The 106872-nt window shown below is 66.7% G+C and carries 111 protein-coding genes; 66 read left to right on the forward strand and 45 right to left on the reverse strand.

What is annotated here, in order from left to right:
• Positions 1-667, forward strand: a 667-nt coding sequence (locus A5733_RS25840; protein WP_142254217.1) for a UDP binding domain-containing protein, incomplete at its 5' end; no start/stop codon positions are given.
• A gap of 13 nt (positions 668-680) precedes the next feature.
• On the opposite strand, the gene A5733_RS25845 is transcribed toward A5733_RS25840, so the two are convergent.
• Positions 681-1700 carry a DNA topoisomerase IB gene (locus A5733_RS25845; RefSeq protein ID WP_076242159.1) on the reverse strand — a complete coding sequence of 340 codons (1020 nt, stop codon included), beginning with the start codon at positions 1698-1700 and terminating at the stop codon, positions 681-683.
• Positions 1701-1908: 208 nt separating this feature from the next.
• On the opposite strand from A5733_RS25845, the gene A5733_RS25850 reads away from it, so the two are divergent.
• Positions 1909-2277: a hypothetical protein gene (locus A5733_RS25850; RefSeq protein ID WP_083666460.1), complete on the forward strand. Its 369-nt coding sequence runs from the start codon at positions 1909-1911 to the stop codon at positions 2275-2277.
• A 12-nt stretch (positions 2278-2289) separates the two neighbouring features.
• On the opposite strand, the gene A5733_RS25855 is transcribed toward A5733_RS25850, so the two are convergent.
• Positions 2290-2718: an STAS domain-containing protein gene (locus A5733_RS25855; RefSeq protein ID WP_076242160.1), complete on the reverse strand. Its 429-nt coding sequence runs from the start codon at positions 2716-2718 to the stop codon at positions 2290-2292.
• A 246-nt stretch (positions 2719-2964) separates the two neighbouring features.
• On the opposite strand from A5733_RS25855, the gene A5733_RS25860 reads away from it, so the two are divergent.
• From A5733_RS25860 to usfY, 4 genes are all read left to right on the forward strand, one after another.
• On the forward strand, positions 2965-3198 hold the full coding sequence (locus A5733_RS25860; protein ID WP_076196506.1) for a hypothetical protein: 234 nt from the start codon (positions 2965-2967) through the stop codon (positions 3196-3198).
• A 7-nt stretch (positions 3199-3205) separates the two neighbouring features.
• Positions 3206-3361, forward strand: coding sequence for a DUF6131 family protein (locus tag A5733_RS27365; protein WP_139335220.1), 156 nt, complete (start codon positions 3206-3208; stop codon positions 3359-3361).
• A 48-nt stretch (positions 3362-3409) separates the two neighbouring features.
• On the forward strand, positions 3410-3667 hold the full coding sequence (locus A5733_RS25865) for a Rho termination factor (RefSeq protein WP_067768561.1): 258 nt from the start codon (positions 3410-3412) through the stop codon (positions 3665-3667).
• 164 nt (positions 3668-3831) lie between these two features.
• On the forward strand, positions 3832-4140 hold the full coding sequence (usfY, locus tag A5733_RS25870; RefSeq protein WP_067768477.1) for a protein UsfY: 309 nt from the start codon (positions 3832-3834) through the stop codon (positions 4138-4140).
• Between the two features lie 75 nt (positions 4141-4215).
• Here the strand turns inward: usfY and A5733_RS25875 are convergent, their stop codons facing one another.
• Positions 4216-4560, reverse strand: a complete 345-nt coding sequence (locus tag A5733_RS25875) for a hypothetical protein (RefSeq protein WP_076242161.1) — start codon at positions 4558-4560, stop codon at positions 4216-4218.
• A gap of 51 nt (positions 4561-4611) precedes the next feature.
• On the opposite strand from A5733_RS25875, the gene A5733_RS25880 reads away from it, so the two are divergent.
• A complete protein-coding gene (locus A5733_RS25880; protein WP_076242162.1) occupies positions 4612-5598 on the forward strand; it encodes an LLM class F420-dependent oxidoreductase in 987 nt (328 codons plus the stop codon).
• Here A5733_RS25880 and A5733_RS25885 read toward each other — a convergent pair.
• Positions 5566-6129 (reverse strand): DUF6328 family protein, encoded by a 564-nt coding sequence (locus A5733_RS25885; RefSeq protein ID WP_076242163.1) that lies wholly within the window; start codon positions 6127-6129, stop codon positions 5566-5568. The two genes, A5733_RS25880 and A5733_RS25885, sit on opposite strands and share 33 nt — an antisense overlap.
• A gap of 202 nt (positions 6130-6331) precedes the next feature.
• Between A5733_RS25885 and A5733_RS25890 the strand changes: the two genes are divergently transcribed.
• Together A5733_RS25890 and A5733_RS25895 are read left to right on the forward strand one after the other, a co-directional pair.
• Positions 6332-6766 carry an ATP-binding protein gene (locus A5733_RS25890; RefSeq protein ID WP_067768480.1) on the forward strand — a complete coding sequence of 145 codons (435 nt, stop codon included), beginning with the start codon at positions 6332-6334 and terminating at the stop codon, positions 6764-6766.
• A gap of 26 nt (positions 6767-6792) precedes the next feature.
• On the forward strand, positions 6793-7515 hold the full coding sequence (locus tag A5733_RS25895) for an RNA polymerase sigma factor SigF (protein ID WP_231965661.1): 723 nt from the start codon (positions 6793-6795) through the stop codon (positions 7513-7515).
• Here A5733_RS25895 and A5733_RS25900 read toward each other — a convergent pair.
• Positions 7486-7908: an STAS domain-containing protein gene (locus A5733_RS25900; protein WP_067768482.1), complete on the reverse strand. Its 423-nt coding sequence runs from the start codon at positions 7906-7908 to the stop codon at positions 7486-7488. The two genes, A5733_RS25895 and A5733_RS25900, sit on opposite strands and share 30 nt — an antisense overlap.
• Positions 7909-8120: 212 nt before the next feature.
• On the opposite strand from A5733_RS25900, the gene A5733_RS25905 reads away from it, so the two are divergent.
• Complete coding sequence (locus A5733_RS25905; RefSeq protein ID WP_076242164.1) at positions 8121-8678, forward strand: NTP transferase domain-containing protein; 558 nt, start codon at positions 8121-8123, stop codon at positions 8676-8678.
• Between the two features lie 29 nt (positions 8679-8707).
• Here A5733_RS25905 and A5733_RS25910 read toward each other — a convergent pair whose 3' ends face one another.
• Positions 8708-9040: a hypothetical protein gene (locus A5733_RS25910; protein ID WP_067768486.1), complete on the reverse strand. Its 333-nt coding sequence runs from the start codon at positions 9038-9040 to the stop codon at positions 8708-8710.
• 84 nt (positions 9041-9124) lie between these two features.
• The gene (locus A5733_RS25915) at positions 9125-10921 is read right to left on the reverse strand and encodes an acetyl/propionyl/methylcrotonyl-CoA carboxylase subunit alpha (protein ID WP_076242165.1); all 1797 of its coding nucleotides are present in this window, start codon (positions 10919-10921) and stop codon (positions 9125-9127) included.
• Positions 10922-11160: 239 nt separating this feature from the next.
• On the opposite strand from A5733_RS25915, the gene A5733_RS25920 reads away from it, so the two are divergent.
• Entirely contained in the window at positions 11161-11847 is a 687-nt protein-coding gene (locus A5733_RS25920) for a DUF6199 family natural product biosynthesis protein (protein ID WP_076242166.1), read from the forward strand.
• A 12-nt stretch (positions 11848-11859) separates the two neighbouring features.
• Here A5733_RS25920 and A5733_RS25925 read toward each other — a convergent pair whose 3' ends face one another.
• From A5733_RS25925 to A5733_RS25935, 3 genes are read right to left on the reverse strand one after another with little or no spacing between them, the layout of a single operon-like run.
• A complete protein-coding gene (locus A5733_RS25925; protein WP_076242167.1) occupies positions 11860-12279 on the reverse strand; it encodes a SufE family protein in 420 nt (139 codons plus the stop codon).
• Positions 12276-13172 (reverse strand): sulfurtransferase, encoded by an 897-nt coding sequence (locus tag A5733_RS25930; protein ID WP_076242168.1) that lies wholly within the window; start codon positions 13170-13172, stop codon positions 12276-12278. The genes A5733_RS25925 and A5733_RS25930 overlap by 4 nt, the downstream gene beginning before the upstream one ends.
• 39 nt (positions 13173-13211) lie before the next feature.
• Entirely contained in the window at positions 13212-13439 is a 228-nt protein-coding gene (locus A5733_RS25935; protein ID WP_231965657.1) for a hypothetical protein, read from the reverse strand.
• Between the two features lie 351 nt (positions 13440-13790).
• On the opposite strand from A5733_RS25935, the gene A5733_RS25940 reads away from it, so the two are divergent.
• The gene (locus A5733_RS25940) at positions 13791-13979 is read left to right on the forward strand and encodes a hypothetical protein (protein WP_076242169.1); all 189 of its coding nucleotides are present in this window, start codon (positions 13791-13793) and stop codon (positions 13977-13979) included.
• The gene (locus A5733_RS25945; RefSeq protein WP_233152794.1) at positions 13976-15106 is read left to right on the forward strand and encodes a helicase-related protein; all 1131 of its coding nucleotides are present in this window, start codon (positions 13976-13978) and stop codon (positions 15104-15106) included. Before A5733_RS25940 ends, A5733_RS25945 begins: the two co-directional genes overlap by 4 nt.
• Before the next feature lie 10 nt (positions 15107-15116).
• Here the strand turns inward: A5733_RS25945 and A5733_RS25950 are convergent, their stop codons facing one another.
• Positions 15117-15956 carry an SDR family oxidoreductase gene (locus A5733_RS25950; RefSeq protein WP_076242171.1) on the reverse strand — a complete coding sequence of 280 codons (840 nt, stop codon included), beginning with the start codon at positions 15954-15956 and terminating at the stop codon, positions 15117-15119.
• A 136-nt stretch (positions 15957-16092) separates the two neighbouring features.
• Between A5733_RS25950 and A5733_RS25955 the strand changes: the two genes are divergently transcribed.
• A complete protein-coding gene (locus A5733_RS25955; RefSeq protein ID WP_076242172.1) occupies positions 16093-17199 on the forward strand; it encodes an alpha/beta fold hydrolase in 1107 nt (368 codons plus the stop codon).
• Positions 17200-17219: 20 nt separating this feature from the next.
• Here the strand turns inward: A5733_RS25955 and A5733_RS25960 are convergent, their stop codons facing one another.
• From A5733_RS25960 to A5733_RS25975, 4 genes are all read right to left on the reverse strand, one after another.
• On the reverse strand, positions 17220-17447 hold the full coding sequence (locus A5733_RS25960) for an acyl carrier protein (RefSeq protein ID WP_067768504.1): 228 nt from the start codon (positions 17445-17447) through the stop codon (positions 17220-17222).
• A 78-nt stretch (positions 17448-17525) separates the two neighbouring features.
• Positions 17526-18164 carry a nucleoside triphosphate pyrophosphatase gene (locus A5733_RS25965; protein WP_076242173.1) on the reverse strand — a complete coding sequence of 213 codons (639 nt, stop codon included), beginning with the start codon at positions 18162-18164 and terminating at the stop codon, positions 17526-17528.
• A gap of 11 nt (positions 18165-18175) precedes the next feature.
• On the reverse strand, positions 18176-18448 hold the full coding sequence (locus A5733_RS25970; protein WP_083666462.1) for an acyl-CoA carboxylase subunit epsilon: 273 nt from the start codon (positions 18446-18448) through the stop codon (positions 18176-18178).
• Positions 18445-20073, reverse strand: coding sequence for an acyl-CoA carboxylase subunit beta (locus A5733_RS25975; protein WP_067768509.1), 1629 nt, complete (start codon positions 20071-20073; stop codon positions 18445-18447). The genes A5733_RS25970 and A5733_RS25975 overlap by 4 nt, the downstream gene beginning before the upstream one ends.
• 224 nt (positions 20074-20297) lie before the next feature.
• On the opposite strand from A5733_RS25975, the gene A5733_RS25980 reads away from it, so the two are divergent.
• Genes A5733_RS25980 through A5733_RS25990 form a run of 3 tightly spaced genes read left to right on the forward strand, consistent with a single transcriptional unit; the run spans position 20298 to position 24618 of the window.
• Positions 20298-21947 carry an AMP-binding protein gene (locus A5733_RS25980; protein WP_076242174.1) on the forward strand — a complete coding sequence of 550 codons (1650 nt, stop codon included), beginning with the start codon at positions 20298-20300 and terminating at the stop codon, positions 21945-21947.
• Positions 21944-23488, forward strand: coding sequence for an FAD-binding protein (locus A5733_RS25985; RefSeq protein ID WP_076242175.1), 1545 nt, complete (start codon positions 21944-21946; stop codon positions 23486-23488). Before A5733_RS25980 ends, A5733_RS25985 begins: the two co-directional genes overlap by 4 nt.
• The gene (locus tag A5733_RS25990; RefSeq protein ID WP_076242176.1) at positions 23485-24618 is read left to right on the forward strand and encodes a Rieske 2Fe-2S domain-containing protein; all 1134 of its coding nucleotides are present in this window, start codon (positions 23485-23487) and stop codon (positions 24616-24618) included. The genes A5733_RS25985 and A5733_RS25990 overlap by 4 nt, the downstream gene beginning before the upstream one ends.
• Here A5733_RS25990 and A5733_RS25995 read toward each other — a convergent pair.
• Positions 24597-25319, reverse strand: coding sequence for a hypothetical protein (locus tag A5733_RS25995; RefSeq protein WP_076242177.1), 723 nt, complete (start codon positions 25317-25319; stop codon positions 24597-24599). The genes A5733_RS25990 and A5733_RS25995 overlap by 22 nt on opposite strands.
• A gap of 736 nt (positions 25320-26055) precedes the next feature.
• On the opposite strand from A5733_RS25995, the gene A5733_RS28265 reads away from it, so the two are divergent.
• Genes A5733_RS28265 through A5733_RS26025 form a run of 6 tightly spaced genes read left to right on the forward strand, consistent with a single transcriptional unit; the run spans position 26056 to position 32046 of the window.
• Positions 26056-26406 (forward strand): putative colanic acid biosynthesis acetyltransferase, encoded by a 351-nt coding sequence (locus A5733_RS28265; RefSeq protein ID WP_369830978.1) that lies wholly within the window; start codon positions 26056-26058, stop codon positions 26404-26406.
• A complete protein-coding gene (locus tag A5733_RS26005; RefSeq protein WP_076242178.1) occupies positions 26397-27641 on the forward strand; it encodes a WcaI family glycosyltransferase in 1245 nt (414 codons plus the stop codon). Before A5733_RS28265 ends, A5733_RS26005 begins: the two co-directional genes overlap by 10 nt.
• The gene (locus A5733_RS26010; protein ID WP_076242179.1) at positions 27638-28879 is read left to right on the forward strand and encodes a hypothetical protein; all 1242 of its coding nucleotides are present in this window, start codon (positions 27638-27640) and stop codon (positions 28877-28879) included. The genes A5733_RS26005 and A5733_RS26010 overlap by 4 nt, the downstream gene beginning before the upstream one ends.
• Before the next feature lies 1 nt (position 28880).
• The gene (locus A5733_RS26015) at positions 28881-30254 is read left to right on the forward strand and encodes a hypothetical protein (protein WP_142254219.1); all 1374 of its coding nucleotides are present in this window, start codon (positions 28881-28883) and stop codon (positions 30252-30254) included.
• A complete protein-coding gene (locus A5733_RS26020; RefSeq protein WP_076242181.1) occupies positions 30251-31417 on the forward strand; it encodes a glycosyltransferase in 1167 nt (388 codons plus the stop codon). The genes A5733_RS26015 and A5733_RS26020 overlap by 4 nt, the downstream gene beginning before the upstream one ends.
• A complete protein-coding gene (locus A5733_RS26025) occupies positions 31414-32046 on the forward strand; it encodes a YdcF family protein (protein WP_231965659.1) in 633 nt (210 codons plus the stop codon). Before A5733_RS26020 ends, A5733_RS26025 begins: the two co-directional genes overlap by 4 nt.
• Before the next feature lie 17 nt (positions 32047-32063).
• Here the strand turns inward: A5733_RS26025 and A5733_RS26030 are convergent, their stop codons facing one another.
• Entirely contained in the window at positions 32064-32453 is a 390-nt protein-coding gene (locus A5733_RS26030; RefSeq protein WP_067768524.1) for a hypothetical protein, read from the reverse strand.
• Positions 32450-32842, reverse strand: coding sequence for a hypothetical protein (locus tag A5733_RS26035; protein WP_076242182.1), 393 nt, complete (start codon positions 32840-32842; stop codon positions 32450-32452). The genes A5733_RS26030 and A5733_RS26035 overlap by 4 nt, the downstream gene beginning before the upstream one ends.
• A gap of 261 nt (positions 32843-33103) precedes the next feature.
• Here A5733_RS26035 and A5733_RS26040 point away from each other — a divergent pair, with 261 nt between their 5' ends.
• The 6 genes from A5733_RS26040 (at position 33104) to A5733_RS26065 (ending at position 38283) form a co-directional block, all read left to right on the forward strand.
• A complete protein-coding gene (locus tag A5733_RS26040; protein ID WP_076242183.1) occupies positions 33104-34564 on the forward strand; it encodes a sugar transferase in 1461 nt (486 codons plus the stop codon).
• A 56-nt stretch (positions 34565-34620) separates the two neighbouring features.
• Entirely contained in the window at positions 34621-35655 is a 1035-nt protein-coding gene (gmd, locus tag A5733_RS26045) for a GDP-mannose 4,6-dehydratase (RefSeq protein ID WP_076242184.1), read from the forward strand.
• A 1-nt stretch (position 35656) separates the two neighbouring features.
• The gene (locus A5733_RS26050; RefSeq protein ID WP_076242185.1) at positions 35657-36646 is read left to right on the forward strand and encodes a GDP-L-fucose synthase; all 990 of its coding nucleotides are present in this window, start codon (positions 35657-35659) and stop codon (positions 36644-36646) included.
• Between the two features lie 52 nt (positions 36647-36698).
• Positions 36699-37496, forward strand: a complete 798-nt coding sequence (locus A5733_RS26055; RefSeq protein ID WP_076242186.1) for a biotin--[acetyl-CoA-carboxylase] ligase — start codon at positions 36699-36701, stop codon at positions 37494-37496.
• A gap of 9 nt (positions 37497-37505) precedes the next feature.
• Positions 37506-38024, forward strand: coding sequence for a PH domain-containing protein (locus A5733_RS26060; protein WP_067768536.1), 519 nt, complete (start codon positions 37506-37508; stop codon positions 38022-38024).
• Positions 38025-38109: 85 nt separating this feature from the next.
• Positions 38110-38283 (forward strand): CsbD family protein, encoded by a 174-nt coding sequence (locus A5733_RS26065; RefSeq protein WP_067768538.1) that lies wholly within the window; start codon positions 38110-38112, stop codon positions 38281-38283.
• Between the two features lie 34 nt (positions 38284-38317).
• Here the strand turns inward: A5733_RS26065 and A5733_RS26070 are convergent, their stop codons facing one another.
• Entirely contained in the window at positions 38318-38983 is a 666-nt protein-coding gene (locus A5733_RS26070; protein ID WP_076242187.1) for a GtrA family protein, read from the reverse strand.
• Positions 38984-39096: 113 nt separating this feature from the next.
• Here A5733_RS26070 and A5733_RS26075 point away from each other — a divergent pair, with 113 nt between their 5' ends.
• Both A5733_RS26075 and purE read left to right on the forward strand, forming a co-directional pair.
• Positions 39097-40347, forward strand: coding sequence for a 5-(carboxyamino)imidazole ribonucleotide synthase (locus tag A5733_RS26075; RefSeq protein WP_369830979.1), 1251 nt, complete (start codon positions 39097-39099; stop codon positions 40345-40347).
• Positions 40337-40849 (forward strand): 5-(carboxyamino)imidazole ribonucleotide mutase, encoded by a 513-nt coding sequence (gene purE / locus A5733_RS26080; protein WP_197508245.1) that lies wholly within the window; start codon positions 40337-40339, stop codon positions 40847-40849. Before A5733_RS26075 ends, purE begins: the two co-directional genes overlap by 11 nt.
• 13 nt (positions 40850-40862) lie before the next feature.
• Here purE and A5733_RS26085 read toward each other — a convergent pair whose 3' ends face one another.
• Positions 40863-41519 (reverse strand): TetR/AcrR family transcriptional regulator, encoded by a 657-nt coding sequence (locus A5733_RS26085; protein ID WP_076242221.1) that lies wholly within the window; start codon positions 41517-41519, stop codon positions 40863-40865.
• 136 nt (positions 41520-41655) lie between these two features.
• Between A5733_RS26085 and A5733_RS26090 the strand changes: the two genes are divergently transcribed.
• On the forward strand, positions 41656-42825 hold the full coding sequence (locus tag A5733_RS26090; RefSeq protein WP_076242222.1) for an acyl-CoA dehydrogenase: 1170 nt from the start codon (positions 41656-41658) through the stop codon (positions 42823-42825).
• A gap of 74 nt (positions 42826-42899) precedes the next feature.
• Here A5733_RS26090 and A5733_RS26095 read toward each other — a convergent pair whose 3' ends face one another.
• From A5733_RS26095 to A5733_RS26115, 5 genes are all read right to left on the reverse strand, one after another.
• Complete coding sequence (locus A5733_RS26095) at positions 42900-45758, reverse strand: FAD-binding and (Fe-S)-binding domain-containing protein (protein WP_076242189.1); 2859 nt, start codon at positions 45756-45758, stop codon at positions 42900-42902.
• A 19-nt stretch (positions 45759-45777) separates the two neighbouring features.
• Positions 45778-46887 carry an enolase C-terminal domain-like protein gene (locus A5733_RS26100; protein ID WP_076242190.1) on the reverse strand — a complete coding sequence of 370 codons (1110 nt, stop codon included), beginning with the start codon at positions 46885-46887 and terminating at the stop codon, positions 45778-45780.
• Positions 46888-46899: 12 nt separating this feature from the next.
• Positions 46900-48693, reverse strand: a complete 1794-nt coding sequence (locus A5733_RS26105) for a thiamine pyrophosphate-requiring protein (protein WP_076242191.1) — start codon at positions 48691-48693, stop codon at positions 46900-46902.
• Positions 48694-48787: 94 nt separating this feature from the next.
• Entirely contained in the window at positions 48788-50605 is a 1818-nt protein-coding gene (locus A5733_RS26110) for a glycoside hydrolase family 15 protein (protein ID WP_076242192.1), read from the reverse strand.
• A gap of 2 nt (positions 50606-50607) precedes the next feature.
• Positions 50608-51666, reverse strand: a complete 1059-nt coding sequence (locus A5733_RS26115; RefSeq protein ID WP_076242223.1) for a glucose 1-dehydrogenase — start codon at positions 51664-51666, stop codon at positions 50608-50610.
• Positions 51667-51796: 130 nt separating this feature from the next.
• Here A5733_RS26115 and A5733_RS26120 point away from each other — a divergent pair, with 130 nt between their 5' ends.
• The gene (locus A5733_RS26120) at positions 51797-52282 is read left to right on the forward strand and encodes a MarR family winged helix-turn-helix transcriptional regulator (RefSeq protein WP_067770987.1); all 486 of its coding nucleotides are present in this window, start codon (positions 51797-51799) and stop codon (positions 52280-52282) included.
• Here the strand turns inward: A5733_RS26120 and A5733_RS26125 are convergent.
• Both A5733_RS26125 and A5733_RS26130 read right to left on the reverse strand, forming a co-directional pair.
• Positions 52279-52995, reverse strand: a complete 717-nt coding sequence (locus tag A5733_RS26125; RefSeq protein WP_076242193.1) for a TIGR03089 family protein — start codon at positions 52993-52995, stop codon at positions 52279-52281. The genes A5733_RS26120 and A5733_RS26125 overlap by 4 nt on opposite strands.
• Positions 52996-53020: 25 nt before the next feature.
• Positions 53021-54490: an LCP family protein gene (locus A5733_RS26130; RefSeq protein WP_076242194.1), complete on the reverse strand. Its 1470-nt coding sequence runs from the start codon at positions 54488-54490 to the stop codon at positions 53021-53023.
• Between the two features lie 67 nt (positions 54491-54557).
• Between A5733_RS26130 and rfbD the strand changes: the two genes are divergently transcribed.
• The 4 genes from rfbD (at position 54558) to A5733_RS26150 (ending at position 57927) form a co-directional block, all read left to right on the forward strand.
• Positions 54558-55457 (forward strand): dTDP-4-dehydrorhamnose reductase, encoded by a 900-nt coding sequence (gene rfbD / locus A5733_RS26135; RefSeq protein WP_076242195.1) that lies wholly within the window; start codon positions 54558-54560, stop codon positions 55455-55457.
• Positions 55454-56344 carry a glycosyltransferase family 2 protein gene (locus A5733_RS26140; RefSeq protein WP_076242196.1) on the forward strand — a complete coding sequence of 297 codons (891 nt, stop codon included), beginning with the start codon at positions 55454-55456 and terminating at the stop codon, positions 56342-56344. The genes rfbD and A5733_RS26140 overlap by 4 nt, the downstream gene beginning before the upstream one ends.
• Before the next feature lies 1 nt (position 56345).
• On the forward strand, positions 56346-57425 hold the full coding sequence (locus A5733_RS26145; protein WP_067770977.1) for a sugar phosphate nucleotidyltransferase: 1080 nt from the start codon (positions 56346-56348) through the stop codon (positions 57423-57425).
• 151 nt (positions 57426-57576) lie between these two features.
• Positions 57577-57927 carry a DUF732 domain-containing protein gene (locus A5733_RS26150; protein WP_076242197.1) on the forward strand — a complete coding sequence of 117 codons (351 nt, stop codon included), beginning with the start codon at positions 57577-57579 and terminating at the stop codon, positions 57925-57927.
• Between the two features lie 16 nt (positions 57928-57943).
• Here the strand turns inward: A5733_RS26150 and A5733_RS26155 are convergent, their stop codons facing one another.
• From A5733_RS26155 to cofD, 3 genes are read right to left on the reverse strand one after another with little or no spacing between them, the layout of a single operon-like run.
• The gene (locus A5733_RS26155) at positions 57944-58519 is read right to left on the reverse strand and encodes an NUDIX hydrolase (RefSeq protein WP_067770973.1); all 576 of its coding nucleotides are present in this window, start codon (positions 58517-58519) and stop codon (positions 57944-57946) included.
• Entirely contained in the window at positions 58516-59871 is a 1356-nt protein-coding gene (locus A5733_RS26160) for a coenzyme F420-0:L-glutamate ligase (RefSeq protein ID WP_076242198.1), read from the reverse strand. Before A5733_RS26160 ends, A5733_RS26155 begins: the two co-directional genes overlap by 4 nt.
• A complete protein-coding gene (gene cofD, locus A5733_RS26165) occupies positions 59868-60851 on the reverse strand; it encodes a 2-phospho-L-lactate transferase (RefSeq protein ID WP_076242199.1) in 984 nt (327 codons plus the stop codon). The genes A5733_RS26160 and cofD overlap by 4 nt, the downstream gene beginning before the upstream one ends.
• A gap of 294 nt (positions 60852-61145) precedes the next feature.
• On the opposite strand from cofD, the gene A5733_RS26170 reads away from it, so the two are divergent.
• Entirely contained in the window at positions 61146-61535 is a 390-nt protein-coding gene (locus A5733_RS26170; protein WP_067770968.1) for a WhiB family transcriptional regulator, read from the forward strand.
• 36 nt (positions 61536-61571) lie between these two features.
• Here A5733_RS26170 and A5733_RS26175 read toward each other — a convergent pair whose 3' ends face one another.
• A complete protein-coding gene (locus A5733_RS26175) occupies positions 61572-61994 on the reverse strand; it encodes a metallopeptidase family protein (protein WP_067771013.1) in 423 nt (140 codons plus the stop codon).
• A 131-nt stretch (positions 61995-62125) separates the two neighbouring features.
• Between A5733_RS26175 and A5733_RS26180 the strand changes: the two genes are divergently transcribed.
• The 4 genes from A5733_RS26180 (at position 62126) to manA (ending at position 66362) form a co-directional block, all read left to right on the forward strand.
• Entirely contained in the window at positions 62126-62545 is a 420-nt protein-coding gene (locus A5733_RS26180) for a DUF3499 domain-containing protein (RefSeq protein ID WP_067770966.1), read from the forward strand.
• Positions 62546-62672: 127 nt separating this feature from the next.
• Positions 62673-64061, forward strand: a complete 1389-nt coding sequence (locus tag A5733_RS26185) for a phosphomannomutase/phosphoglucomutase (RefSeq protein ID WP_076242200.1) — start codon at positions 62673-62675, stop codon at positions 64059-64061.
• Positions 64058-65131: a TobH protein gene (locus A5733_RS26190; protein ID WP_076242201.1), complete on the forward strand. Its 1074-nt coding sequence runs from the start codon at positions 64058-64060 to the stop codon at positions 65129-65131. Before A5733_RS26185 ends, A5733_RS26190 begins: the two co-directional genes overlap by 4 nt.
• 4 nt (positions 65132-65135) lie before the next feature.
• Positions 65136-66362 (forward strand): mannose-6-phosphate isomerase, class I, encoded by a 1227-nt coding sequence (gene manA / locus A5733_RS26195; protein ID WP_076242202.1) that lies wholly within the window; start codon positions 65136-65138, stop codon positions 66360-66362.
• A gap of 4 nt (positions 66363-66366) precedes the next feature.
• On the opposite strand, the gene A5733_RS26200 is transcribed toward manA, so the two are convergent.
• Entirely contained in the window at positions 66367-67752 is a 1386-nt protein-coding gene (locus tag A5733_RS26200) for an NAD(P)/FAD-dependent oxidoreductase (RefSeq protein WP_076242203.1), read from the reverse strand.
• Positions 67753-67813: 61 nt separating this feature from the next.
• Between A5733_RS26200 and A5733_RS26205 the strand changes: the two genes are divergently transcribed.
• The 6 genes from A5733_RS26205 (at position 67814) to ahcY (ending at position 73383) form a co-directional block, all read left to right on the forward strand.
• Positions 67814-69283, forward strand: a complete 1470-nt coding sequence (locus tag A5733_RS26205; protein ID WP_076242204.1) for an amino acid permease — start codon at positions 67814-67816, stop codon at positions 69281-69283.
• Positions 69284-69574: 291 nt separating this feature from the next.
• The gene (locus A5733_RS26210; RefSeq protein ID WP_231965736.1) at positions 69575-70735 is read left to right on the forward strand and encodes an alkane 1-monooxygenase; all 1161 of its coding nucleotides are present in this window, start codon (positions 69575-69577) and stop codon (positions 70733-70735) included.
• Positions 70732-70905 carry a rubredoxin gene (locus A5733_RS26215; RefSeq protein WP_076242205.1) on the forward strand — a complete coding sequence of 58 codons (174 nt, stop codon included), beginning with the start codon at positions 70732-70734 and terminating at the stop codon, positions 70903-70905. Before A5733_RS26210 ends, A5733_RS26215 begins: the two co-directional genes overlap by 4 nt.
• Complete coding sequence (locus A5733_RS26220; protein ID WP_067770949.1) at positions 70902-71087, forward strand: rubredoxin; 186 nt, start codon at positions 70902-70904, stop codon at positions 71085-71087. Before A5733_RS26215 ends, A5733_RS26220 begins: the two co-directional genes overlap by 4 nt.
• A 77-nt stretch (positions 71088-71164) precedes the next feature.
• The gene (locus tag A5733_RS26225) at positions 71165-71788 is read left to right on the forward strand and encodes a TetR family transcriptional regulator (RefSeq protein ID WP_067771011.1); all 624 of its coding nucleotides are present in this window, start codon (positions 71165-71167) and stop codon (positions 71786-71788) included.
• Between the two features lie 137 nt (positions 71789-71925).
• Positions 71926-73383: an adenosylhomocysteinase gene (gene ahcY / locus A5733_RS26230; protein ID WP_067770948.1), complete on the forward strand. Its 1458-nt coding sequence runs from the start codon at positions 71926-71928 to the stop codon at positions 73381-73383.
• A 104-nt stretch (positions 73384-73487) separates the two neighbouring features.
• On the opposite strand, the gene ureG is transcribed toward ahcY, so the two are convergent.
• The 7 genes from ureG to A5733_RS26260 all read right to left on the reverse strand — a co-directional run bounded on the left by ureG (position 73488) and on the right by A5733_RS26260 (position 78387).
• The gene (gene ureG, locus A5733_RS26235; RefSeq protein WP_076242206.1) at positions 73488-74162 is read right to left on the reverse strand and encodes an urease accessory protein UreG; all 675 of its coding nucleotides are present in this window, start codon (positions 74160-74162) and stop codon (positions 73488-73490) included.
• The gene (locus A5733_RS26240) at positions 74087-75025 is read right to left on the reverse strand and encodes an urease accessory protein UreD (RefSeq protein ID WP_158070636.1); all 939 of its coding nucleotides are present in this window, start codon (positions 75023-75025) and stop codon (positions 74087-74089) included. The genes ureG and A5733_RS26240 overlap by 76 nt, the downstream gene beginning before the upstream one ends.
• On the reverse strand, positions 75015-75689 hold the full coding sequence (locus A5733_RS26245) for an urease accessory protein UreF (RefSeq protein WP_197508305.1): 675 nt from the start codon (positions 75687-75689) through the stop codon (positions 75015-75017). Before A5733_RS26245 ends, A5733_RS26240 begins: the two co-directional genes overlap by 11 nt.
• A gap of 2 nt (positions 75690-75691) precedes the next feature.
• Positions 75692-77086, reverse strand: a complete 1395-nt coding sequence (locus tag A5733_RS26250) for an urease subunit alpha (RefSeq protein WP_369830980.1) — start codon at positions 77084-77086, stop codon at positions 75692-75694.
• On the reverse strand, positions 77059-77400 hold the full coding sequence (locus tag A5733_RS28270) for a hypothetical protein (RefSeq protein ID WP_369830981.1): 342 nt from the start codon (positions 77398-77400) through the stop codon (positions 77059-77061). Before A5733_RS28270 ends, A5733_RS26250 begins: the two co-directional genes overlap by 28 nt.
• Positions 77393-77980: an urease subunit beta gene (ureB, locus tag A5733_RS26255; protein WP_231965733.1), complete on the reverse strand. Its 588-nt coding sequence runs from the start codon at positions 77978-77980 to the stop codon at positions 77393-77395. Before ureB ends, A5733_RS28270 begins: the two co-directional genes overlap by 8 nt.
• 104 nt (positions 77981-78084) lie before the next feature.
• Positions 78085-78387 carry an urease subunit gamma gene (locus A5733_RS26260; RefSeq protein ID WP_067770942.1) on the reverse strand — a complete coding sequence of 101 codons (303 nt, stop codon included), beginning with the start codon at positions 78385-78387 and terminating at the stop codon, positions 78085-78087.
• A gap of 153 nt (positions 78388-78540) precedes the next feature.
• On the opposite strand from A5733_RS26260, the gene A5733_RS26265 reads away from it, so the two are divergent.
• Positions 78541-79881: a DUF2254 domain-containing protein gene (locus tag A5733_RS26265; RefSeq protein ID WP_198938935.1), complete on the forward strand. Its 1341-nt coding sequence runs from the start codon at positions 78541-78543 to the stop codon at positions 79879-79881.
• 24 nt (positions 79882-79905) lie between these two features.
• On the opposite strand, the gene A5733_RS26270 is transcribed toward A5733_RS26265, so the two are convergent.
• On the reverse strand, positions 79906-80532 hold the full coding sequence (locus A5733_RS26270; RefSeq protein WP_076242208.1) for a trimeric intracellular cation channel family protein: 627 nt from the start codon (positions 80530-80532) through the stop codon (positions 79906-79908).
• Positions 80533-80554: 22 nt separating this feature from the next.
• On the opposite strand from A5733_RS26270, the gene A5733_RS26275 reads away from it, so the two are divergent.
• From A5733_RS26275 to secA, 9 genes are all read left to right on the forward strand, one after another.
• On the forward strand, positions 80555-81823 hold the full coding sequence (locus tag A5733_RS26275) for an amidohydrolase (RefSeq protein ID WP_076242209.1): 1269 nt from the start codon (positions 80555-80557) through the stop codon (positions 81821-81823).
• A gap of 60 nt (positions 81824-81883) precedes the next feature.
• Complete coding sequence (locus A5733_RS26280) at positions 81884-83197, forward strand: lipase family protein (protein ID WP_076242210.1); 1314 nt, start codon at positions 81884-81886, stop codon at positions 83195-83197.
• A gap of 101 nt (positions 83198-83298) precedes the next feature.
• Positions 83299-83931, forward strand: coding sequence for a dTMP kinase (locus tag A5733_RS26285; RefSeq protein ID WP_076242211.1), 633 nt, complete (start codon positions 83299-83301; stop codon positions 83929-83931).
• Between the two features lie 52 nt (positions 83932-83983).
• On the forward strand, positions 83984-84670 hold the full coding sequence (gene mtrA / locus A5733_RS26290; protein ID WP_019343547.1) for a two-component system response regulator MtrA: 687 nt from the start codon (positions 83984-83986) through the stop codon (positions 84668-84670).
• Positions 84667-86340 (forward strand): MtrAB system histidine kinase MtrB, encoded by a 1674-nt coding sequence (mtrB, locus tag A5733_RS26295; protein ID WP_067770932.1) that lies wholly within the window; start codon positions 84667-84669, stop codon positions 86338-86340. The genes mtrA and mtrB overlap by 4 nt, the downstream gene beginning before the upstream one ends.
• Positions 86337-88097, forward strand: coding sequence for an MtrAB system accessory lipoprotein LpqB (lpqB, locus tag A5733_RS26300; RefSeq protein ID WP_076242212.1), 1761 nt, complete (start codon positions 86337-86339; stop codon positions 88095-88097). The genes mtrB and lpqB overlap by 4 nt, the downstream gene beginning before the upstream one ends.
• Positions 88098-88340: 243 nt before the next feature.
• Positions 88341-88982 (forward strand): ComF family protein, encoded by a 642-nt coding sequence (locus tag A5733_RS26305; RefSeq protein WP_076242213.1) that lies wholly within the window; start codon positions 88341-88343, stop codon positions 88980-88982.
• A 325-nt stretch (positions 88983-89307) separates the two neighbouring features.
• The gene (hpf, locus tag A5733_RS26310) at positions 89308-89955 is read left to right on the forward strand and encodes a ribosome hibernation-promoting factor, HPF/YfiA family (protein ID WP_197508307.1); all 648 of its coding nucleotides are present in this window, start codon (positions 89308-89310) and stop codon (positions 89953-89955) included.
• Between the two features lie 174 nt (positions 89956-90129).
• The gene (gene secA, locus A5733_RS26315) at positions 90130-92985 is read left to right on the forward strand and encodes a preprotein translocase subunit SecA (protein WP_067770923.1); all 2856 of its coding nucleotides are present in this window, start codon (positions 90130-90132) and stop codon (positions 92983-92985) included.
• On the opposite strand, the gene A5733_RS26320 is transcribed toward secA, so the two are convergent.
• Complete coding sequence (locus A5733_RS26320; protein ID WP_067771006.1) at positions 92982-93509, reverse strand: Rv3235 family protein; 528 nt, start codon at positions 93507-93509, stop codon at positions 92982-92984. The two genes, secA and A5733_RS26320, sit on opposite strands and share 4 nt — an antisense overlap.
• A 224-nt stretch (positions 93510-93733) precedes the next feature.
• Between A5733_RS26320 and A5733_RS26325 the strand changes: the two genes are divergently transcribed.
• The 6 genes from A5733_RS26325 to A5733_RS26350 all read left to right on the forward strand — a co-directional run bounded on the left by A5733_RS26325 (position 93734) and on the right by A5733_RS26350 (position 100566).
• The gene (locus tag A5733_RS26325; protein WP_067770920.1) at positions 93734-95143 is read left to right on the forward strand and encodes a wax ester/triacylglycerol synthase family O-acyltransferase; all 1410 of its coding nucleotides are present in this window, start codon (positions 93734-93736) and stop codon (positions 95141-95143) included.
• 76 nt (positions 95144-95219) lie between these two features.
• Complete coding sequence (locus A5733_RS26330; protein ID WP_067770919.1) at positions 95220-97007, forward strand: BCCT family transporter; 1788 nt, start codon at positions 95220-95222, stop codon at positions 97005-97007.
• Between the two features lie 9 nt (positions 97008-97016).
• Complete coding sequence (locus A5733_RS26335) at positions 97017-97526, forward strand: hypothetical protein (RefSeq protein WP_067770917.1); 510 nt, start codon at positions 97017-97019, stop codon at positions 97524-97526.
• A gap of 66 nt (positions 97527-97592) precedes the next feature.
• Positions 97593-98741 (forward strand): ferredoxin reductase, encoded by a 1149-nt coding sequence (locus tag A5733_RS26340; protein ID WP_067770916.1) that lies wholly within the window; start codon positions 97593-97595, stop codon positions 98739-98741.
• Positions 98742-98809: 68 nt separating this feature from the next.
• Positions 98810-100048 (forward strand): fatty acid desaturase, encoded by a 1239-nt coding sequence (locus A5733_RS26345; RefSeq protein ID WP_067770915.1) that lies wholly within the window; start codon positions 98810-98812, stop codon positions 100046-100048.
• A 104-nt stretch (positions 100049-100152) separates the two neighbouring features.
• Positions 100153-100566: a hypothetical protein gene (locus A5733_RS26350; protein ID WP_076242214.1), complete on the forward strand. Its 414-nt coding sequence runs from the start codon at positions 100153-100155 to the stop codon at positions 100564-100566.
• A gap of 79 nt (positions 100567-100645) precedes the next feature.
• On the opposite strand, the gene A5733_RS26355 is transcribed toward A5733_RS26350, so the two are convergent.
• From A5733_RS26355 to aroA, 3 genes are read right to left on the reverse strand one after another with little or no spacing between them, the layout of a single operon-like run.
• Positions 100646-101452 (reverse strand): SDR family oxidoreductase, encoded by an 807-nt coding sequence (locus tag A5733_RS26355; RefSeq protein WP_067770910.1) that lies wholly within the window; start codon positions 101450-101452, stop codon positions 100646-100648.
• 42 nt (positions 101453-101494) lie between these two features.
• On the reverse strand, positions 101495-102475 hold the full coding sequence (rsgA, locus tag A5733_RS26360) for a ribosome small subunit-dependent GTPase A (RefSeq protein WP_076242215.1): 981 nt from the start codon (positions 102473-102475) through the stop codon (positions 101495-101497).
• 6 nt (positions 102476-102481) lie between these two features.
• On the reverse strand, positions 102482-103795 hold the full coding sequence (aroA, locus tag A5733_RS26365) for a 3-phosphoshikimate 1-carboxyvinyltransferase (RefSeq protein ID WP_067771005.1): 1314 nt from the start codon (positions 103793-103795) through the stop codon (positions 102482-102484).
• 66 nt (positions 103796-103861) lie between these two features.
• On the opposite strand from aroA, the gene A5733_RS26370 reads away from it, so the two are divergent.
• Together A5733_RS26370 and A5733_RS26375 are read left to right on the forward strand one after the other, a co-directional pair.
• Positions 103862-104626, forward strand: a complete 765-nt coding sequence (locus A5733_RS26370) for an SOS response-associated peptidase (protein WP_198938936.1) — start codon at positions 103862-103864, stop codon at positions 104624-104626.
• Positions 104623-106149 carry a methyltransferase gene (locus tag A5733_RS26375; protein WP_369830982.1) on the forward strand — a complete coding sequence of 509 codons (1527 nt, stop codon included), beginning with the start codon at positions 104623-104625 and terminating at the stop codon, positions 106147-106149. The genes A5733_RS26370 and A5733_RS26375 overlap by 4 nt, the downstream gene beginning before the upstream one ends.
• Here A5733_RS26375 and A5733_RS26380 read toward each other — a convergent pair.
• Positions 106137-106872 (reverse strand): class I SAM-dependent methyltransferase (locus A5733_RS26380; protein ID WP_142254221.1); only part of this gene is annotated, 736 nt, incomplete at its 5' end. The two genes, A5733_RS26375 and A5733_RS26380, sit on opposite strands and share 13 nt — an antisense overlap.

Genomic DNA, 106872 nt, shown 5'->3' on the forward strand with positions numbered 1-106872 from the left:
CTCGTATGCCAACTCACTGGCCAAGTTGTGCGCGCAGGTTGGGGCCGACATCGACGATGTCACCCGCTGCATGGGAGCCGACGTCCGCATCGGGCCGCACTTTCTGGCTCCGGGCCCCGGCTGGGGTGGCTCGTGCCTGCCCAAAGACACCGCCGAACTGCTGCACACGGCCCGCAGTCATGGCATCGAGCTGGGCGAGGTGTCCTCGGCATGTGCGACCAATGCCGCGCAGGCCGGCCGGATCCTGCACACCTTGCAACGGACGATCCCGGTTCCGCTCGCAGAGGCCAGGATCGCCGCCCTTGGGCTCACGTTCAAAGCCGGGACCTGCGACCTGCGCGATTCCCCGGCATTGGCGGTCGGCGCCGAACTCGGCCGGTCGGGTGCCCAGCTCACCGGATACGACCCACGACTGGCCGCCGTGGACTTATGCGCCGTGCGCCGGGCCGGGATCGCCACGGCCGATGATCCATACCTGGCCACCAAGGATTCCGATGCGATCGTGGTGTTCACCGAATGGCCGGAGTTCGTCGGCCTGAACTGGCCCCGCATCGCCGAACAGGCCCCGTCGGCGGTGGTGGTCGACACCCGCAACGTGCTCGATCCGCGGCAGGTGACCGAAGCCGGCCTGCGCTACCTCGGCAACGGGCGACCGAACGGATTCTGACCGGTCGGCTCGGTCATTTCCGTCGGCCCACCTTTCGGATCATCCGGGCAGTGCTGCCCTCCAGGATCGCCTGCCGTTTATCACTGTCGCGCACACGCGCCGCCCGCCGTACCCCGGCGGCGATGGTCATGCCGTCACGGTAGGCCTCTACCACCCGCGGATCGACGTAGGCGCTGCGGGCCACCGCCGGGGTGTTGCCCAGCGACTCGGAGACCTCGCGCATCACCGCCGATTCCACGCGCTTGATCACCTTGTCGTCGACCGGCGGATCGGCGTCGACGAACGCCTCGGCGGCCAGCACCGTGCCGTGCCAGGTTCGCAGATCCTTCACCGTGTAGTCGTCGCCGATCATCTCTTTGAACCGGATGTTCAGATCCTCGGCGTGCACGTCGATCCACTCGGATGAGCGCCGGTAGGCCAACAGGCGTTCGCCGTCGGCCCGGCTCCGTTGCAGTGAGCGGACGGCGCGAGCCACGGCCGGGTCCTCGACGCGCAGGGTCCGCCGTACCCCGCTCTTGGCCGGGTAATCGAACTCGACCGCATCCGGGCGCAGGGTGATGTGCTCACGAAGCAGCGTGGCGATGCCGAACGAGTTGTTCTCCTCGGCGTATTGGTCACCGCCGGCCCGGAAGTAGCCGAGGTCCAGCAGCCGCAGCCCCAGGGCCAGCACGCGGTCGCGGGTCAGCCCACGACGGCGCAGGTCGGTAGCAATACCGGTACGCCAATCAACAAGGGAGCCAGACATTTCCAGCACGCGATCGAACTTCTCCTCGCCGCGCTCCTCTTGCCATTGGGTGTGGTACAGGTACTGGCGGCGGCCGGCGACATCGGTGCCGACCGCCTGGATGTGCCCGTTCGGGTACGCGCAGATCCAGACGCTCTTCCAGGCCGGCGGGATCACCAGCTCCTCGATGCGTTGCAGGGTGGCGGCGTCGGTGACCGTGGTCCCGGTGTCGTCGCGGTAGCTGAAGCCGCGCCCGCGGCGTATCCGTCGTATCCCCGGGCCGCGGACGACGCTGCGGCGCAATCTCATTGCCGACACCTCGGTTTAGGTAGCCGTGTGCGGTGGGTACGTGGCAAATATGTCATTGTCGGGCGGTTTCCGGTCGGGCAAAGAGGAAGCCCGTCGGCATCGTCGCGCGCGGCCGGTCTTGACTCTGGTTCACGGCGAGCGGATACCCCACCCCGGATACGATCACACGCCCAGGTCTCGAGCTGTTGAGCTGAAGGTGCCGGCTCACGTGGACGCGCTGGCGGTGGTGAGAACGATGACGGACACGCTGGCCAACTACGAGGGGCTGGACACCGATACCGCTGCCGAGTTGGCTCTGGCGGTCGACGAGGCCTGCACCGTGTTGATCGACATGGCCGCTGCCGGTGCGGGTCTCACGCTCACCGAAGAACCGCGCGATCGCGAAGTGACGGTGCGGCTGTCGACGATCTGTGACGCGGCGGTCGACGATCCGGTGCCACCTACTCTGGGGGGCTTCAGCCGACGCGTGCTGCACGCACTGGTTGATGGTGTCGAGACCTTCACCGAAGATATTGACGGCAATGACAATCGTTGCGCCGGGACGCTGTTCGGCATCGCCCTGACCGTCCGGCGCTGAACCGGCGGGCGGTCAGCGTTCGAGATCGACCAACTCGAGCTGTCGCGGTTGGCTGCGTAGCTTGGTCAGAGCGGCGGGTAGGCCGGTGGAAACGGGCAAAGTTCCCTCCGGGTCGCAGATGCGCAGCACCCGCGAGACCGCGCTACCCGGAATCAAAACCCAGTCGATGTTCTCAGCGGCACACCGGACATTGACCGTGTGCAGGCAGGCGAAGCAGCAGGCGCCGAAGAACCTCACCGCCGTCATGTCCAGTACCAGTTGACCACTCGGCCGGGCGTGCTGAATTCCGTACTCCGTCAACTCGGCGGCATTCGACGCGTCCAGCTCACCGTGGACGTTGACCACTGCGGTGGCCGGCCAGAGCCATTGCGCATCGAACTGCGCACGGGTGTGGTCGCTGGGTGCCGTGGTAGTGCGCCTCGCGACACTGATTGTCGGCATTTGTGACTCCCTCAGTAGAAATACTGTGGTCACGCCACGTGGCTCTGTGGGCTCAAAACCCCTGAGTGTAGGTAGTTGGCGGCCCTGACACTCGATGACGATTCCGGGCGGCTGTGCGCTCAACCTGAAGTGGACTTTACGCCCGATCACGAGTTGCAACAATCGAAGTTCGGCGTTTCTCAGGATCCTCTTCTTTTGCGCGGCACCGCTGTTTGACCAGGGCGTCAATCGGGTAACCGAGGCGTCATGAGGATCGGTGGATTATTGGGAACGCTCGTGCTCATCTGGTTGTTGATCGGCGTCGTCGCGGCCTGGCAGCGCGACTATTTCCATGGTGGATCAACGAACTGTGCAACTGCCGGCGCCATTGCACTCACGGTCCTGGCCGGGCCGTTGAACTATGCGGGCGTCAATCCGAAGGTGGACGAATGCCGTTTGCCGCAACCCAGTGCGATGGATTCCATCGCCGTCGTGAAGTGAGGTTGTCATGATTGTGCTCGGGGCAATTCTGCTCATTCTCGGCCTGATCCTCGACGTCTACCTGCTCTGGGTGGTGGGCGTGATCCTGCTGGTGATCGGCGCCGTGTTCTGGCTGCTCGGCATGATCGGGCGCCCGGTCGCGGGCCGGCGAAGCTGGTATTGACATCGAAGCTGACAACGAAGCTGGCATTGACAACAAGGGAGGTGCATGATGCCGAATTCGTCGATCAAGGACGAGAAGCTCTACGAGGAGCTGCGAGAAGAAGGTAATTCCAAGGAGAAGGCGGCTCGAATCTCCAACGCCGCTGCCGCCAGGGGGCGTTCGAGTGTCGGACGCTCGGGTGGAAAATCCGGCTCCTATGACGACTGGACCGTCGACCATCTCAAGCGTCGCGCGAAAGAGCTTGGTATCAAAGGATATTCCGACAAGAACAAGGGTCAGCTGATCGGCATGCTGCGCAATCACTGATCGAGCTGTCCGCGACCCCGCTGCCACCGGCAGCGGGGTCTTCTTATCTGCCGGACTCCAGGTCGGGGTGATCGCCGTATTTCCTGGCCAGAGCAGCCGTCGCGATCTACCGTGGAGACAGCCCGATACGGCAGGTAGGGCGACAATGGCGGGAAGGAGCAGCCATGAAGGGTCCGAAAGATCCAGTTGACCACGCCCGGACGACCCGACCGCATGCCGGTGAGTCCATGAAGGACAACGTCATCATGCCGGCGGTGGTGTTGATCTTGATGGCGTTGGTGTTGTTCGTCGGCACCCTGGCCGCGTTCGCCACCGGCAACTCCGACGTCGGATTCACCGTCGGCGCTCTGTCCGCGGCCGGTTTCCTCATCGGGTCGGTGTGGCTGGCGATCGAGCACATGAGGGTCCGTCGAATCGAGGATCGCTGGTACACAGACCATCCCGGCGTCATGAGGCAGCACCCCAGCAGCTGAACCCGGACGCGCGCCAACCCGGCCGCCTGCACGGCCGGGTCGGTGCCTCGCTGTCGGCTGGGCCTCGGCGCGGTCTCAGAATGTAGCCGCAAGGACAGCGAAATCGATTGCCAGAAGGGCCAACCCGATGATCGGGACCAGCACGCTGTAGCGCCAACGCGAAATGAACATCGTCAACAGGATCACCACCACCGGCACCACGGGCGCTCCGTAGAACAACACCCCGAACCAGAATTCTCCCGGTCCCTTGTCGGCGCACACCTCACCGGTGCAGCCGGCCATGCTCATCACCGCACCCATGCCGTAGAGGAACACCGCGATGGCGGCGGGGATGGTCAGTATGGCCAGTACCCAGGTCATCGAAGTACGTGCCGGCCGCTCGTCGTCGGGCGGTGCCTGCACCGTCTGTGATTCGGTCATGGCCATCGCATACCCAGTTTTGTCCCGTTCTGCACGGGTTATCCAGGCGGCATGGCCAGATTCGGATACACCCTGATGACCGAGCAGAGCGGACCCCGTCAGCTCGTCGACTACGCGATGGCAGCCGAGCGGGCAGGTTTCGACTTCGAGGTCTGCAGCGACCACTACAGTCCGTGGCTGGCCAGCCAAGGTCACGCCCCCAACGCGTGGCCGGTGCTGGGCGCGGTGGCGCACGCCACCAGTAGCGTGCAGCTGTATTCCTACGTGACCTGCCCGACGATCAGGTATCACCCGGCGATCGTCGCTCAGCAGGCGGCCACCGTGCAGATCCTGTCCGACGGCCGCTTCACCCTGGGACTGGGCAGCGGCGAGAACCTCAACGAACACGTGGTGGGCCGGGGGTGGCCCACCGTCGACCGTCGTCACGACATGCTCGCCGAGGCGATCAAGCTGATCCGTGAACTGCTCACCGGCGATCTCATCGACTTCCGTGGCGAATTCTTCGAGGTGAGCTCCGCGCGGATCTGGGACCTCCCCGAAGTGCCGCTCACCATCGCGGTGGCGATGGCCGGTGAGAGAGCCGTCGAGAAGCTGTCGTTGGCTGCCGATCACTTGATCAACGTCGCCCCTGATGCCGACATCGTCGACGGCTGGCAACAACGCCGTCAGGCGACCGGCCTGCTGCCCGAGGGAAAGGTGATCGGCCAGATTCCGGTGTGCTGGGATCCCGACCGCGACGCCGCGGTGGAACGGGCATATGACCAGTTCCGCTGGTTCGCCGGCGGCTGGTCGGTCAATGCGGATCTGCCGACGCCCGCCGGCTTTGCCGCGGCGACCCGGTTCGTGCGTCGCGAGGACGTGGCCGAGGCCATCCCGTGTGGTCCCGACCTGGACGCGATCGTCGCAGCCGTGGCGCCCTACCGCGAGGCGGGGTTCACCGACATCGCCCTGGTGCAGATCGGCGACGAGGGGCAACAGCGATTCCTCGACGAGGCCGCCAAGCCGCTACTCGCCGCGTTGCGTGCCGAGTTGGACTGAGGGCCCCGTCGACATCGGCGTGCTGAGCCGCATCGGCTCACCACGCCGCATTGTCAAGGGCACCACCAGCCACATGCTGACGAACAACAGCAGCGCGAGCGTGCCGGCGATGATGCCGGCCTCGCGGCCGGCGACGGTGTCGAAGATCAACTCGGCGACCCCGGCCATGGCCAGACCGAGCAACAACAATCCGGCGAACGCGCATCGGTGGGCGGCGGCGACCAACAGGTTCACCCGGTGCCGGCGAAACAGCAGGCGGTGCATGCCGACCGGAGCGATCAGGAGCCCGGTGGCAGCCACGGAACAGGCGACCGTCACGAGGTAGACCACCCGCATCGGCCGATCGAGCATCGGGAAGTGCTCCTGGAAGGGCAGGGTCAACAGGAAGCCGGTGAGCAACTGCACACCGGTCTGCACGACCCGCAGCTCCTGGAGCAAACTGGTCCAGTTGCGGTCGAGCCGTTCGGCTTCCGTCTCGTGGCGGGCCGTGCGGTCCCAGCGCTGACCCACGTCGGGACGGTCCGAATCCATACCTTCGATAATCCCACGTCGTGAACAGGTTTCCGGTAGCGAACGGATGGGCATCCCTGGCGGGAATCTGTGTGGGATGAGGCTAGGGTGCAGGAGAAAGTGCCGCAGTGCAGAAGTCGAGATCGAAGTCGTGTCATCGGATGCCGTCGTGAGCCGAACGTCCCGCCTACGATACTGTCGCTCCGAGACGCCGGGAGGTGAGATGGCCGACGAACCAGGCCAACTGAAGCAGACGAACCGCACGGAGCGGTCGGTCGAGATTCGGGTTGCCGCCAGGCTGGAGAACCTGGCCGTGGTGCGCACGTTGGTGGCCGCGGTGGCAACCTTCGAAGACCTCGACTTCGACGTCGTCGCGGATCTGCGATTGGCCGTGGACGAGGCCTGCACGGCGTTGATCCGTGCCGCGTTACCGCAGGCGAATCTGCAACTGACGATCGAGCCGGGCGAGGACGCGGTGGTGATCACCGCCTCGGCCACCTGTGCGGGTGCTGCCGTGGTGGAGCCCGGGAGCTTCAGCTGGCACGTGCTCAGCTCGCTGACCGACGAGGTCAAGACGTTCGCCGACGGTAACGGGCCCGACACCGGCAGGGTGTTCGGCATCAGTCTGACGACGAGACGAGCGAGCCTGCTGCGGTGAGTTCGGAATATGCAGACGTTCGCGACATGTTTCGCGAACTCAGCGAACTGTCCGAGGACGCGCCGGGATTCGAACGGCAGCGCGAGCGGATCGTGCAGCGCTGCCTCCCACTGGCCGATCACATCGCTCGGCGTTTCGACGGACGCGGGGAGCCCCGCGAGGACCTGGTGCAGGTGGCGCGTGTCGGTCTCGTCAACGCGGTGAACCGGTTCGACGTCGAAGCCGGGTCGGACTTCGTGTCGTTCGCCGTGCCCACGATCATGGGCGAGGTTCGGCGTCATTTCCGCGACAACAGCTGGTCGGTCAAAGTTCCGCGCCGGCTCAAAGAACTCCATCTGCGGCTGGGCGCCGCGACGGCCGAGCTGTCCCAGCGGTTGGGGCGGGCACCGACGGCCTCTGAACTGGCCGCCGAACTGGACATGGACCGTGAAGAGGTGGTGGAAGGCCTCGTCGCGGGCAGCTCGTACAACACCCTGTCGATCGACAGCGGTGGCGGCGGCGACGAGGATGCGCCGGCGATCGTCGACACCCTCGGCGACATGGATACCGGTCTGGACCAGATCGACAACCGAGAAACTCTGCGACCGTTGCTGGCCCAACTGCCCGAGCGGGAGCGGACCGTGTTGGTGCTGAGGTTCTTCGAATCCATGACGCAGACGCAGATCGCCGAACGGGTCGGCGTCTCACAGATGCACGTATCGCGACTGCTGGCGAAATCGCTAGCGCGACTTCGTGACCAGCTGCAGTAACGGCGTCTTGCCGTTCAGTGCGGACAGTGCCGCAGCCACGTTGTAGCACGCGCGTATCCCGGAGTCGGGGTCGCAGATCCGCAGCAGCCGGTTCACGGATTTACTGGGCACCAACACCCAGTCGACGGCGTCGGCCGAGCAGTGGTCCGCGATGGTTCTGAGGGCGGAGAATCCTGCCGTACCGAAAAAATCGACATTCGCCAGGTCGACCACGAGCCGTTCGGAATCGGCGCTGTTCCGCAGTGCGTACTCGGCGAACGCCGTGGCGTTTGCCGCGTCGATTTCGCCTCGGGCGCTGATCACCGCCGTCGCGGGCGGCAACCGACGGGTGGCGAATGCGGCGGGTGAGTCCTCGGAGTGGTTGATCAGGGCGTTTCCTGAAATGACAGACATGTGTGGCTCCATCAGTCGTAATACATGTATTCGTACTGTTGGTGCGGCGTCAGTCGACGATGGTGCAAGTTCCCGGGCTGTCGACAACGTGCCGCGGCTGTGAACTCAACCTGTCTCGAACCCTACCGCTGTCCATGTCACCCGCCAATTGGTTCGGCCGGATTCTTAAGCCCTGCTCAGGTCGCCGGACGCCCACGGGCAGACTTACCGGTATGTCGAATGGAAAGCCGGACACTGCCACGGTCACCGGTATCGTCCTGGCCGCGGGCGCGGGGAGCCGGTTCGGGATGCCGAAAGTCCTTGCCGGGGGTGGCGTTTGGCTCAAGCGAGCGGTAGCCGCGTTGGGTGACGGTGGCTGCGACGATGTGATCGTGGTGTTGGGTGCGGCGGTGGTGGGAGTGCCTGAACCGGCACGCGCGGTGATTGCCGAACAATGGAACGAGGGCATGAGTGCCTCCGTGCGTGAGGGCGTGGCGGCCGCAGGCGCAGCGGAATGGGTTGTCCTGCATACCGTCGACACCCCCGACATCGGCGCCGACGTGGTGGCCCGGGTGCTGAGCGCGGCGCGCGCGGGCGGTTCCGGTCTGGCCCGCGCCAGCTACGGGGGCCGGCCCGGGCATCCGGTTGTCGTGGCCCGCCGGCATCTTGCGGCGCTCACCGCGACCCTGCACGGTGACCAGGGCGCAAGGGTGTTTCTGCGCGGACGCGACGACGTCGCCGTCATCGAGTGCGGTGATCTGGCCACCGGCCTCGACATCGACGAGCGTTGAGGTGATGAGTCAGCGGAACGCGTATCCGCTCAGGTGTGCACCTCAAGCCCGAGTACGGCCGCGGCGTACCGGCGCACGGTGTCTTCCGATATCGCGGCGGCGTCCTCGAAGCCCGGGCGCCCGCGGCTGCTCAGGTATCCGGTGACGGGGTCGAGGATGACCTCGGCGAGTAGTTCACCGGTGGTCGGTTCGCAGACCGCCCACGTGTAGCGGGTGTCATCGGCCCAGCCGTCGGCGGCGTCGTGCACGTAGTCCAGGTCGTCCTCACCCAGATCGGCCAGCGCAGGCCGGTCGTCGACCCGGTCGTCGGCGCGCAGCCCACGCAGGTACCACTGGCCGTTGTTGATCTCTACGGGTTCCATGGGACCTCCAAGAAAGCCGAATGGCCACTTATGGCACAGGATTGACGAGAATCCGTGCCGTAAGTGGCCACTCGACGGATGTGTTTACTTGATCTCGGCGATCACGGTGCCCTGGGTGATGGCGGCACCGGCCTCGACGGCCAGGCCGGTGATGACGCCGTCCTTGTGGGCGGTCACCGGGTTCTCCATCTTCATGGCTTCCAGCACCACGACGAGGTCGCCGGCGGCCACTTCCTGGCCTTCTTCGACGGCCACCTTGACCACGGTGCCCTGCATCGGCGCGGTCACCGAGTCACCGGAGGCCGCCGCACCGCCACCGCCGCCGCGCTTGCGGGCCTTGGGCTTCTTCCGGACGACGCCGGGAGCCGCGGCACCGCCGCCACCGCCGATCGCCAGGTCGCCGGGCAGCGAGACCTCGAGACGACGGCCACCGACCTCGACGACCACGGTCTGGCGCGGGACGGTGTCCTCTTCCTCGATCGGGTCGCCACCGGTGAACGGCTCGACGGTGTTGTTCCACTCGGTCTCGATCCACCGGGTGTGCACGTCGAACTTCTCGCCGTCACCGATGAAGGCGGGGTCGGAGACCACGGCGCGGTGGAACGGGATGACGGTGGCCAGACCCTCCACGTGGAACTCGGCCAGGGCCCGGCGTGAGCGCTCCAGGGCCTCTTCGCGGGTGGCGCCGGTGACGATGAGCTTGGACAGCATCGAGTCGAACTGGCCACCGATGACCGAACCGGCCTCGACACCGGAGTCCAGCCGCACACCGGGGCCGGTGGGGATGTCGTAGCGGGTGACGGGCCCGGGGGCGGGCAGGAAGCCGCGGCCGGCGTCCTCACCGTTGATCCGGAACTCGAAGGAGTGTCCACGCGGGGTCGGGTCCTCGGTGATGTCCAGCGCCTCGCCGTTGGCGATCTTGAACTGCTGGCGCACCAGGTCGATGCCGGAGGTCTCCTCGGTGACCGGGTGTTCCACCTGCAGGCGGGTGTTGACCTCCAGGAAGGAGATCAGGCCGTCCTGGCCGACCAGGTATTCGACGGTGCCCGCACCGTAGTAACCGGCCTCCTTGCAGATGCGCTTGGCCGACTCGTGGATCTCCTTGCGCTGCGCCTCGGTCAGGAACGGGGCCGGGGCCTCTTCGACCAGCTTCTGGAAGCGGCGCTGCAGTGAGCAGTCGCGGGTGCCGGCGACGACGACGTTGCCGTGGGTGTCGGCGATGACCTGGGCCTCGACGTGGCGCGGCTTGTCCAGGTAGCGCTCGACGAAGCACTCACCACGGCCGAACGCCGCGATCGCCTCACGGGTCGCCGACTCGAACAGCTCGGGGATCTCCTCAAGCGTGCGGGCCACCTTCATGCCGCGACCGCCACCGCCGAAGGCGGCCTTGATCGCGACCGGCACGCCGTACTCCTTGGCGAACGCGACGACCTCGTCGGCGTCCTTGACCGGGTCCGGGGTACCCGGCACCAGCGGCGCCTTGGCGCGGGCGGCGATGTGGCGGGCGGTGACCTTGTCACCCAGGTCGCGGATGGACTGCGGGCTCGGCCCGATCCAGATCAGCCCGGCGTCGAGCACAGCCTGGGCGAAGTCGGCGTTCTCCGACAGGAAGCCGTAACCCGGATGGATGGCGTTGGCGCCGGACTTGGCGGCGGCGTCCAAAAGCTTTTCGAAGACCAGGTACGACTCGGCTGAAGTCTGGCCGCCCAGGGCGAAGGCTTCGTCGGCGAGTCGTACGTGCGGTGCATCGGCGTCCGGCTCGGCGTACACGGCCACGCTGGCCAGTCCGGCGTCTTTGGCGGCGCGGATCACCCGGACCGCGATCTCCCCGCGATTGGCGACCAGCACCTTGGAGATCTTTGAGCTGGCGTGGTTGGCCACGGTGCCTCCTCGGCAGTTCTCTAAGAAACGTCTTTAAGAATCTATCGCGGGCAGTTTATGCGCCGCACCTTGAGGCTTCTGAAACCGGTGTCGGTTACCGGTGAGTAGCTTTCTGCACGGATCTGTCAGCTGTCCCATCTCTCCTGTTGACGAGCAGATTTGCCGCGTTCACCGGCCGTCGCACCCCACTACTCTTCTTCCATGGGCGCGGGGATCTTCGTCATCGTTGTCGGCGTGTTGTGGGCGGGGTCCTCGCGGCCTCACCGCGACGCGTGTGGTGGGCCATGCAGTCCTGGAAGTTCAAGAACCCAGAAGCGAACGAACCCAGCGACATCGCTTACGGAATGACCCGGGCCAGTGGGGTTTTCGTGATCATCGTTTCGCTGGTTCTCGGTGGCGTCTTCATCGGTGACGAGATATCGAAGTCAGCGGCCGACAAACGCCAGCGCGAGGCTGAAGCGCAGAAGCGGGCAGCCGAGGCGGCCTTCGTGGTGCCGGAGCCGGAGCAGCGCGGGCCCTTGCCGGTGATCGGATACTTCGCCGAACCGACAGCCCGAGGCGCCACGATCACGGTGTACTACCAAGCGCCCGCTATCGCTGTGGACCAATACTTCCGCTCTATGTCGAATGGCGACAGCTATCCCTGTTACACCTCGCCCATCGTGAATCCGGCTGGCGAGGAGCGGATTACGGTTTCGCCCGAACTCATTTGGGCGCCAGAGAAATTGGGTGACATGTCAAAGGTGGGCGCCTGTCGACCTGGCGAGGGTCTTGCTGTCCGTGCAGTCCAGGTGGACGATGCTGCGGTAGGCACCACCGTCGTCACCGACTCAGCCATCATCGATCCAAACGGAACCGAGATCCGGCGCGCGGCGCCCGGCAACTCCGTTCCGAAACTCTCCGCGAAACTTCGGACGAACCGGTAAAGGCTCGGGTCCTCAGCCCGCGCGCACCCGCCGCTTGATCCGGGCCAGCATTGCCGACATGCCGCGCAGTCGCAGCGGGCTGATCAACGCGCCGAGCCCCAGTGCGGTGTAGAAGTCATCGGGCACCGCCAAGATGTCGTCGGCCGACTGTCCGTCCAGTCCGGTGGCCAGGATCGCGGCGAACCCTCGCGTGGTCGGGGCTTCCGGGGGAGCACTGAAGAACAACCGCACATTGCCCCGGTCGGAGGCGTCGACGTCCAGAAACAGCGGTGACTGGCACTCCGGGACGGGCTCCATCGCCGCCTCTTCGAGGTGGGTCGGCAATGGCGGCAGGTCGTTGGCGAACTCCAGCAGCAACTGCAGTTTGTCCTGGCCGGCCACCTCCTGGAAGTCGGAGACGACCTCCGCCAGGGCCGCCGGCATCGAACTCATGAGGCGCCCGGGGCGTCACCTGGGTCGGGGCCGACCGCGACCGGCACCCGGACGGCATTGCCCCACTCGGTCCAGGAGCCGTCGTAGTTACGCACTCCGGGGAGCCCGAGCAGGTGGGTCAACACGAACCAGGTGTGGCTGGACCGCTCGCCGATCCGGCAGTACACCACCGTCTCGTCCTCGGGCGTGAGGAAGCTGTACAGCTCCTCGAGTTCGGCGCGGCTGCGGAACTGACCGCTGTCTTTGGCGGCCTTGGCCCACGGAATCGACTTTGCGGTGGGGATGTGCCCGCCGCGAAGCGCACCCTCTTCGGGGTAGTCGGGCATGTGCGTACGTTCGCCGGTGTATTCCTGCGGCGAGCGGACGTCGATCAACGGCTGCTTGCCGAGGATGGCGAGGACGTCGTCCTTGTAGGCCCGGATCGGGGCGTCGTCCCGCTCGACGACCGGATAGCCGCTGGACTGGCGGGTGGGCACCTCGAGGGTGGTGTCGCGGCCATGGGAAACCCACAGGTCGCGGCCGCCGTCGAGCAGGCGCACGTCCGGGTGGCCGAACAGGGTGAACACCCACAGCGCGTAGGCGGCCCACCAGTTGCTCTTGTCGCCGTAGATCACGACGGTGTCGTCGCGGCTGATGCCCTTGCGGTCCATCAACTCGGCGAACTGCTCACCGTTGATGTAGTCGCGGACATTGGGATCGTTGAGGTCTAGATGCCAGTCGATCTTGACGGCACCCGGGATGTGGCCGGTGTCGTAGAGCAGGACATCCTCGTCGGATTCGACGATGGCCAAGCCGGGCCGGCCCAGGTTGCTGGCCAGCCAATCGGCGGTGACCAGGCGCTCTGGGTGGGCGTACTCGGCAAGAGTGGGGCTGGGGTCGGCAGGCAACGGCACACCATGAGCCTACCGTCGGACCTTTGGCCGATGCGGCGCCTATGCGGTGAACGCCACCTCGTAGGCCACCGCGTAGCGGCGGGCACCGTTGTTCGCGCGGAACAGCGAGCCCCCGTTCTGGGACCACGTCACCACCCGCAGCAGACGCTTACCCGGCGACAGGCGCTTGGTGATGATGTCGGCAAATGCGGCGCGCAACCGCTCCAGATCGCATGTTTCGAAGTCGCGTGCCACGCGAACATCCCACATTGTTTCTTCGACTGGCATGCAGCGAGTGTCCGCCGACCGCGGGCCGGTTCCGGGCAACCGGCTCGGCGCGGTCGGGTTGCGGTTGTGTTGCGATCCGGACACGCGGCGTACCGCACCCGCTCTCGGGCGGGCGTTTGTGCGGTCCGTTGCCGGGTATGTCCCTCGGGATGAGCGAAGCTTTCGCCGCGGCGAGGTTGGCGCGGCTGCACGGCGCCACGCAACTGTCTGCTCCCGCAGACTCCGTCGCTGCCCGCCAGGCGTGTCGGCTCAGCCGCAGGTATCTCCTTGACGCGGCAGCGGAGGCGGGCTGGGTGCTGGCCTGGACAAGCACGTGGGCGAAAACCCGGCAACGGCGGCGGTGGCAGGCCCATGCGCAAGAAACCCTTGGTGGATAACACGGTTCGGGGCCGGCTCGAGGATGTCGCCGGGCGCGTGTTCGGCTGGTCCGAACTGCGTCCCGAACAGCTGGCCGCGATGGAAGCCATCATGTCTGAGCGTGACGTTCTCGCGGTGCTGCCGACGATTTCCGGCCCGACTACCTGCGCCTGGGTGATGTGATCGAGCGGCTGGGCCGTCCGGTGGTCGCGGCCTTGACGGCAACGGCCTCACCGATGGTGCGCCGAGAGATCGTCGAACGGTTGCGGCTGCGCGACGCACTGGTCATCGCAAGCGGTTTCGACCGGGAGAACCTACGGCTGGAGGTCGAGCGGCACACGAGCGATGAGGACAAGAGGGACGCCGTCCTGTCCTGCGTTGTGGCACTGGACAAACCGGTGTTGCTCTACACCTCGACGCGAGCCGATACGCAACGGTACGCCGACGAGTTGGAACGCCGCGGGCTCGCGGTCGCGGCCTACCATGCGGGGTTGCGGGCCGGTGAACGTGATCGGGTACATCGGCAGTTCATCGACGACGAGATCGATGTCGTCGCCGCCACATCGGCGTTCGGCATGGGTATCGACAAACCCAACGTGCGCACGGTGATACATGCATCGGTGCCGGATTCGGTAGACAGTTACTACCAGCAGATCGGCCGGGCGGGCCGCGACGGCGAGGTGGCCTGTGCCCGCTTGTTCTACCGGCCGGAGGATCTGTCCCTCGGCCGATTCTTCAGCACGCATCATCCGGATGAGGCTTTGCTGTCCGCGGTGTACCGCGCCCTGGGGAACAAACCGAAACGGTTGAAAGATCTGCGGGCCGAACTCGGCATCCGCGGTAGAAGGCTGACCACCGCCGTCAACCTGTTGGAGCAGGCCCGCGCAGTGACGGCGGGGCGCAAGGGTTTTCGCGTGGGTAGTGAGGATGTCGCGACGGCGGTCGGTCGCGCTGTGGAGATCGCCGAGAGTAGTGAGCGGGTCGACCGGAGCCGGGTCGAGATGATGCGCGGCTATGCCGAAACCAGGAACTGCCGGCGTCAAAACCTGCTCGGCTACTTCGGCGAAGAACTGGCGCAGCCCTGCGGTAACTGCGACCGGTGCACCGAGCAGCCCGAAGCTGAAGTGGACGCCGGGAGTTCGCCGGTGCCGATCGACACCCCGGTGGAACACGCTCAGTGGGGCGCCGGCGTCGTGATGGGCGGTGACCGTGACACGCTCACCGTACTGTTCGACCGATACGGCTATCGGACCTTGTCGCTGTCGGTGATCCGGGAGAGCCAGGTGCTCAGGCGCCGACACGACCCCTGAGCGCCGAGCGCTACAGGATCGGCCGACCGCCGGTGACCGCCACCCGGGCGCCGGAGATGTAACTGCCGTCGTCGGAAGCCAACAGCACGTAGGTAGGGGCCAATTCGGCCGGCTGCCCGGCGCGGCCGAGCGGGGTGTCGTCGCCGAACGACTGGACCTTCTTCGACGGCATGGTCGACGGAATGAGCGGGGTCCAGATCGGTCCCGGCGCAACGCTGTTCACCCGGATACCTTTGTCGCCCAGAAGCTGCGCGAGGCTCGCGGAGAAGTTCGCGATCGCCGCCTTGGTGGCGGCGTACGGGGCCAGCGTCGGTGAGGGCATGTCCGAATTGACCGACGAGCTACCGATGATCGACGAGCCGGGGGCCAGGTGCGGTAGTGCCGCCTTGACCAAGTGGAAGTAGGCACCCACGTTCACCTTGAACGTGTAATCCCATTCCTGATCGTCGATTTCCTCCAACGTCTCGTGCGTCATCTGATACGCCGCATTGTTGACGAGAATGTCGATGCCGCCCAGTTCCTCCACCGCGCGGGCGATCACCGTACGACAGTGCTCGGGATCAGACAGATCACCGGGGATCAGTACGCACGTTCGTCCTTCTTCCTTCACCAGTTGCGCCACCGACTCGGCGTCCTCGTCCTCGTTGAGGTAGGAGATCGCCACGTCGGCCCCTTCCCGGGCGTAAGCAATGGCCACGGCCCGGCCGATCCCGCTGTCGCCCCCGGTGATGACGGCTCTCTTGCCGGCGAGCTTGCCGGAACCGCGGTAGCTGCTTTCACCACAATCGGGTACCGGGTTCATCCGGCTCTGTAGGCCGGGCACCGACTGTTGTTGATCGGGAAAGCCCATGCGCTGCTCCCTCCATTGGTTTCGCGTGGTTTCGCGCGCGGAGTACCCCGGCACGGGCAGCCGAAACGTGCCGTCGACCTGCGCTGTTTACCACCGCGCCAGCCGGGTATACCGCTTGCGAAATGAAGGAGCCGGGATGAACGCGGTGGCAACCGATCTGGCGGGCCGGAGAGTGCGGTTCGCGCACCACGTGCTCGACCTCGACGACGGGCATCGAGTAGGGGTTTCGATCGGTGGGCACGGTGTGCCGATGGTGTTCCTGCACGGCCTCGGACTGAACCGGCGTCACTATCTGCGCGTGCTCGACCGGATCGCCGCACTCGGGTTTCTCGTGGTGGCCGTCGACGTCGCCGGTCATGGTGACACCGGCGACCTTCCTTGCGACGCAGCCGAATTGGATGACCGGGCTGATCTGGTGATGCGTACGCTCGATGCGCTCGGCATCCGGCGAGCGGTCTTCGCCGGCCATTCGATGGGCGGCCGGATGGCAATTCAACTGGCCGCGACCGCGCCCGATCGTGTGCTGGCGGCGCTGTTGTTCGATGCGGCAGCAGGGGCATCGTTCGACGCTGCCCTTGAGACCGTGATGCGCTCTCCGCTGCAGATGGCCCGCACGATCTTCGGCGCGGTCTGCGACATGTATCGCGACCCGCTCCGCATGAAGATGGCCGCGGCCAACCGGTATCTGCGGATGCTGACGGCGGCGTCGATGGGCAGGTTCCTGCCGCCCAGCGGGTTCGTCGGTGCGGCGCAGGCCCTCATGCGCTCGGGCGAGTGCGCCGCGCTGCTTCGGGCGCTGCGGGAACGGGAGATCCCGACCATGGTATTGCACGGCGGAAGTGACGGCATCGTGCCGTTCGACTGTGCCCTCGAACTGGCCGACGAGGCCGACGCGACGTTGTACCGGATACCCGACGCGTACCACTCCTGGCTCATCAACGATCCATGGCGCGGAGCCGACGCGGTACGTCAACTTCTCGAGCGCGAACTCGGTGACGTCTTGCGCGATACGGCAGTGTCGATCGGCATCGAGGACTGGCGCGACGCGCAGGCGTGGGAAGAGACGTTGATCGAACCGGGTGCCTGGCTGCGTCGGCTCAGTGCCGGCGCCAAGACGGTCGGCGCCGACAAACCGCGGCGCGTCGAGATGGAACTCTTCCGACGGGCCAGGCAGTCAAAGACGGTGACGCACATCGCCTCGGCTCGCCCGGCGGCACGAACGCGGGTTCCGCGTACCGCGTGAGGTTCGTATGCCGATACCGGTCAGGCGGCCGGCGAACCCTGCAGCTTGCTGAGTAACTCGTGGCAGTACTTCGCGCGCTGAGAATCTTCGGACATCACCTGTTCGAAGAAGGATGCGACGTCGTCGAGGCCGGCATTGCGAGCATCGCGGACGTACTGGCCGTAGTCGTGACCGGCCTTCAGTGAGTGGTATTGCACCGAGATCAAATCGAACATCACGTCGCTGAACCCGGTTTCTCCGGTGGCCATGGCAACTCCAATCGTGAACGCTCTGTCGGATGTCGCGGTACTACCCAGTGGGGGCGTCGTCAAACAGACTGCGCAGCCTCAGGGCCGCGCCGAGCCTTCCCACAGCTGTGCGACCGACAGCCCGGCCTCGGACAACATCCGGCGCAGTAGCGGCAGGCTCAGCCCGATCACATTGGACGGGTCACCGTCGATGCCGTCGATGAACCAGCCACCGAGTCCGTCGAGCGTGAAACCGCCGGCGACCCCGAGGGGTTCGCCACTTTGGAGGTAGGCCTCCAGATCCGCCTCGGACGGCGAGCCGAAATGCACCGCGGTGATCCCGGTATCGGCAAGGCGATGGGTGACGGCTCCGTCATGGACGACGAGCACCGCATGGCCCGAGTAGAGATGAGCAGTCCGTCCCGACATCGCCTGCCATTGCCGCCGCGCGGTATCGACGTCGCCGGGTTTTCCGCACAGCCGCCCGTCGAGAAACAGCATCGAGTCACAGCCGATGACGACGCAGTCTGCAGCGACCGCTGCGGGCAGGTGAGCGAGCACCTCGTCCGCCTTGGCCGCGGCAAGTCCGCTGACCACGTGCTCGGGCGGGGCGTCGGCCAACGACGCGATGACGGCGTCCTCGTCGACACCCGAAACCACCACCAACGGATCGAGGCCGGCCTGGCGCAGAACGCCAAGCCGGCCTGTCGATGCCGAACCCAGGACGACCCGGGTCATTCAGATCCTCACTAGCGCCGCATGTGGGTGCGCTCCAGGAGCGTGACCCGCTGCCAGCTGAAGATCGAGTACCGCAGCTTGTCGACCGGGTGGCCCCACATGTTGCGATCGCGCAGCGCCGGCTCGGCAGCGCCGCCGCCGGCCGTGCTCAGGACGGCCATCAGCGCGGCCATCTCCTCGTCGGTGGGCTGACCGCTCAGCACCTTGATGTGTGCCTCGTGGTCGGCCTTCTGCTCGGTCTGTGCCTCGTCGGTGACGACGTCGGCCTGCACCTCGGCGCTCACAGTGGAATGTTCCCGTGCTTCTTCGGCGGCATCTGGATGATCTTGCGCTCCAGCAGCCGCAGCGCGTTGGCCACATAACCGCGGGTGTGCGAGGGCGGGATGACCGCGTCGACGTAGCCGCGCTCGGCCGCGATGTACGGGTTGACCAGGGTGTCCTCGTAGGTCTGCTGCAGCTCCAGGCGCAGCGCGTCGACATCCTGGCCCTCGGCGGCGGCCTTCTTGAGCTCGGAGCGGTACACGAAGCCCACCGCGCCCGAGGCGCCCATCACGGCGATCTGCGCCGTCGGCCAGGCGACCACCACATCGGCGCCCATGTCCTTGGAACCCATCACGCAGTACGCGCCGCCGTAGGACTTACGGGTGATGACGGTGACCTTGGCGACCGTGGCCTCACCGTAGGCGTAGAGCAGCTTGGCGCCGCGGCGGATGATGCCGTTGTACTCCTGGTCGGTGCCGGGCAGGAAGCCGGGGACGTCGACCAGCAGCACGATCGGGATGTTGAAGCAGTCGCAGGTCCGGATGAACCGGGCGGCCTTCTCCGAGGCGTTGATGTCCAGGCAGCCGGCGAACTGGGTCGGCTGGTTGGCCACGATGCCCACCGGGCGGCCGTCGACCCGGCCGAAGCCGACCACGATGTTGCCCGCGTAACCGGCCTGCACCTCGAGGAACTCATCGTCGTCGAGGATGCGGGTGATGACCTCATGCATGTCGTACGGCTGATTCGGCGAGTCCGGGATCAGCGTGTCGAGCTCGATGTCCTCGTCGGTGAGGGTGTCTTCGATCGCCCCTTCGACCGGAGCCACCGGGTAATGCGGCGGCTCGGCGTAGTTGTTCGGGGGCAGGTAGCTCAACAGGTCGCGGACGTATTCGAAGGCGTCCTGCTCGCCGGAGGCGACGTAGTGCGCGGTGCCGGACTTGGCCATGTGGGTGTGGGCGCCGCCCAACTCCTCCATGGTGACGTCCTCGCCGGTGACGGTCTTGATGACGTCCGGGCCGGTGATGAACATCTGGCTGGTCTGGTCGACCATGATGACGAAGTCGGTCAGGGCGGGGGAGTACACGTGGCCACCGGCCGCCGCACCCATGATCAGCGAGATCTGCGGGATGACACCCGAGGCCTTGATGTTGTTGTGGAAGATCCGGCTGTACAGGCCGAGGGAGACCACACCCTCCTGGATGCGGGCGCCGGCGCCGTCGTTGATGCCGATGAGCGGGCGGCCGGTCTTGATGGCCAGCTCCTGGACCTTGACGATCTTCTCGCCGTAGACCTCACCGAGGCTGCCGCCGAAAACGGTGGCGTCCTGGCTGAAGATGCAGACGTCGCGGCCGTCGATGGTGCCGTAGCCGGTGATCACGCCGTCGCCCAGCGGCCGGTTGTTCTCCAGGCCGAAGTTGGTGCTGCGGTGTTTGGCCAGCGCGTCGAGCTCGACGAAAGACCCCTCGTCGAGCAGCGCGAGGATGCGCTCGCGGGCGGTCAGCTTGCCTTTGGCGTGCACCTTTTCTACGGCGGCTTCGCCGACGGGGTGCAGCGTCTCCTCGGCCCGTCTCTTGAGGTCAGCCAGCTTGCCTGCAGTGGTGTGGATGTCCACCTGGTGCTCGGCGGACGGCTCGGTAACGCTCGTCATGGGTCACGATGTTATCGGTAACCCTAAGACTGGTCTAAGAGTGGTGGACGTGGCGCGCGTCACTATGTTGGGACGAGTGTGCTGTGGACTGACTCGCGCCGCTCCCCGGCCTGCCGCTGGCGTCGAAATTGCACTCAGGGACGAAATCGCGCCGACTTCTGTCCCTGTGCTCAATCTCGGCGAAGACTCGTACAACCCTGGGTTGATCCGGAGCGTGATGAGACATGCGTGACTCGATCGCTGAGATGCTGCTCGACCGGGTCGGTGATCAACACGTCGGCCTGCGTACCCGCGACCGCGATTGGACCTGGGATGAGGTGGTCGCCGAGTCTGCCGCGCGCGGGGCGCTGGCCCAGGCGATGCGGGTGGACGGCCCGCTGCACATCGGTGTGCTCCTCGACAACGTGCCGGACTTCGTGTTCTGGCTGGGCGGCGCGGCCCTGGTCGGCGCGACCATCGTGGGGATCAACCCAACCCGTGGGGCCGCCGAGCTGACGGCCGAAATACGGCTCGCCGATTGCCAGTTGATCGTCACCGACGCCGTGGGTGCCGAGCGGCTACGCGGTCTCGATCTCGGATTGGCCGCCGATCGGTTCCTGGTGGTCGACGAGCCGGGCTATGCAGCACGTCTCGACGCGCATCGCACGGCACCGGCGCTGGCGGACGGCGTCGGGGAGGGCTCCCTGATGTTGTTGCTGTTCACCTCGGGTACGACGGGTGCTTCCAAGGCCGTCATCTGCAGCCAGGGCCGGCTGGCCCGGATCGCCTACACCGCCGCCGAGAAATTCGGCCACGTCCGCGACGACGTGGAGTACTGCTGTATGCCGTTGTTCCACGGCAACGCGATCATGGCGTTATGGGCGCCGGCGCTGTCGGTCGGTGCCACGGTGTGCCTGACGCCGTCATTCTCGGCGTCCGGATTCCTGCCGGACGTGCGTTATTTCGGTGCCACCTTCTTCACCTATGTGGGCAAGGCGCTGGGCTACCTGATGGCCACGCCGGAACGGCCCGACGATGCCGACAATCCGTTGGTCCGCGGCTTCGGCACCGAGGCGTCGCCCGATGACCAGGCCGAGTTCCGCCGCCGGTTCGACGCAGAGCTGTTCGAGGGATACGGGTCCAGCGAAGGCGGTGGGGCAGTGGTTCTGGCTCCCGACATGCCGCCGGGGGCGTTGGGGCGGCCGGCGCACGCGGGTGTGGCCATCGTCGATCCCGAAACGCTCACCGACTGTGCCCCAGCATCTTTCGACGAGCACGGCCGGGTGCTCAACCCCGACGAAGCCGTAGGTGAGATCGTCGACAAGTTCGGCACGCGCACGTTCGAGGGTTATTACAAGAACGACGAGGCCAACGCCGAACGCATCCGCAACGGCTGGTATTGGACGGGTGATCTCGGCTATCTCGACGAGCAGGGGTTCATCTACTTCGCCGGGCGGCGCGGGGATTGGATCCGGGTGGACGGCGAGAACACCTCGGCCCTGAACATCGAACGGGTCCTGCGTCGTCATCCCGAGGTGGTGGCGGCCGGTGTCTATGCCGTGCCCGATCCACGTTCGGGTGATCAGGTGATGGCCGCGATCGAGGTGGCCGACCCCGCCGGATTCGACGCCGGGGCGTTTGTGTCCTATCTGGCCGGCCAACCCGACCTGGGCGCCAAGGCGTTTCCGCGGTTTCTCCGGGTGTCGAAGAACCTACCGGTGACGGGATCGAACAAGGTGCTCAAGCGTGAACTGCAACAGCAGCACTGGCATACCGACGACGACGTGTATCGGTGGGTGGGACGCGGTGCGCCCGAATACCGACGCATGGGCGACGATGACAAGCGGTCGCTGGACGCCGAGTTCACCCGATACGGAAGGCAACGCTACCTATGACGTGGGATGACGACTGTGACGTTCTGATCGCCGGGTCCGGGGGAGGTGGTGTCACCGGCGCGTACACCGCGGCGCGCGAAGGGTTGTCGGTGATCCTGGTGGAAGCCAGCGACAAATTCGGCGGCACCACAGCGTATTCCGGTGGCGGCGGGGTGTGGTTCCCGTGCAACCCGGTGCTGAAGCGCGCCGGCACCGACGACACCATCGAGGATGCGCTGGAGTACTACCACGCTGTCGTCGGCGATCGGACCCCGCGGGAGCTGCAGGAGACCTACGTCCGCGGCGGCGCCGGGCTGATCGAGTACCTGGAAGCCGACGACAATCTGAAGTTCGCGCCGATGCCGTGGCCGGACTACTTCGGCAAGGCGCCCAAGGCCAGGACCGACGGTCAACGTCACATCGCGGCCCGCCCGCTCAAAGTGGAGAAGGTCCCGCACCTGCGGGAGCTGGTGCGCGGCCCGCTGGATGCCGACCGGCTCGGCGCCGAGCAGCCCGACGACTACTTCATCGGCGGTCGGGCCTTGATCGCGCGGTTCCTGAAAGCCATTGAGCAATACCGGGATACCTCCCTTCGGCTGGATACCGCATTGGTGGAGCTGGTCGTCGAGGGCGGGGCCGTCACCGGTGCGATCGTCGAATCCGACGGTGAGCGGCGGGCGATCCGGGCCCGGCGCGGGGTGCTGCTCGCGGCGGGCGGATTCGAAGGCAATGACGAGCTACGGCGGAAGTACGGAGTACCCGGCGTCGCCCGCGACACCATGGGCCCGCCGGCCAACCTCGGGCACGCGCATCAGGCCGCGATCGCCATCGGCGCCGACGTCGATCTGATGGACCAGGCCTGGTGGTCACCTGGTTTGACACATCCAGACGGTCGCTCGGCCTTCGCGCTGTGGTTCACCGGCGGCATCTTCGTCGACCAGTTCGGGCAGCGCTTCGTCAACGAGTCGGCCGCCTACGACCGGATCGGCCGGGCCATCGTGGCGCGGCTGGCCGACGGGTCCATGACGTTGCCGTACTGGATGATCTACGACGACCGCGAGGGAAGCATCCCTCCGGTGAAGGCCACCAACGTCTCGATGGTCGATACCCAGCAATACGTCGACGCCGGGTTGTGGCACACCGCCGACACTTTGGAAGAGCTGGGGGCCATGATCAATGTGCCCGCCGAAAACCTGACCGCCACGGTGGAGCGCTTCAACGCCTTCGTCGCCGCCGGCCACGACGACGACTTCGACCGCGGCGACGAGGCCTACGACCGGGCGTTCTCGGGCGGCGCGTCCCCGCTCGTCGCGATCGAGAAGGGACCTTTCCATGCCGCCGCGTTCGGCATCTCCGACCTCGGCACCAAGGGTGGGTTATGCACCGACACCGCCGCCCGGGTGCTCACCGCGGACGGGCAGGTGATCGCGGGACTCTACGCCGCAGGCAACACCATGGCCGCCCCGAGCGGCACCACCTATCCCGGCGGTGGAAATCCGATCGGAACAAGCATGCTGTTCAGCCACCTGGCGGTCAAAGACATGCTAGGCAGGAACCCATGAGCGATATCCGGGAAATCGACGCCGGCGCGGAGATGACGCGGTTCGCCCGCGGTTGGCACTGCCTCGGGCTGGCCGAGACGTTCCGGGACGGGCAGCCGCACGGCATCCAAGCGTTCGGCACCAAGCTCGTCGTCTACGCCGACTCGTCCGGCGCCCTTCACGTACTGGATTCGTACTGCAGGCACATGGGCGGTGACCTGTCGATGGGGTCGGTCAAAGACGACAACCTGGCCTGCCCGTTCCACGACTGGCGTTGGGGCGCCGACGGAAAGTGCAAGCTGGTGCCGTACGCCAAACGCACCCCGCGGCTGGCGCGGACCCGGAAATGGGACACCTGCGAGGTCAACGGCCAGTTGCTGGTCTGGCACGATCCGGAAGGTTCGACCCCACCCGCCGAGCTGACCCCGCCCACCATCGAGGGCTACGACGACGGTATCTGGTCGCCGTGGCAATGGAATTCGATCCTGATCGAAGGATCGCACTGCCGCGAGATCGTCGACAACAACGTCGACATGGCGCACTTCTTCTACATCCACCACGCCTACCCGACGTACTTCAAGAACGTCATCGAAGGCCACACCGCCAGTCAGTTCATGGAGTCCAAGCCACGTCCGGACTACGCCACCCGAGAACTCTGGGACGGCACCTATCTGCGTTCGGAGGCAACGTATTTCGGCCCGGCATACATGATCAACTGGCTACACAACGATCTGGCCCCGAACTTCACCGTCGAGATCGCCTTGATCAATTGCCATTACCCGGTGACGCACGACTCGTTCGTGCTGCAGTGGGGCGTCGCCGTCCAGCAGAATCCCGCGTTGCCCGCGGAGAAGGCGGAGAAACTCGCGGCGACGATGAGCCGCAGTTTCGGTGACGGCTTCATGGAGGACGTCGAGATCTGGAAACACAAGGCCCGCATCGACAACCCGTTGCTGACCGAGGAGGACGGCCCGGTCTATCACCATCGACGGTGGTACGAGCAGTTCTACGTGGACCTCGCCGACGTCACCTCCGAGATGACCGACCGCTTCGAGCAGGAGGTCGACACCACGCACGCCAACGAGCTGTGGCAGCAGGAGGTGGCCGGCAATCTGGCCGCGGGCGCGGGTCAGGCAGGGCGAACCCGGTAACGACCGGTGGAGAGGTCTTCGCTCAGAACCCCCATCGGGCTGTCGATCACGTGGTCGGTCATGCTGAGGGTGTCCCGGTCGAAGTATGCGCCCGGCGTCTCACGTTTCCAGGTTGCCGGCGAGCCGGCGTAGAGCCCCCGCCTGCGTTCCGGCGCCGATCGCTGAGTCATGGTCGAATTGGCCGCCAACACAGACTGATCGGGCAGTCGGCTGTCCTTGAGCATCACGGCCCCGCTGCCCACGAGGGAGTGGTGCCCGACTGTCACCCGTCCGACCGTCTGCCGCTTGTTCACGAAATCCGGTTCGTGTGTCTGTAGGAGACAACGGTTTCCGCCGACCGCGGCGTACTCGCGCACGACGATCGTGCCGGAACAGTCCGCGTAGTGTCTGCTGCCCAGCTTCGCGGCGTATCCGACGAACAACGTGCCGGCCTTCGGGTCGATCTGCTGATAACTCGGATGCGCCGAGATCCAATTCCACGACTCCATCGCTGCGTGATCGTCGAAGCGGGCCAAGCTCAATCCTCGGACGACGTTGAACAGTCCGAACCGGACGCCTTCGCCCACCTCGAAACGACCGACGTTCCGTACGAGCGTGGGCCCGATCCTGGCGGTGACGGCGACGGCATGTCCGAACGACCGCAATACCCGGTTCTTGAACGACGACGGCGGCAGGACAAGCCAGCAAAGCGTTTCCAGCATGGGTTGCACCTTTCTGCGGAGTCATGCCCGAAGGGATGACGGCCAGGATCGGGCAGTCCTTGCCGAATGTACTGAACTGGTTGGACCTTCCGGCCCGCCCATGATCCGCGAAGGACAACTGTGGTGCTCATCACTTCTGGCGCCGAGCCTGGGGATTCGCGTGAGTGCGTGGTCTGCCAGGGGTTTTCGCCGTCCACATCGAGCGCGCTGCCCGGCGCCGCGCATTCTGATGCGTCGCGGTACGGCGTTCGACGCACTGGGGCGGCTGCGAGATCCGGTTCAGTTGCGTATGGTCGGGTCTGCGCAAGGTCGGGGCGTCGCGGGTTGAATGCGACCGGTGTCGATGACCTGGACCAGCGACGGAGATCGAAGCCACACGTGCCGGTATGGCACCGCCGGATGTCCACAAGCAAACATTGTCGGGTCGAGTTGCAGCGTGACAGCGTGATTCTCGCCATGGACGTCCGTTGGTCGCCCAAGTGACGGGAGCTTGCCACTGATCGCACCAACGTCATCACCCTCATCGATCGCACCGCCGCCGATCGGCAATCAGTTCTCGCTCGCCGGTTTCACCGGTCGGGGCTATCACCGAGGCCGAAGTCAGCCGATACAGCTCGCCTGGCTACTTGTCTCGAGATCCGTGTTGTTCCGGTGGTGGATGCCGAATCGGCTACGGATTGCGGTACTTCGGATATTCGGCGCCACAATCGGCCGGGGCACGCTCATCCGGCATGACGTGAAAATCCACTGGCCGTGGAAGCTGGAGGTCGGCGACAGTTCGTGGATCGGTGAAGACGCCTGGATTCTCAACCTCGAGAAGGTGACGATCGGTTCGAATTCGTGTGTCTCCCAAGGTGTGCTGCTGTGTACCGGGAGTCACGACCGCGTCAGCGCGACATTCGAATTCGACAACGGTCCCATCACGATCGGCGACCGGGTCTGGGTGGCCGCGCGCTCGACCGTGCTGCGCGGGGTGCACATCGGTGACGGGGCAACGATTGGCGCAACCGCGCTCGTCACCCACGATGTTCCCGCGGCCGACACGGTCTTTGCGCCACGGTCGACGAGGGGGACGACATGCGGGTGACGATCGTCGGTATCAACTACGCGCCCGAAGTTACCGGGATCGCCCCGTACACAACGGGTATCGCCGAAGGGCTGGTCACCTGCGGGCACGACGTCACGGTGATCACCGGGGTGCCGCACTATCCCCAGTGGCGGGTCGCTGACCGGTACCGCGGTGTTCGACGCCGCACCGAGAGCGTCTCAGGGGTGGCCGTGCACCGCGTCGGGCACTACGTACCAACCGAACACAGCAATCGCGGGCGGATCCGCATGGAAGCCTCGTTCGGTACGGCTGCGGCCACACACAGATGGAATGATCCAGACGTCGTCATCGTCGTCAGCCCGGCGCTGCTCTCGGCCGCCGCAGTGGTGTTGCGGGCCAGGCTGTCCCGGGTTCCGGTCGGCGTGGTGGTTCAGGACGTCTACAGCAAGGGTGTGGTGGAAACCGGCGCGGCCGGTGGTCGCTCCGCGGCCCTGACCGCACGGTTGGAATCCGCGGTCTTGCGGACGGCGGATGCGGTGGCGGTGATTCACCCGCGCTTTGCCGATCCGCTGGCCGAGATCGGGGTGGACCCCAGCGACCTGGAGGTCATCCGCAACTGGACGCACATCGCCGGCGACGCTCCCGTGAGCGGATCGGCGGCGGTGCGGCAGAAGTTCGGCTGGGGGCCCGATGACACCGTGGTGCTGCACACCGGCAACATGGGTGTGAAGCAGGGCCTGGAGAACGTCGTCGCCGCAGCAGACGTGGCTGAACGCGCGGACCATCACGGCCACCGGCTGCGCTTCGTGCTGATCGGCGACGGCAATCAGCGAGCCATGCTCGACGATCTCGCGAAGGACACCCCGGCTGTCCAGCTGATCGATCCGCTACCGGAGGAGGAGTTTCGCGCCGCGCTGTCGGCCGCCGACATCCTGCTCGTCAACGAGCGGCCCGGCGTCGGGGAGATGGCCGTGCCGAGCAAGTTGACGTCGTACTTCATCGCAGGCAAGCCGATCGTCGCGGCCACGGACCCCACGAGTGGAAGTGCCGAAGAACTCCGGGCGTCCGGCGCCGGGCTGGTGATTCCACCGGGTGACCCCCGCGCGTTGGTCGAGTCGGTGCGGCATTTGGCCGAAGACGAGCAGAGCAGACTGCGGTTCGCCGGCTGTGGGGCGGCGTATGCCCGGGAACGACTCGGCGCGTCGAATGCGGTTGCCCAGTACGAGAAGTGGGTCACCGGTCTGGCCCACCGAGGACGGGGACGGGCGGCATGAGCGCGAAAGTCAGCCGTAACGACTGCTTCTACGCCGGGCAGTCGGCGACCTATCTGGTGGGTCCACTGCAGCGGGTACTCACCCCACCGCAGCTCAAGGCCCGCTTGCAGACCATTGCGGCCGCGGGCCCGCGGACTCGTCTGGGCCTGCGGCCGAACCGCGCGGCACGACACTGGGATTACGACCCCGACTGTGGCGGGATCGTGATCACCGACGGCCCGATGCCGGATATGTCCGACCCGGCCCGGGCGATGCTCGACCTGCTGGCCGACGGGCCCACGGTGCCGCCGGCCACCGTGCACATCCACGTCGCCGACCGATGGTTGTTCCTCAACTTCGATCACGGAATCGGCGGCGGCCGGCTGTTCAGCGAGGTGATCGCCGCGGCCGGTGGCGAAGGAACCGGATTCGCCGAACCGGCACCCGCGCCGGCGAGCCGCAACCCGGGTCTGCGTGCCCTGATGCACACCGTACGCACCGAACCGACGCGATTGATCCGTGCGTTGGACGAGCCGTTCCGGGGCGGCAGCGCGGCTGTGGTCCCCACCGGGCAGCTCGATGAGCGGGAAGCCCTGGCCTACAAGCGAAGTCAGCCCGGCTTCCTGGACCTGGTGCGGGCCTGCCGTGACGCCTACCTGCCACGCGCGCCGCTGTCCGCCTTCATCCTCTCGGCGTTCATGCGAACTCTGCGCGATTCCGGGATAACCCCGGAGGACGACGTCGCCCTACTCGTAGATCTCGGCAGGTATCTGCCGCCCAGAGTTGGCACGTTGTCGAATTTCGTAGGGATCGCGCCGATTCGGACCACCGCGCCGTACGAGCCGGCCTCGATCGCCGCCGCCATCGACGAGTACACGCGCGGGTGCCGCGCCCTGGTCCGGTACGGGATGGGTTACGCCGCACGGCTGCGGACCCGTCCCGCCGACCTGCCCCGGTGGCAGACCGGTAGTCGACGCGCGCGGATCGTGGTGACCGACCATGCCACTTCCGCGGCAGGCGGCAAGATCCCCTGGGCGCACACCGCGGATGGGCACCACTTCGTCCGCAAGGCGCCGGTGCGGTACTCGAACCAGATCTCGTTGGCGATCAACCGGGTTGGTTCCGAACTGCACCTCACCGCGTCGTACTACGCCGGCACCTTCGACCCCGGCACGATCAACGCCGCCCTGGAGGGCATCGTGGCGGACGGTTCGCCGTTGGTGCTCGCCGGATCCGGCGGTGCACGGAAGGGGCGGTGACGTGACCGCCGGACTCACGCCGTCTCCGAGAGGGCCCCAGGCGCGGTCGACGGCGGTGGCCACGACCGCCGACCAAGTGCTCTCGAGCGCCAGCAATGCGCTGATGGTCTTTGCGGTGGCGCAGGTTTCCCCGGCCGAACAGTTCGGGATCGTCGCGCTGCTGGTCACGGTGGCCACGACCTGGATCGGCTTCAACCGGGGTGCGCTGGGTACCGCCCTGTTGCTCACCAGCAACCTGCGGCGGGCCGAGATCGCCGCTGAAGGCGGGTACGCGATCAGCCTCTCGCTGGTGACGGCGACCGTCGCCGGTGCGGTGTTGCTGGTCCTGTCTTCGCTTTTCGGACAATTCTGGATCGGTCTGGCGTTCGCCGTCAGCCTGGTCGGCGTGCTGGGCCAGGATGTGCTCCGATTCGTCGCCATCGCCCAGGGCAGACCGCTCGTGGCCGCCGTCTGCGACGGAATGTGGGCGGCCTGGATCGTGGCGATCTACCTGTTCAACCTGCTGACGTCCGGGTTCTCGGCGGCGGCCACGGTGTACCTGTGGGGCGCGGGCGGACTGGTCTCGGCGCTGGCACTCATGGTCGTGCTGGGGACCTGGCCGCGACGCCACCGCCTGATCGACTGGTGGCGCGAATACGGCCGGGCACGGCTGAGATTCGGAATTGTCTATGCGCTCAACCAGGTTGGGGCCAGCCTGGTGACGTTGGCCGTGACGGTGGTGATCAGCGGCACCGCCGCGGCCGGCCTTCGCGGCGGAGCGAGTTTGTTCGGACCGATCGCGATGCTGGTGTCCGCGCTGCCGCTGGTGTTCGTTCCCCATGCCCGCCGGGCGTCGTCGTCGGCCGATCAGCAGTGGCGGCTGCTCGTCAAGACCTCGATGCTCACATCGGGTCTCACCTTGCTGGCCGGCGCGTTATTGGCCGCCGTCCCGGGCCCGCTCGGCTCGGCCATTCTGGGCGATACCTGGAGGTATGCCAGTACTCTCGTCGTCTATCTCGGGATCGAGTGTGCGGCGATGTGCTGGATGGTGAGCGTGTACAGCTTCTTCCAGGCTCAGGGTATGAGCGCAACGGTGTTGCGGGTCAAGTTGTTTCAGATCACCCTGCAGCTCGGCCTCTGTCTGGCGGCCGGGGTGCTGGTGGGCACCGCAACCGGCGTCGCCATCGCGCTGGCAGTCTCCGGCACCGTCGCCGCTTTGGTCGGCGTCACCTTGGTGCGGCGCGCAGCCCGGCCGGCGACCGACGTCGCGCCCGGACACCCGGGGCGCTCCAGGGGGATTGACGTCCCTGAGGTTGCCGTCGCTCCGGGGCGCGAACCCTGGCCGAGCATCGATGTGCTCGCTGCGGAGATGGCCGACGGCAGGAGCGGGCGGTGACAGCAGCGCTTCATGTCGTCACCCTGATCACGCCCGACGGTGCCTACGGCGGCCCCGTCCGGGTGGCGTTCAACCAGGCCCGCCAACTGCGCGCCGACGGCCACCGCGCTGTCGTCGCCGGTGCAGTCCGCGGATACCGCACGATCCCCACCGTCCTCGACGGAGTACCCGTCCGGCTCACCAAGGCCCGCAACGTGATTCCCGTGCTCGGATTCTCCGGGCTGCTCGCCCCGGCCATGTGGGTGTGGATGGTGCGCAACCGCAGAACGTTCGACGTGGTCCATGTCCACCTGGCACGCGACCTGATCACCCTGCCGGCCGCGCTGATCGCCCTGGTGCTCGGCAAGCGGCTGATCGTGCAGACGCACGGAATGATCGCCGACAGCGACCATCCGATAGCGCCGGTCCTGGACCGAGTTCTGGTCCGCCCCATCCTGCGCCGGGCGGCCGCCGTGCTGTACCTGACCGAAGCAGAGCGCGCGGCACTGCTGCGGGTGCAACCGGCCGCGGCGGTGCAGCATCTGCCCAACGGCGTTCCGGGCTACGAGGCCGCCGCCACCGCGCGTAACGACCGAGCAATTGGTGACGACGTCGAGGTGCTCTACCTCGCACGGCTGCAGGCGCGAAAACGACCGGTCCTGTTCGTGCGAGCGGCGACCCGGCTGCTGGCGCAGGGTCGCGCGGCCCGGTTCACCCTGATCGGTCCCGACGAAGGTGAAGGCAGCGCCGTGCGTGACGCGATATCACGGTCCGGTGCCGCCCCTGACGCACTCACCTGGGAGGGGGCACTGCCGCCGGAGCGCACGACCGCGCGGATGGTCGAGGCGTCGGTGTACGTGTTGCCCTCGGTGGCCGAGCCGTTCCCGATGGCCGTGCTCGAGGCGATGTCCGTCGGTCTGCCCGTCGTGATCACCGAGAGCTGCGGACTCGCCGAAGCGGTGCGCGCCAGCGGAAGTGGCGTCGTGGTCGACGAATCCGAGGAGGCGCTTGTCGAAGCGATACAGACGTTGATCACCGATCGTGGGCTGCGCGAACGGATGAGCGCCGCCGCGCTGCGGACCGCGGCAGAGGTGTTCAGCATGGCAGCCGTCGCGCGTGAGCTTCTCGCGGTGTACACCGGCGTTCGACCCGACACCCGGCCGGAGGACAGGCAACCCGCGTGACAGACGAATCGAAGGGTGACACTGTGTCGGGAGCTGCCAACGGGCGGCGGCTTCTCGCGCGGCGCGCGCTGACGGTCATCGCCACCATCGTGGTTCTGGGGTTACTGGTCGTGGCCGGTACGGGGACCGTCCTGTTCCGCCATGCGGCACAAGACGATCTGCGCCACGCCGACGCGGTGTTCGTGCTCGGCGGCGAACACGATGGCCGCGAGGATTACGGCCTCCAACTGGTGCGCGACGGCGTCGCCCCGGTGCTGGTGCTGTCCAACCCGTACCGGGCCTCCGATCCGGTGATCCGGCGGGCCTGCGAAACCCGCGTGCGCGGAGTGGAAGTGCTGTGCGTGAAGCCGAAACCTTCCACCACGTTGGGCGAGGCACTGCTGATTCGGCAGTTGGCCCGCGAAAGAGGTTGGAAGACAATTGTGGTTGCCTCATGGCAGTACCATCTGCCCCGGGCTCGCTTCATCTTCCGGCGGTGTTTCTCGTCGTCACCGGATTCCACGATCATGCGTGCGGTGCCACGCGACTACCACTTGACCGCGGGCTCATGGGAATACACCTACCTGTACCAGTTCTTCGCACTCGGCAAGGCCGTCATGGAGTCAGGAGAGTCGGGCAAGTGTGAATGAGCACTACCGCTGTCGGGCTACCACTTCAGCTTGTACTGCACACCGGCGAACACATACACACTCAGATAACCCAGCAGGGCAAATGCGCTGCAATACAAGGCGGTTGTCGCCAGTGTCCGAGCGGCTCGACGAATCCCCGGCCAGGTGTGCGCACGGTCGTCGAAGGTGGCCATCGGTAGCAGCACGGTGGTGATGGGTGCGGCGGTCACCAGCAGGCCCTCACCGAACAGCAGAAGTGCCGGCGGCGAGTCCGCGGTGGCTTGCACCGCGGTCAGACAGCCCAGCAGCGCGCACACCACACAGTTGATCGCGGTGATGCGCCAGCGGTCGGCATTTCGGTACAGGTAGACCGCGGCCAAGGCGCCCACCGCGCCTCCCACGCCGAGCAACACCACGTCGGTGATCACGAGTCACCGTCCTCACGCGCAGTTCCGGGCAGCGCCAATCCCACACGGGCACCGGCAAACAACCCCGCACAGACACACCCGGGCGTCAGGACAAGATAGGCAATCGTGGCCGAGGCTGGTTGGTCCATCGCCAACGCGGTATACCCGCTGAGGCTGGTGGTGGCGCCGGCCATTCCCATGACGAACCCGCGGACTTCGGCACGAACTCGCCAGGTGAGCATGAGGCCGATCACGGTGCCACAGATGGCCGCCACGATCAGTGTGACCAGCAGGAGCACAGCGGGGGAGGGCCATATCGCGGATAACAGGTGGTGCGCAACGGCTCCGGCTGCCGCCCCCGCGATGATCCACCACAGCTGCCCGTCACCGGCAAAACTTGAGCGCACCATCGGAATCAGGTTAACCACCAATCGACGGCGAAAGCGATTCAGGTGGTAAACGTGAGAAACATCGCGTTGTTCGGCGGTATCGGAGCACTGGTGGGCCGACACCGCCGACGGTCAACTGCTACATTGCGAAACGTACCGCTTGATCGAATAGATGGCGCCTATGGCTGCGCGGTTTTTGTCGTACTGATTGTCGCGATTGCGCTTTGAGTGGATCGTTGAGCATTGCTGCCGGCCATGGGCCGGAGAGGTGCACGATTCGGAATGACGGTTGTCACGATGCCGCGAGAAGTGTTCACCCGCACTCGCTGGCAGCGGCAATACCTGGTGAACATCCTCATCACCGACCTCCTGGTGGTGTGTGCGGCGGTGATATTGGCGCAGTACGTCCGCTTCGGACAGGCGCCGGACCTGTCGAGCACCGATGGCTACATCACGGCCGTCTCGATTCTCTTCGCTGCCATCTGGCTGTTGGCCCTGTCGATCTGCCGTACGAGATCGACACGGGTGATGGGGGCCGGGGCCGAGGAGTACAAACGGGTTGCCGCCGCCTCGTTTTGGACGTTCGGCGGGCTGGCGATCATCACGTTCTTGGTCCAACTTGAGGTGGCCCGCGGTTACCTGGCGGTGGCGCTGCCGGCCGGTACCGTGGCATTGTGTCTGAGTAGGTGGCTGTGGCGCCGGTATCTGGCCAAGAAGCGGGCCGAGGGGCACTATCAGACGGCTGTGATGGCGATCGGTGATGCCGACGCGGTCAGCTATCTGGCTCAGGAGCTGACTCGCGATCCACGCAACGGGTACGACGTTGTCGCAGTGGGGATTCCGGGCTATGGCGCACCCCGTGGCGAGACGCTGCGCGTGGGAGACCGTGACATCCCGATCATGGGTGGCGAGGCCTACGCACTCGACGACATCCGGGAATCCGGCGCTGACACCGTGGCCATCACCGGCACAGAGCATTTCGGCTACGACGGAATCCGCAAACTCATGTGGGACCTGGAGGCCATGGGAATCGACCTGGTGGTGTCACCAGGCGTCATGGACGTATCCGGGGCGCGTCTGGAGATGCGCCCGGTGGCCGGATTCCCGCTCGTCCATGTCGAAAAGCCGCAGTACGACGGCGCAAAGCGGTTCGAGAAGCGAGCCTTCGACTTCCTGTTCGCGTTGTTCGCACTGGTGGTCTCGTCACCGATTCTCGTGGCCGCCGCGATCGCCATCAAACTCGACAGCCGCGGTTCGGTCTTCTACACCGCCGAACGCATCGGCATCGACGGACAACCGTTCGCAATGTTGAAGTTCCGTACGATGGTTTCGGATGCCGATCGTCAACTGGAAAGTCTGCAGGAGCTCAACGAGAGTTCAGGCGGTGTCCTCTTCAAGATCAAAGACGATCCGCGGATCACTTCGGTGGGGCGGGTTCTGCGTCGGTACAGCATCGACGAGTTGCCCCAGTTCATCAACGTGCTCAGGCAGGAGATGAGCGTGGTCGGGCCCCGTCCGCCGCTGCGGCAGGAGGTCGAGACCTACGACGGCGACGTCCAGCGCAGGTTGTTGGTCAAGCCGGGGATCACCGGACTGTGGCAGGTCAGCGGGCGATCGGACCTGTCCTGGCAGGAATCGGTGCGGCTGGATCTGTCCTATGTCGAGAACTGGTCGATGGTGGCCGACCTTGTCATCATCGCGAAAACCGTACGCGCGGTGCTGCTGAGCAACGGGGCCTACTGACGCGCCGAAAGTCTTACCGCCCAGCGCTTTGTGCGTGCACAGAAAGGAATGTCGCAGTGACGCAGGCGAAGAAGAAAGCCTTGATCACCGGAATCACGGGACAGGACGGTTCTTATCTGGCAGAGCTTCTGCTCAACAAGGGCTACGAGGTGCACGGGCTGGTCCGTCGGTCCTCGTCTTTCAACACCGACCGGATCGACCACCTGTACGTCGATCCCCACGAACCGCACGCGCAACTGTTCCTGCACTACGGTGACCTCAGCGACGGCGCCCGGCTGGTGACACTGCTCAGCAGCATCGAACCGCACGAGGTATACAACCTGGCCGCGCAGTCCCATGTCCGGGTGAGCTTCGACGAGCCCGAACACACCGGTGACACCACGGGTATCGGTTCGGCCCGGCTGCTGGAGGCAGTGCGGATCTCGAAGATTCCGTGCCGTTTCTATCAGGCCTCCAGCTCGGAGATGTTCGGTGCGTCGCCGCCGCCGCAGAACGAAGAGACGAACTTTTATCCGCGGTCGCCCTATGGTGCGGCGAAAGTCTATTCGTACTGGATGACCCGAAACTACCGCGAGGCCTACGGGATGTTCGCGGTCAACGGGATCTTGTTCAACCACGAGTCACCGCGGCGCGGTGAAACATTCGTCACCAGAAAGATCACCCGGGCCGCCGCGCGGATCAAAGCCGGTCTGGACCAACACCTTTACCTCGGAAATCTGGATGCGGTGCGGGACTGGGGTTACGCCCCCGAGTACGTCGAAGGTATGTGGCGCACCTTGCAGGCCGACGAGCCGGGTGATTACGTGCTGGCCACCGGCGACAACTACACGGTGCGCGACTTTCTCGTCGCCGCATTCGAACGTGCCGGCCTGGACTGGGAGAAACACGTCCGCTTCGACGAGCGTTACCTGCGCCCGACCGAGGTCGACGCGCTCATCGGCGACGCCACCAAGGCGGACCGGCAGCTCGACTGGCGTCCGACGGTCCGGACGCCGCAACTGGCCCAGATCATGGTGGACGCCGACATCGCCCGCCTGGAGTGTCAGGGGAAGCCCTGGTGTGACACGCCGGCGCTGGCAGGCTGGAGCTGACATGTCAGCGAAAGCCCAGGGACACACCGACATTGCGCTCGATCCGGCCGCTCCCACGTTCGTCGCTGGTCATCGGGGCATGGTCGGATCGGCGATTCACCGCACACTCCGCACGGAGGGCTTCAGTGATCTCCTCGTCCGGTCGCGTCGCGAACTCGATCTGACCGACCGGACGGCGACGTTCGAGTTCTTCGCCCGATCACGGCCCCGTGTGGTGGTGCTGGCGGCGGCCCGGGTCGGGGGAATCCTGGCGAACAGCCAGGCCCCGGTGGACTTCCTCTCCGAGAACCTGCGAATCCAGACCAATGTGCTGGACGCGGCGCTGGCACATGGCACCGAACGCCTGCTCTTTCTCGGATCGTCCTGTATCTACCCGAAATTGGCGCCGCAACCGATCACCGAGGACGCGCTGCTGACCGGCCCGCTCGAGCCGACCAACGACGCGTACGCCATCGCCAAGATAGCCGGCATTCTGCAGGTGCAGGGTGTGCGGCGTCAGTACGGCCTGCCGTGGATCTCGGCGATGCCGACGAACCTGTACGGCCCCGGTGACAACTTCTCCCCGGAAACCTCCCACGTGCTGCCGGCGTTGATCCGCCGTTACGACGAAGCGCGGGAGAACAGTGAGCCGCGCGTGACGAACTGGGGGACCGGCACCGTTCGCCGGGAGTTCATGCACGTCGACGACATGGCCTCGGCGTGCCTGCACCTGCTGCGGCATTTCGACGGACCACAGCAGGTCAACGTGGGCACCGGGATCGATCACACGATCAAGGAGACCGCCGAGATGGTCGCGGCCGCAGTGGGATTCGACGGCGATACCGCCTGGGACACCGACAAGCCCGACGGTACCCCGCGAAAGTTGTTGGACATCAGCACGTTACGGGACCTCGGCTGGGAGCCCTCGATTTCGCTGCGAAACGGCATCGAGGAGACGGTGCGCTGGTACCGGCAGAATCGCGGCTCGGTCCGACGGATGGCGCTGACCTGAGGCGGCCCGGCCCGGCCCGGTGTTCGCCGGGCTGCCCGTAAGCTGGCCAGCAATGAACACGAGACCACCGTTGGACGTGACTGCACTGCGCGCCAGATTGAGCGCGCCGTGGCGTCGACTCGACGTCGTCGACGAGACCGGATCCACCAACGCGGATCTGCTCGCGCGGGCCGCCGCCGGTGAGGACATCTCCGGTGCGGTGTTGTTGGCGGAATATCAAAGCGCCGGTCGGGGCCGGCACGGGCGGGCATGGACGGCGCCGCCACGCTCGCAGGTGGTGGCCTCCTTCGGGGTGGATGCCGCGGGGGTTCCGACCGACCGGTGGGGATGGTTGCCGCTGGCCACCGGGCTCGCAATCGTCGACGCAGTCGGTGAGGTGACCGGAGTTCGAGTCGGTTTGAAATGGCCCAATGACGTCCTCGTCGGTCCGGGAGGCGGGAAGCTGGCCGGCATCCTGGCCGAGGTGGCCTCTCCGACGTCGGTCATCGTCGTCGGGCTCGGGCTGAACGTGACGCTGACGGCCGCGGAGGCACCTGATCCCCGGGCCACGTCGCTGGCGCAACTGGGTGCCGCGACAGTGGACCGCGTGCCGCTGACACAAGCCCTGCTCCGTCATCTGGGCGCCCGCGTCACCGGCTGGCGCAACGCAGATCCCGAACTGGCCGACGACTACCGTGCCCACAGCGTCACGCTCGGCAGCCAGGTCCGTGCGATCCTGCCCGGGGACCGCACCTTGGTGGGCACGGCCGCCGACGTCGACGAACTCGGTCGTCTGATCATCGACACCGGCGCGGAGCGGGTCACCGTCTCTGCGGGTGACATCACCCACCTGCGCCCCTCCGAGTCGTAGAGTGCTGCCGTGGGCTACCCGGAGAATGTGCTGGCCAACGACGAGCAGGTGGTGCTGCACCGGCACCCGCACTGGAAGCGCCTGATCGGGGCGATCCTGGTCCTCATCCTGGTCACCGCGGCCGCGGCGTTCGTCGCCGCCGTGGTCAACACCATGCAGTGGCAGCCGACGGCCAAGAACGTGCTGTTCATCGTCATCGGGGCGATCTGGCTCATCGTGGTCGGCTGGCTGACCCTGTGGCCGTTCCTGAACTGGTGGACCACCCACTTCGTCATCACCGACCGTCGCGTCATGTTCCGGCACGGTGTGCTGACCCGCTCAGGTATCGACATCCCGCTCGCCCGGATCAACAGCGTCGAGTTCCGCCATGGTCTGTCCGACCGGCTGTTGCGCACCGGCACCCTGATCATCGAGTCGGCGTCGCAAGATCCGCTGGAATTCGACGACATCCCGCGCGTGGAGCAGGTGCATTCACTGCTGTATCACGAGGTCTTCGACACCTTGGGGTCTGACGAGTCGCCCAGCTGACGGATCGTTCGGTTTGGCGTTGGCGCTGCTGGGGCAACCTCATCGTGATTGCAGCCTGGCAAGGGCACTGCCGGAAGGAGGAGCCATGAGCGGCATCGACAAGGCCAAGAACAAGGCCGAAGAGTTGGCGGGAAAGGCCAAAGAGAAGGTGGGACAGGCAACCGGGGACAGGGACACCGAGGCCGAGGGGCACAAAGATCAGGCCACGGGCAACCTGAAGCAGGCGGGCGAGAAAGTCAAGGACGTCTTCAAGAAGTAACGCGGGTTCGCCGTCAGAGCCCGATGCGGGCGGATCAGGAAGTCTTCGACACCGGAGGGTCCGAAGGATCGTCGTATCGGCCCGCTTTGGCGCGGCGGCCCGGCCGCCGTAACGGTGTCACCGTGGCGGACCTGCGGCGTTCGGAGTGATCCTCCAGCGCCTCGGCCAGGCCACCACCGGTGAGCGTGGATTCGAGCGCGAGATCGGGCTTGTCGACGAACTCGTCGGGGAACACCCAGCGGCGGAATGCCCAGAACCGGAACGCCATCTGCAGCAGATTGCCCAGGATGTACGCCGAGATGAAGTCGGCGATGTTCTCCACCGTCAGAGACACCTCGGGGACCCGCAGCCCCAGCACATAGCTGGAGAAGTACAGCGGCAGCATCGACAACAGCACACCCACGCCGCTGAACGCGAAGAACAGCAGGGCCTCGTGGTGGCGTTCCCGGCCGCCGCGGTTCTGGAAGCTCCATTCCCGGTTGAGGATGTAGGAGGCGATGACCGCGACGATGCCGGCGATGATCTTGGCGGTGACCGGTTTGGGCTCCAGCACCGTGAGCTTGAGTGTGTAGAAGATCGCCGAATCGATGACAAACGTCGTCGCGCCGACGATCGCGAACTTGATCAGTTCGTGATGCCGCTCGGCGAGGGGACGGACGAATCGCGGCAATCGAGCGATTGTCGCATCGGCGAAGGACACAGCTAGGCAGTGTACGGAAATGCGCCCGTCGTTGCCGCATCGCTGTGCTGCCAGACCTTAACCGCAGGTCAATGCACCGGTCACGAGGATGACACGAATCGGCGCATGACACCATGGAGTGCGTGCCGACAACTCCTGAGAAGCCTTCCCGCGTGGGCGGGGCGTCACCTTCCCTCGCGGGCGGGGCGTCACCTGTCGTGGCGATGATCGGCGGCGGCCAGCTCGCCAGAATGACGCACCAGGCGGCAATCGCGCTGGGGCAGACCCTGCGGGTGCTGGCTGCCGGGCCGGATGAATCCGCTGCTCAAGTCACCGCCGACGTCGTCATCGGCTCTCACACCGACCTGGACGCGTTGCGTCGGGCGGCCCAGGGCGCTGCGGCGTTGACCTTCGACCACGAGCATGTGCCCACCGAGCACCTCGAAAAGCTGGTGGCCGAGGGTGTCACGGTCAACCCGCCGCCGCAGGCGCTGGTCCATGCCCAGGACAAGCTGTTGATGCGCCGCAAGCTGAAGACCCTGGGCGCCCCGGTGCCACGGTTCGCCGAGATCACCTCCGTGGCGGACGTCGAGGCGTTCGTGGCCGAGATCGACGGCCCGGTGGTGATCAAGACCGTGCGTGGGGGCTACGACGGCAAGGGCGTGGTGATAGCCGACGATCTGGTGGCCGCGCGCGAGGTGGTGGCCGGGTATCTGGCCGACGGGGTGCCGGTGCTGGCCGAGGAACGCGTCGAGATGCGGCGGGAACTTGCCGCGCTGGTGGCCCGCTCGCCGTTCGGGCAGGGCGCGGCGTGGCCGGTCGTGGAAACCGTGCAGCGCGACGGTATCTGCGTCGAGGTGTACGCCCCGGCTCCCGGGCTGTCCGACGAACTCGGTTCGGCCGCACAGGAACTCGGGCTACGGCTGGCTGATGAGCTCGGCGTCGTCGGCGTGCTGGCCGTCGAGTTGTTCGAGACGGTCGACGGCGGTCTCCTCGTCAACGAGTTGGCCATGCGCCCGCACAACTCCGGGCACTGGACCATGAACGGCGCGGTCACCAGCCAGTTCGAGCAGCATCTGCGGGCCGTGCTGGATTACCCGCTGGGCGACACCTCGGCCATCGCACCGGCCGCGGTGATGGCCAACGTGCTCGGGGCGGCGCAGACACCGGCGATGTCGATGGACGAGCGGTTGCACCATCTGTTCGCCCGGATTCCCGACGCGAAAGTGCATCTGTACGGCAAAGGCGAACGTGCGGGACGGAAGTTGGGGCACGTCAACGTGATCGGCTCGGATATGGACGAACTGCGGGAGCGCGCGGTGCGGGCAGCGCACTGGTTGTCGCACGCCGAATGGACCGACGGATGGGATGAACATGGCGAGTAACACGGCACGGGTCGGGCTCATCATGGGCAGCGACAGCGACTGGTCGGTGATGTCGGAGGCGGCCACCGCGCTGGCCGAGTTCGAGGTGCCGTTCGAGGTCGGTGTGGTCTCCGCGCACCGGACCCCGCAACGCATGCTCGACTACGCCAAGACCGCGGCCGACCGGGGCGTCGAGGTGATCATCGCCGGCGCGGGCGGGGCGGCACATCTGCCCGGAATGGTGGCCTCGGCCACACCGCTTCCGGTGATCGGGGTGCCGGTGCCCCTGGCCCGCCTCGATGGCATGGACTCGTTGTTGTCGATCGTGCAGATGCCGGCCGGAGTCCCGGTGGCCACGGTTTCCATTGGCGGAGCACGCAATGCGGGTCTGTTGGCGGTGCGGATCTTGGGCGCCGCTGACGCCGCGCTACAGGCCCGAATGGTGAAATTCCAGGCCGATCTGGAAGCCATGGTGTTGGCGAAGGACGCCGCGTTGCGCGATCGCCTGCTGGGTGACGACTGAGTCGCCGGGCGACTTAGTCCCCGATGAGCTCGCGAATGCGGGGCGTCAGGGACTCGATCGGTTCATCGGTCGACATCACCACCACCGCGGTGCGGCCGCCACCACCCCGGTAGATCGGCCAGGTCGCGGCCAGCGCCTCGGCCAGGTCTGACCGCGGGTTCGTCGAGTCGCCGCGCAGCCATCGGCGCAGCACGTGGTTGTGCGCGGCGACGACGGCGTTGGCGAACAGTTCGGCGCGCAGATCCGCCGTCCAGTCTCCGGTCTGCGCGGCCCTCAGGTGTTTGGTGAACAGCCGCACATACCGTGACACCACGGCCGTTTCGAAGTCGCGCAGGGCTCCTACCGTGCGGGTCAGCCGATACCGGGTCCGGGCGCGCTCGCCCTCGGCGAGGTAGTTCTCGAAGACCGAGGTTGTCGCCACCGCGATGACCTCGGCGGGGAGTGCTTCGGCCGGCGCCGCCGACAACCTCTCGTCGGCGCGGCGCAGCAACGCCTCGTGATCGGGAAAGATCATCGCCTCTTTCGAGCCGAACTGACGAAACGCGGTGGTGCGTCCCACCTGCGCCCGTGTCGCGATGTCGTCGACGCTGGTGGCCTCGTACCCGCGTTCTTCGAACAGTTCGAAGGCCGCGCTCACCAGACGCTCCCGTGTGCTTGGCGGACCGGGCATTAGGTGCACCTCCATCGGGTACTGAGTGCCAGTGATATGGTACTGAGTGCCAAAAGTAGCAGGGCGATGTACTCGATGTGCAGTCCGGGCAACGATGGAACAAGAGAGCGAAGAGCTGAAAGCAAAGGAGAAGATCATGGCTGGTTGGGCCGGAAACCCATCTTTTGATCTGTTTCAGCTGCCGGAGGAGCATCAGGAGCTTCGGGCGGCGATCCGGGCGCTGGCGGAGAAGGAAATCGCCCCGCACGCTGCCGACGTCGACGAGAATGCGCGCTTTCCCGAGGAGGCTCTGCAGGCGCTGAATGCCTCGGGCTTCAACGCGATTCACGTGCCCGAGGAGTACGGCGGTCAAGGCGCGGATTCGGTCGCGGCCTGCATTGTGATCGAAGAGGTCGCGCGGGTGGACGCGTCGGCGTCGCTGATTCCGGCGGTCAACAAGCTGGGCACGATGGGGTTGATCCTGAGGGGTTCCGATGAACTCAAGAAGCAGGTGCTGCCGTCGCTGGCGTCCGGTGAGGCAATGGCCTCCTACGCCCTGTCCGAGCGCGAGGCCGGCTCGGACGCGGCCGGTATGCGGACCCGGGCCAAGGCCGACGGGGACGACTGGATCCTCAACGGCGCCAAGTGCTGGATCACCAATGGCGGCAAGTCGAGCTGGTACACGGTGATGGCGGTGACCGATCCGGACAAGGGCGCCAACGGTATCTCGGCGTTCATGGTGCACAAGGACGACGAGGGTTTCTCCGTCGGACCCAAAGAGAAGAAGCTCGGCATCAAGGGGTCGCCGACCACCGAGTTGTACTTCGAGAACTGTCGGATCCCCGGTGACCGGATCATCGGTGAGCCCGGCACCGGTTTCAAGACCGCGCTGGCCACGCTCGATCACACCCGGCCCACCATCGGTGCCCAGGCCGTCGGTATCGCCCAGGGTGCGCTGGATGCCGCGATCGCCTACACCAAGGATCGCAAGCAGTTCGGCACGGCGATCGCCGAATTCCAGGCCGTGCAGTTCATGCTCGCCGACATGGCGATGAAGCTGGAGGCCGCCCGGCTGATGGTCTACCACGCTGCCGCCCGCGCCGAGCGTGGTGAAACCAACCTCGGGTTCATCTCGGCGGCGAGCAAGTGCTTTGCCTCCGACGTGGCCATGGAGGTCACCACCGATGCGGTGCAGCTGTTCGGCGGCGCCGGCTACACGGTGGACTTCCCGGTCGAGCGGATGATGCGCGACGCCAAGATCACCCAGATCTACGAGGGCACCAACCAGATCCAGCGCGTGGTGATGAGCCGCGCACTGCTCAAGTAACCACCGCCAGCAGACGCAAACCCGTACTTTTTCGCGCGACAAGGTACGGGTTTGTGTCTTTTCGCGGAAGGAAATCAGCCGCGCAGCAACTGGACGGTGTGTACGGGCCGACGGTCAGGGGCCAACTCACGGATCTGGGTACGGCAGCTGAACCCGTCGGCCACCACCGTGGTGTCTCCGTCCGCCTCGCGCAGGGCCGGCAACAGCTTGTCCTCGGCGCAGGCCACCGACACGTCGTAGTGCCCGCGTTCGAATCCGAAATTGCCGGCCAGGCCGCAACATCCGGCGTCGAGGATGTCGAGATCGACTCCGGCGCTCTCGAGCAGGGCGCTCTCGTGCCGGTAATGCAGCACCGCGTGCTGGTGGCAGTGCTGCTGGACCACGGCGGTATCCGACCGTGCCGGTGGTCGCCAATCCGGGGCGCGCAACCGCAGGATCTCACCGATGGTGTGCGTCTGCGCGGCGAGCCGATGGGCGTCCTCGTCTCCGTGTAACAGCTCGGGTAGATCGGACCGGAAGACCGCTGCGCAGCTGGGCTCCAGCACCACCACGGGGGTGCCGGCATGCAGTGCGGGCCGCAGCGCCCGCAGGGTGCGTCGCAGTACACGTTTGGCGGTGGTCAGCTGACCGGTGGAGATCCAGGTCAGCCCGCAGCACAACGCCTCGCGAGGTACCTCGACGGCAAATCCGGCCGATTCGAGTACTTGCACGGCATCGTGGGCGATCTGCGGATCGAAGTTGTTGGTGAACGTGTCGGGCCACAACACCACCGGCCCCAACGGTGCGTGCGGCGGCCGCACGTGCCCGTCGAACGCCGCAGTGAACCGCTGCCGGGCGAACACCGGGATGCCGCGACGTTCGTCGATGCCGCCGAGTCGTTTGACCACGGCGCCAAGGCTTTTGGTCTGCACGGTGCGGTTCACCACACCGGGTGCCGCGGCGGCCAACCGAGCCCACAACGGGATCCAGCCCATCGAGTAGTGCGCCATCGGACGCAGCCGGTTGTGATAGTGATGGGACAGGAACTCGGCCTTGTAGGTCGCCATGTCGACATTGACCGGACAGTCGCTGCGACATCCCTTGCACGCCAGGCACAGATCGAGCGCGTCGCGCACCTCTTCGGACCGCCAGCCGTCGGTGATCACGTCACCCTCCAGCATCTCGAACAGCAACCGGGACCGGCCGCGGGTGGAGTGCTCCTCCTCGCCGGTGGCGCGGTAGCTCGGGCACATCACCCCGGATTCGTGGCCGCGGCAGTTGCCGACACCCACACAACGGGCCGCGGCGTGGGAGAACCGGTGCTCGTCGTCGGGATAGCTGAAGTGCGTGGCGGGATCGGCCGGCCGGTAATCGGGCCCGTAGCGCAGGTTTTCGTCGAGCCGGTACGGGTGCACGATCTTGCCCGGGTTCATCCGGTTGCCGGGATCGAAGAGCGCCTTGGTTCGCTCGAATGCGGTGACGACCCGTTCGCCGAACATGATCGGCAGCAGCTCGCCGCGGGACTGCCCGTCGCCGTGTTCGCCGGACAGCGACCCGCCGTAGTCGACCACCAGTCGAGCCGCGTCGTACGCGAACCGCCGATACTTGTCGACGCCTTCGGCGGTCCGCAAGTCGAACGGGATTCGGGTGTGAATGCACCCCTGCCCGAAATGGCCGTACAGCGAAGCGCTTTCATAGTCATACCGCGTCAGCAACGCGCGAAAATCTCGCAGGTAGTCGCCGAGCCGGTCCGGCGGGACGGCGGCGTCTTCCCACCCCTCGTGCGTTTCGGGGCCGGTCGGTGGATACGCGGTGGCGCCGAGGCCCGCTTCCCGGGCGGCCCACACCTCCTTCTTGCGCACGGGGTCGTCGAGGACTGCGCCGTCGGCCTTCTCGCCCAACGCCGCGATCATCGCCTTCGCCGCGCGGTCGGCCTCCTCCTGCGTGTCGCCGTTGAACTGCACCATCAGCCACGCCTTGCCGTCGGGCAGTTCGCGTAAGGCCTTCTCGGCCAACCGCCGCGAATGCTCGAGTTCGACGAGGCGATGGTCGAGACCCTCCAGCGCGGCCGGCTGATGTTCGAGCACCGCGGGCACCGCGTCTCCGGCGGTGGTGATGTCGTCGAACCCGAGCAACGCCAGCGCGCTGGCGGCCGGACGGCGCACCAACTGAAGCTTGGCCCGTAGGACCGTGACGAGGGTGCTCTCGCTGCCGACGAGGGCGGTGGCCACGTTGAAGTGGTTCTCCGGCAACAGGGAATCGAGGTTGTAGCCCGAGACCCGACGCGGGATGTGCGGGTAGCGGGACCGGATGTCGTCGGCGTACTCCTCGGCGATCGCCCGCAGCCCCTGGTACAACTGCGCGTCGCGGCCGCCCGCTGCGATGATCCGGTCGTACTCCTCGGCGGTGGTCTCGCCGACCCAACGGCGGGTGCCGTCGTAGGTCAGGATCTCCAGCGCCAGAACCGAATCCGCCATTTTTCCGTAGGCCTGCGCGGTGGAACCACAGGAGTTGTTGCCGATCATGCCGCCGATGGTGCAGTTGACGTGAGTGGAGGGTTTGGGTCCGACCATCCAGCCCGACGACGCCAACTGGTCGTTGAGCACGTCGAGCTTGATGCCGGGTTCGACGACGACGGTGCCCGCGTCGGTGTCGACCTCGCCGATTCGCGTGCAGTATTTGCTCCAGTCCAGCACCACTGCGGCGTTGCAACATTGGCCGGCCAGGCTGGTGCCGCCGCCTCGGGACAGCACCGGCACATCGTGGTCGCGGCACACCGCGATCGCGGTGGCGGCCGCGTCCGGTGACCTCGGTACCACCACCCCGATCGGGATCTGGCGGTAGTTGGAGGCGTCGGTCGAATAGGTGGCCCGTGATCCCGGATCGAACCGGACTTCTCCGTCGACCCACTCATGCAAATCGGCGGCCAGGGACTCGAACAACAATGTAGTCATGGTGATCCTCGGTGGATTGTCAAAGCACACGGTGGTTTTCGAGGTCGGCCCAACGCACGGTCAGGCCGTGACCCGGCCGGTCGGCAGATAGCCGCAACAGCCCGTCGACCGGTGATGCCGCGCCCTCGAAGTAGCGCAGCGCAATCCGCGCGTGGTCGTGAAACCACTCAAGGTGCCGCAGGTTGGGCACGCACGCCGCGACATGGGCGTGCAGATAGGGCGCGCAGTGTGCGGAGATCTGCAGATGGTGCGCGGCGGCGACGGCGGCGACGCGCAGCCATTCGGTGATCCCGCCGCACCGCGTGGCGTCGGCCTGCAGGCAGTCGAGGGCCTCGCCGGCGCACATCCGCCGGAAGTAGGTGAGGTCGTATCCGTATTCACCCGCAGCCACGTCGGCATCGACGGCCTCCCGTACCGCACGTAGGCCGGCCAGGTCGTCGGAGGACACCGGTTCCTCGAACCAGGTCACGTGGCAGTCGGCGACGTCGCGCATCAACCGCACGGCCTGCTTGACCTGGTAGCCGCCATTGGCGTCCACATACAGCTCGCACTCCGGCCCGATCACGTGACGTGCCTGACGGATTCGGCTCATGTCCCGCGGAATCCGGTCACCCCACGACTCACCGATCTTGATCTTGACCCGGGGGATCGCCAGATTCTGTGTCCACTCGGTCAACTGGTCACGTAGCTGGTGTTCGGTGTAGGTGGTGAACCCCCCGCTGCCGTATACCGGCACGGCGTCGCGCACCGCTCCGATCAGCCGGTGCAGCGGCAACTCCAACAGTCGCGCCTTCAGGTCCCACAGGGCCACGTCGACCGCGGAGATCGCCTGTCCCGCCACGCCGCTGCGGCCCGCGTTGCGCACCGCCCGCACCATGGCGTCGAGGCTGCCGGCCACGTCGAACACATTGCGCCCCAGCACCTGCGGTGCCAGCAGATCGCGGATCAGCGGCACGGCCGCAGCGGGCCCGTAGGTCCACCCGGTACCCACCGTCGCGCCGCAGCGGACGGTGGCCACCACCAGCGTGGTGCTGTCCCAGCTCAGGGTGCCGTCGGCCTCGGGGGAGTCGGTGGGGATGGTGTAGGCGGCCGCGGTGACGTCGGTGACCGGCGCGGAGGGATCCTGCATGACGACCCCGCGTCACTTGCTGCGGTGCGGGACGAACTCCTGCGCCTTGGCCTTGATGCCCTCCTTGATGAAGCCCCAACTGTTCTCGTCACCCTCCAGTACCGCCGAAGCGGTCGACTTGAACTGTTCCCAGGTGGCGTGCGGCGGGATCGGCGGCAGGTTCGGATCGGTGTGCACATCCAGCATCGTGGGTTTCTGCGCCGCGAGCGCGTGACGCCACGCGTCGGCGAGTTCGTCGGGATCCTTCACCGTCATCGCCTCCAGTCCGAGGCTGGCGGCGAATGCTGCGTAGTCGACATCTGGAAGTGTTTGCGACTCGGTGAATTTCGGTGCGCCGCTCATGGCCCGCATCTCCCAGGTGACCTGGTTGAGGTCATTGTTGTGCAAGATGGCCACGATCAACCGGGGATCGGACCATTCGTGGTGATAGCGCTTGATGGTGATGAGTTCGGCCATCCCGTTCATCTGCATGGCGCCGTCACCGACGAACGCGATCGCCGGCCGGTCCGGGTGGGCGAACTTCGCCCCGATGGCGTACGGCACACCGGGGCCCATCGTGGCCAGGTTGCCCGACAGGGAGCCGCGCATGTCACCGCGGAACCGTAGTTGGCGTGCATACCAATTGGCCGATGACCCCGAGTCGGCGGTGACGATCGCGTTGTCGGGCAACATCGGGGACAACTCGGCGAACAGCCGCAGGGGATTGACCGGGTGGGCCCCGACCATGGCCTGCAGGTGCATCGTCTCCCACCATCGGGACACGTTCTTCTCGATGGTCTCGCGCCACGACCGGTCCGTCTTGCGCTCCAGGTGCGGAATCAGCGCCCGCAGTGCGGTTTTGGCATCCGCGACCAGGTTCACCTCGTACGGATAGCGCATGCCGATCATCTTGGCGTCGATGTCGATCTGCACCCCGCGGGCCTGGCCGTACTCCGGCATGAACTGCGAGTACGGGAAGCTCGAACCGACGGTGAGCACGGTGTCACAGTCGCGCATCATCTCGTAGCTGGGCCGGGTGCCCAACAGGCCGATGGAGCCGGTCACCCAGGGTAGCTCGTCGGACAGTACATCCTTGCCCAGCAACGCTTTTGCCGCGCCGGCACCGAGCAGCTCGGCAACCTCGGCCACCTCGTCGCGCGCGTCGCGAGCGCCGGTGCCGATCAACATCGCCACCTTCTTACCCGAGTTGAGCACTTCGGCCGCACGGGCGATGGCCGCGTCGTCGGGCGCGATGTCGGGCCAGTCGATCCCCAGGCTCGACGGCACCATCTTGAACTCGTGGGTGGGCGCGGTGTACGGCAGTTCCTGGACGTCGGCCGGGATGATCAGCGCGGTGGGCGCGCGCTCGGCCAGCGCGGTGCGAATGGCGCGGTCCAGGACGTTGGGCAGCTGTTCGGCCACGTTGACCGTCTCGACGTAGGCTCCGGCGACATCCTTGTACAGGTTCGCCAGGTCCACCTCCTGCTGGTAGGACCCGCCCATCGCGCTGCGGTTGGTCTGTCCGACGATCGCCACCACCGGGACGTGATCGAGCTTGGCGTCGTAGAGGCCGTTGAGCAGATGGATCGCTCCCGGGCCGGACGTGGCCATGCACACGCCGAACTTGCCGCTGAACTTTGCGTAGCCAACGGCTTCGAACGCGCTCATCTCCTCGTGCCGGGCCTGGATGAAGCGAGGACAGTCGTCGGCTCGCCCCCAGGCCGCCAGGATGGCGTTGATGCCGTCGCCGGGGAAGGCGAAGACATCGTGCACATCCCATTCCCGTAGGCGTTGCAACAGGTAATCGGCGACGTTTTGCTCAGCCATGGGTTCCTCCTCTGCGGTGGCGGACGATGCGGTCCGGGTACCCGCTTTCGTTGTTGGTATGCAATTGTTGTTGTCAAGCAATTAATTGACTCGGTCAACGGGTCTTCACGTGCTGTTCGTGGCCGCGGGCCGACGTCGTGGTGCGGTGACCGCTCAGGTGGCGGGCGGTGTTGATGAGGCCGACGAGGCTGAACGCTTGCGGGGTGTTGCCGATCTGGCGGTGCGCGACGGTGTCGTACTCCTCGCTGAGCAGCCCGACGTCATTGCGCAGTGTCAGCAGCCGCTCGAACAGCTCGGTCGCCTCGTCGGTGCGCCCGATGCCGGCCAGCGCGTCGGCCAGCCAGAAGCTGCAGGCCAGGAACACCCCCTCACCGCCGGGCAGCCCGTCGTCGGCCTTTTGCGGGTGATACCGCAGCACGAACCCGTCGTGACACAGCTCCTCGCGCACGGCTTCGACGGTGCCGATCACCCGCGGGTCGTCCCACGGCAGGAACCCGACCCGGCCGATCAGCAGCAGGGAGGCGTCCAGATCGGGCGCGCCGTAGGACTGGGTGAAGGTGTTGCGGTCGGCGTCATACCCGTGGGCACACACGTCGCGGTGGATCTCGTCGCGCAGTGCGCGCCACCGGTCCACCGGCCCGTCGAGTTTGTGGTTGACCACGGTGCGGACCGCGCGATCCACACCGGCCCACGCCATCACCTTGGAATGGACGAACTGTCGACGCGGGCCCCGCATCTCCCACAATGAGCTGTCGGCATCACGCCAGTGGCCTTCGAGGTAATCCAGCAGGGCACGCTGGACATCCCAGGCCGTGTCGTCGGCCTCCATGCCGGCCTCGCGGGCCAGGTGCAGCCCGTCGAGGATCTCACCCCACACGTCGAGCTGGAACTGCGCGGCCGCCGCGTTGCCCACCCGCACGGGCCGCGAATTCTCGTAACCGCCAAGCCAATCGAGGTTGAACTCGGGAAGCCGGCGCCGACCGTCGAGGCCGTACATGATCTGGAGGTCGGCCGGGTCGCCGGCGACCGCGCGCACCAGCCATTCCCGCCAGGCCTGCGCCTCCTCGACGAACCCCGTGCCCAGCAGGGCCTGCAGGGTGAACGTCGCGTCGCGCAGCCAGCAGTAGCGGTAATCCCAGTTGCGGGGGCCGCCGATCTGTTCGGGCAGTGAGCTGGTGGCCGCCGCGACGATGCCCCCGGTGGGCGCGTAGGTCAGCGCCTTGAGCAACAACAGCGAGCGCTGCACCTCCGACTGCCAGCGGCCGGTGTAGCTGCACCGCGACATCCACTGGGCCCAGTACCGGCCGGTTTTCTCCAGGGCCTCCTCGGCGTCGACCGGATCCGGCCTCGACAGATGCGACAGCTGATACGTCAGGACAAAGGGGATTCGCTGGCCGGCAGCGACCTCGAATTCGGCCACGGTGGCCATCTCCCGGCCGTGCATGCGCACCGGCGTGCGCAGCCACACCGCATCGGGTCCGGCGATCGCGGTCAGGTCTTCGCCCTGTCGTCGCACCCACGGGACGACGTGCCCGTAGTCGAACCGCAGTTTCAGGCTCATCTGCATCGGGACCCGACCACGCACCCCCTCGACGATGCGCACCACGTCAGCCGCGATGCCGCGCGGCGGCATGAAATCGATGAGCCGCACCGTCCCCTCGGCGGTGTCCCAGACGGTCTCGAGCACCAGTGAACTGTCCCGGTAGTGCCGGTGGGTGGCCGCCCCACCCGAGGCCGGTGCCAACAGCCAATTGCCGGCGTCGGTCTCGTGTTCGCCGTCGTCGACGAGCGCGGCAAAACATGCCGGCGAATCGAACCGGGGCAGGCACAACCAGTCGATCGAGCCGTAACGGCTGACGAGCGCGGCGGTCTGCAGATCACCCAACAGTGCATAGTCTTCGATCGGCGCCATGCTCACCTCCCCGCGGTGAGGTCGATGACGACCTTGACGTCGTCCGGACCGGCGTCGAACGCATCTGCGGCGCGCTCCAGGGGTACCCGGCGCGTGATGAGACTCGACAGCCAATCCACGTCGGCCTTGGCCAGCGCGGCAGCGGCCTGCTGGTAATGGCGTAGGTTAGCGTTCACCGAGCCGACGACGGCGTCGTTCTCCAACACGAGTTCGCGGTTCACGTCGCCGGCATCGATGCGTAGCATGCGTCCGACCGGTGACACCCCGGTGAGACACACGATGCCGTAGGACGCGGTGTTGGCGATCGCGCCGAAGACGACCGGGCCGGCGCCGGTGGCTTCGATCACCACATCGGGCTGCAGTTTGCCTGCGACATCGGCGATGTCGTCGTGGTGATAGGTGGCGCCCAGGGCCTTGACGATGCCGGGCTTGGGTCCATCGGTGTGGCGGTCCAGGACGTGGGTTTCCAGGCCCTGCTGGACGCCCAGCATGGCCGCCAGCAGCCCGATCGGTCCGGCGCCGGTGACCAGCACGCTCTTGGGTTCGAACCAGGCGCGCTCACCGACCCGGTGCACCTGCTCCCAGGCCTTGGCGACCACCGTCGTCGGCTCCATCAGCATGCCGACCGGCTCGAGGTGTGGGTCCAGGCGCACGGCGTAATCGGTTTCCACGCACCATTGCTGGCTTCCGTAACCGTCGATCTCCTTGATGCCGCGCTCGGTGTAGCGACCGTTGCGGCACATGTCGAATTCGCCGTGTGCGCAGGCCCCGCACGGCTCCGGGTCGGGGCGTCGCACCACACCGACCACCAGATCGCCGGTCTGAAATGAGCTGTCCCGCGGTGCGTGCGCCACCCGGCCCAGTGACTCGTGGCCGAGGATCAACCGGTCGCGGTGCGGCGGCGCCCACCCGTACTCGCCGCGGGCGATCTCTTTGTCGGTGCCGCACACACCGAGCGCCAGCCCGTCCACCAGCAGCTCGTCGTGTCCCGGCTTGGGATCGGGAACCTCGCACACCTGCAGTGAATCCGCATGCATGGGCGCAATCGTCAGCGCACGCATCTGTGCCACCACCCCTTCCAGCCGATGGGAAAGATTGTTGTGATGGGTGAATGGTTGCCCTGAAGCAACGAAATTAAACCGCCCTCGGAAATAGTTGCCTTTGAGCAACGATTACCGGCATGATCCACCTATGACGACGGTGACCGGCCGTGACGCCGAGAATGTTTCAGGTGCCCAGATCGACGCGGTGATGCGCGCGTCGCGTGCGTTGGTCGGTATCGCCGCGGCGTCGGTCGCCGAGGTGGACGATCTGGTGACCTTGCCGCAGCTGCGGGTGCTGATGATGATCGCCACCCGCGGGCCGCTGAATCTCGGCGCGGTGGCCGCGGGCCTGGATGCCGGGGCGCCGAACGCCAGCCGGATCTGTGACCGGCTGCTCAAGGCCGGGTTCCTGCACCGTCAGGATGATCCGAACGACCGCCGGTCGGTGACGCTGACGTTGACCACCGAAGGGCGGTCGATCGTCAACCGCGTGAACCGGCACCGGCGCAGTGCGGTGCGGAAAGTGCTGCGCGGCCTGTCGGTCGATGACCGCGAACGGGTGACCGCTGCGCTGGATGCCTTCGCCGAGGCGGCCGGGGAACCGTTCGAGCCCGAGACCCTGACCTTGGTCTAACCGCGGGTGACCTTTTCGGTTTCGCGGCGGCGGGCCTGCGCGCCGGGATCGGGGTTGGCCACCTGCACCAGCGAGGCGCCGACAGTGAACACCGCGAGCAGGTTCGTGACGAGCTCGTCGGGGGTGTCCCAGGAGGCCGAGGACAGCACCCGGTCTTTGTCCGTGAAACCCTGTGCGGCAGAGGCACTCTGGGCCGCACCGAGTACCTCGGCCACTGATCGCCCGGCCAGCGCCGGCCCGGGAGAGCGCTCGGGCACGATCTGATCGCCGTGCACCCGCACCGCCGTCGCATAGTCGGTGACCCCGATCGGTAGATCCTCGGCCGGTTTGCCGAACGGGTCCAGCGACAGCACCGCGACCTCACCGCCGGAGACCGCCTCGTCGGCCTCGTCGAGCCGGTCGGAGGTGCACAGGGCCACGTCGGCGGGATTGTCGGAACCGCCGCCCAGCACCACTTCGGCACCGATCCACCAGATCCCGAACAGCACCGCAGCGGTCTGCCAATGCGCGGGCAACAGCACCGCCACCCGGGTGCCGGGGCCGGCGCCCATCTCGTCGCGCAGCAGGTTGGCGGTCTTGGCGGCCCAGTTGGCCATCGTCACCGTCGACAGCTCGATCCGCTCACCGGTGGCGTCGTCGTAATAGGTGATCCGTGGCCCGGCGGGATCTGACGCCAGCAAGGGATCGAGGACGGCAGCGCTGACTGTGCTCATAACCTCTGGTTGTACTCGAAGCCGGTCAGTTCACGCACTTGGGATCGTCCGAACCCGCGGTGAGGATCGGCGACGGCGGTGGGGGCGGGCTCTGCTCACCGGTGTCGTCGGCGGCGGCCGGATCGACGATGCCGGCGGTCGGCTCCATGCCGTCGGAGCCCGGTCCGGTGTAATCCGCGGCCAGCACCACCCGCACCGCGCCGGCCGGCAGCGAGGAATCCTCGTTGACCGGCAATCCGCCCAGGTCCTTGGAGACCGCCTGAGCACCCAGATCATCGGACTTGGCGGCCAGTACCTGGCTGGACACCGGGGGCGCACCTTCGTGATTACCGGTGGCGCCGGGGACGAAGCCCTTGTTGGTCAGCACCTGAGACACCGCGGCGGCCAGGCCGTTGATGTCGGTGGCGTTGACCACCTCGACGGTCGTGTTTTCCGGTGAGTAGCTGAGTTGTTCGGTCTTGCCCTCGTCCTGGTCCTGCAGCAGGCTCGACACCCAGTCGTGGACCTCGACGGGATCGACCCGGACCACACTCTGCATCCCGTCGTCGCTCCAGCCGTCCTCCCGCAGGATCGGGATGGTGGCGAACGCGACGCTTCCGGCGGCCAGCTTCTGCAACTGCTCGACGAAATCCATGATGTCCCACCCGTCGGAGATCACCACGGACCGCTGCACGGCATCCTGCAGCCGTCCCAGTGTGGCGGGGCTCGACAGGGTCTTGCTGGAGATCACCTCGTGGGCCAGCGATGCCATTACTGACTGCTGGCGGGTCACCCGGTCGAGGTCACCGCGCGGCAGGTCGTGACGTTGCCGAACGAAGCTCAGCGCCTGCGGGCCGTTGAGCTTCTGCCAGCCGGCCGGGAAATCGGAACCCGAGAGGGGTTCGTACACAGCGTCTTTGAGGCAGACATTGACGCCGCCGAGCGCGTCGGTGATCAGCGCGAAGCCGAGCAGCCCGATCTCGGCGTAATGGTCCACCGTGACGCCGGTCAGGGCGGCCACGGTCTGGATCAGTTCCTCACGGGCGGCTTCGGTGGCCTGGGGCTCCGCGACGGCCGGATCTTCCCCCTCGACCTCGACGAGCTGCTTCATCCGGTCGAGCTTGACGTCCCCGAACACGCCGTTGATCTTCATCTTCCCCCAGCCCGGCGCCTCGACATAGGAGTCGCGGGGGATCGAGATGGCGGTGGCGGACTTCCCGTTGTTGGGGATGCGGACCAGGATGATGGTGTCGGTGTTGGTCGAGACGTCGTCACCGGCGCGCAGCGTCTCCAACTCCTCGGCCGACAGCGGATTGCCGTGGGCATCGGTGCGGCTGTCCATCCCGACCAGCAGGATGTCGATGGCACCGTCCTCACCACCGCCGCCGAGGGCCGCGGAGCTGATGTGGTTGATGCCGGATTCGAAGGAGCGGATCTGGGACCAGGCCACCCCGGTTCCGAGCACCACTGCCGACGCTGCGGCGACAGCGACAGTGCGAAGCAGGGGGATCGGCACGTGCCCAGGCTAACCGCGGGCCGGACGTGAGCCGGGTAACGCGGACCGGCGTGCCAGACTCAAACCCATGGCGCAACGGATTGTCATCACCGGGGCCGGCGGTATGGTCGGCAGCGTATTGGCTGATCAGGGACGTCGTCGAGGGCACGAGGTGCTGGCCTTGACCTCGAAAGAATGTGACATCACCGACCCCGACGCGCTGCGCCGCGTCGTCGAATCCGGCGACGTGGTGACCAACTGTGCGGCATACACACAGGTCGACGCCGCCGAGACGGACCAGGAGCGGGCCTACGCGGTCAACGCGACCGGTCCGGGCAACATCGCCGCGGCGTGCGCACGGGTCGGCGCCGGTTTGATCCACATCTCCACCGATTACGTGTTCGGTGCCTCAGCAGACCGTCGCACGCCCTACGAGATTGACGAGCAGACCGCACCGGTCAACGTCTACGGGCATTCCAAGCTGGCCGGGGAACAGGCGGTGCTGGCCGCCAAGCCTGACGCCCACGTGGTGCGCACGGCATGGGTGTACCGCGGTGGTGACGGGAAGGATTTCGTGGCCACCATGCGCCGGCTGGCGGCCGGCGACGGGCCGATCGAGGTCGTGGCCGATCAGATCGGGTCGCCGACCTACACCAACGACCTGGTGGAGGCATTGCTGCAGATCGTCGACGGCGATGTGCGGCCCGGCGTCCTGCACGCCGTCAACACCGGGCCGGCCAGCCGGTTCGAGCTGGCCCGGGAAACCTTCGCCGCCCTCGGTGCGGATCCGGAGCGGGTGCGACCGGTCGGCAGCGACCGACACCCGCGGCCCGCGCCCCGGCCCGCCTACACCGTCCTGTCCGAACACCGGTCTGCCGAGGCCGGCCTGACCCCGCTGCGCGATTGGCGGGAAGCGTTGTCGGCCGCCGTGGGAAACACAGCGGCTGGAAAAGAGCCAACCTCTGGACCGTTAACCTCTACGCCGTGACTGAGGATGCGGTCCGCCCGCTCGTGGTGGTGACGGTGACGTACTCGCCGGGCCCACACCTTGACCGTTTCCTGGCCTCGCTGTCGCTGGCCACCGACCAACCGGTGAAGGTCATCGTGGTCGACAACGGGTCCACCGACGGCGCACCCGAACGGGCGGAAAAGCGTTATCCCAACGTGCAGCTGCTCCGCACCGGACGCAACCTGGGTTACGGCAGCGCCGTCAACCGTGGCGCCGGGCTGATCTCCGACGGCGATTGCCCGGACTTTTTCGTCGTCGCCAACCCAGATGTGCAGTGGGGCCCCCGATCGATCGAATTGCTGCTCGACGCCGCGCAGCGTTGGCCGCAGGCCGGGGCGCTGGGGCCGTTGGTCCGCGATCCCGACGGTTCGGTCTACCCGTCGGCGCGTCATCAACCCAGCCTGGTCCGTGGCGGTATGCACGCCGTGGTCGGCCCGTTCTGGAAGTCCAACCCGTGGACGGCGGCCTACCGCCAGGACCGCCAAGAGCCCAGTGAACGTCAGGTGGGTTGGCTGTCGGGCTCGTGTCTGCTGATGCGTCGGGCGGCGTTCGACGCTGTGGGCGGGTTCGACGAGCGTTACTTCATGTATATGGAAGATGTCGACCTCGGTGACCGGATCGCCCGCGCCGGCTGGCAGAACGTCTACGTGCCGTCGGCCGAGGTGTTGCACCACAAGGGGCACTCCACCGGACGTGACCCGGCGCGCAACTTGGCCGCCCATCATCGCAGTACCTACACTTTCTTGGCTGATCGCTACCCGGCGCCGTGGCAGGCGCCGTTACGGTGGACAATTCGGGGCGCGCTGGTGGCACGTGCGGGCCTGGTGGTCGGTAGTTCACGACGGAAACAGGCGAAAGGGCGCTGACGTGATCAATCCTGCGGAAGTCGACGCGGTCGTCCTCGTCGGTGGACGAGGCACCAGGCTGCGGCCTTTGACGCTGTCGGCGCCCAAGCCGATGCTGCCGACGGCCGGTGTTCCGTTCCTGACCCACCTGTTGGCGCGGATCTCCGTGGCCGGGATCAAGCATGTGGTGATGGGCACCTCGTACAAGGCCGAGGTGTTCGAGGAGGCCTTCGGCGACGGCTCCGAACTGGGGCTCGAGATCGAGTACGTCACCGAGACCGAGGCGCTGGGCACCGGTGGCGCCATCGCCAACGTGGCGGACAAGCTGCGCTACGACACGGCCATGGTGTTCAACGGCGACGTGTTGTCCGCGGCCGATCTCGGCGCAGTGCTGGAGTCACACCACGCCCATCAGGCCGATGTCACGCTGCACCTGGTGCGGGTCAGCGACCCCCGGGCGTTCGGTTGTGTGCCCACCGACGCCGACGGATTTGTCACCGCGTTCCTGGAGAAGACCCAGGACCCGCCGACCGACCAGATCAACGCCGGTTGCTATGTGTTCAACCGCGAGGTGATCGATCAGATCCCCAGGGGCCGAGCCCTTTCGGTGGAGCGCGAGATCTTTCCCGAGGTGCTGTCGCGGGGACTGAAGATGTGCGGCTACGTCGACGCGTCCTACTGGCGGGACATGGGGACCCCGGACGATTTCGTGCGTGGCTCAGCCGATCTGGTGCGCGGTATCGCCCCGTCGCCGGCTCTCGACGGCCAGCGCGGTGAGTCTCTGGTGCACGAAGGGGCGGCGGTTGCCCCCGGCGCCCTGTTGATCGGCGGCACGGTCGTGGGCCGTGGCGCCGAGATCGGTGCCGGCGCCCGGTTGGACGGCGCGGTGATCTTCGACGGCGTGCGCGTCGAGGCCGGCGCGGTGATCGAACGTTCGATCATCGGTTTCGGCGCCCGCATCGGTCCGCGGGCGCTCATCCGCGACGGCGTGATCGGCGATGGTGCCGACATCGGGGCGCGCTGTGAGCTGTTGCGTGGGGCGCGGGTGTGGCCCGGGGTGGCCATTCCCGACGGTGGTATCCGGTATTCGACCGACGTCTGAGTTCTCGGGGTCTCGGCGCGCGAAACTACGCTTTGTGACGATCAATTGGCGGAAATGCGCCAGAAAGCGTCGTCTCGGCGTTGATAAAAGTGCGTTTGCCGTGGCTCGAATCCCCTTACGCTGTGATCGGCGAAAGGGAGGGGTTGCGCTCATGGGATCACGTAGCGGACGGAAAGTCAGCAGGCGCACTGCGGTGGCGCCGGTCATGGCGGCGCTGGTACTCGCAACGGTGTTCGGGGCGACGGCCCCAGAGGCGGGTGCCTGGCCGATCCCGCTGACCGGGGAGGACAACACGTACCTCAAGGCGACCCGCGGGGTGTTTCCCGGCGATGACGACCAGTTGCTGTCGGTGGGTCGGGAGATGTGCCGTCTGCTCTACACCGGGACGCCGTCGTCGGCGGTGATCGACCAGATGGCGGCCCAGTACGGTGCCAGTCCCGATCAGGCCGGGGTGGCGCTGCGGGCTGCCCGCCGGTCGTACTGCACGCAGGCGCCCCGGTAGCCGAATCGCGCCGACACTACGGGTTTTGCGGCGAATCGGCGGACAATGCGCCAGAACCCGTAGTTTGGGCGAGTTGGAGCAGCCCGAAGTCGGTGCCCTCGGGCAGGGCCTGCAGTGGCCACCACCGCAGGTCCAAAGACTCGTCACTGCAGGCGATCTCGGCGTCGGCCGGTGCGCGCACCACGAACTGCAGGTCGAGGTGGCGGGTCGGCACACCCAGCGAGCAGGTCACCGGATGCACGTGCAGTGCGGCCAGCTGGGGATCGATGCTCAACCCGGTGATGCCGGATTCCTCAGTGGCCTCGCGCAGTGCCGCTGCCCGGACATCGGCATCGGTCTCCTCGCAGTGCCCGCCGAGCTGCAGCCAGCGTCCGAACCGGGGATGCAGGGTCAGCAAGGTCTGCGTTCCGGTGTGGTCCACCACCAGTGCCGAGGCGGTGATGTGGCCGGGCACGCATGAGCGCAGGCAGGCATCGGGCCGGGCAGCCAGAAACGACAGCACGGCGTGGCGCAGCGTGTCCTGGCCCGGATCGGTTGTCTGCCAATGCGTCAGTACGTCGACGGCCGAGGCGTGCAGGCTCTCCGCGCTCACTTTCGCACCAGCAGGCCATCTGTGGACACCGGCTGCCGCGGCGGCTGGGGATCAGCGGCATGGCCGATCGCGATGGCGCCCAACGGTTCCCAGTCCGCAGGTAGGTCCAGCTCGGCGCGCACCAGGTCGCCGGCGAAGATCGTCGAGCCGATCCAGCAGCTGCCGACCTCGCGTACTGCCAGTGCCACCAGCAAGGCCTGAACCGCCGCCCCCACGGCGACGGTGAACATGGTGTGCTCGGCCTCGGTGCGGGCGGCGTCGGGATAGCTGTGTGCGCCGTCGGGGACGAGGAACGGGATGACGAGTTCCGGTGCGTCGTAGAGAATCTGACCGCGGCCCAGCCGTCGCTCCACGGACTCCGGATCCCGGCCGTCGCCGGTCAGGTCGGCCCGCCACTTGTCCTTCATGCGGTCGAGCAGCCGAATGCGGGTGGCGCGGTCCTGCACCCAGACGAAGCGCACCGGGCGGGTGTGATGCGGGGCGGGTGCGGTAAGTGCTTCGCCGACAGCAGCTTCGATCAGTGCGGGGTCGACGGGTTCGGTACTGAACGCGCGCACCGACCGCCGCAGCAGTTGAGCCTGGGTGCGCCCCAGCTGAATTGCCTCGGCCGTGCCCAACCAGAACAGATCCTCTTCGCCCGGGCGCAGCAGCGTGCGTGCGGTCGACCCGTCGTCGGGCAGGTCCAGCCCGCGCACCACGGCGACCGGGATCGCGGTGAGTTTGCCCTTCACCAGATCGGCCGCGGCGGCGATCTCGTCGGCCACCGCGACCTCGGTGACCATCAGCTCGTTGCCGTGCCGGTCGCGGGCACCCGCGTAACCGTGCAGCGCGGTGAGTCCGCAGGCGCCGATGGCGAAGTCCACTTGACCGTTGCGCCAGGCCCGGCCCATGGTGTCGGTGATCACGACGGCCACGGTGACGCCGAGCCGCTCACGCAGTCCCTCGCGCAGGGCGGCCGCGCTGCCGTCGGGATCGACCGGAAGCAGCGCCAACTCGGTGGAATCCACGTTGGAACCGTCCACGCCGGCGGCGGCCTGGACCAGGCCGATGGCGTTCTCGGTGATCAGGGTGCGGCCCTTGCGGGCCAGCACACGGACCGCCTCGGCGTCGATCAGCTTGCGTCGTAAGGTGTCCCGTTCCTCGGGATCCGACGGCGCCGTGACGATCCGGCCCTCGCACTTGCTGACGATCTTGCTGGTGACCACCAACACGTCTCCGTCGGCCAGCCACGGTGCCGCCCCGGCGAGCGCGGCGGCCAGATCGTCTCCGGGACGGAACTCGGGAAGTCCTGGCACCGGGATGATCTCGACCCGGTCGGCGGATCCGTGTTCGGGGTTCGCCGCGGTGGTCACCAGGCCACACCCGCGAGGTCCAGGCCCGCCCGCACCATCTCGGCGGTGGTCGCCGGATCGGTCATCAGCAGTGGCACTGCGGCCACCTTCACACCGGCGATGTCGGCCTGGTCACCTTCGTGTACCAGCCAACCGTCCAACAGTCCGGTGCCCGAGCGGGCCCCGAAGAACTCACCCACGCCCTGTGAGGAGGATTGGACGCCGATGATTCGCAGGCACTCATCTGCCATGCCGCGCAAAGGTTTTCCATCGATGATGGGGGAGTAGCCGATGACCGGTGCCGGAGTTGAGCGCAGGGCGGCGCGGATGCCGGGAATCTGCAGGATCGGGCCGATGCTCACGACGGGATTCGACGGTGCCAGCAACACCACGTCGGCCTCGGCAATGGCCTCGGTGACGCCTGGCGCGGCGGTTGCCTGTTCTGCGCCGACGAACGCGAAGCTGTGCGAGGGCACCTGGGCGCGGTAGCGCACCCACCACTCCTGGAAGTGGATCGCGCGCCGGGAATCGTCGTCGGGATCGGTGATCACCACGTGCGTCTCGCTGCGGTCGTCGGTCACCGGCAGCAACCGTGCTCCGGGCGACCAGCGCTTGCACAATGCCTCGGTGACCTGCGACAGGGGGTAGCCGGCGCGCAGCATCTGAGTGCGGACCAGGTGGGTCGCCAAGTCGCGGTCGCCCAGGCCGAACCAGTCGGGTTGCACGCCGTAGGCGGCCAGTTCTTCCTTGGCGTGCCAGGTTTCGTTGCGGTGACCCCAGCCTCGCTCAGGGTCGATGCCGCCGCCGAGGGTGTACATGCAGGTGTCGAGGTCCGGGCAGATCCGGACGCCGTGCATCCAGGCGTCGTCGCCCACGTTCACGATCGCGGTGAGTTCATGCTTGCTGTCGTTCCCGCCGAAAGCCCCGAGGCCCAACAGGTGCTGTACCCCCAGCAAAAAGCGGGCGCCTCCGACGCCGCCGACCAGAACGGTGATCTTCACAACGTCCGACCCTAAGCGCTGAGGGCCTGCGGATGGAAACGACGTCGTCACGGCCAGGACACGCCGATGTCGCGACGCGCCGATTTGACATTACGAGATGGTATGAAATCGCGCCATTCCGCTTGACCCTGGCAGCTAACACGTGTGTAATCACAGTTGTGTCATTTCCCGGTTGGTGACCGATTCCGGTGTCGCGGACCGAGATTCGATCAACTGTTCGAATGGGGTGACCGCACATCGCAATAGTGGGGCTCCACTTAGGATCTACGAGACCGAGTGAGGAGGCGGGGGAAAATGTCTTATGAGAGCGGCGATTTCGATCATGTGGTCCGGTTTGACGGCCGGCTGCTCGGCTCGGTGGACAACGCACCGCACATCAACACCGGAACGACACCGTTGGAGACGACCGGACGTCCCCAGCTGAGTCTCGTTCCCGAACACATTGATGTTGATCCGGAAGTCGAAGACGACCAATGGCAGGAACGTGCGCTCTGCGCACAGACCGACCCGGAGGCGTTCTTCCCGGAGAAGGGCGGGTCTACCCGCGAGGCCAAGCGCATCTGCCAGGGCTGTGAAGTCAAGGATGCGTGCTTGGAGTACGCGCTCGCGCACGATGAGCGCTTCGGTATCTGGGGAGGGCTATCCGAACGGGAGCGTCGCCGCCTCAAACGCGGCATCATCTGAGGCTCTCGGCAGGGCGCTGAACGTGGGCGCCCGACGTCAGTCGTCGTCGATCGTTGGGTCGATGACTGACGGTTCAACTCCCAGATAGGTGGCCACCTGGGCCACCAGGATTTCATGCAGCAAATCAGCAAGCTCATCGGATCCTTTGACCCGGCGCTCGATGGGCTTGCGGAACAACACAATTCGAGCCCGGGTCGCATTTCCTCTGACGTCGACGCCTGCCGGTATCAGCCGCGCCAGCGCGATCGGGCCATCCGCGATGACCTCGGGCGGCCACTGCACACTGTCGGGATCCTTCGGGGACATCCGGGGAATCTCGTCCACCGCGACGTCGAGATCTTTCAGCCGCGACGCCCATCGGCGTTCGATCGGCTCATAGGCTTCCAGGACCGCCATGTCGAACCGCTCGGCACGGCTGCGCCACCCCGGAACCGAACGCGGCAGCAGCGGCCCGCGGATATCGCGACCGCGCCGCGACCGCCATGGGTTTCGCTGGACCACGGCGATGATCGTAACGGTTCGGGATCGGGGCACCGACGGCTGAGCGTGTCCGGCAGCGCACAGCGATCGTCCACAGTAATCTCTGGTGCGTGAATGTTCCCCGTCGCTGCTGCCGGCCCGGGTGCCCGCACTATGCCGTGGCGACGCTGACTTTTGTCTACTCCGACTCCACGGCTGTGGTCGGACCCTTGGCCACGGTTTCCGAGCCCCACTCCTGGGATCTGTGCGTCGGCCACGCCGGGCGCATCACCGCGCCCCGTGGCTGGGAGCTGGTTCGTCACGCCGGGCCGCTGCCCACCAATCCCGATGAAGACGACCTGGTGGCCCTGGCCGACGCGGTCCGGGAGGGTCAGGCCGGTGCCGTGCCGCGTGGCGGAGTGGTCGCCGGATTCTCCGATCCCGCCACCGGTGTGGGCGCCGGCGCGGTGATCGCGCCGCAGGCCCGTCCTTCTGAGACCAACGGGCGTCGTCGTGGTCATCTGCGGGTGCTGCCGGATCCCGACAACTAGCCCGGACACGCCACGGACTAGCACTGACTAGCCCTGATCAGACAACAGCCGGGCCACGAGTAGTGAACGTGTCGAAGCCACCCGACAGTTAGGCTGGCGCCAACGATCCCGTTTCACAAGGAGCTATATGTCTAGGCCAGCGGCGGCTGTTCACGATGTCATCAAGGCCTATGACGTCCGTGGATTGGTCGGTACGCAGATCGACGAGTCGTTCGTGGCCGAGGTCGGTGGCGCGTTCGCCCGCCTGGTCCGGGCCGAGGGTGCCACCCAGGCCGTGATCGGCTACGACATGCGGGAGAGCTCACCGACGTTGGCGGCCGCGTTCGCCGACGGTGTGACGGCTCAGGGCCTCGACGTGGTCCGGATCGGTCTGGCCTCCACCGATCAGCTGTATTTCGCCTCGGGTCTGTTGGACTGCCCGGGGGCGATGTTCACCGCGAGCCACAATCCGGCGGCCTACAACGGCATCAAGTTGTGTCGCGCCGGAGCCAAGCCGGTCGGCAAGGACACCGGTCTGGCCGTGATCGCCGATGAGGTGATTGCCGGCGTGCCGGCGTTCGACGGCCCGCCCGGGTCGATTTCCGACCGCGATGTGCTGGCCGACTACGGCGCCTTCCTCCGGTCCCTGGTCGACCTCAGCGCGCTGCGTCCACTGCGGATCGCAGTGGACGCGGGCAACGGCATGGCCGGGCACACCACGCCCGCGGTTCTCGGTCCGATCCCCGACGTCACGGTGCTTCCGCTGTTCTTCGAACTCGACGGCACCTTCCCCAATCACGAAGCCAACCCGCTGGATCCGGCCAACCTGGTCGACCTGCAGGCACATGTGCTGGCCACCGGCGCCGATATCGGCCTGGCCTTCGACGGTGACGCCGACCGGTGCTTCGTCGTCGACGAACTCGGTCGCCCGGTGTCTCCGTCGGCGGTGACCGCCCTGGTGGCCGCCCGGGAACTCAACCGGGAGATCGGTGCCACCGTCATCCACAACCTGATCACCTCGCGCGCGGTACCCGAGTTGGTGACCGAGCGCGGCGGAACCCCGGTGCGCTCGCGGGTCGGGCATTCCTATATCAAGGCCCTGATGGCCGAGACCGGAGCCATCTTCGGTGGCGAGCACTCGGCGCACTACTACTTCCGTGACTTCTGGGGCGCCGATTCCGGCATGCTCGCCGCGCTGCACGTGCTCGCCGCACTGGGTGAGCAGGATCGGCCACTCTCGGAGATCATGGCGGACTATCAGCGGTACGAGGCGTCCGGCGAGATCAACTTCACCGTCAGCGATGCACCGGAATGCGTGGACGCGGTACTGAAATCGTTCGGCAGTTCGATCCAGTCCATCGACCACCTCGACGGCGTCACCGTCGATCTCGGCGGCGGCTGCTGGTTCAACCTGCGTAGCTCCAATACCGAACCGCTACTTCGCCTGAACGTGGAAGCGCGCACCGCCGAGGATGTCGCCGCGCTCGTCGACAGGGTTTCGGCGCAGATCCGTGGGGTGAGCGAGCCGGTGCCGTGAACGCCGTGGACGCCACGGTCGACCTGGACGACGGAGACGGACTTCTCGCCGCCGATCGCAACGGTCTGCTCCGGGCCGCGGCCATGGCGGGAGCCCAGGTGCGGTCCACCGCCGCAGCCTTGGCCGAAGGGGTCCTCGATCCTCTGCGCGCCGATCACCCACCGCGCACAGTGATTTGGGTGGCCGGCCGCGGGACCGCCGAGTCCGCGGGTGCCATGTTGGCCGCCGTACTCGGCGGGTCGGCCGCGGCGCCCATCGTGGTGGCCGCCGAGACCCCGCCGTGGCTCGGCGCGCTGGACGTGGTGATCGTCGCCGGTGACGATCCGGGTGATCCGGCGCTCGTGAACGCGGCCGCCACCGGTGTGCGCCGCGGTGCGCGTGTGTTGATCGTGGCACCACATGAGGGGCCGCTGCGTGACGTCGCGGCCGGGCGCGCGGCGGTCCTGGCTCCGCGGCTGTGGGTGCCCGACGACTTCGGGCTGATCCGATACCTGGCCGCCGGCCTGGCCGCGATGCACGTGGTGGATCCGGCGCGGCGGGTCGATCTGGCCGCATTGGCCGACGAACTGGACGCCGAAGCGCTGGCCAACAGCGCCGGACGCGACCTGTTCACCAATCCGGCCAAGACTCTGGCCGAACGGATGTCGGACCGCGCCGTGGTACTGGCGGGGGACAATGCGGCCACGCTGGCGTTGGCTCGGCACGGCGCGGCGGTGATGTTGCGCCTGGCCGGGGAGGTCGTGGCCGCTGCCGGACTGAGCGATGCGCTCGCCGCGGTCGCCGGTGGGGCGGTCGGAGCACCCGCCGCCGACTCCCTGTTCCACGACGAACAGATCGACGGGCCACTGCCGCGTCGCACCCGTACGTTCGCCTTGATCACCGATACCGAACGGCAGTCGGTGGGGTCCCGGGTCGGCGGCTTCGACGACATCGTGATGATCGGTGCCGAAGATGTGCCGGAACCGGCCGGGACCACCCCGCCGTCCGCCGGGCGCCCAGAGCAACAACTCGCGATTCTGGCCCTCCGTCTGGAGATGACGGCCGTATATTTGAAACTGGTTCGAGGATAAGCAAGTGCACCTGCTACGCGGAGTGGTGCGGACCTATGCCTGGGGTTCGCGTACGGCCATTGCGGAATTCACCGGAAGGCCCAGCCCCACCATTCATCCAGAGGCTGAACTGTGGTTCGGCGCGCACCCGGCCGACCCCGCGTGGCTGCAGACCGAGCACGGTGAGGTCTCGCTGCTGCAGGCGGTCCACGACGACCCTGAGGCGCAGCTGGGTGGCGAGGCGATCGGCAGATTCGGTGACGCACTGCCGTTCCTGGTGAAGGTGCTCGCCGCGGACGAACCGCTGTCCCTGCAGGCGCATCCCAGCGCTGCGCAGGCCCGGGAAGGTTTCGACCGTGAAGATCGGCTCGAGATCCCGGTGAACTCGCCGGTGAGAAACTATCGCGACCGCAGTCACAAGCCCGAATTGCTGGTTGCGCTAGGACAATTCGATGCCCTCGCCGGTTTCCGCCCGGTCGATCACACGGTCGAGCTGATGCGCGCGCTCGCGGTCTCGGATCTCGACCCGTTCATCAACCTGCTCTCCGATCAGTCCGACGCCGACGGCCTGCGGGCGCTGTTCACCACCTGGATCACCGCGCCGCAGCCTGACCTCGACGTCCTGGTACCCGCTGTTCTCGACGGAGCCGTCCACTACATCCGTTCTGGGGAAAAGAAATTCGTCGCCGAGGTGAAGACGCTGCTGGAACTCGGTGAGCGTTACCCAGGTGATGCCGGGGTGCTGGCCTCTCTGCTGCTCAACCGCATCAGTTTGCAGCCGGGCGAGGGTGTCTACCTTCCGGCCGGAAACCTGCACGCCTACTTGCACGGGGTCGGCGTCGAGGTGATGGCCAACTCCGACAACGTGCTGCGTGGTGGGCTGACCCCCAAGCACGTCGACGTGCCCGAACTGCTGCGCGTGCTCGATTTCGCCCCGACCCCCGAGGATCGGCTGTTTTCCGAAACCGTCACGGGCGGAACGGAAACCGTTTATCAGACGCCCGCGCAGGAGTTCGCGGTGTCGGTGGTGTCCATCGACGGCGAGCGCGTCGGCGACGAGATCGACGTGCATTCCCGTCACAACGGCCCGCAGTTGCTGCTGTGCACCGAAGGGGCCGCGGTGGTCTATGCCGACGACGACAAACTGACCTTGGAGCGCGGCGCGGCGGCCTGGGTGGCGGCCGCCGACGGCCCGATCCGGCTCACCGCGGGCGAGCCGACGAAACTGTTCCGGGTGACCGTCGGCATCTAGTCCGTCACCGCGAGGCGGTGACGGACTCCGCTGGCTCGTTGCGGCGCTGACGTCGTTCGGCCAGCCACGCCTTGACGTTGTGACGGATCGCTCGTGCGACGATCCGCGGCGGCGGGGTCAGCCACAGGCTGTCGAGCATGCAGCGGCGCAGAAACCACTCGGCCAGTACAGGATCGGTTTCGGCCGCCCCGAGGAACTGGTCGAAGAGCCCGAACATCGGGCCGTGCCAGAACGCCCGATCGCCCTCCGCCCCGTGCGCCACCTGATCGGCCACCGAGTTCATCGTCCACACCGGGTACGTCGTCTTCGCCGTGCGTCGGGCAAGCCGCGGGATCAGGTCATGGGTGCCCTCGGCCAGCACCTCACGCAGGTTGGTCGCCTGCACGGTCGACATGGTCACGCCCTGGCCGTACGTCGGGTTCAGGCTGACCACCGCATCGCCGAACGGGAAGATCCCGTCCGGGAACCGGCTCATCTTGTCGTAACGACGCCACTTGCTGACCGGATAGCGATGAAAGTTCATCCCGCCCACCGGTTCACCGGCCTGCAGCGCGGCGGCCAGGCGCGGTGGCAGGGCGACGCCGCCCAGCGCCTTGATACCGGCGAAGTCCGCCGGTGGTTCGGCCTTGGCGACGCCGAACGCGGTGACGGTCCAGATACCGTCCTCGTGGAACAGCATGCCCATGCCCAGCCCGCTGTCGTGCGCCGCGCTGACTACCACCAGCTTCTCGCTGATCAACTCCGCCGGGATACGGACGCGCTGCGACGCATAGGTGACGCCGACCTTGATCGTGTCCTCACGCGGCCGATCGAAGCCCCACTGCTCCAGCCACACCGGCAGGCGGCTGCCGCGGCCGGAGGCGTCGACCACCAGATCGGCACTCACCAGTTCGCCGTCGTCGAGCACCACGCCGCTCACCCGCCCGGCGGTCGGGTCGTACTGCGGCTCGCTCACCCCGCGGTGCAGGATCTGCACATTGGGCAGGGCCAGCACCCGTCGACGGATCTGCCATTCGAGCTGTCCGCGACTGGGCACGTACGAGGTGAAGTTGGACTCCGGGGTCTGCCCGGTGCCCAGCAGGTGGCCGCCGGCCTCGAAATGGATCGACGCCGGCTTGTTTTCGACCACGGGAACGTTGGCGGCCCTCATGTCGTCGAGTAACCCCTCGAAGAGGGATTCGAGCTCCTCGGCTCCGCGGGCCATCAACAGGTGCACATGCTGGCCCTGAGGCACCGCGCTGCGGTTGACCGGTTCATCGGGGAGCTCATCGCGCTCGTACAGGGTGACGCGGTCGAAATGGTCGGCAAGGACCCGGGCTGCACACAGCCCGGCAATGCTGCCGCCGATGACCACGACATGGTCGTGGGAATGTGGGGGAGTCGCGCTCATCGCACGCCACGGTAATGGGAATATGGCGGGAACCGGGCCACAATGAGAGGCAACACCACATATGTCTGCCGTTCGGCGAACAAAATCTGTCGAGCAATCGATTGCTGACACTGACGAACCCTCGACGCGACTGCGTAAGAATCTCACGTGGTGGGATCTGACGGTCTTCGGCGTATCGGTCGTCATCGGCGCGGGGATCTTCACCATCACCGCATCTACAGCGGGTAATTTGACCGGCCCGGCGATCTCGATCGCGTTCGTGATCGCGGCGGTGGCATGTGGGCTGGCGGCCTTGTGTTACGCCGAGTTCGCCTCGACCGTGCCGGTTGCTGGCAGCGCGTACACATTTTCCTATGCGACATTCGGTGAATTCGTGGCATGGATCATCGGTTGGGATTTGATCTTGGAATTCGCCGTCGCGGCCGCGGTGGTGGCCAAGGGGTGGTCCAGCTACCTCGGGACGGTGTTCGGTTTCGGCGGCGGAACGGCCGATGTGGGCGGCGTCGCGGTCGACTGGGGCGCGCTGCTGATCATCGTGTTCGTGACCGTCTTGCTGGTGCTGGGCACCAAGGTGTCGGCGCACTTCAGCCTGGCCATCACGATCATCAAGGTGTCGGTCGTGCTACTCGTGGTGGTCGTCGGTGCGTTCTACATCAAGGCCGCCAACTACACGCCGTTCATACCGCCGAACGAGGCGGGCGAGGGCGCCGGGGGGGCCGACCAATCCCTGTTCTCGCTGCTGACCGGCGCCGCAGGCAGCCACTACGGCTGGTATGGCGTGCTGGCCGGTGCGTCGATCGTGTTCTTTGCGTTCATCGGGTTCGACGTCGTCGCCACCACCGCCGAGGAGACCCGCGATCCGCAGCGAGACGTGCCCCGCGGCATCCTCGCCTCCCTCGGCATCGTCACGGTGCTCTACGTCGCGGTGTCGGTGGTGCTCTCGGGCATGGTGTCCTACACCGTGCTGCGTGATGCCCCGGACGGGCACGCCAACCTGGCCACCGCATTCGCCGCCAACGGTGTGCACTGGGCGGCGAAGGTGATCTCGATCGGCGCGCTGGCCGGCCTGACCACGGTGGTGATCGTGCTGATGCTGGGGCAGACGCGCGTGTTGTTCGCGATGTCGCGCGACGGCCTGCTGCCGCGGCAACTCGCGGTCACCGGCAGCCGGGGCACGCCCGTCCGGATCACCGTGATCGTGGGTGTGCTGGTGGCGATCGCAGCGTCGGTGTTCCCGATGGGCCGGCTGGAGGAAATGGTCAACATCGGCACTCTGTTCGCCTTCGTCCTGGTCTCGGCAGGCGTGATCGTGCTGCGCCGGACCCGGCCCGACCTGCGGCGCGGGTTCCGGGTGCCCTGGGTGCCGGTGTTGCCCCTCGCGGCGATCCTGGCCTGCCTGTGGCTGATGCTGAACCTGACCGGGTTGACCTGGATTCGGTTCCTGATCTGGATGGCCATCGGCGTGGTGGTGTACGCGCTCTACGGCCGCCGGAATTCCGTGCTGGCCAATCGCGAGGTCGCCACGGTCTGAGGCTCGCCGAGCGCCGCCATCGCCGAGATTGCGTTCAGGGACAGATTTCGGCCTGGTCCTGTCCCTCGCTTCAATCTCGGCGTTCGTTCGTCCACCACGCGGTCCGATGGTGTCGCGCGCTCCGTCGGCTTTACAAAACATCTTCTTGTGTCTAGACAAGAGACATAAGCGTGCTTATAGTCAAGTCATCGCAGTGACAGCACTCACACAAGGAGGCTCATCGTGGTGGCAGAACTTCCCACCGGATCAGACGTCCGGGAATGGCGGGACCGTAAGCGGCACCTGTGGCTCATGGGGCTGATCGCCCCGACGGCGATATTCGTCATGCTGCCGCTGGTGTGGGCGCTCAACCACGCCGGCTGGCACATCGCCGCGCAGGTGCCGCTGTGGGTCGGGCCGATCCTGGTCTACGTCCTGCTGCCGTTGCTGGACCTGCGGTTCGGACCCGACGGCCAGAACCCGCCCGACGAGGTGATGGAGCAGCTGGAGAACGACAAGTACTACCGCTACTGCACCTACGTCTACATCCCATTCCAGTACGCCAGTGTCATCATGGGCGCCTATCTGTTCACCGCATCCGATCTGAGCTGGCTCGGGTTCGACGGCGGCCTCGGCTGGCCGGCCAAGATCGGCGTCGCGCTGTCGGTGGGTGTGCTCGGCGGGGTGGGCATCAACACCGCCCACGAGATGGGGCACAAACGCGAGTCGCTGGAGCGCTGGCTGTCCAAGATCACGCTGGCCCAGACCTGGTACGGCCACTTCTACATCGAGCACAACCGTGGGCACCACGTCCGGGTGGCCACGCCCGAGGACCCCGCGTCGGCGCGGTTCGGCGAGACCTTCTGGGAGTTCTTGCCGCGCAGCGTGTTCGGCAGCCTGCGCTCGTCGTGGGAGTTGGAGGCCCAACGCTTGCGACGGCAGGGCAAGTCACCGTGGCACTGGTCCAACGATGTGCTCAACGCGTGGGCGATGTCGGTGGTGTTCTGGGGTGTGCTGATCGCGATCTTCGGCGTCGGAGTGCTCCCGTTCATGCTCATCCAGGCCGTCTACGGGTTCAGCCTGCTGGAGTCGGTGAACTATCTCGAGCATTACGGCCTGTTGCGGCAGAAGCTGCCCAGCGGCCGCTACGAACGGTGCGCACCGGTACACAGCTGGAACTCCGATCACATCGTGACCAACCTGTTCCTGTATCACCTGCAGCGGCACAGCGATCACCACGCCAACCCGACCCGCCGATACCAGACCCTGCGCAGTATTGACGGAGCACCCAATCTGCCCAGTGGTTACGCCTCGCTGATCGGGCTGACCTACCTGCCGCCGTTGTGGCGCAAGGTGATGGACCACCGGGTGCTCGAGCACTATGACGGCGACATCACCCGGGTCAACATCCAGCCGCGGCTGCGTGACAAGGTGCTGGCCCGTTACGGGGCCGACGAGCAGGGCGCCGCATGAGCGCCTATCAGTGCCCCGGTTGCGGTTACGTCTACGACGAGGCCAAAGGTGCACCGCGCGAGGGCTTCCCGGCCGGTACCCCATGGGACGACGTGCCCGACGACTGGTGCTGCCCGGACTGCGCGGTGCGGGAGAAGCTCGATTTCGAACTCATGGAGGTGAATCAGTGACCGAGCCGTACAAGCTGTACGTCTGTGTGCAATGCGGGTTCGAGTACGACGAGGCCAAGGGTTGGCCCGAGGACGGCATCGCCCCGGGCACCCGCTGGGACGACATCCCGGAGGACTGGAGCTGCCCGGATTGCGGTGCGGCCAAGAGCGATTTCGAGATGGTGGAGGTCGCACGGCCGTGATCGTTTCGAGGACCGCTGCGAGTGTCGCGACGAGTGACGTGCTCGACAGCGGCCTCGGAAGCGATATTGTCGCCCGTGTGAGTCGGCCGCGAGACAAGCAACGCATCCCGTACGCGGAGGCGTCGCGGGTGCTGTTACGAGACTCGATTCTCGACGGCATGCGCGAGCTGCTGCTGACCCGTGACTGGTCGGCGATCACCCTCTCGCACGTGGCCAAGGCCGCCGGGATCAGCCGGCAGACGATCTACAACGAGTTCGGCTCACGCCAGGGCCTGGCCGAGGGCTACGCCATGCGGCTGGCCGATCGGCTCGTCGACGCGGTCGACGATGCGATCAACAACAACGTCGGCGAGGTCCATGCGGCATTCCTGGAAGGGTTCCGGGCGTTCTTCCTTGAGTCCGCCGCCGACCCGCTGGTGATCTCGCTGCTCACCGGGGCCTCCAAACCCGACCTGTTGCAGATCATCACCACCGGCAGCGGACCGATCATCTCCCGGTGCTCACAACGGTTGACCGGGACCTTCCAGAACAGCTGGATCAAGGCCAGCGACGAGGATGCCGGGATACTGGCCCGGGCGATCGTGCGGCTGGCGATGAGCTACGTCTCGATGCCACCCGAGGCCGACCACGATGTGGCCGGTGACCTGGCCCGACTCATGACGCCGTTCGCCGAGCGCTACGGTGTCATAGATACCCCGTAGCTGTCAGAGCGCCGCCGCTGTGAGAAACGCATGAGCGCCTGTCCCGCGAGCCCGCAGGCTAGAGGTATCGGCATGAGGCGTTGCCGCTGGGCGCACCCGTGCGGTTGGAAGCAATCACGACTGAAAGAGGGCTCTACATGACTGAGTTGAAGGCCGACAGCCGGAACGGCATCGACTACAAGGTTGCCGACCTCTCGCTGGCCGACTTCGGCCGCAAGGAGATCCGCCTGGCCGAGCACGAGATGCCGGGCCTGATGGCGCTGCGCCGCGAGTACCACGACGTGCAGCCCCTCAAAGGAGCGCGCATCTCCGGTTCGCTGCACATGACCGTGCAGACGGCGGTGCTGATCGAGACCTTGACGGCGCTGGGCGCCGAGGTGCGCTGGGCCTCCTGCAACATCTTCTCCACCCAGGACCATGCCGCGGCAGCCGTCGTCGTCGGCCCACACGGCACCCCGGAGGAGCCCAAGGGCACCCCGGTCTTCGCCTGGAAGGGCGAGACCCTGGAGGAGTACTGGTGGGCCGCCGAGCAGATGCTCACCTGGGAAGGCGAGCCGGCGAACATGATCCTCGACGACGGTGGCGACGCCACCATGCTCGTGCTGCGCGGCGCGCAGTACGAGAAGGCCGGTGTGGTGCCGCCCGCCGAGGACGACGACTCGGCCGAGTGGAAGGTCTTCCTGTCGCTGGTGCGCAAGCGCTTCGAGACGGAAAAGGACAAGTGGACCAAGATCGCCGAGTCGGTCAAGGGTGTCACCGAAGAGACCACCACCGGCGTGCTGCGGCTGTACCAGTTCGCCGCCGCCGGTGAGCTGGCGTTCCCGGCGATCAACGTCAACGACTCCGTCACCAAGAGCAAGTTCGACAACAAGTACGGCACCCGCCACTCGCTGATCGACGGCATCAACCGCGGCACCGACGCGCTGATCGGTGGCAAGAAGGTGCTGATCTGCGGCTACGGCGACGTGGGCAAGGGTTGCGCCGAGTCGATGGCCGGACAGGGCGCGCGCGTGCAGGTCACCGAGATCGACCCGATCAACGCCCTGCAGGCGCTGATGGACGGTTACGACGTGGTGACCGTGGAGGAGGCGATCGGAAACGCCGACATCGTCGTCACCTCGACCGGCAACAAGGACATCATCTCCCTCGATCACATGAAGGCGATGAAGGACCACGCGATCCTGGGCAACATCGGCCACTTCGACAACGAGATCGACATGGCGGCCCTGGAGCGTTCGGGCGCCAAGCGGCTCAACATCAAGCCTCAGGTCGACCAGTGGACCTTCGAGGACGGCAAGTCGATCATCGTGCTGAGCGAGGGCCGGCTGCTCAACCTCGGAAACGCCACGGGCCACCCGTCATTCGTGATGAGCAACAGCTTCTCCAACCAGGTGATCGCCCAGATCGAGCTGTGGACCAAGAACGACGAGTACGACAACGAGGTCTACCGCCTGGCCAAGCATCTCGACGAGAAGGTGGCGCGCATCCACGTCGAGGCACTCGGCGGCACGCTGACCAAGCTGACCAAGGAGCAGGCCGAGTACATCGGCGTGGACGTCGAAGGCCCGTACAAGCCGGAGCACTACCGCTACTGAGTCACCCTGTTCTGCGCGAGCAGTCCCCCGCAAGCGGGTGGTGCCCCCAGCGAAAGCGCCCTTGATCTACGGATTTTGGGCGCTTTTGCGTCTTCTCGCCGGGTTCAGTGACGATGCGGGGCCATTGCACCGGGGTCGACCGGGACGTGCGCGCCCGCGGTAAACCTGGCATGCAGGCCGCGCACCCAATCGCACAGTTGCTCGACGGTGTCCGGGTGTTTGCGTGACAGTGCGAGCACCGGCGAGGCCTTGCGGGCGGCACGGGCGTCGGTGAGCATCTGCGGCACATCGACGTCGACGTGCGGCCCGAGGTCGATCTTGTTGATCACCAACAGATCTGCCCGGGCGATTCCGGGGCCGCCTTTGCGGGCGACGTCGCCGCCGCCGGCGACGTCGAGGACAAAGATCTGGGCGTCGACCAAACCGGGGGAGAAGGTCGCGGTGAGATTGTCGCCGCCACTTTCGATCAACACGATGTCCAGTGGCGCGAAATCACGCTCGAGATCTTCGACGGCCAACAGGTTCATCGTGATGTCGTCGCGGATCGCGGTGTGCGGGCAGGCGCCGGTCTCCACGGCGCGGATCCGCTCGGCGGGAAGGATTCCCTGGGAGCGCAGAAATCGGGCGTCCTCGTCGGTGTAGATGTCGTTGGTGACCACACCGAAGCGGTACTGTTCGGCCAGGTTACGGCACAGGGTGGCGATCAATGAGCTCTTTCCGGTGCCGACCGGTCCGGCCACCCCGAGGCGAAGGGCGCGGGGTGGGTGTTGTTCTGACATGGACGAGCCTCCATTTCCGTTGGTACCGAGGATGATTCGGTGGACGCCTGCCATGGCTTCCCGAGCCGCGACAAACCGGCGTTCAGCGCTGTACGCAACTGCAGGTTGTCGTCGCCGAGCGCGGTGATCATGGCGGCCGGGCCGGGCAGCGTCAGCAGGGCGGCCGTGCCCGCCAGGGTCGCCGACATCGCTGCTGACCAATCCCGTTGGGGGTCAACCACAATCGTGGAGCCGACCGCGCGACAGGTGGCTGCGACGGCCGCACTGTTCCACCCGGTGGCGTCGGGTCCGATGTGTAGGTCCTGATGAAAGAGCGGCCGACCACCACGCCGGATCTTCAAGCGCTGCTCGATGGTGCCGGGTTGCTCACCGTGCCGGCCGAGGATCAACTCCTCACGCAGCAGCAGCCGAGCCGTCGGCGCCAGGTCGACACGAAGATCGTTGACGTGGTTGCAGTGCGCCGCGGCGATGATCGGCTCGGGCAACCAGACCAGCGTCGCGCCGTCACCCACACGCACCTGCGTGGTGGTGTGCGAACAGTCACCATACGGGCCCGGTAGCAGCAGGGTCGCGGAGACGTCGGCGAGCACAAGGGCACTGTCCGGGCCGACGTCGATGTCGAATGTGAAGCGGTCACCGCCTACCGGACCGGCGGCAGCGGCGGCAACGCTCACCCGCGCTGCCCCGGCCAGGCAGTCGGCCCAGGCATGCGGTTCCTTCGGATTGGTGATCCGCAGCGATATCGGGACCTCCGAACGTAATTCGGAGATGTGCGTGTGGGAGCGGCCGTCGATGCCGGGGGTGGCTTCGGTGGCCAGGCTGGCGTGCGCACGCATCGCACCCGGTTTCAGGTCAAGAGGCAAACAGCCGCACCTCCTGCCGGTGGTGCTGTTCGGCGGCGATGTCGAGCAGCGGTGCACCATGGGCCGGTAGTTCCGAGATCGGGGTGTCGGCGTGGCCGGTGGCGACTGCGCTGAGCGCGTCGAGGGTGGGCAGGAGCCGCGCCAGGACCGCGTGCACGGCAAGCGGATCGACGCTCAACAGCCGGACCGCGGCGGTGGCGGGACCGGCCACGGCGTCGTAGAGCGCGGCCGCCGCGGCGTCACTCGGTGCGAGACCGAAGCCGGCCGTCACCACCCCCAGGACGATGGGATGGTGCGCCTGCACAGCCACTTTGGCGAGCTGCGGAACCGGCCGGATGGTGGTCATCGCCCGGTGCAGTTGGCGGCCGAGCGCGCGGGAGACCGCTCGCAGCGTCGGCGACGGGGTGCGGGCGTCGAGCTCGGTGTCGAGCAGGCCCAGCCGGGCGTCGTCGCCCGAGGCCGCGGCAGCACACGCGGCAACGGCGAACGCGGCCGCCACGGCACCCGATGTCGCGGCCCGGCCGCGCAGAAAGTGCTCCAGTGTGTCCAGATCGCGGACCCGGCCGGCCCGGATGACGGCCTCGATTCCGCCGGAATGGGCGTAACCACCGGCGGGCAGTCGACCGTCGGTGAGCAGCAGCAGGGCAGCCGGTGTGGCAGACACGGTCAGTAGAGGAAGTACCGCTGGGCCATGGGCAACTCGCTCGGCGCTTCATGGTTCGCCGGTTCGCCGTCGATACGGACCTCGAAGGTGTCGGGGTTGACCTCGATTTTCGGCAGCGCGGTGTTGAGGGGGAGGTCGGCTTTCGTGCAGTCGCGCATGTTCTTGACCGGCACCAGCTTTCGCGAGATGTTCAACCGGTCGGCCAGCCCGTCTTCCACAGCGACCGTCGAGACGAAGGCGACGCTGGTGGCTTGAGCTGCCCTGGTGTTCATGCTGTAGCCCGGCCGCATCAGCACCGGTTCGGTGGTGGGCACCGCCGCACTGGGGTCACCGATCAGCGACATCGCGATCATGCCGCCCTTGAACACAGCGGTGGGCCGGATCCCGAACAGGGCCGGCACGTACAGCACGAAGTCCGCCAGCTTGCCCGCCTCGATCGACCCGATCTCGTCCTCCAATCCGTGGATCACCGCCGGGCAGATGGTCGTTTTTGCGACATAGCGGCGAACCCGGTCGTTGTCGGCCTTCTCCTCGGCGCTGAGCTTCCCGCGCAGGTGCTTCATGCAGTGCGCGGTCTGCCAGTTGCGCAGCACCGTCTCGCTGATCCGTCCCACGGCCAGTGCATCCGAGGACATGGCCGAGATGGCGCCCATGTCCTGCAGGATGTCTTCGGCGGCGATGGTGCCGGCGCGCACCCGGCTCTCGGCGAAGGTCAGCTCTGCGGGGATTCTCGGATTGAGTTGGTGGGCAACGAGAATCACGTCCAGTTGCTCATCGAGGGTGCCCGTGGTGTAGGGCCGGGTCGGGGTCGTGGACGACGGCAGTACGTTGGGCTCACCTGCGATGCGGATGATGTCGGGGGCATGGCCGCCGCCGGCACCTTCGGTGTGGTAGCTGTGAAAGTTGCGGCCGTCGACGGTGCGCATCAGGTCCTCGACGAACCCGCACTCGTTCGCCGTGTCGCTGTGGACGGCAACCTGCACCCCGGACTGCTCGGCCACCCGCAGCGCGGTGTCGATCACCGCCAGGCTGGCACCCCAGTCTTCGTGACACTTGATCCCACATGCTCCGCCGCGCAACTGTTCCCACAACGCTTCCTCGGAGACGGTGGTGCCGCGGGCCAGGAACCCCACATTGACCGGGAACGGGTCGGATCCCTCGAACAATCGTGCCAACCACCAGGCGCCTGGCGTGGCCAACGTGGCCTTGCCACCATCGGTCGCACCGGTGCCCCCGCCGAGCAGCGTCGTGACGCCGGACTGCAATGCCACGGTGAACTCGTCCGGAACCACGAAGTGCACGTGGGTGTCGATATGGCCCGGCGTCATGATCAGGCCCATGCCGTTCATGATCTCGGTGGACGGGCCGATCACCAGGTCGGGATGGACGCCGTCCATGATGTCGGGGTTCCCCGATTTCCCGATCGCGGTGAAGCGGCCGTCGCGAATCCCACGTCTGCCTTGATGATTCCCCAGTGGTCGATGATCACCACGTTGGTGACGACCAGATCGGGCGTGCCCTGCGACCGCGGGGTGTGTGACTGCCCCTGGGACTCCCGCCCCGATTTGCCGCCACCGAAAATCACCTCGTTGCCGCCGACGCAGCGATCCTCCTCGATCTCGATGAACAGGTCGGTGTCGGCCAGTCGAAGCTGATCGCCTTTGGTGGGGCCGAGCATCGACACATACAGCTGCCGTTGAATTTCAGGCATCGAGCGGCCCCCCGCACTCGCCGCGGAAGCCCGCAGCGATCCGCCGGCCGCCGTAGGGGATCAGTTCGATTTCCTGGGTCACGCCCGGGTCGAACCGGGTCAGCCCGCCGGAAATGATGTTCTGCCGCTTGCCCCAGGCCGCCTTGCGGTCGAACTCCAGCGCAGAGTTCGTCTCGGCGAAGTGGTAGTGCGATCCGACGTGAATCGGCCGGTCCCCGGTATTGACCACCTTCACGGTGGTGACCTCACAGCCCACGTTGACCAGAACCGGGTCGGTGCCGAAGATGATCGCCCCGGGAGCCGAGGGTTTGGTACTGGAATCCGCCCCCGGTTGCACCAGGGCCAGGACGCCACCCTTGCCCGAGCCCAGATACACCGACTGCCCCGTGCCCGGGCGGTGGCGACGCACCGGCGGTGGGTTCATTGCGCCGACGACTTTTTCGAGCATGGGATTGTGCTGCAGAAGGCGTTGGCCTTCGGCGAACAGCCGGCTCGTCACGCCGAACAACTTCGAATTCCCCTGGGCCCGCTGCATCTGGTTGATGACAGAGTCCTTGACCTTGTCGGTGAGCCGTCCCATCCGACGCCCCCAATTCGCTGCGATGAAGTGATACGCGACGCAGTTCCCGCTACGGCACCGCTCAAACGCAGCGAGCGCCTCCGGCGTTACGCATCGTTACCCGCTCAAGTAATGGGTTGCGGCACGGTGACCAACTTGGTGCCGTCGGGAAAGGTCGCCTCGACTTGGAGTTGCTGGAGCATTTCCGGCACCCCGTCCATCACGTCCTTGCGTTTGAGGACTTTGCGGGCGTCGTTCTGGACGTCGGCTTTCTCTCGACCGTCCCGGGCGCATTCGAGGACGAACTGCGTCAGTATCGACGTGGCTTCCGGCAGGTTGAGTTTCAGTCCGCGCTCACGACGTTTCCGCGCCACCTCGGCCGCCGTGTGAACCAGAAGGAGCTCTTTTTCCTTCAGTGACAAGAACACGGCACCATCCCCTAACCCGTCTGCCCGCGACAGAGCAGACGACCGCGTTCGGAGGTACCCCGAGTCGGCGGATCCAAACTCGTCGCCACGTACTCGTCCCGCGTGGCGACATTTCCTGTTCTGACCCCGTCGCCGCCGATACCGTTGGTCTCCATGACGCGCCGCCCTGAACCCTTGGCCGCCTTGCGGATCTCCACGGCGCTGTACCGGTTCCGCGAAAGCTTGTTCGCGTTGCCGACGCTGGTGGTGGTCGGCGGCGTGATCCTGGCGGAGACGACGGCCTTTCTCGATCACCTCGTAGGAGTAGACAGACCGCTGCCGTTCACGGTGCAGATGAACAGCAATGGCGCCACGTGGCTGCTCAGCACCGTCGCCGGTGCCACCATCACGACCGCCGGGGTGGTGTTCTCGTTGACCGTGGTGAGTCTGCAGTTGGCCAGCAGCCAGTTCTCGCCGCGGGTGCTGCGATCGTTCATCCGCGACCGGGTCAGCCAATTCGTGATCGGTTTGCTGGTGGCGACTTTCGTGTTCTGCGTGTTGGTGCTACGGCACATCAGCGGCGATACCACCTCCAATGCGCCACAGATATCGATGACCGTTGCGATCGTTCTGGCCGTCACGACGGTGCTGCTGATCATCGCCTATCTCAACCGACTGGCCCACGGTCTGCAGGTTGGCGAAGTGGTGCGCACCATCGCCGCAGAAGCCGAAGCGGTGATCGCCACGACGGCGTGTCAGGCGCACGATGACAGGCCCCATGCACCAAGCTCGATCGACATCCCCGATGATCGCCTGTCAGTCCGGGCCCAACGCGATGGATGGGTGACCCAGGCGCCCAGCAGGTTTATTCTCGACGCCGTTCCGCCCTCGACCGTCGTGCGTCTGGAAACCCGTACCGGGGCTTACATTCACCGTGGCGAGGTGTTGATGACCCTCTGGCCGGTCCCAGACCAACCGGCCAAGGTGCAGACCGCGCTGTTGTCGACCGTCGAGATCGCCGACGTTCGAACCATGCAGCAAGACATCGACTTCGGCATCCGCCAACTGGTCGACGTCGCGCTGCGGGCGCTCAGTTCCGCGATCAACGATCCCACCACCGCCACCGAAGTGGTGCTGAGGTTGGGCAGCTTGCTGCGAATCCTGCTGGCCTCGGACCTGCCTCCGGCGTCGGTGGCGGGGATCGATGGCAGGGTCCTGCTGCGGCCCTGGGATCTGTCGCACGACGAGTACATCGAGCACGCGTTCGACCAGATCCGACAAACCGGCACCACCCAACCGCACGTCGTCACGGCGTTGTTGCGGGTGCTGCGGATGTTGATCGACCACAGCCGTGATGTGGGCCGTGACCAGCACATTCCAGCGCTGCGCAGCCAGGTCCGGCGCCTGATGGAGACGATGGCCGTGCAACCGCAGCTCCATCCGGCCGACCTGGCCCGGTTGCAGACGCTGGCCCAGGAGCGGGGCGTCGACCCCGCCGAACACGACGCCGAATGAGCCGTGAGAGCCCGCCGGTGGATGTCAGCGTTGTCCGGGTGGCCGCGGAGCGTGCAGGTCGAAGCGAACCCCGACCATGCGGATCACAAAACACACGCTCGCCGCACCCAGGGCGGCAATGGTGCCGCGGTGGCCGAGCAGATACCCGGCCGCGGCGAAACCCGCGCCGATCAACGCCGGGATCGCATACAGCTCACTGCGTAGCACCGTCGGAATCCGTCCGATCATCACGTCGCGGATGGTGCCGCCGCCGACGGCGGTGACCGTTCCCACGATCATCGCTTGTGGCACACCGAATCCCAGATCCAACGCCTTGTACGCGGCCAGGACCGCGAACACGCTCAGCCCGATCGCGTCGAGCACCGTGATCGTCATCGCCAACCGATCCAGCCTGCGGCTGAGCGCGAATGCCACCAGGCCGCCGCCGGCCGCCAGAGCCAGATATCGCCAATCGACGAACGTGGCCGGCGGGAGCGCATCCAACAGCACATCGCGGATCGTCCCGCCGCCCAAACCGGTGAACATGCCCAGGGCGATCACACCGAAGATGTCGAGCCGCTCGGCGCGCACCGCGGTCAGCGCGCCGTTGAGGGCGAACGCGAATGTGCCGACCAGGTCGAGCACCAGGAGCAGTGGCGTTTCGGTCGACATGGACTGAGGTATACCCCACCGCGTGACCGCATCAGCGCAAGCCGTCGCTACCGTGCTCGGCGGCCTGGACCGGATCCGCTCGTGGCAGGAAAGCCTTTATCGAGACCTGCACGAGCATCCCGAGCTGTCACACCGGGAATCCGAAACCGCGGCAAAGGTCGTCGAGCGGCTCCGGCAGTTCGGCTACCAGGTGCACGACGGCATCGGCGGAACCGGCGTGGTCGGCATCCTGGCGAACGGATCAGGCGCCACCGTGCTGTTGCGGGCCGACATGGATGCGCTGCCCGTGCAAGAGGCCACCGGACTCGAGTACGCCAGCACCGTGCGGGTCACCGACCGTCAGGGCAATGAGGTCCCGGTGATGCACGCCTGCGGGCACGACGTCCATGTGACAGCGCTGCTCGGTGCGGCCCAACTGCTCGCCGAGGGGCGCGAGCATTGGCAGGGGACCCTGGTGGTGCTCTTCCAGCCCGCCGAGGAGACCGGTGACGGCGCCCGTGGCATGGTCGATGACGGCCTGGCCGAGTTGCTGCCGAAGGTCGACGTCGCGTTCGCGCAACATGTTCTGCCCGCGCCCGCGGGTCGGGTCGGCACCCGCGCCGGCCCGGTGTTGTCCGCGGCAGACAGTGTGCGGATCACGGTGTACGGCAGGGGAGCTCACGGATCCATGCCGCAGGCTGCGATCGATCCGGTGGTGCTCGCGGCGATGATCGTCATCCGCCTGCAGACCGTCGTCGCACGCGAGATCGCCCCCGGTGAACCGGCGGTGCTCACCATCGGCAGCCTCCATGCCGGGACCAAGAGCAACGTGATCGCCGACCGTGCCGTACTCGAGCTCAACATCCGCACCTACGACGAGCGGACGCGCACCTCGATGCTCGACTCCATCCGCCGGATCGTCACCGCCGAATGCGCGGCCTCGAGATCACCGAAGGAACCGGAATTCGAACTGTTCGACCGGTTTCCGTTGACCGACAACGATGTCGAGGTCACCACTCGGGTGGAATCGGCCTTCGGGGCGTACTTCGACGATCGGTGGGGCCGGATGCCGCAGGGTAGTGCCAGCGAAGATTTCAGCGATATCCCCGCCGCACTCGGTACGCCCTACACCTACTGGGGTATCGGCGGCATCGACCCGGCGGTCTATCGCGCCGCGGCCGATGCCGGGCGGGTCGACCAGGACATCCCGGTCAACCACTCGCCGACATTCGCACCCGTCATCCAGCCGACGCTGGACACCGGCACCGAGGCGCTCGTCGTGGCGGCCTTGGCCTGGCTCGAAAAGGGTTGACGCCGCGGCGGTGTGGGAAACCGCACCGATACCGCATCGATCTTGTTAAGGTTTCGCCTCATGGGTCGGGGGGTCGCCGCGATGGTCGGCGCGGTCATGTTGGCGCTGTTCGCGGTATTGGCTCCCACCGCTTGGGCTGATCCGTCCAACGACGGACACGACCCCATCTTCAACGAGGACGAGTACATCGAGTTCTACACCCCGCCGGACCCGTTGCCGCCAGGCTCGCCCGGGGACGTGCTCAAGTCCGAGCCGTCACGACTGGTGCTGGAACCCTCCGGTCAGCTCGGCATGATCGTCGCGGACGGAACGCGAATCATGTACCGCAGCACCGACGCTCGTGGCAACCCGATGGCCGTGACGGGAACGTACTTCGAGCCGCACAACCCGTGGCCGGGTCAGGGCCCGCGCCCGTTGATCGTCTACGGGCCCGGAACCCAGGGGCAGGGTGATCAGTGCGCGCCGTCGCGTCAGTTCAATCAGGGCATCCACTGGTCGCCGTGGCTGGACATCACGTTCAACTACGAAGAGATGTTCGTCGCGACCATGGTGGCCCGCGGATTTGCCATCGTGATGACCGACTATCAAGGGCTGGGCACGCCCGGACTGCACACCTACGTCAACCGCGTCGCGCAGGGCAATGCGATGCTGGACGCCGGCCGGGCCGCGCTGAAACTGCCCGGCACGTCACTGGATCCACATGGGCCGGTGGCCTTTTGGGGTTATTCGCAGGGTGGTGGGGCAGCGGCGTCGGCCGCCGAACTCGCCTCGTCCTACGCGCCGGATCTGCATGTAGTGGGCACCTACGCCGGTGCCCCGACGGCTGACCTCAAAGAACTGTTCCCCTACGCCGACGGCAGCGCGCTGGTGGGCGTGGTGGGATATGCGCTGAACTCGGTGATCACCAGTTATCCGGAATTCGAGGATCTGATCCGCTCCAAGCTCACGCCACGCGGCGCGGACCTGCTGCAGAAAGTGCAGGATCAGTGCATCGCCGAGACGATCACCAAATTCATGTTCCGGCACCTACAGCCGTACTTCAACGTCGACATCTACCAAGCGGTGAACGAAGAGCCGTTCAGCACGCTGTTCGACATGCAGAAGATCGGCCGATATACGCCGAACGCGCCGGTGCTGATCCTGAGCAACCGATATGACCCACTGGTGCCGTGGACGGCGGCCAACCAACTCGGGCGGGACTGGTGTGAGAAGGGGGCCGACGTCCAGTTCTGGACGAACGAAGAGCCGCCGTTCCTGAACAAGTTGGTGATCAACCACGCGTTGCCGATGCTGGTCGACGGGGAACGGGCGATGCAGTGGATCGCCGACCGCTTCAACGGATTACCGACCACCCCCAACTGTGGGGAGTTCTGACCCTGACCGCCGAATGTGTAGAAGATCGCGAGATTTCTCGCTCATCGCACGATCTTCTTCACATTCGTCAGTCAATTGCACGCACCAGTTAGGCTGCCCGCGTGCTCATCGCGATCGAGGGCGTCGACGGCGCCGGCAAGCGCACGTTGACGGGCGGCCTACGGGCGGCGTTCGAGTCCGACCACAAATCGGTCGGCACGCTGGCGTTCCCGCGCTATCACCATTCGGTGCCCGCGGACCTGGCCGCCGAGGCGTTGCACGGCGCCCACGGGGATCTGGCCGACTCGGTGTATGCGATGGCCACGCTGTTCGCGCTCGACCGCGCCGGGGCGCGGGAGGAGATCGAACATCTGCAGGCGGCCTACGACGTTGTCATCCTGGATCGCTACGTCGCCTCGAACGCCGCCTACAGCGCCGCCCGATTGCATCAGGGCGCAGACGGAGACGTGGTGGTCTGGGTGCGCGACCTCGAGTTCGACCGTCTCAAACTTCCCGCGCCCGACTGGCAGGTGCTGCTCGACGTGCCGACCGAGTTGGCGGCTCGGCGCGCCGAGCATCGGGCCAACACCGAGGCCGATCGCGCCAAGGACGCGTATGAGCGCGACGGTGGGTTGCAACAGCGCACCGGTGCGGTCTACGCGGCGCTGGCGGCCGCCGATTGGTGCGGTCGGTGGGCCGTCGCCGGGCCGGATGTGGACCCGGAGGTCCTGGCTCGTCGGCTGAACAGCAGATAAAGCGGAGAAACCCGCGTGTGGTAGCCCGGTTTTATCGCGATCGGGTGACACCATGGACACCATGAGGCAAAGGATCCTTGTCGTCGACGACGACCCATCACTGGCCGAGATGCTCACCATCGTCTTGCGTGGTGAAGGATTCGACACCGCGGTGATCGGGGATGGCAGCCAGGCGCTGACCGCTGTCCGTGAACTGCGGCCCGATCTGGTCCTGCTGGACCTGATGCTGCCCGGCATGAACGGCATCGACGTGTGCCGGGTGCTCCGTGCCGATTCCGGCGTGCCGATCGTCATGCTGACCGCCAAGACGGACACCGTCGACGTCGTGCTCGGCCTGGAATCCGGCGCCGACGACTACGTGATGAAGCCGTTCAAGCCCAAGGAGCTGGTGGCCCGGGTGCGCGCCCGGCTGCGTCGCAACGAGGACGAGCCCGCCGAGCTGCTGTCGATCAACGACGTGGAGATCGACGTGCCGGCCCACAAGGTGACCCGCCAAGGCGAGCAGATTTCGCTGACACCGCTGGAATTCGACCTGCTGGTGGCGCTGGCACGCAAACCACGGCAGGTGTTTACTCGTGATGTGCTGCTCGAACAGGTGTGGGGATACCGTCACCCCGCCGACACCCGTTTGGTGAACGTGCATGTCCAGCGGTTGCGGGCCAAGGTTGAGAAGGACCCGGAGAACCCGCAGGTGGTGTTGACCGTTCGAGGAGTGGGATACAAGGCCGGACCCCCGTGATATTCGGCTCCAGACGGCGCATCCGTGGTCGCTGGGGAGGTTCCGGCCCACTGTTGCGCGGATTGGGGACGCTCGGCAGGGCCCTGAGTCTGGTGTGGCGACGCTCGCTGCAGATGCGGGTCGTCACGTTGACCCTGGGTCTTTCGCTGGCCGTCATCATGGTCCTCGGCTTTGTGCTGACCAGCCAGATCACCGACCGGATTCTCGAAGTGAAGGTGAAGGCGGCCACCGAGGAGATCGAGCGCGCCCGCGTCACGGTCGGCGGCATCGTCGGCGGTGAGGAGAGCCGCTCGCTGGACAGCAGCCTGCAGCTGGCCCGCAACACCCTGATCGATCGCAAGGCCGACGCCCGCGCCGACGTGGCCGGGGCGTTCGATGCGGTGCTCATCGTGCCCGGCGACGGACCCCGCGAAGCCGCCGCGGCCGGACCGGTCCAGCAGGTGCCCAAGGCCCTGCGTGACTTCGTCAAGGCCGGGCAGGTCAGCTACCAGTACGCCACGGTTTCCACCGACGGGTTCGCCGGGCCGGCGCTGATCGTCGGCAGCCCCGCCTCGTCGTCGGTGCCCAATCTTGAGCTGTACCTGATCTTTCCGCTGAACAACGAGGAAAGCACGATCTCGTTGGTGCGCGGCACGATGGCCACCGGCGGCGTGGTGTTGCTGGGGCTGCTCGCGGCGATCGCCCTGGTGGTGGCGCGTCAGATCGTGCAGCCGGTGCGCTCGGCCTCACGCATCGCCGAGCGTTTTGCCGAGGGGCACCTGACCGAGCGGATGCCGGTACGCGGCGAGGACGACATGGCGCGGCTGGCGGTGTCGTTCAACGACATGGCCGAGAGCCTGTCGCGGCAGATCCAGCAGCTCGAGGAGTTCGGTAATCTGCAGCGCCGCTTCACCTCTGACGTCAGCCACGAACTGCGCACGCCGCTGACCACGGTGCGCATGGCCGCCGACCTGATCCATGACCACATCCACGACTCCGGGGAAGATCTGGACCCGGCGCTGCGTCGCTCCACCGAGCTGATGGTCAACGAACTGGACCGGTTCGAGACCCTGCTGGCCGACCTGTTGGAGATCTCCCGCCACGACGCCGGTGTGGCCGAACTGTCGGTGGAGTCGGTGGATCTGCGTTCGACGGTGCAGAGCGCGCTGGACAACGTCGGGCACCTGGCCGCCGACGCCGAGGTCGAACTCGACGTGGACATGCCGGCCGACGAGGTGATCGCCGAGGTGGATCCGCGCCGGGTGGAACGCATCTTGCGCAATCTCATCGCCAACGCCATCGACCATGCCGAGCGCAAACCGGTACGCATCCGGATGGCCGCCGACGAGGACACCGTCGCGGTCACCGTCCGCGACTTCGGCGTCGGGCTGCGGCCCGGCGAAGAGAAGCTTGTGTTCAGCCGATTCTGGCGGTCGGACCCCTCGCGGGTGCGCCGCTCCGGCGGCACCGGGCTGGGCCTGGCCATCAGCATCGAGGACGCGCGTCTGCACCAGGGCCGGCTGGAGGCCTGGGGTGAACCGGGTAAGGGTGCCTGCTTCAGGTTGACGCTGCCCCTGGTTCGCGGCCACAAGGTGACCACGAGCCCACTGCCCCTGAAACCCGTTGCGCCGCAGCAGGGTACGCGCCGACGTGCGAACCGAGATCGGGAGCCTGCGGAGGAGAGCGTGTGAAGCGGCTGCTGACGGTGGTGCTCGTCGGTGTTGTCGTCATGGTGTCCGGATGCGCGGGAATTCCCAATTCGTCCTCACCGCAGGCGATCGGCACGGTCGAGAAACCGGCGCCACCGAACCTTCCCAAGCCGGCGCCGGGTATGGACCCCGACGTGCTGTTGCGGGAATTCCTCAAGGCCACTGCCGATCCCGCGAACCGGCACCTGGCGGCGCGGCAGTTCCTCACCGAGTCGGCTTCCAGCTCCTGGGACGACGCCGGCAGCGCACTGCTGCTGGACCGGGTGGTGTTCGTCGAAACCCGTAGTTCGGACCGGGTTTCGGTGAGCATGCGGGCCGACATCCTCGGATCCCTTTCCGACATGGGGGTTTTCGAGACGGGGGAGGGTGCCCTGCCCGATCCCGGACCGATTGAGCTCGTCCAGACCCCGGCCGGTTGGCGGATCGACCGGCTGCCCAACGGCGTCTTCCTCGACTGGCAGCAGTTCCAGTCCACCTACAAGCGCAACACGCTGTACTTCGTCGACCCGACCGGAACCACGGTGGTACCCGATCCGCGCTATGTGGCGGTCTCCGACCCCGACCAGCTGGCCACCGAACTGATCTCCAAACTGGTGGCCGGCCCGCGGCCGGAGATGGCCAGGACCGTCCGCAACCTGCTCGACGCGCCACTGCGGTTGCGCGGGCCGGTCACCCGGGCCGACGGCGGCAAGACCGGTGTGGGACGCGGCTACGGCGGTGCCCGCATCGACCTGGAGAACCTGTCGACCACCGACCCGCACAGCCGGCAACTGCTTGCCGCCCAGATCATCTGGACGCTCTCGCGGGCCGGGATCAGTGGACCCTATGTGATCAACGCCGACGGCGCCCCACTGGACGACCGGTTCGCCGACGGCTGGGAAACCTCCGACGTGGCGGCCACCGATCCCGGTGCGGTACCCGGTGCGGCGGCCGGTCTGCACGCATTGGTCGGCGGATCGCTGGTGGCCCTCGACGGGCAGCGCACCACCCCGGTGCCCGGGGCCTTCGGCTCGGCGCCCAACCAGAAGGCGGCCGCGGTGTCGCGCAACGGGCAGGACGCGGCCTCGGTCGTGGTGCTGCCGGACGCCCCCGAGGCCACTGCCGCCTCGCTGTGGATGGGTCCGCTGGGCGGGCCCACCGCCAAGGCCATCGAAGGCCGCACGCTGAGCCGGCCGAGCTGGTCGCTGGATGCGGCCGTGTGGGTGGTGGTCGACGACGCCAACGTGGTGCGCGCGATCCGCGACGCGTCCGGTGTGCCGGCCCGGATACCGGTCGATGTGGCAGCGGTGTCCACCCGGTACCCGGGACCCATCACGGAACTGCAGCTCTCACGCGACGGCACCCGCGCGGCGATGGTGATCGGTGGCCAGGTGATCCTGGCCGGCGTCGAGCGGACACCGGAGGGCCAGTTCCTGCTGACCTATCCGCGCCGTCTCGGCTTCGGGCTCGGCAACACCGTGGTCTCGTTGTCCTGGCGCACCGGTGACGACATCGTGGTCAGCCGAACCGATCCGGCGCATCCGGTGTCCTACGTCAACCTCGACGGCGTCAACTCCGACGGGCCCAGCCGCAACCTGCAAACCCCGGTGAGCACCGTGGCCGCCAATCCGTCGACGGTCTATGTCGCCGATCAACGCGGAGTGTTGCAACTGTCGGCGTCGGTCAACGAGGAAAACCCCGGGTGGGTCGAGGTGCGACCGCTGATGGTGCCCGGCTCGTTGCCCGTGCTGCCCGGCTGAGGCTCGGCCGCGCCGCCTCGTCGCGTGCCCGCTTCGTTTTCTGCGTGAGGGCTGTCCCGCGACGTTCGTGGCGACCCTGCTGTAGAAATCGGCGGGCGTGCGGCGTTTGAGTCCGCGCCGGCCGGCGCGCCGTTTTCTGCGTGAGGGCTGTGCCCCAAGAGAATTCACGACCCTGCGGCAGAAAACGGCGACGGAGCATTGGAACGTCAGGGCGATGTCAGCCCATGCGCGCACACTGCCCGCATGTTGGATCTCGTCCTGCCGTTGGAGTGCGGTGGCTGTGGGGCGCCGTCGACCCGGTGGTGCCCGTCCTGCGCGGCGCAGCTGGCCGTCGCCGACGACGAGCCACACCTCATCACCCCGCGAACCGATCCGGGGGTCCCGGTGTTCGCGTTGGGCCGTCACGCCGGGGTGCGCCGACGCGCGATCGTCGCGGCCAAAGAACATGGACGCACCGACCTGATCGCACCGCTGGCCGGTGCGCTGCACGCCGGTCTCCTGCGGCTGCTCACCTGGGGCATCGTCGGGGGTTCCGACGGCGCTCGACTCACCGTGGTGCCGGCGCCCACCCGGATCACCGCAGCACGCCGCCGCGGCGGTGATCCGGTCGGCCGGATCGCGGTGGCGGCCGCGGCCGCCCTGCCCGGCGTGGAGGTCGTGCCCGCATTGCGGTTGCGGCCATGGGTCCGCGACTCGGTGGGTCTGTCGGGTGCCGCGCGACAGCGCAACATCGCCGGGCGGGTGCGTCTGGTCAAGCCGATCGCAGGCGAAGTGGTGCTCGTCGACGACATCGTCACCACCGGCGCGACGGCGGCCGAGTCGGTGCGCATGCTTGCCCGCGCCGGCGCCGACGTGTCCGCGGTGCTGGCCATCGCCCATGCGTGAGGGGGTCGATCGTGTCGCTGCGATCAAACCCAAATGAAGAACTGAAAACACGTATTTGAAATGAGTGGCACGAGTGGGTGAACACGGACTACCGTCGGCAGCAACCACCCGTGAACACCTCACGGCGGCGCTCCTCACCACAGCGCCACTTCACCGCAAAACGGTAGGAGGTGAGTCCCCGACACCTTGCGCCGATGGGTGGAGCAAACATTTTTCGGCCCATCGCCGCGATTCGTTGAGATGTCCGGCACGCACACTGCGTGTGACAACTGAGAGAAACGAGTTGCCGAGTATGTCAACCCATTCCCCGGATTCAAGCGCCACCATGGTGGTCGATCGCGACGATGTCGCCGACACCACCCCGGCGCCGAACGCAGAGGTTGTGGTCAAGGGACGCAACGTCGAAGTTCCCGATCACTTCCGGATCTACGTTTCGGAAAAGTTGTCGCGTCTGGAGCGGTTCGACCGCACCATCTACCTGTTCGACGTCGAGCTCGACCACGAACGCAACCGCCGTCAACGCAAAAACTGCCAGCACGTCGAGATCACGGCCCGCGGCCGTGGCCCGGTGGTGCGGGGCGAGGCCTGCGCCGACAGTTTCTATGCCGCGCTGGAGGCCGCGGCCGGCAAACTGGAGAGCCGGCTGCGCAAGAGCAAGGACCGCCGCAAGATCCACTACGGCGACAAAACCCCGGTCTCGTTGTCGGAGGCCACCGCACACGAGACGCCGTTCGACACCCAGCCGGTGTCCGACGAGGCCGCCCCGGCCCACGACACTCAAGACGAGCATGAGCCGGGCCGCATCGTGCGGATCAAGGAACACCCAGCGAAACCGATGACCGTCGATGACGCCCTCTACGAGATGGAGCTGGTCGGACACGATTTCTTCCTGTTCCACGACAAAGAGAGCGATCGACCGTCGGTGGTCTACCGCCGTCACGCCTACGACTACGGATTGATCCGGCTGGCCTGACCGGCAGCTGATGCGAAGACGCACCCCGGAGCGATCCGGGGTGCGTTTTCGACTTCGGCGGTGACTACAGCCGGTGACTACCACCAGCGGCTTCGGCGGGTCACCTACGATGGAGCTCAACTAAGCCCGTGCGATCCCGCTCACGGGATCCATCGAACCCACAGGGGAAATAGCGTGCTGTCGAAGTTGCTCCGTCTCGGTGAAGGCCGCATGGTCAAGCGCCTCAAGAAGGTCGCCGACTATGTCGACTCCTTGTCCGACGACATGGAGAAGCTCTCGGACGCCGAGCTGCGAGCCAAGACCGACGAGTTCAAGAAGCGCATCGCCGATGGTGAAGACCTCGACGACCTGCTGCCCGAGGCGTTCGCCGTCGCCCGCGAGGCCGCCTGGCGCGTGCTGAGCCAGAAGCACTTCGAAGTCCAGATCATGGGTGGTGCCGCCCTGCACTTCGGCAACGTCGCGGAGATGAAGACCGGTGAGGGCAAGACGCTGACCGCGGTGCTGCCGGCCTACCTCAACGCATTGAGCGGCAAGGGCGTGCACGTCGTCACGGTCAACGACTACCTGGCAAAACGTGACAGTGAGTGGATGGGCCGCGTGCACCGGTTCCTGGGCCTGGACGTCGGCGTCATCCTCTCGGGCCTGACCCCCGAAGAGCGCAGGACGGCGTACGCCGCCGACATCACGTACGGCACCAACAACGAGTTCGGTTTCGACTATCTGCGCGACAACATGGCGCACTCCACCGAAGACATGGTGCAGCGTGGCCACAACTTCGCGATCGTGGACGAGGTCGACTCGATCCTGATCGACGAGGCCCGGACCCCGCTGATCATCTCCGGCCCGGCCGACGGCGCCTCCAACTGGTACAGCGAGTTCGCCCGGCTGGCCCCGTTGATGGAGAAGGACGTCCACTACGAGGTCGACATCCGTAAGCGCACCATCGGTGTGCACGAGGTCGGCGTGGAGTTCGTCGAAGATCAGCTCGGCATCGACAACCTGTACGAGGCCGCGAACTCGCCGCTGGTCAGCTACCTGAACAACGCCATCAAGGCCAAGGAGCTGTTCCAGCGCGACAAGGACTACATCGTCCGTGACGGCGAGGTGCTGATCGTCGACGAGTTCACCGGTCGCGTGCTGTTGGGCCGTCGCTACAACGAGGGCATGCACCAGGCGATCGAGGCCAAGGAACACGTCGAGATCAAGGCCGAGAACCAGACCCTGGCCACCATCACCCTGCAGAACTACTTCCGGCTCTACAACAAGCTGTCCGGCATGACCGGTACGGCCGAGACCGAGGCCGCCGAGCTGCACGAGATCTACAAGTTGGGTGTGGTGCCGATCCCGACCAACAAGCCGATGGTTCGTCAGGACCAGTCCGACCTGATCTACAAGACCGAGGAAGCCAAGTACATCGCGGTCGTCGACGACGTGTCCGAGCGGTACGAGAAGGGCCAGCCGGTCCTGATCGGCACCACCAGCGTCGAGCGTTCCGAGTACCTGTCGCGGCAGTTCACCAAGCGCAAGATCCCGCACAACGTGCTCAACGCGAAGTATCACGAGCAGGAGGCGAACATCATCGCCGAGGCCGGGCGGCTCGGCGCCATCACGGTCGCCACCAACATGGCCGGTCGCGGTACCGACATCGTGCTCGGCGGCAACGTCGACTTCCTGGCCGACAAGCGACTGCGGCAGAAGGGTCTGGACCCGGTCGAGACGCCCGAGGAATACGAGGCGGCCTGGGACGACACCGTCAACACCATCAAGCAAGAGGCTTCCAAGGAAGCCGAGAAGGTCGTCGAGGCCGGCGGCCTCTACGTGCTGGGCACCGAGCGGCACGAGTCGCGTCGTATCGACAACCAGCTGCGCGGCCGGTCGGGCCGCCAGGGTGACCCGGGTGAGTCCCGGTTCTACCTGTCGCTGGGTGACGAGTTGATGCGACGGTTCAACGGCGCCACGCTGGAGTCGCTGTTGACGCGGCTCAACCTGCCCGACGACGTGCCGATCGAGGCCAAGATGGTGACCCGCGCGATCAAGAGCGCGCAGACCCAGGTCGAGCAGCAGAACTTCGAGGTCCGCAAGAACGTCCTCAAGTACGACGAGGTGATGAATCAGCAGCGCAAGGTCATCTACAAGGAACGCCGGATGATCCTGGAGGGGGAGAACCTTCAGAAGCAGGCTCACGACATGCTCGTCGACGTCATCACCGCCTATGTCGACGGCGCCACCGCCGAGGGGTATGCCGAGGACTGGGACCTGGGCAAGCTGTGGGAGGCGCTCAAGACGCTGTATCCGGTCGGGATCGACCACCACGACCTGGTCGATTCCGACGCCGTCGGGGAGGCCGGTGAGCTGACCCGCGACGAGTTGCTGGACGCGCTGATCAAAGACGCCGAGCGGGCCTACGCCGAGCGCGAGAAGCAGCTCGAAGAGCTGGCCGGTGAGGGCGCCATGCGTCAGCTGGAGCGCAACGTCCTGCTCAACGTGATCGACCGCAAGTGGCGGGAACACCTCTACGAGATGGACTACCTCAAGGAGGGCATCGGCCTGCGAGCGATGGCGCAGCGCGATCCGCTGGTCGAGTACCAGCGCGAGGGCTACGACATGTTCGTCGGCATGCTCGACGCACTCAAGGAGGAGTCGGTCGGCTTCCTGTTCAACGTTCAGGTCGAGGCGGCTCCGGCCCCCAGCGCTCAAGTCGCACCGGTGGCCGCGCCCAGCGGGCTTGCGGAATTCGCCGCGGCCGCGGCGGCTCAGGCCGGTGGTGGAACGGCCGGCGACGCCGAGTCGGGTGCGGTGGCCACCAAGGAGCGGCCGGCGGCACCGGCGTTGCGCGCCAAGGGAATCGACAACGAGGCCCCGCCGCTCACCTACACCGGCCCGGCCGAGGACGGCAGTGCCGAGGTGCAGCGCTCCGGTGGCGGCGGGCGGCATTCCGCGCCGTCCGGCGGCACCCGGCGCGAGCGGCGCGAAGCGGCCCGCAAGCAGGCCAAGGCCGGCCGTCCGTCGAAGTCGCACCGCAAGGGCTAACCGAGCTGTAGCGCGGTGAGTTGCCAACGGCCACTGCGCAATTCGACACGGCCGGCGACGGCGTGTACGCGGGTCCCGCGGGTGTAGGTGGCAAAGACCTCCGCTGCGTGTGCCGAGTGCGCCGGGCGCAGTCCGACCCGGCGCAGGCTCGCCGTGGTCGGCTGCCGCGACTTGGTGGCCGAGACGATCGCGTCGATCAACAGTTGGCTCATCAACGACTTCAGTTGTCCCGGTGGGCGACGGCGGTCGACGACCTCAAGGACCCGTCGCAATGCCATGTCGGCGAACTGCGCGGCGCCGGCGTGCACGTGGGTTTCCGGTTCGGCCTCGATCAACCGCAACCGACGGGCGGTGCTTCGGTGCAGCACGGTCGGTGCCGGACACGCCGGTGTGGCCGAGACCGGGACACCGGCGGCGTCGAGCGGTACCGCCGGCGGCTCGCAGTCGATCACGGGGGCGGTCAGCGGCAGGCGCACGGAGCACGGCTCCGAGTCCGATTGCGCGGTGAGATTCGGGGTGGGCAAGAGCAGCCTCCAGCGGTCGGCGTGACGGGGCGACATCTGCTGGAGAGGTGCAGATTTATCCATGATGACATGGGTTCGGCGGGGGTCTGAGCACCGATCTCGGCCTCCACCTGGCGTGGGTTTCGGCCCCAAATTGACGCGCGGGACCACCCGTGATGCGCGCGGACCGAATCGCCGGTTAACGTGACGAGGTTGGCCGGGCAATCAGGGGAGGTTGGCGCCGCATGGTGAGCAGACTGTCGGCGTCCGACGCAGCGTTCTTTCACTTGGAGAACACTGCGACCCCGATGTATGTCGGGTCGTTGGCGATCCTGCGTAAGCCGCGCGCCGGCTTGAGCTACGAGACCCTCTTGGAGACCGTCGAGCGCCGTCTGCCACAGATCCCGCGCTACCGGCAGAAGGTCCGCGAGGTGACTCTCGGCCTGGCCCGGCCGGTGTGGGTGGACGACCGGGACTTCGACATCACCTACCACATCCGGCGCTCGGCGCTACCGTCTCCGGGCAGCGATGCGCAACTGCACGATCTCATCGCCCGCCTGGGTTCCCGGCCGTTGGACAGGACCCGTCCGCTGTGGGAGATGTATCTGGTCGAGGGGCTGGCCAAGAACCGGATGGCGATCTACACCAAGACCCATCAGGCGCTGGTGAACGGGATGACCGCGCTCGAGATCGGTCATGTGATCGTCGATCGCACGCAGAAGCCGCCCGAGTTCGGTGAGGACATCTGGATTCCGGCTCGCGAACCCAGTGACCGCCAACTGGTGCTCGGCGCCGTCGGGGAGTGGATCACCCGGCCCACCAGCCAGCTGGCCGCCCTGCGGGACACGGTGACCGAGGTGGCCACCAGTGCCAGCGAGTTGGCGGCGGTGGGCCGGCGGGTTGCCGACGTGGCGCGGACGGTGGCGCGCGGCACCGCGCCCAGCAGCCCGCTGAACACCCGGGTTTCGCGTAACCGCAGGTTCTCGGTGGACCACCATCGGTTGGAGGACTACCGGCTGGTGCGGGCCCGCTACCACTGCGACATCAACGACGTCGTGCTGGCGGTCGTGGCCGGCGCGCTGCGCAACTGGCTGCTGTCGCGCGGGGAGCCGGTCACGCCGAGCACCACGGTGCGGGCGATGGCGCCCATGTCGGTGTATCCCGACGTCGAACTGGACTCCGCGGGCCCCGGGCAGGCCATCAGTGAGGTATCGCCGTTCCTGGTCGACCTTCCGGTGGGCGAGGGCAACGCGGTGGTGCGGTTGTCACAGATCGCCCACGCCACCGAATCGCACTCGTCGGCGGCCAGTCTGGTCGATGCGCGCACCATCGTGACACTGTCCGGATTCGCGCCTCCGACGTTGCACGCCATGGGTATTCGCGTGGCCACCGGATTCTCGGCGCGGCTGTTCAATTTGCTGATCACCAACGTGCCCGGGGCGCAGAAGCAGATGTACATTGCGGGCACCAAACTGCTCGAGACCTACGCGGTGCCGCCGCTGCTGCACAACCAGGTCCTGGCAATCGGCGTCACGTCGTACAACGGCATGCTGTACTTCGGCATCAACGCCGACCGCGATGCCATGAGCGATGTCGAGGTGTTGCCGAGCCTGCTGCGCGAATCGCTGGACGAACTGCTGGACGCGGCCAAGTAGCGGCGGCTGACACGCTGCTGGCAAACACCGGCAGATATTTGACCTGGGCCACGGTTCGGGGTCTGATGAATTCACCATGGCCGCTGAGATACGAAAAAGCAGATCCGACAAGCACACGCACGAAGTCAAGAAAACAACAGAGAAGGCGCTGAAGTCGCCGACAGGCGATGTCGTGCCGCATCACCCCGTGCTCGACGTACCGGTCGAGCAAAAGGCCTACACGCGCCGCGCGGGCGTCGACTGGGTGGTGTTCGGCGTCACCGCCGCGATCGCGGTGGCATTCCTGGTCTGGGGATTCGTCAGTACCGACTCGCTGGCAACCGCGTCGGCCAATGCGCTGAGTTGGGTGATGGCCGACGTCGGATGGTTGTTCGTCCTGACCGCGTCGGGATTCGTGGTGTTCGTGATCTGGCTGGCAATGAGTCGTTACGGCAACATCCCGTTGGGGCGTGACGACGACGAGCCGGAGTTTCGCACGGTGTCGTGGGTGGCGATGATGTTCAGCGCCGGCATGGGGATCGGCCTGATGTTCTTCGGGGTGTCCGAGCCGCTGTCACACTTCGCCTCTCCGCCGCCGCGCACCGGAGGGCCGGGCAACCCCGCCGCCGCCGAGACGGCCATGGCCACCACGATGTTCCACTGGACGCTGCACCCGTGGGCCATCTATGCCGTCGTCGGCCTGACCATCGCCTACGGCGTCTACCGCAAGGGCAGGCTGCAGTTGGTCAGCGCGGCATTCGAGCCGTTGCTGGGTAAGCGGGTCAACGGGCCGTGGGGCAAGGTGATCGACATGCTGGCGATCTTCGCCACGTTGTTCGGGTCGGCTGCCTCACTTGGCCTGGGCGCCTTGCAGATCCGCAGCGGCCTGCAGATCGTCGCCGGCGTGGGCGAGGTGGGAAACGGCATATTGATCGGTGTCATCACGATCCTGACCGTCGCATTCGTGCTGTCCGCGGTCTCGGGTGTGGCCCGCGGTATTCAGTGGCTGTCCAACATCAACATGGTGCTGGCGTTGGCGATGGCGCTGTTCATCTTCCTGGTCGGCCCGACGATGTTCATGCTGAACATGATTCCGACGGCGATCGGCAGCTACGTGGACCAGCTGGCGCAGATGGCGGCCCGGACCGGTGCCGAGGGCCCGGTCGTCAGCGCCTGGTTGCAGGACTGGACCATCTTCTACTGGGCGTGGTGGATCTCCTGGACCCCCTTCGTCGGCATGTTCATCGCCCGGATTTCCCGTGGCCGCACCATCCGGCAGTTCGTGACGGGGGTGCTGCTGGTGCCCAGCGTGGTCTCGGTCGTCTGGTTCTGTGTGTTCGGTGGGGCCGCGATCTTCGAGCAGCAGAACGGGGTGGACCTGGCCGGCATGGGCAGTCAGGAACGGCAGTTGTTCAGCCTGCTCGGCGAGTATCCGATCGCGACGGTCACCAGCGTCGTGGTGATGATCCTGGTCGCCATCTTCTTCGTCTCGGGTGCCGATGCCGCGTCGATCGTGATGGGCTCGCTGTCCGAGCGCGGCACCATCAAACCGACCCGGCCCACGGTGATCTTCTGGGGCGTGGCCACCGGTGCCGTGGCGGCGGTCATGCTGCTGGTCGGGGGAGCCGACGCGCTGAACGGCCTGCAGTCCATCACCATCATCGTCGCGGTGCCGTTCGTGCTGGTGATGATCGGGTTGGCGGTGGCGCTCGTGCGTGACCTGCGCCGGGATCCCATGGTGGTCCGTCGCGAATATGCGCTGGAGGCGGTCAACAGCGCAGTGGTCTCCGGGGTCACCCAACACGGCGACGATTTCGTCATCGCGGTGGAGAAGGATCCGAACGCCGATCGCGTCGAAGACGAAAAGGAGACCGGCGCCGGTTAATCTCGCGGGGTGCGCGTCTACATTCCGACGACCCTGGTCGCCCTGCAGCAGCTGGTTGCCGACCGTCAACTGTTCGTCGTGAACGGGACGGCCTTCGCGGTCACCCCGACGCTGCGCGAGGCCTATGCCGAAGGTGACGACGACGAGCTCGCCGAGGTGGCGTTGCGCGACGCCGCACTGGCCTCGTTGCGGCTGCTGGCCGGAGTGCCGCCGGATGCGGGTCTGCCGCCGCGGCGCGCGGTGGTGGTGGCCGACACGGGCGCAGACATCCAGGTGACCGTGCGCCCTGACCTCGATGACGCCGTGGTGCGGCTGTCAGGCCCGGTGCCGATCGACGCCGTCGTCGCGGTGTACGTCGACAACGCTGACGCCGAGCAGGCGGTGCTGGCCGCGGTCGATGTCATCGATGAGGCCGATCTCGGCGACGAGGACGCGGAGTTGACCGTCGGCGATGCCCAGGACCACGACCTGGCCTGGTATGCGCCTCAGGAACTGCCGTTCTTGCTCGAACTGCTCTGAACGCCTGACCGGCGAGCGCCGACGTACGACTGGCTACGAGGCAGTAACCTACGGTACCGTAGGTTCATGGCCAAGAACTCCATCAAGGTCTCGGCCAATGTGGCCGATACGGTGCGTCCCACCATCGCCGGTGCTGAGCGACGTCCGGGTTGGCATGCCTTGCGCCGGATCGTGGGGCAGGTGACCACGCCGCTCCTGCCCGACGATTACCTCAAGTTGGCCAATCCGTTGTGGTCGGCGCGCGAGCTGCGCGGCCGGGTGGTCGAGGTGCGTCGGGAAACCGCCGATTCCGCGACGCTGGTGATCAAGCCGGGGTGGGGATTCTCGTTCGACTATCAGCCGGGCCAGTACATCGGTATCGGCGTGCTGATGGACGGGCGCTGGCGGTGGCGGTCGTATTCGTTGACCTCGACGCCCGAGCGCGCTGCCGGAGCTGGGGCGCGCACCATCGCGATCACGGTCAAGGCGATGCCCGAAGGTTTCCTCTCCACGCACCTGGTCGACGGATTGCGGCCCGGCACGGTGGTCCGGTTGGCCGCGCCGCAGGGCAATTTCGTGATGCCGGATCCGGCCCCGGCGTCGGTGTTGTTCCTCACGGCCGGTTCGGGCATCACCCCGGTGATGTCGATGCTGCGCACCTTGGTGCGCCGCGGTCAGATCACCGACATCGTCCATGTGCATTCGGCGCCAACGGAATCCGACGTGATGTTCGCCGCGGAGCTGGCCGAGCTGCACGAGGCCCACCCCGGGTATCGGCTGTTGTTGCGCAGCACCCGCACCGAGGGTCGGCTGAATCTCTCGCACCTCGACGACATCGTCGCCGACTGGCGCGTCCGGCAGGCCTGGGCGTGCGGGCCGGAGGGGATGCTCAACGACGCCGAGCGGGTCTGGGCGGCGGCCGGGATCGTCGACAACCTGCATCTGGAACGGTTCGCCGTGTCGCGGGCTGCCCCGCACGGCGCTGGGGGCACGGTGACGTTCGAGCGCAGCGGCAAGGAGGTCGCCGTCGACGGCGCGACGCCGTTGATGGACGCCGGTGAGCAGGTCGGCGTGCGGATGCCGTTCGGCTGCCGGATGGGTATCTGCCAGTCGTGTGTGGTGGGTCTCGTCGACGGGCACGTTCGGGACCTGCGGACCGGTGTCGAGCACGATCCCGGCAGCCGGATTCAGACCTGTGTTTCGGCGGCTTCCGGCGACTGTGTTCTGGACGTCTAGACTTTACTGACTGGTAACCTACGGAGTCGTAGGTTACGCTACCGTAGGTAAAAGAGAGGAGGCTGACGATGGCAATTACCGACGTTCCCGCATTCGCGCATCTGACCGATGCCGACATCGAGAACCTGGGCATAGAACTCGATGCGATCCGGCAAGACATCGAAGACTCCCGCGGTGAGCGCGACGCGCGCTACATCCGCCGTACCATCGCGGCGCAACGTGCGCTCGACGTCGCCGGCCGCGTCATGCTCGCGGCGAGCTCGAAGCGTTCCGCCTGGTGGGCCGGAACCGTCACTCTGGGCGTGGCCAAGATCATCGAGAACATGGAGATCGGCCACAACGTCATGCACGGCCAGTGGGACTGGATGAACGATCCCGAGATTCACTCCTCGTCGTGGGAGTGGGACATGAGCGGGGCGTCCAAGCACTGGCGGTTCACCCACAACTTCATGCACCACAAGTACACGAACATCCTCGGGATGGATGACGACGTGGGCTACGGCGTCATCCGCGTCACCCGCGATGCCAAGTGGAAGCCGTTCAACCTCTACGGCAATCTGCTGTTCAACACCCTTCTCGCCATCGGTTTCGAGTGGGGCGTGGGGCTGCAGCACCTGGAGCTCGGCAAGATCTTCAAAGGCCGCGACAACCGCAACGCCACCCTGATCCGCATGCGTGAGTTCGGCGTCAAGGCCGGACACCAGCTGGCCAAGGACTACGTGGTGTGGCCGGCGCTGACGTCACTGTCGCCGGGTGCGACCTTCAAGTCGACGCTGAAGGCCAACGCGGTGGCGAACGTGATCCGCAACGTGTGGGCCAACGCGGTGATCTTCTGCGGCCATTTCCCTGATGGCGCAGAGAAATTCACCAAGACCGATATGATCGGTGAGAGCCGCGGACAGTGGTATCTGCGCCAGATGCTGGGCAGCGCCAACTTCGACAACGGCCCGGTGCTGGCCTTCATGAGCGGCAACCTGTGCCATCAGATCGAGCATCACCTGTTCCCGGATCTGCCGAGCAATCGGTACGCCGAGATCGCGGTCCGGGTGCGGGCCCTGTGCGACAAGTACGACCTGCCCTACACGACGGGTCCCTTCTTGGTGCAGTACGGGAAGACCTGGCGCACCATCGCCAAACTGTCTCTGCCCGACCGGTTCCTGAAGGACACGGCCGACAACGCGCCGGAAACCCGCAGCGAGCGGATGTTCACCGAGCTCGACGGATACGGTGTCACCGACCCGGCCACCGGGCGTCGCCGCGGCCTGAAGACCGCCATCGAGACGGTCCGCGGCTGGCGTCGCAAGTAGCTCCTCGAACGTGAGCCTGTTGTCGAGAATCCGCGGAGAAATCGACAACAAGCTCACGTTCGACGCACAGCTTCCTGGCAGCCGGCGCTCATACGCTTCTGCTCGTGAAGAAGTTGCTCGTGGCCGTGGTGCTGGGTGTTTCGGCGCTTCCGGTGGGCGTTCTGGCCACCGGCGTCGCCGCAGCCGATGACTATGCCGGCCAGAAGTATTCCGATGTGCAGTCGGAACTGGCCGACGCCGGGATGAAAGGCGTGGTGGCTTCCCGGTCGGGCGATTCAGTGTCCGACGACGACTGCGTGGTGACCCACGCCGAGAAGGCGCACTGGCACAAGGGCGACGATTTCAAGCCCGTCACCGACACCGAACTACTCAACCTCAACTGCAACGCCGGGGTGGCCACCGCCAAGACCCCGGGCAATTCGGCCGCGAGCCCCGAGGGCCGTGCGGCCATGGCGGCGGCCAAGCAGGAACAGCAACAGCAACAGCAGGCCGCCGCCGAGGCCAAGTCCAAGCACTGACCCCCCACCTGCGCGAGCGTGCGGGTTTGCTGCTCGACACGCCGTCAACTGTCGGCATTTTGCGCACCCTGGCAGCGCGTCACGAATCGATCTGCCACACCCTCGGCCAGTCCTTGCCCCGCAGCGCGGCGTCGATGCCACCGTCGACGAAGATGACCGACCCGACAAAGTAGCCCGCCTCGGGCCCCAGCAGGAACGCCACCAGCGCGGCTACCTCTTCGGGCCGTCCGCCGCGTCCGGCGGGAATGGTCTTGAGGAATTGCTCCATCCCGGCACCGGTCAGCGGGTCCGTGCGACCCTCCTGGGTCATCGGGGTGTCGATGAGACCGGGCGCGATCGCGTTGAGCCGGATGCCCTCAGCGACGTACTCCGCGGACTTTGTGCGCGCGTAGTACGCCAGCGCGGCCTTGGTTGCCGGATACGCCTGCAGCGCTGCGTAATCGCCGTAGGTGGCGGCGACGGCGTTGGCGCGGGCCTCATCGCCGGCCAGACAGGCCTCGGCCAGTTCGGCCGGCCAATTCGGCTGGGTGGTGGTCGAATTCGAGCTGATCAGCACCACCGATGCGGTCTCGGCTCGGGCCAGCAGTGGCCGAAGCCCTTCCAGCAGCTCGATCGCGCCGAAGTAATTGACGGCGATCAGCAGATCCGCCGGCCGGCCGGTGGCGGCGGCCAATCCGGCGAAGGGGACAAAACCGTCGAGGCCCGCGGCGGCCAGCTCGGTGACCTTCGCGATCGCCTCGGCTCGCCCGTCTGCGGTGCTCAAATCCGCGTTCACATCGGCATCACGCAGGTCCACGCCGATCACCCGGTGCCCGTCGGATTCCAGTCGCGTTTTGGTGGCGGCACCGATGCCGGAGGCGCTGCCGGTCAGAACGTAGGTAGCCACGATGTCGACGATAGCTGTCCGGCGCCGTGCACCGGTGGGCCTTCAGGCCTCCGTCAACACCGCCAGCAGACGCCGTGCGGCGGCGACCCGGTCGGCGGCCGGGCCCGAGAGCGTGTCGAGCGCACACTCGGGATCAGCGGGCGGTCCCATGTGCCCGCAGCCGCGCGGACAGTCGGCGATGGATTCGGCCAGATCCGAGAACGCCAGCAACACATCGTCGGGTTCGATGTGGGCCAGCCCGAACGACCGGATCCCGGGCGTGTCGATCACCCACCCCTGGCCGTCGAGCGGCAGCGCGACCGACTGGGTGGAGGTGTGCTTACCCTTGCCCACCCCGGAAACCTCACCGGTAGCCCGGTCTGCCTCGGGGACAAGACGATTGACGAGCGTGGATTTGCCGACGCCGGAGTGCCCGAGGAAGACCGTGACCTGATCGGTCAGCAGGGGGGCCACGGCGTCGAGCGGATCTTCGCGGCCCGCGGTGACGATGGTCAGGTCCAGGTCCCGGAACTGCGCCGCGAACGGCTCGGGTGCGGCCAGATCGGATTTCGTCAGGCACAGCACGGGTTTCAGGCCGCCGGCATACGCGGCGATCAGCGCCCGTTCGACGAATCCGGTGCGTGGCGGCGGATCGGCCAGCGCCACCACGATCAGCAGCTGATCGGCATTGGCCACCACGACGCGCTCAGTCGGATCGGTGTCATCGGCGGTGCGGCGCAACACCGTTCGGCGTTCACCGCGGCGCACGATCCGGGCCAGGGTGTCCGGGCGGCCGGACAGGTCGCCGACGATGTCGACGGCGTCGCCGACCACGATCGGGGTGCGCCCCAGCTCACGGGCCCGCATCGCGACCACCCGGTGATGTGGGTCGCGATCGAGCGCGCAGCCCCAGCGGCCGCGGTCGACGGTCACCACCATCGCCGAACGGGCGTCGGCGTGGTCCGGGCGGATCTTGGTGCGCGGACGGGTACCGCGGCCCGGCCTGATCCGGACGTCGGACTCGTCGTAATCCCGCGCTCCCAAGGTGGCTTACTTCCCCCTTTTTTGTGGGCCAGCGGGCGGGTCGCCGGCCAGCATCTGCACCCACATCAGCGGGAAGTCGGGCAGTGTCTTGGCGGTGGTCTCGATGTTCTCCACGGCCACGCCGGGCACCCGCAGGCCGACGATCGCCCCGGCGGTGGCCATCCGGTGATCGGCGTAGGACCGCCAGGTGCCCCCGTGTAGCGGCCGGGCGGTGATCACCAGCCCGTCGTCGGTTTCGGCACAGTCACCGCCGAGACCGTTGATCTCGGCCGTCAGGGCTGCCAGCCGGTCGGTCTCGTGCCCACGCAGATGCGCGATGCCTCGCAACCGCGAAGTGGCGCCTTCGCGCGCCAACGCGGCCAACGCGGCCACCGTCGGCGCCAGTTCACCCACATCATGAAGGTCGGCGTCAAATCCGTCATAGCCATCTGCGCCGGTGACCTCGAGATATGAATCACGCTGTTGGACAGTCGAATTCACCTTTGTCAACAGGTCGAGGATGGTGTCGGCCGGTTGGATGCTGGCCGCGGGCCAACCGGCGATCCGCACGGTGCCGGCAGTGACGATCGCGGCGGCCAGGAACGGTGTGGAGTTGGACAGGTCCGGCTCGATACTCCATTGCCGTGCGGCGACCGGTCCGGGGGACACCCGCCAGCGGTTGGGGGCAGAATCGTCGACCTGCACGCCGGCGTCGCGCAACATCGCGACCGTCATCGCCACGTGCGGAGCCGAGGGCACCGACGATCCGGTGTGCACGATGGTCAGCCCGTCGCTGAACGTGGCGCCCGCCAGCAACAACCCGGAAACGAACTGCGAGGAGCCCGACGCGTCGATCTCGACGGTGCCGCCGGACACGGTGCCACGGCCGCGCACCACGAACGGCAATCCGTCGCCGTCCACGTCGACACCCAGCCCACGCAACCCGTCGAGCAGCGGTGCAATCGGCCGGGCCCGGGCCTGCTCGTCACCGTCGAACGTGACCGATGCGGTGCTCAGCGCCGCCACCGGCGGCACGAACCGCAACACCGTGCCGGCCAGCCCGCAGTCCACCCGCGCATCGGCAGCAGGGTCGATGCGGCCGGCGACGGTCAGCTCGGTTGGGTCGTCCGCGGCTTCCTGAACCGTGACGCCCAGCGTGCGGACCGCGTCGATCATCAGATCGGTATCGCGGCTGCGCAGTGCATTGCTGATCGTGGAGGGCCCCTGCGCGGTGGCCAACGCGGCCAGCACGAGCGCGCGGTTGGTCAGCGACTTCGAACCGGGCACCGTCACCGTCGCGTCGACCGGGGCCGTCGCCGACGGAGCCGGCCAGTGCGTCATCTGCTCCTCACGTCCGCTCACGAGCTATATCCTGCCTTGTCCGCGGATTCTGCAACCATGGGCACTATGTGTGGACGTTTCGCGGTGACCACCGATCCGGCGCTGTTGGCGCAGAAGATCCAGGCAATCGACGAGTCGGCATCGAGCGCGGGCGACAAGGACCTGCCGGGTGCCAACTACAACGTGGCGCCGACGACGACCATCACCAGCGTCGTCAAACGACACACCGAACCCGAGGACTCCTCGACGCGCCGGGTCCGCTCGATGCGCTGGGGCTTGATCCCGCCGTGGGTGAAAACCGGCGAGGACGGCAACCCGGACACCAAGGGGCCGTTGCTGATCAACGCGCGTGCCGACAAGGTCACCAGCTCGCCGGCATTTCGTAACTCCGCCAAGAGCAAACGCTGCCTGATCCCGATGGACGGCTGGTACGAGTGGCGGCCCAACCCGGACGCAGGCAAGAAAGCCAAGACGCCGTTCTACATGTACGGCGCCGACGGTGAGCTGCTGTTCATGGCGGGGCTATGGACCACCTGGCGTCCGCAAGGCGCGCCGAAAGACGCGCCGCCACTGCTCAGCTGCACCATCATCACCACCGACGCGGCCGGACCGCTGGCCGAGATCCACGACCGGATGCCGCTGACCATCAGCGCACCCGACTGGGACCGTTGGATGGATCCCGACGCCCCGATCGACGAGGGGCTGCTGCGCGGGCACGGCGACCTCGATCGGATCGCCGTGCGGGAGGTGTCGCGTCTGGTCAACAATGTCCGCAACAACGGCCCGGAGCTCATCGAGCCGGCCGAGCCCGAGGAGATGGGACTGTTTTGAGCGGGATCGTCGGAAGCGTCGACCTTGGCCTTGTCGACGCGATCGGTGCCGATCTGCGGTCGGCCGGCTACACCACCGATGGGGTCGCCGACCTTCTCGGCGACGCCGGGACCGCGCTGGACCGCGGGGTGTGGTGGCCGGTCCTGCGGGTCACGCACGCGGCCCCGGCCGAGCTGCGGCGACTGGCCGTGTTGGTGCGGCTGTTGCTGCTCGGCACCGCGGAGCCGGCCGAACTGGTGGGTGCGGCGTTCCCGTCTTCCAGCCTGACGGCGTTGGTCGACGCCGGTGTGCTCGAGTTCGCCGGCGACAACATCCGGTCCGTTCTGGACATCCGCCCGCACAGCGACGGAACCCGCGATTTCTATGTGGTGTCCGACCAGGACGCCGCGCTGCGGCGGGGGCCACTGCGTCACGATCATGTGCTCGGCATCGGCGGTGCGTCGATCTCCCTGGCCCGGGCCGTCACGCGCAACCCCGTCGGTCGGGCGCTGGATCTCGGTACCGGATGCGGCATCCAGGCGTTGCACTTGAATGCCCATTGCGACGAGATCGTCGCAACCGACACCAACGAGCGCGCGTTGGCGCTGGCGGCGATGACCGCTCGGCTGAGCGGTATGTCGTGGGACCTGCGGTGCGGCAACATGTTCGAGCCGGTGGCCGGTGAACGGTTCGACCTGATCGTCTCGAATCCGCCGTTCGTGGTCGGCTCGGGTGCCCGCGATTACATCTACCGGGATTCCGGGTTGGCCGGAGATGCGTTGTGCCAGAGCCTGATCGAGCAAATCGGCGGATATTTGAATCCGGGCGGCACCGCGCACATCATGGCGAACTGGATCGTGCGGGAGGGTCCAGAAGGCACTGGAGGCACGGGCACCGACTGGCGCGACCGCGTCCGCGGCTGGCTGGCCGGCACCGGCCTGCACGCCTGGGTGGTGCAACGCGAGCTGGCCGATCCGCTGAGCTATGTGTCGCTGTGGCTGGCCGACGCCGGGGAAGACCTCGACCGCCAGGCCGACCGCGGCGGGCAATGGCTCGACTGGTTCAGCGAGGAAGGTATCACCGGCGTCGGCATGGGCATGATCTCGTTACGGGTTCCGCGCGCCGGGGAAGCGCCGGAGCAGATCCTCGAAGAGATCACCGGGGCCGACGAGGCGCTCACCGGATCTGAGGTGGACGCGTTCTTCGGCCGTCGCGCCTACCTTCGGGGCACCGGCGACGACGCGCTCCTGGCTGCCCGATTGTCCACGGCGCCGGTCTTTCTCGAAGAACAGTCGCTGCCCGGGCCCAACGGCTGGCAACAGGTCGGTGCGGCCGTGCGCCGACCCGGTGGGCCGGCCGCGGTCATCGGGGTGGACGAGGTGATGCGGGCCCTGCTGGCCGGGTGCCGCGGTGAAGTGCCGTTGGGCACGCTCATCGAACTGCTGGCTGCCCACCATGGGGTGGATACCGACGCCTTGGCGCAGGCGGCGCTGCCGGAGGTCCGAGAGGCGATCGGACGCGGAATCCTCTATCAGGCAGAGTGAGTGCGCGTTGCGGTGGCGATCAGGTAGGGGCTGCTGAACGACACCTGGCCGGTGTGGTCGGCGTGCGCGGTGAGCGCAGCCTCGAAGGCGGCGAGCAACTGCCGGCGCTGGTCCGGGCTGATTCGGCCCAATAGGTCGACGTGCATGGGGGATTCGTGCTCGAGGAAGTACATCGCGTCCGTGACCGAGCCGAACGTCCAGGTGTAGCGGGCGGTGTCGATGTCGATGTCGGTGAAGGCCCGGGACAGCCGATCGCGCACCGTATCGCTGTCGCCCCATTGATCGGGGGAGTGGCTCAACCCTTGTGGCGCGCCGAGCGTTTCGAGGATCGGGGTGGAGAACGGGCTGCCCACAGAATCGCGCACCCACGCCGAGAAGCCGAATATCCCACCGGGTTTCAGCACGCGGGCAACCTCGTCGACGAGTCGTACCGGCTCGACGAAGATGATGCCCATGTTCGACACCACTGCGTCGAACGTCGAGGCGGAAAGACCGGTGTCGGCGGCGTCGGCCACCACCCACTGGACGGCGCCGGCACCCGGTCGGCTCATCGCGACCTCGATCAGATCGGCAGTGAGGTCCACACCGGTGACCCGCGCTCCGGCGGCCGCGGCGGCCAGTGCGGCGTTGCCGGTCCCGCACGCCAGGTCGAGCAGTGATGCGGCCTCGTCGAGTGCGGCCTGCACTCCGTCGAGCTCCATCACACCTTTGGTGTAGGTCACC

Source organism: Mycobacterium sp. NS-7484, from assembly GCF_001953975.1.
Lineage (GTDB): Bacteria > Actinomycetota > Actinomycetes > Mycobacteriales > Mycobacteriaceae > Mycobacterium.

Coding starts and splice junctions, on each gene's coding strand:
- A5733_RS26200 (WP_076242203.1), bottom strand. CDS start 67,752: ATGAGCGCGACTCCCCCACATTCCCACGACCATGTCGTGGTCATCGGC.
- A5733_RS25950 (WP_076242171.1), bottom strand. CDS start 15,956: ATGGGCTTTCCCGATCAACAACAGTCGGTGCCCGGCCTACAGAGCCGG.
- A5733_RS26110 (WP_076242192.1), bottom strand. CDS start 50,605: ATGGCGCCGATCGAAGACTATGCACTGTTGGGTGATCTGCAGACCGCC.
- A5733_RS26345 (WP_067770915.1), top strand. CDS start 98,810: ATGGCAATTACCGACGTTCCCGCATTCGCGCATCTGACCGATGCCGAC.
- A5733_RS25960 (WP_067768504.1), bottom strand. CDS start 17,447: ATGGCCACCGGAGAAACCGGGTTCAGCGACGTGATGTTCGATTTGATC.
- A5733_RS25900 (WP_067768482.1), bottom strand. CDS start 7,908: ATGTCTGTCATTTCAGGAAACGCCCTGATCAACCACTCCGAGGACTCA.
- hpf (WP_197508307.1), top strand. CDS start 89,308: ATGGTGGTCGATCGCGACGATGTCGCCGACACCACCCCGGCGCCGAAC.
- A5733_RS26075 (WP_369830979.1), top strand. CDS start 39,097: ATGGAGTGCGTGCCGACAACTCCTGAGAAGCCTTCCCGCGTGGGCGGG.
- A5733_RS26170 (WP_067770968.1), top strand. CDS start 61,146: ATGTCTTATGAGAGCGGCGATTTCGATCATGTGGTCCGGTTTGACGGC.
- A5733_RS25955 (WP_076242172.1), top strand. CDS start 16,093: ATGAACGCGGTGGCAACCGATCTGGCGGGCCGGAGAGTGCGGTTCGCG.
- A5733_RS26280 (WP_076242210.1), top strand. CDS start 81,884: ATGGGTCGGGGGGTCGCCGCGATGGTCGGCGCGGTCATGTTGGCGCTG.
- aroA (WP_067771005.1), bottom strand. CDS start 103,795: ATGACGCACTGGCCGGCTCCGTCGGCGACGGCCCCGGTCGACGCGACG.
- A5733_RS25995 (WP_076242177.1), bottom strand. CDS start 25,319: ATGCTGGAAACGCTTTGCTGGCTTGTCCTGCCGCCGTCGTCGTTCAAG.
- A5733_RS26085 (WP_076242221.1), bottom strand. CDS start 41,519: ATGCCCGGTCCGCCAAGCACACGGGAGCGTCTGGTGAGCGCGGCCTTC.
- A5733_RS25855 (WP_076242160.1), bottom strand. CDS start 2,718: ATGCCGACAATCAGTGTCGCGAGGCGCACTACCACGGCACCCAGCGAC.
- A5733_RS25885 (WP_076242163.1), bottom strand. CDS start 6,129: ATGGATTCGGACCGTCCCGACGTGGGTCAGCGCTGGGACCGCACGGCC.
- A5733_RS25990 (WP_076242176.1), top strand. CDS start 23,485: ATGAGCGATATCCGGGAAATCGACGCCGGCGCGGAGATGACGCGGTTC.
- A5733_RS26215 (WP_076242205.1), top strand. CDS start 70,732: ATGAGCGCCTATCAGTGCCCCGGTTGCGGTTACGTCTACGACGAGGCC.
- A5733_RS26055 (WP_076242186.1), top strand. CDS start 36,699: ATGAACACGAGACCACCGTTGGACGTGACTGCACTGCGCGCCAGATTG.
- A5733_RS26185 (WP_076242200.1), top strand. CDS start 62,673: ATGTCTAGGCCAGCGGCGGCTGTTCACGATGTCATCAAGGCCTATGAC.
- A5733_RS26100 (WP_076242190.1), bottom strand. CDS start 46,887: ATGCAGGATCCCTCCGCGCCGGTCACCGACGTCACCGCGGCCGCCTAC.
- A5733_RS25925 (WP_076242167.1), bottom strand. CDS start 12,279: ATGAGTTCGATGCCGGCGGCCCTGGCGGAGGTCGTCTCCGACTTCCAG.
- A5733_RS25985 (WP_076242175.1), top strand. CDS start 21,944: ATGACGTGGGATGACGACTGTGACGTTCTGATCGCCGGGTCCGGGGGA.
- A5733_RS26250 (WP_369830980.1), bottom strand. CDS start 77,086: ATGGACGGCGTCCATCCCGACCTGGTGATCGGCCCGTCCACCGAGATC.
- A5733_RS26035 (WP_076242182.1), bottom strand. CDS start 32,842: ATGGTGCGCTCAAGTTTTGCCGGTGACGGGCAGCTGTGGTGGATCATC.
- A5733_RS26120 (WP_067770987.1), top strand. CDS start 51,797: ATGACGACGGTGACCGGCCGTGACGCCGAGAATGTTTCAGGTGCCCAG.
- A5733_RS26095 (WP_076242189.1), bottom strand. CDS start 45,758: ATGACTACATTGTTGTTCGAGTCCCTGGCCGCCGATTTGCATGAGTGG.
- A5733_RS26005 (WP_076242178.1), top strand. CDS start 26,397: ATGCGGGTGACGATCGTCGGTATCAACTACGCGCCCGAAGTTACCGGG.
- A5733_RS26270 (WP_076242208.1), bottom strand. CDS start 80,532: ATGTCGACCGAAACGCCACTGCTCCTGGTGCTCGACCTGGTCGGCACA.
- A5733_RS26265 (WP_198938935.1), top strand. CDS start 78,541: ATGACGCGCCGCCCTGAACCCTTGGCCGCCTTGCGGATCTCCACGGCG.
- A5733_RS26090 (WP_076242222.1), top strand. CDS start 41,656: ATGGCTGGTTGGGCCGGAAACCCATCTTTTGATCTGTTTCAGCTGCCG.
- A5733_RS25935 (WP_231965657.1), bottom strand. CDS start 13,439: ATGCCAGTCGAAGAAACAATGTGGGATGTTCGCGTGGCACGCGACTTC.
- A5733_RS26115 (WP_076242223.1), bottom strand. CDS start 51,666: ATGCGTGCGCTGACGATTGCGCCCATGCATGCGGATTCACTGCAGGTG.
- usfY (WP_067768477.1), top strand. CDS start 3,832: ATGAAGGGTCCGAAAGATCCAGTTGACCACGCCCGGACGACCCGACCG.
- A5733_RS26125 (WP_076242193.1), bottom strand. CDS start 52,995: ATGAGCACAGTCAGCGCTGCCGTCCTCGATCCCTTGCTGGCGTCAGAT.
- A5733_RS26325 (WP_067770920.1), top strand. CDS start 93,734: ATGGTGAGCAGACTGTCGGCGTCCGACGCAGCGTTCTTTCACTTGGAG.
- rfbD (WP_076242195.1), top strand. CDS start 54,558: ATGGCGCAACGGATTGTCATCACCGGGGCCGGCGGTATGGTCGGCAGC.
- A5733_RS27365 (WP_139335220.1), top strand. CDS start 3,206: ATGATTGTGCTCGGGGCAATTCTGCTCATTCTCGGCCTGATCCTCGAC.
- ahcY (WP_067770948.1), top strand. CDS start 71,926: ATGACTGAGTTGAAGGCCGACAGCCGGAACGGCATCGACTACAAGGTT.
- ureB (WP_231965733.1), bottom strand. CDS start 77,980: ATGGGACGGCTCACCGACAAGGTCAAGGACTCTGTCATCAACCAGATG.
- A5733_RS25860 (WP_076196506.1), top strand. CDS start 2,965: ATGAGGATCGGTGGATTATTGGGAACGCTCGTGCTCATCTGGTTGTTG.
- A5733_RS25965 (WP_076242173.1), bottom strand. CDS start 18,164: ATGACCCGGGTCGTCCTGGGTTCGGCATCGACAGGCCGGCTTGGCGTT.
- A5733_RS26040 (WP_076242183.1), top strand. CDS start 33,104: ATGACGGTTGTCACGATGCCGCGAGAAGTGTTCACCCGCACTCGCTGG.
- A5733_RS26150 (WP_076242197.1), top strand. CDS start 57,577: ATGGGATCACGTAGCGGACGGAAAGTCAGCAGGCGCACTGCGGTGGCG.
- A5733_RS26330 (WP_067770919.1), top strand. CDS start 95,220: ATGGCCGCTGAGATACGAAAAAGCAGATCCGACAAGCACACGCACGAA.
- A5733_RS25845 (WP_076242159.1), bottom strand. CDS start 1,700: ATGAGATTGCGCCGCAGCGTCGTCCGCGGCCCGGGGATACGACGGATA.
- A5733_RS26105 (WP_076242191.1), bottom strand. CDS start 48,693: ATGGCTGAGCAAAACGTCGCCGATTACCTGTTGCAACGCCTACGGGAA.
- A5733_RS25905 (WP_076242164.1), top strand. CDS start 8,121: ATGTCGAATGGAAAGCCGGACACTGCCACGGTCACCGGTATCGTCCTG.
- purE (WP_197508245.1), top strand. CDS start 40,337: ATGGCGAGTAACACGGCACGGGTCGGGCTCATCATGGGCAGCGACAGC.
- A5733_RS25980 (WP_076242174.1), top strand. CDS start 20,298: ATGCGTGACTCGATCGCTGAGATGCTGCTCGACCGGGTCGGTGATCAA.
- A5733_RS25865 (WP_067768561.1), top strand. CDS start 3,410: ATGCCGAATTCGTCGATCAAGGACGAGAAGCTCTACGAGGAGCTGCGA.
- mtrA (WP_019343547.1), top strand. CDS start 83,984: ATGGACACCATGAGGCAAAGGATCCTTGTCGTCGACGACGACCCATCA.
- A5733_RS26065 (WP_067768538.1), top strand. CDS start 38,110: ATGAGCGGCATCGACAAGGCCAAGAACAAGGCCGAAGAGTTGGCGGGA.
- A5733_RS25940 (WP_076242169.1), top strand. CDS start 13,791: ATGCGCAAGAAACCCTTGGTGGATAACACGGTTCGGGGCCGGCTCGAG.
- A5733_RS26010 (WP_076242179.1), top strand. CDS start 27,638: ATGAGCGCGAAAGTCAGCCGTAACGACTGCTTCTACGCCGGGCAGTCG.
- ureG (WP_076242206.1), bottom strand. CDS start 74,162: ATGTCAGAACAACACCCACCCCGCGCCCTTCGCCTCGGGGTGGCCGGA.
- A5733_RS26370 (WP_198938936.1), top strand. CDS start 103,862: ATGTGTGGACGTTTCGCGGTGACCACCGATCCGGCGCTGTTGGCGCAG.
- A5733_RS25975 (WP_067768509.1), bottom strand. CDS start 20,073: ATGACGAGCGTTACCGAGCCGTCCGCCGAGCACCAGGTGGACATCCAC.
- A5733_RS28270 (WP_369830981.1), bottom strand. CDS start 77,400: ATGCCTGAAATTCAACGGCAGCTGTATGTGTCGATGCTCGGCCCCACC.
- A5733_RS26050 (WP_076242185.1), top strand. CDS start 35,657: ATGTCAGCGAAAGCCCAGGGACACACCGACATTGCGCTCGATCCGGCC.
- A5733_RS26340 (WP_067770916.1), top strand. CDS start 97,593: ATGGCCAAGAACTCCATCAAGGTCTCGGCCAATGTGGCCGATACGGTG.
- A5733_RS25875 (WP_076242161.1), bottom strand. CDS start 4,560: ATGACCGAATCACAGACGGTGCAGGCACCGCCCGACGACGAGCGGCCG.
- A5733_RS26305 (WP_076242213.1), top strand. CDS start 88,341: ATGTTGGATCTCGTCCTGCCGTTGGAGTGCGGTGGCTGTGGGGCGCCG.
- A5733_RS25880 (WP_076242162.1), top strand. CDS start 4,612: ATGGCCAGATTCGGATACACCCTGATGACCGAGCAGAGCGGACCCCGT.
- A5733_RS26205 (WP_076242204.1), top strand. CDS start 67,814: ATGTCTGCCGTTCGGCGAACAAAATCTGTCGAGCAATCGATTGCTGAC.
- A5733_RS25895 (WP_231965661.1), top strand. CDS start 6,793: ATGTTTCGCGAACTCAGCGAACTGTCCGAGGACGCGCCGGGATTCGAA.
- A5733_RS26210 (WP_231965736.1), top strand. CDS start 69,575: ATGGGGCTGATCGCCCCGACGGCGATATTCGTCATGCTGCCGCTGGTG.
- A5733_RS25910 (WP_067768486.1), bottom strand. CDS start 9,040: ATGGAACCCGTAGAGATCAACAACGGCCAGTGGTACCTGCGTGGGCTG.
- A5733_RS25890 (WP_067768480.1), top strand. CDS start 6,332: ATGGCCGACGAACCAGGCCAACTGAAGCAGACGAACCGCACGGAGCGG.